The organism is Mucilaginibacter antarcticus (assembly GCF_042686155.1).
In the GTDB taxonomy this organism is placed as follows: Bacteria; Bacteroidota; Bacteroidia; order Sphingobacteriales; family Sphingobacteriaceae; genus Mucilaginibacter; species Mucilaginibacter antarcticus.
In genome coordinates, this window is record NZ_JBHUON010000002.1 from 57,672 (window position 1) to 173,014 (window position 115,343).

At 42.7% G+C, this 115,343-nt stretch carries 108 protein-coding genes and 1 tRNA gene (2 of these 109 cut by a window edge); 62 read left to right on the forward strand and 47 right to left on the reverse strand.

The window, feature by feature from the left end:
- The 5 genes from ffh to ACFSYC_RS02155 all read left to right on the forward strand — a co-directional run.
- Window positions 1-174: the 3' end of a signal recognition particle protein gene (gene ffh / locus ACFSYC_RS02135; RefSeq protein ID WP_377123032.1), read on the forward strand. It extends 1,155 nt beyond the left edge of the window; the window shows 174 of its 1,329 coding nt (coding positions 1,156-1,329); its start codon lies beyond the left edge, outside the window; it ends in the stop codon at window positions 172-174.
- A 115-nt stretch (window positions 175-289) separates the two neighbouring features.
- Window positions 290-1,873, forward strand: coding sequence for a M1 family metallopeptidase (locus tag ACFSYC_RS02140; RefSeq protein ID WP_377123034.1), 1,584 nt, complete (start codon window positions 290-292; stop codon window positions 1,871-1,873).
- 22 nt (window positions 1,874-1,895) lie between these two features.
- The gene (locus ACFSYC_RS02145) at window positions 1,896-2,162 is read left to right on the forward strand and encodes a hypothetical protein (RefSeq protein WP_377123036.1); all 267 of its coding nucleotides are present in this window, start codon (window positions 1,896-1,898) and stop codon (window positions 2,160-2,162) included.
- A 114-nt stretch (window positions 2,163-2,276) separates the two neighbouring features.
- On the forward strand, window positions 2,277-3,623 hold the full coding sequence (locus ACFSYC_RS02150) for a glycoside hydrolase family 140 protein (RefSeq protein WP_377123038.1): 1,347 nt from the start codon (window positions 2,277-2,279) through the stop codon (window positions 3,621-3,623).
- Between the two features lie 77 nt (window positions 3,624-3,700).
- Entirely contained in the window at window positions 3,701-5,239 is a 1,539-nt protein-coding gene (locus ACFSYC_RS02155; RefSeq protein ID WP_377123040.1) for a YifB family Mg chelatase-like AAA ATPase, read from the forward strand.
- Here ACFSYC_RS02155 and ACFSYC_RS02160 read toward each other — a convergent pair.
- Window positions 5,236-6,333 carry a hypothetical protein gene (locus ACFSYC_RS02160; protein WP_377123042.1) on the reverse strand — a complete coding sequence of 366 codons (1,098 nt, stop codon included), beginning with the start codon at window positions 6,331-6,333 and terminating at the stop codon, window positions 5,236-5,238. The two genes, ACFSYC_RS02155 and ACFSYC_RS02160, sit on opposite strands and share 4 nt — an antisense overlap.
- Before the next feature lie 3 nt (window positions 6,334-6,336).
- Entirely contained in the window at window positions 6,337-7,737 is a 1,401-nt protein-coding gene (locus ACFSYC_RS02165) for an MBOAT family O-acyltransferase (protein WP_377123044.1), read from the reverse strand.
- A gap of 249 nt (window positions 7,738-7,986) precedes the next feature.
- Between ACFSYC_RS02165 and ACFSYC_RS02170 the strand changes: the two genes are divergently transcribed.
- The 5 genes from ACFSYC_RS02170 (at window position 7,987) to ACFSYC_RS02190 (ending at window position 11,872) form a co-directional block, all read left to right on the forward strand.
- Window positions 7,987-8,655 (forward strand): OmpA family protein, encoded by a 669-nt coding sequence (locus tag ACFSYC_RS02170; RefSeq protein WP_377123046.1) that lies wholly within the window; start codon window positions 7,987-7,989, stop codon window positions 8,653-8,655.
- 225 nt (window positions 8,656-8,880) lie between these two features.
- A complete protein-coding gene (locus ACFSYC_RS02175) occupies window positions 8,881-9,243 on the forward strand; it encodes a TM2 domain-containing protein (RefSeq protein WP_377123048.1) in 363 nt (120 codons plus the stop codon).
- A gap of 166 nt (window positions 9,244-9,409) precedes the next feature.
- Complete coding sequence (locus tag ACFSYC_RS02180) at window positions 9,410-10,507, forward strand: Nif3-like dinuclear metal center hexameric protein (protein ID WP_377123050.1); 1,098 nt, start codon at window positions 9,410-9,412, stop codon at window positions 10,505-10,507.
- 114 nt (window positions 10,508-10,621) lie between these two features.
- Window positions 10,622-11,374, forward strand: a complete 753-nt coding sequence (locus ACFSYC_RS02185; protein WP_377123052.1) for a zinc ribbon domain-containing protein — start codon at window positions 10,622-10,624, stop codon at window positions 11,372-11,374.
- Between the two features lie 102 nt (window positions 11,375-11,476).
- Window positions 11,477-11,872, forward strand: a complete 396-nt coding sequence (locus ACFSYC_RS02190) for a ribosomal maturation YjgA family protein (RefSeq protein ID WP_377123054.1) — start codon at window positions 11,477-11,479, stop codon at window positions 11,870-11,872.
- Window positions 11,873-11,876: 4 nt separating this feature from the next.
- Here the strand turns inward: ACFSYC_RS02190 and ACFSYC_RS02195 are convergent, their stop codons facing one another.
- The 4 genes from ACFSYC_RS02195 to ACFSYC_RS02210 all read right to left on the reverse strand — a co-directional run bounded on the left by ACFSYC_RS02195 (window position 11,877) and on the right by ACFSYC_RS02210 (window position 14,960).
- A complete protein-coding gene (locus tag ACFSYC_RS02195) occupies window positions 11,877-12,497 on the reverse strand; it encodes an ATP-binding cassette domain-containing protein (protein ID WP_377123056.1) in 621 nt (206 codons plus the stop codon).
- Window positions 12,494-13,165 (reverse strand): molybdate ABC transporter permease subunit, encoded by a 672-nt coding sequence (gene modB / locus ACFSYC_RS02200; RefSeq protein ID WP_377123058.1) that lies wholly within the window; start codon window positions 13,163-13,165, stop codon window positions 12,494-12,496. Before modB ends, ACFSYC_RS02195 begins: the two co-directional genes overlap by 4 nt.
- A gap of 2 nt (window positions 13,166-13,167) precedes the next feature.
- The gene (gene modA / locus ACFSYC_RS02205; RefSeq protein ID WP_377123060.1) at window positions 13,168-13,944 is read right to left on the reverse strand and encodes a molybdate ABC transporter substrate-binding protein; all 777 of its coding nucleotides are present in this window, start codon (window positions 13,942-13,944) and stop codon (window positions 13,168-13,170) included.
- An 89-nt stretch (window positions 13,945-14,033) separates the two neighbouring features.
- Window positions 14,034-14,960, reverse strand: a complete 927-nt coding sequence (locus tag ACFSYC_RS02210) for a glycosyl hydrolase family 18 protein (protein WP_377123062.1) — start codon at window positions 14,958-14,960, stop codon at window positions 14,034-14,036.
- A gap of 192 nt (window positions 14,961-15,152) precedes the next feature.
- On the opposite strand from ACFSYC_RS02210, the gene ACFSYC_RS02215 reads away from it, so the two are divergent.
- Both ACFSYC_RS02215 and ACFSYC_RS02220 read left to right on the forward strand, forming a co-directional pair.
- Window positions 15,153-17,843 carry a PQQ-dependent sugar dehydrogenase gene (locus ACFSYC_RS02215; RefSeq protein WP_377123064.1) on the forward strand — a complete coding sequence of 897 codons (2,691 nt, stop codon included), beginning with the start codon at window positions 15,153-15,155 and terminating at the stop codon, window positions 17,841-17,843.
- A gap of 20 nt (window positions 17,844-17,863) precedes the next feature.
- Window positions 17,864-18,700, forward strand: coding sequence for a sugar phosphate isomerase/epimerase family protein (locus ACFSYC_RS02220; RefSeq protein WP_377123066.1), 837 nt, complete (start codon window positions 17,864-17,866; stop codon window positions 18,698-18,700).
- On the opposite strand, the gene ACFSYC_RS02225 is transcribed toward ACFSYC_RS02220, so the two are convergent.
- Window positions 18,701-19,012: a hypothetical protein gene (locus ACFSYC_RS02225; protein ID WP_377123068.1), complete on the reverse strand. Its 312-nt coding sequence runs from the start codon at window positions 19,010-19,012 to the stop codon at window positions 18,701-18,703.
- A gap of 170 nt (window positions 19,013-19,182) precedes the next feature.
- On the opposite strand from ACFSYC_RS02225, the gene ACFSYC_RS02230 reads away from it, so the two are divergent.
- The 6 genes from ACFSYC_RS02230 to ACFSYC_RS02255 all read left to right on the forward strand — a co-directional run bounded on the left by ACFSYC_RS02230 (window position 19,183) and on the right by ACFSYC_RS02255 (window position 26,005).
- A complete protein-coding gene (locus tag ACFSYC_RS02230; RefSeq protein ID WP_377123070.1) occupies window positions 19,183-19,914 on the forward strand; it encodes a hypothetical protein in 732 nt (243 codons plus the stop codon).
- Window positions 19,915-20,077: 163 nt separating this feature from the next.
- A complete protein-coding gene (locus tag ACFSYC_RS02235; RefSeq protein WP_377123072.1) occupies window positions 20,078-20,560 on the forward strand; it encodes a hypothetical protein in 483 nt (160 codons plus the stop codon).
- A 538-nt stretch (window positions 20,561-21,098) separates the two neighbouring features.
- Entirely contained in the window at window positions 21,099-24,596 is a 3,498-nt protein-coding gene (locus ACFSYC_RS02240) for a DUF4175 family protein (protein ID WP_377123074.1), read from the forward strand.
- A 1-nt stretch (window position 24,597) separates the two neighbouring features.
- Window positions 24,598-25,020, forward strand: coding sequence for an ATP-binding protein (locus tag ACFSYC_RS02245; protein WP_377123076.1), 423 nt, complete (start codon window positions 24,598-24,600; stop codon window positions 25,018-25,020).
- Window positions 25,021-25,452 carry an rRNA maturation RNase YbeY gene (ybeY, locus tag ACFSYC_RS02250; protein ID WP_377123078.1) on the forward strand — a complete coding sequence of 144 codons (432 nt, stop codon included), beginning with the start codon at window positions 25,021-25,023 and terminating at the stop codon, window positions 25,450-25,452.
- 37 nt (window positions 25,453-25,489) lie between these two features.
- A complete protein-coding gene (locus ACFSYC_RS02255; RefSeq protein ID WP_377123080.1) occupies window positions 25,490-26,005 on the forward strand; it encodes a glutathione peroxidase in 516 nt (171 codons plus the stop codon).
- A gap of 104 nt (window positions 26,006-26,109) precedes the next feature.
- On the opposite strand, the gene ACFSYC_RS02260 is transcribed toward ACFSYC_RS02255, so the two are convergent.
- From ACFSYC_RS02260 to ACFSYC_RS02275, 4 genes are all read right to left on the reverse strand, one after another.
- Window positions 26,110-26,892 carry an MlaD family protein gene (locus tag ACFSYC_RS02260; protein WP_377123082.1) on the reverse strand — a complete coding sequence of 261 codons (783 nt, stop codon included), beginning with the start codon at window positions 26,890-26,892 and terminating at the stop codon, window positions 26,110-26,112.
- Window positions 26,889-27,677, reverse strand: coding sequence for an ABC transporter ATP-binding protein (locus tag ACFSYC_RS02265; RefSeq protein ID WP_377123084.1), 789 nt, complete (start codon window positions 27,675-27,677; stop codon window positions 26,889-26,891). Before ACFSYC_RS02265 ends, ACFSYC_RS02260 begins: the two co-directional genes overlap by 4 nt.
- Window positions 27,678-27,681: 4 nt before the next feature.
- The gene (locus tag ACFSYC_RS02270) at window positions 27,682-28,461 is read right to left on the reverse strand and encodes an MlaE family ABC transporter permease (RefSeq protein ID WP_377123086.1); all 780 of its coding nucleotides are present in this window, start codon (window positions 28,459-28,461) and stop codon (window positions 27,682-27,684) included.
- An 84-nt stretch (window positions 28,462-28,545) separates the two neighbouring features.
- Window positions 28,546-29,259 carry a pirin family protein gene (locus tag ACFSYC_RS02275; protein WP_377123088.1) on the reverse strand — a complete coding sequence of 238 codons (714 nt, stop codon included), beginning with the start codon at window positions 29,257-29,259 and terminating at the stop codon, window positions 28,546-28,548.
- An 84-nt stretch (window positions 29,260-29,343) separates the two neighbouring features.
- Between ACFSYC_RS02275 and ACFSYC_RS02280 the strand changes: the two genes are divergently transcribed.
- The 4 genes from ACFSYC_RS02280 to ACFSYC_RS02295 all read left to right on the forward strand — a co-directional run bounded on the left by ACFSYC_RS02280 (window position 29,344) and on the right by ACFSYC_RS02295 (window position 35,620).
- Window positions 29,344-30,000 (forward strand): NAD(P)H-binding protein, encoded by a 657-nt coding sequence (locus ACFSYC_RS02280; RefSeq protein ID WP_377123090.1) that lies wholly within the window; start codon window positions 29,344-29,346, stop codon window positions 29,998-30,000.
- On the forward strand, window positions 29,997-31,877 hold the full coding sequence (locus tag ACFSYC_RS02285; RefSeq protein WP_377123092.1) for an ABC-F family ATP-binding cassette domain-containing protein: 1,881 nt from the start codon (window positions 29,997-29,999) through the stop codon (window positions 31,875-31,877). The genes ACFSYC_RS02280 and ACFSYC_RS02285 overlap by 4 nt, the downstream gene beginning before the upstream one ends.
- A 121-nt stretch (window positions 31,878-31,998) precedes the next feature.
- The gene (gene mnmG, locus ACFSYC_RS02290) at window positions 31,999-33,864 is read left to right on the forward strand and encodes a tRNA uridine-5-carboxymethylaminomethyl(34) synthesis enzyme MnmG (RefSeq protein WP_377123629.1); all 1,866 of its coding nucleotides are present in this window, start codon (window positions 31,999-32,001) and stop codon (window positions 33,862-33,864) included.
- 112 nt (window positions 33,865-33,976) lie between these two features.
- A complete protein-coding gene (locus ACFSYC_RS02295) occupies window positions 33,977-35,620 on the forward strand; it encodes an Ig-like domain-containing protein (RefSeq protein WP_377123094.1) in 1,644 nt (547 codons plus the stop codon).
- Here ACFSYC_RS02295 and ACFSYC_RS02300 read toward each other — a convergent pair.
- Window positions 35,607-36,122: a gamma carbonic anhydrase family protein gene (locus tag ACFSYC_RS02300; protein ID WP_377123096.1), complete on the reverse strand. Its 516-nt coding sequence runs from the start codon at window positions 36,120-36,122 to the stop codon at window positions 35,607-35,609. The two genes, ACFSYC_RS02295 and ACFSYC_RS02300, sit on opposite strands and share 14 nt — an antisense overlap.
- Before the next feature lie 66 nt (window positions 36,123-36,188).
- Here ACFSYC_RS02300 and ACFSYC_RS02305 point away from each other — a divergent pair, with 66 nt between their 5' ends.
- The 3 genes from ACFSYC_RS02305 to ACFSYC_RS02315 are packed head-to-tail and all read left to right on the forward strand — an operon-like array spanning window position 36,189 to window position 38,887.
- Window positions 36,189-36,836: a hypothetical protein gene (locus tag ACFSYC_RS02305; protein ID WP_377123098.1), complete on the forward strand. Its 648-nt coding sequence runs from the start codon at window positions 36,189-36,191 to the stop codon at window positions 36,834-36,836.
- A 36-nt stretch (window positions 36,837-36,872) separates the two neighbouring features.
- Window positions 36,873-37,436, forward strand: a complete 564-nt coding sequence (locus ACFSYC_RS02310) for a hypothetical protein (RefSeq protein WP_377123100.1) — start codon at window positions 36,873-36,875, stop codon at window positions 37,434-37,436.
- Window positions 37,437-37,489: 53 nt separating this feature from the next.
- Complete coding sequence (locus tag ACFSYC_RS02315; RefSeq protein ID WP_377123102.1) at window positions 37,490-38,887, forward strand: S41 family peptidase; 1,398 nt, start codon at window positions 37,490-37,492, stop codon at window positions 38,885-38,887.
- Window positions 38,888-39,057: 170 nt separating this feature from the next.
- Here ACFSYC_RS02315 and nadB read toward each other — a convergent pair whose 3' ends face one another.
- Window positions 39,058-40,650: an L-aspartate oxidase gene (nadB, locus tag ACFSYC_RS02320; RefSeq protein WP_377123104.1), complete on the reverse strand. Its 1,593-nt coding sequence runs from the start codon at window positions 40,648-40,650 to the stop codon at window positions 39,058-39,060.
- A 408-nt stretch (window positions 40,651-41,058) separates the two neighbouring features.
- Here nadB and nadA point away from each other — a divergent pair, with 408 nt between their 5' ends.
- Window positions 41,059-42,051: a quinolinate synthase NadA gene (nadA, locus tag ACFSYC_RS02325; RefSeq protein ID WP_377123106.1), complete on the forward strand. Its 993-nt coding sequence runs from the start codon at window positions 41,059-41,061 to the stop codon at window positions 42,049-42,051.
- A gap of 125 nt (window positions 42,052-42,176) precedes the next feature.
- On the opposite strand, the gene ACFSYC_RS02330 is transcribed toward nadA, so the two are convergent.
- The gene (locus tag ACFSYC_RS02330) at window positions 42,177-43,631 is read right to left on the reverse strand and encodes a DNA/RNA non-specific endonuclease (RefSeq protein ID WP_377123108.1); all 1,455 of its coding nucleotides are present in this window, start codon (window positions 43,629-43,631) and stop codon (window positions 42,177-42,179) included.
- Between the two features lie 207 nt (window positions 43,632-43,838).
- Here ACFSYC_RS02330 and thiL point away from each other — a divergent pair, with 207 nt between their 5' ends.
- The 3 genes from thiL (at window position 43,839) to ACFSYC_RS02345 (ending at window position 47,025) form a co-directional block, all read left to right on the forward strand.
- Window positions 43,839-44,909, forward strand: coding sequence for a thiamine-phosphate kinase (gene thiL, locus ACFSYC_RS02335; protein ID WP_377123110.1), 1,071 nt, complete (start codon window positions 43,839-43,841; stop codon window positions 44,907-44,909).
- Window positions 44,910-45,033: 124 nt separating this feature from the next.
- A complete protein-coding gene (locus ACFSYC_RS02340; protein ID WP_377123112.1) occupies window positions 45,034-45,825 on the forward strand; it encodes a hypothetical protein in 792 nt (263 codons plus the stop codon).
- A 342-nt stretch (window positions 45,826-46,167) separates the two neighbouring features.
- Window positions 46,168-47,025 (forward strand): hypothetical protein, encoded by an 858-nt coding sequence (locus ACFSYC_RS02345; protein ID WP_377123114.1) that lies wholly within the window; start codon window positions 46,168-46,170, stop codon window positions 47,023-47,025.
- Here ACFSYC_RS02345 and hpt read toward each other — a convergent pair.
- Window positions 47,022-47,564: a hypoxanthine phosphoribosyltransferase gene (gene hpt / locus ACFSYC_RS02350; RefSeq protein ID WP_377123116.1), complete on the reverse strand. Its 543-nt coding sequence runs from the start codon at window positions 47,562-47,564 to the stop codon at window positions 47,022-47,024. The genes ACFSYC_RS02345 and hpt overlap by 4 nt on opposite strands.
- Before the next feature lie 184 nt (window positions 47,565-47,748).
- On the opposite strand from hpt, the gene ACFSYC_RS02355 reads away from it, so the two are divergent.
- Both ACFSYC_RS02355 and def read left to right on the forward strand, forming a co-directional pair.
- Entirely contained in the window at window positions 47,749-48,978 is a 1,230-nt protein-coding gene (locus tag ACFSYC_RS02355; protein ID WP_377123118.1) for a M16 family metallopeptidase, read from the forward strand.
- A 17-nt stretch (window positions 48,979-48,995) separates the two neighbouring features.
- The gene (def, locus tag ACFSYC_RS02360) at window positions 48,996-49,568 is read left to right on the forward strand and encodes a peptide deformylase (protein WP_377123120.1); all 573 of its coding nucleotides are present in this window, start codon (window positions 48,996-48,998) and stop codon (window positions 49,566-49,568) included.
- A 2-nt stretch (window positions 49,569-49,570) separates the two neighbouring features.
- On the opposite strand, the gene ACFSYC_RS02365 is transcribed toward def, so the two are convergent.
- The 4 genes from ACFSYC_RS02365 to ACFSYC_RS02380 all read right to left on the reverse strand — a co-directional run bounded on the left by ACFSYC_RS02365 (window position 49,571) and on the right by ACFSYC_RS02380 (window position 52,759).
- Window positions 49,571-50,197 (reverse strand): hypothetical protein, encoded by a 627-nt coding sequence (locus ACFSYC_RS02365; RefSeq protein ID WP_377123122.1) that lies wholly within the window; start codon window positions 50,195-50,197, stop codon window positions 49,571-49,573.
- 111 nt (window positions 50,198-50,308) lie between these two features.
- The gene (locus tag ACFSYC_RS02370) at window positions 50,309-50,587 is read right to left on the reverse strand and encodes a NifU family protein (protein ID WP_377123124.1); all 279 of its coding nucleotides are present in this window, start codon (window positions 50,585-50,587) and stop codon (window positions 50,309-50,311) included.
- A gap of 26 nt (window positions 50,588-50,613) precedes the next feature.
- Window positions 50,614-51,702: an Mrp/NBP35 family ATP-binding protein gene (locus tag ACFSYC_RS02375; protein ID WP_377123126.1), complete on the reverse strand. Its 1,089-nt coding sequence runs from the start codon at window positions 51,700-51,702 to the stop codon at window positions 50,614-50,616.
- A gap of 145 nt (window positions 51,703-51,847) precedes the next feature.
- The gene (locus ACFSYC_RS02380) at window positions 51,848-52,759 is read right to left on the reverse strand and encodes a hypothetical protein (RefSeq protein ID WP_377123128.1); all 912 of its coding nucleotides are present in this window, start codon (window positions 52,757-52,759) and stop codon (window positions 51,848-51,850) included.
- A gap of 275 nt (window positions 52,760-53,034) precedes the next feature.
- On the opposite strand from ACFSYC_RS02380, the gene ACFSYC_RS02385 reads away from it, so the two are divergent.
- Genes ACFSYC_RS02385 through ACFSYC_RS02395 form a run of 3 tightly spaced genes read left to right on the forward strand, consistent with a single transcriptional unit; the run spans window position 53,035 to window position 55,421 of the window.
- Complete coding sequence (locus ACFSYC_RS02385; RefSeq protein WP_377123130.1) at window positions 53,035-54,591, forward strand: glycoside hydrolase family 10 protein; 1,557 nt, start codon at window positions 53,035-53,037, stop codon at window positions 54,589-54,591.
- 43 nt (window positions 54,592-54,634) lie between these two features.
- On the forward strand, window positions 54,635-55,093 hold the full coding sequence (gene dtd, locus ACFSYC_RS02390) for a D-aminoacyl-tRNA deacylase (protein WP_377123132.1): 459 nt from the start codon (window positions 54,635-54,637) through the stop codon (window positions 55,091-55,093).
- A gap of 1 nt (window position 55,094) precedes the next feature.
- The gene (locus tag ACFSYC_RS02395; RefSeq protein ID WP_377123134.1) at window positions 55,095-55,421 is read left to right on the forward strand and encodes a nucleotide pyrophosphohydrolase; all 327 of its coding nucleotides are present in this window, start codon (window positions 55,095-55,097) and stop codon (window positions 55,419-55,421) included.
- A gap of 4 nt (window positions 55,422-55,425) precedes the next feature.
- Here the strand turns inward: ACFSYC_RS02395 and ACFSYC_RS02400 are convergent, their stop codons facing one another.
- The 10 genes from ACFSYC_RS02400 to uvrA all read right to left on the reverse strand — a co-directional run bounded on the left by ACFSYC_RS02400 (window position 55,426) and on the right by uvrA (window position 66,599).
- The gene (locus ACFSYC_RS02400; protein WP_377123136.1) at window positions 55,426-56,142 is read right to left on the reverse strand and encodes a 2-phosphosulfolactate phosphatase; all 717 of its coding nucleotides are present in this window, start codon (window positions 56,140-56,142) and stop codon (window positions 55,426-55,428) included.
- Between the two features lies 1 nt (window position 56,143).
- On the reverse strand, window positions 56,144-57,220 hold the full coding sequence (gcvT, locus tag ACFSYC_RS02405) for a glycine cleavage system aminomethyltransferase GcvT (RefSeq protein ID WP_377123138.1): 1,077 nt from the start codon (window positions 57,218-57,220) through the stop codon (window positions 56,144-56,146).
- A 389-nt stretch (window positions 57,221-57,609) separates the two neighbouring features.
- On the reverse strand, window positions 57,610-58,815 hold the full coding sequence (locus ACFSYC_RS02410; RefSeq protein ID WP_377123140.1) for a glycosyltransferase family 4 protein: 1,206 nt from the start codon (window positions 58,813-58,815) through the stop codon (window positions 57,610-57,612).
- Window positions 58,816-58,898: 83 nt separating this feature from the next.
- The gene (locus tag ACFSYC_RS02415) at window positions 58,899-59,510 is read right to left on the reverse strand and encodes a ribonuclease HII (RefSeq protein WP_377123142.1); all 612 of its coding nucleotides are present in this window, start codon (window positions 59,508-59,510) and stop codon (window positions 58,899-58,901) included.
- An 83-nt stretch (window positions 59,511-59,593) separates the two neighbouring features.
- Complete coding sequence (locus ACFSYC_RS02420; RefSeq protein ID WP_377123144.1) at window positions 59,594-60,832, reverse strand: PP2C family protein-serine/threonine phosphatase; 1,239 nt, start codon at window positions 60,830-60,832, stop codon at window positions 59,594-59,596.
- A 172-nt stretch (window positions 60,833-61,004) separates the two neighbouring features.
- Complete coding sequence (locus tag ACFSYC_RS02425; protein WP_377123146.1) at window positions 61,005-62,114, reverse strand: glycosyltransferase; 1,110 nt, start codon at window positions 62,112-62,114, stop codon at window positions 61,005-61,007.
- A 4-nt stretch (window positions 62,115-62,118) separates the two neighbouring features.
- On the reverse strand, window positions 62,119-63,093 hold the full coding sequence (locus ACFSYC_RS02430) for a hypothetical protein (RefSeq protein ID WP_377123148.1): 975 nt from the start codon (window positions 63,091-63,093) through the stop codon (window positions 62,119-62,121).
- A gap of 100 nt (window positions 63,094-63,193) precedes the next feature.
- Window positions 63,194-63,448: a Txe/YoeB family addiction module toxin gene (locus ACFSYC_RS02435; RefSeq protein ID WP_377123150.1), complete on the reverse strand. Its 255-nt coding sequence runs from the start codon at window positions 63,446-63,448 to the stop codon at window positions 63,194-63,196.
- Window positions 63,445-63,699, reverse strand: coding sequence for a type II toxin-antitoxin system Phd/YefM family antitoxin (locus tag ACFSYC_RS02440; protein ID WP_377123152.1), 255 nt, complete (start codon window positions 63,697-63,699; stop codon window positions 63,445-63,447). Before ACFSYC_RS02440 ends, ACFSYC_RS02435 begins: the two co-directional genes overlap by 4 nt.
- Window positions 63,700-63,755: 56 nt before the next feature.
- Window positions 63,756-66,599 carry an excinuclease ABC subunit UvrA gene (uvrA, locus tag ACFSYC_RS02445; protein ID WP_377123154.1) on the reverse strand — a complete coding sequence of 948 codons (2,844 nt, stop codon included), beginning with the start codon at window positions 66,597-66,599 and terminating at the stop codon, window positions 63,756-63,758.
- A gap of 169 nt (window positions 66,600-66,768) precedes the next feature.
- Here uvrA and ACFSYC_RS02450 point away from each other — a divergent pair, with 169 nt between their 5' ends.
- Together ACFSYC_RS02450 and ACFSYC_RS02455 are read left to right on the forward strand one after the other, a co-directional pair.
- Window positions 66,769-67,212: a hypothetical protein gene (locus tag ACFSYC_RS02450; RefSeq protein ID WP_377123156.1), complete on the forward strand. Its 444-nt coding sequence runs from the start codon at window positions 66,769-66,771 to the stop codon at window positions 67,210-67,212.
- The gene (locus ACFSYC_RS02455; protein WP_377123158.1) at window positions 67,161-68,069 is read left to right on the forward strand and encodes an esterase-like activity of phytase family protein; all 909 of its coding nucleotides are present in this window, start codon (window positions 67,161-67,163) and stop codon (window positions 68,067-68,069) included. Before ACFSYC_RS02450 ends, ACFSYC_RS02455 begins: the two co-directional genes overlap by 52 nt.
- Window positions 68,070-68,144: 75 nt before the next feature.
- Here the strand turns inward: ACFSYC_RS02455 and ACFSYC_RS02460 are convergent, their stop codons facing one another.
- Entirely contained in the window at window positions 68,145-68,936 is a 792-nt protein-coding gene (locus tag ACFSYC_RS02460; RefSeq protein WP_377123160.1) for a lytic transglycosylase domain-containing protein, read from the reverse strand.
- Between the two features lie 231 nt (window positions 68,937-69,167).
- Here ACFSYC_RS02460 and ACFSYC_RS02465 point away from each other — a divergent pair, with 231 nt between their 5' ends.
- Together ACFSYC_RS02465 and ACFSYC_RS02470 are read left to right on the forward strand one after the other, a co-directional pair.
- Window positions 69,168-70,802, forward strand: a complete 1,635-nt coding sequence (locus tag ACFSYC_RS02465; RefSeq protein WP_377123162.1) for a pseudouridine synthase — start codon at window positions 69,168-69,170, stop codon at window positions 70,800-70,802.
- Window positions 70,803-70,922: 120 nt separating this feature from the next.
- On the forward strand, window positions 70,923-72,056 hold the full coding sequence (locus ACFSYC_RS02470; RefSeq protein WP_377123164.1) for a lactonase family protein: 1,134 nt from the start codon (window positions 70,923-70,925) through the stop codon (window positions 72,054-72,056).
- Here ACFSYC_RS02470 and ACFSYC_RS02475 read toward each other — a convergent pair whose 3' ends face one another.
- Window positions 72,057-72,527: a hypothetical protein gene (locus tag ACFSYC_RS02475; RefSeq protein ID WP_377123166.1), complete on the reverse strand. Its 471-nt coding sequence runs from the start codon at window positions 72,525-72,527 to the stop codon at window positions 72,057-72,059.
- Entirely contained in the window at window positions 72,514-73,092 is a 579-nt protein-coding gene (locus tag ACFSYC_RS02480; protein WP_377123168.1) for an RNA polymerase sigma factor, read from the reverse strand. The genes ACFSYC_RS02475 and ACFSYC_RS02480 overlap by 14 nt, the downstream gene beginning before the upstream one ends.
- Before the next feature lie 130 nt (window positions 73,093-73,222).
- Between ACFSYC_RS02480 and ACFSYC_RS02485 the strand changes: the two genes are divergently transcribed.
- The 5 genes from ACFSYC_RS02485 (at window position 73,223) to ACFSYC_RS02505 (ending at window position 77,681) form a co-directional block, all read left to right on the forward strand.
- On the forward strand, window positions 73,223-73,555 hold the full coding sequence (locus ACFSYC_RS02485) for a DUF6249 domain-containing protein (RefSeq protein ID WP_377123170.1): 333 nt from the start codon (window positions 73,223-73,225) through the stop codon (window positions 73,553-73,555).
- 124 nt (window positions 73,556-73,679) lie between these two features.
- Window positions 73,680-74,426, forward strand: a complete 747-nt coding sequence (locus ACFSYC_RS02490; RefSeq protein ID WP_377123172.1) for a TonB-dependent receptor plug domain-containing protein — start codon at window positions 73,680-73,682, stop codon at window positions 74,424-74,426.
- 135 nt (window positions 74,427-74,561) lie between these two features.
- Window positions 74,562-75,860 carry an outer membrane beta-barrel family protein gene (locus ACFSYC_RS02495; RefSeq protein WP_377123174.1) on the forward strand — a complete coding sequence of 433 codons (1,299 nt, stop codon included), beginning with the start codon at window positions 74,562-74,564 and terminating at the stop codon, window positions 75,858-75,860.
- Between the two features lie 79 nt (window positions 75,861-75,939).
- Window positions 75,940-77,085, forward strand: coding sequence for a lactonase family protein (locus ACFSYC_RS02500; protein WP_377123176.1), 1,146 nt, complete (start codon window positions 75,940-75,942; stop codon window positions 77,083-77,085).
- 131 nt (window positions 77,086-77,216) lie between these two features.
- Window positions 77,217-77,681, forward strand: coding sequence for a hypothetical protein (locus tag ACFSYC_RS02505; protein ID WP_377123178.1), 465 nt, complete (start codon window positions 77,217-77,219; stop codon window positions 77,679-77,681).
- Window positions 77,682-77,731: 50 nt separating this feature from the next.
- Here the strand turns inward: ACFSYC_RS02505 and ACFSYC_RS02510 are convergent, their stop codons facing one another.
- A complete protein-coding gene (locus tag ACFSYC_RS02510; RefSeq protein WP_377123180.1) occupies window positions 77,732-78,220 on the reverse strand; it encodes an SRPBCC family protein in 489 nt (162 codons plus the stop codon).
- 262 nt (window positions 78,221-78,482) lie between these two features.
- On the opposite strand from ACFSYC_RS02510, the gene ACFSYC_RS02515 reads away from it, so the two are divergent.
- The 5 genes from ACFSYC_RS02515 to ACFSYC_RS02535 all read left to right on the forward strand — a co-directional run bounded on the left by ACFSYC_RS02515 (window position 78,483) and on the right by ACFSYC_RS02535 (window position 83,860).
- Complete coding sequence (locus ACFSYC_RS02515; protein ID WP_377123182.1) at window positions 78,483-80,552, forward strand: hypothetical protein; 2,070 nt, start codon at window positions 78,483-78,485, stop codon at window positions 80,550-80,552.
- A 130-nt stretch (window positions 80,553-80,682) separates the two neighbouring features.
- Complete coding sequence (locus tag ACFSYC_RS02520; protein WP_377123184.1) at window positions 80,683-81,222, forward strand: hypothetical protein; 540 nt, start codon at window positions 80,683-80,685, stop codon at window positions 81,220-81,222.
- On the forward strand, window positions 81,219-81,839 hold the full coding sequence (locus ACFSYC_RS02525) for a hypothetical protein (RefSeq protein ID WP_377123186.1): 621 nt from the start codon (window positions 81,219-81,221) through the stop codon (window positions 81,837-81,839). Before ACFSYC_RS02520 ends, ACFSYC_RS02525 begins: the two co-directional genes overlap by 4 nt.
- 38 nt (window positions 81,840-81,877) lie before the next feature.
- Entirely contained in the window at window positions 81,878-82,519 is a 642-nt protein-coding gene (locus tag ACFSYC_RS02530) for a hypothetical protein (protein ID WP_377123188.1), read from the forward strand.
- Between the two features lie 210 nt (window positions 82,520-82,729).
- The gene (locus ACFSYC_RS02535; RefSeq protein ID WP_377123190.1) at window positions 82,730-83,860 is read left to right on the forward strand and encodes a lactonase family protein; all 1,131 of its coding nucleotides are present in this window, start codon (window positions 82,730-82,732) and stop codon (window positions 83,858-83,860) included.
- A 5-nt stretch (window positions 83,861-83,865) separates the two neighbouring features.
- Here ACFSYC_RS02535 and ACFSYC_RS02540 read toward each other — a convergent pair whose 3' ends face one another.
- The gene (locus ACFSYC_RS02540; RefSeq protein ID WP_377123192.1) at window positions 83,866-85,764 is read right to left on the reverse strand and encodes an ATP-binding protein; all 1,899 of its coding nucleotides are present in this window, start codon (window positions 85,762-85,764) and stop codon (window positions 83,866-83,868) included.
- A 585-nt stretch (window positions 85,765-86,349) separates the two neighbouring features.
- Window positions 86,350-88,638 (reverse strand): GH92 family glycosyl hydrolase, encoded by a 2,289-nt coding sequence (locus tag ACFSYC_RS02545; RefSeq protein ID WP_377123194.1) that lies wholly within the window; start codon window positions 88,636-88,638, stop codon window positions 86,350-86,352.
- A gap of 275 nt (window positions 88,639-88,913) precedes the next feature.
- Between ACFSYC_RS02545 and ACFSYC_RS02550 the strand changes: the two genes are divergently transcribed.
- The 3 genes from ACFSYC_RS02550 (at window position 88,914) to ACFSYC_RS02560 (ending at window position 93,210) form a co-directional block, all read left to right on the forward strand.
- A complete protein-coding gene (locus tag ACFSYC_RS02550; protein ID WP_377123196.1) occupies window positions 88,914-91,226 on the forward strand; it encodes a DUF7133 domain-containing protein in 2,313 nt (770 codons plus the stop codon).
- Between the two features lie 388 nt (window positions 91,227-91,614).
- Window positions 91,615-92,571, forward strand: coding sequence for a D-2-hydroxyacid dehydrogenase (locus ACFSYC_RS02555; RefSeq protein ID WP_377123198.1), 957 nt, complete (start codon window positions 91,615-91,617; stop codon window positions 92,569-92,571).
- Window positions 92,572-92,631: 60 nt separating this feature from the next.
- Window positions 92,632-93,210, forward strand: coding sequence for a DUF4142 domain-containing protein (locus tag ACFSYC_RS02560; protein ID WP_377123200.1), 579 nt, complete (start codon window positions 92,632-92,634; stop codon window positions 93,208-93,210).
- 435 nt (window positions 93,211-93,645) lie between these two features.
- Here the strand turns inward: ACFSYC_RS02560 and ACFSYC_RS02565 are convergent, their stop codons facing one another.
- Genes ACFSYC_RS02565 through ACFSYC_RS02575 form a run of 3 tightly spaced genes read right to left on the reverse strand, consistent with a single transcriptional unit; the run spans window position 93,646 to window position 96,056 of the window.
- Window positions 93,646-94,464 (reverse strand): MBL fold metallo-hydrolase, encoded by an 819-nt coding sequence (locus ACFSYC_RS02565; RefSeq protein WP_377123202.1) that lies wholly within the window; start codon window positions 94,462-94,464, stop codon window positions 93,646-93,648.
- A gap of 51 nt (window positions 94,465-94,515) precedes the next feature.
- A complete protein-coding gene (locus ACFSYC_RS02570) occupies window positions 94,516-95,529 on the reverse strand; it encodes a dipeptide epimerase (RefSeq protein WP_377123204.1) in 1,014 nt (337 codons plus the stop codon).
- Complete coding sequence (locus ACFSYC_RS02575) at window positions 95,526-96,056, reverse strand: hypothetical protein (protein ID WP_377123206.1); 531 nt, start codon at window positions 96,054-96,056, stop codon at window positions 95,526-95,528. Before ACFSYC_RS02575 ends, ACFSYC_RS02570 begins: the two co-directional genes overlap by 4 nt.
- 113 nt (window positions 96,057-96,169) lie before the next feature.
- Between ACFSYC_RS02575 and ACFSYC_RS02580 the strand changes: the two genes are divergently transcribed.
- Complete coding sequence (locus tag ACFSYC_RS02580) at window positions 96,170-97,159, forward strand: hypothetical protein (protein ID WP_377123208.1); 990 nt, start codon at window positions 96,170-96,172, stop codon at window positions 97,157-97,159.
- Here the strand turns inward: ACFSYC_RS02580 and ACFSYC_RS02585 are convergent.
- The 4 genes from ACFSYC_RS02585 to ACFSYC_RS02600 are packed head-to-tail and all read right to left on the reverse strand — an operon-like array spanning window position 97,125 to window position 100,631.
- The gene (locus tag ACFSYC_RS02585; protein WP_377123210.1) at window positions 97,125-97,760 is read right to left on the reverse strand and encodes a rhomboid family intramembrane serine protease; all 636 of its coding nucleotides are present in this window, start codon (window positions 97,758-97,760) and stop codon (window positions 97,125-97,127) included. The genes ACFSYC_RS02580 and ACFSYC_RS02585 overlap by 35 nt on opposite strands.
- Entirely contained in the window at window positions 97,757-99,499 is a 1,743-nt protein-coding gene (locus ACFSYC_RS02590) for a M14 family zinc carboxypeptidase (protein WP_377123212.1), read from the reverse strand. The genes ACFSYC_RS02585 and ACFSYC_RS02590 overlap by 4 nt, the downstream gene beginning before the upstream one ends.
- A gap of 38 nt (window positions 99,500-99,537) precedes the next feature.
- The gene (locus ACFSYC_RS02595; RefSeq protein ID WP_377123214.1) at window positions 99,538-99,900 is read right to left on the reverse strand and encodes an MmcQ/YjbR family DNA-binding protein; all 363 of its coding nucleotides are present in this window, start codon (window positions 99,898-99,900) and stop codon (window positions 99,538-99,540) included.
- Entirely contained in the window at window positions 99,900-100,631 is a 732-nt protein-coding gene (locus tag ACFSYC_RS02600; RefSeq protein WP_377123216.1) for a hypothetical protein, read from the reverse strand. The genes ACFSYC_RS02595 and ACFSYC_RS02600 overlap by 1 nt, the downstream gene beginning before the upstream one ends.
- 67 nt (window positions 100,632-100,698) lie before the next feature.
- Here ACFSYC_RS02600 and pepT point away from each other — a divergent pair, with 67 nt between their 5' ends.
- A complete protein-coding gene (gene pepT / locus ACFSYC_RS02605; RefSeq protein ID WP_377123218.1) occupies window positions 100,699-101,949 on the forward strand; it encodes a peptidase T in 1,251 nt (416 codons plus the stop codon).
- Between the two features lie 3 nt (window positions 101,950-101,952).
- Here the strand turns inward: pepT and ACFSYC_RS02610 are convergent, their stop codons facing one another.
- Both ACFSYC_RS02610 and ACFSYC_RS02615 read right to left on the reverse strand, forming a co-directional pair.
- Entirely contained in the window at window positions 101,953-103,746 is a 1,794-nt protein-coding gene (locus ACFSYC_RS02610; protein ID WP_377123220.1) for a carboxypeptidase-like regulatory domain-containing protein, read from the reverse strand.
- On the reverse strand, window positions 103,736-104,305 hold the full coding sequence (locus ACFSYC_RS02615; RefSeq protein ID WP_377123222.1) for an RNA polymerase sigma factor: 570 nt from the start codon (window positions 104,303-104,305) through the stop codon (window positions 103,736-103,738). Before ACFSYC_RS02615 ends, ACFSYC_RS02610 begins: the two co-directional genes overlap by 11 nt.
- A gap of 96 nt (window positions 104,306-104,401) precedes the next feature.
- Between ACFSYC_RS02615 and ACFSYC_RS02620 the strand changes: the two genes are divergently transcribed.
- Window positions 104,402-106,732 carry a vWA domain-containing protein gene (locus ACFSYC_RS02620; protein ID WP_377123224.1) on the forward strand — a complete coding sequence of 777 codons (2,331 nt, stop codon included), beginning with the start codon at window positions 104,402-104,404 and terminating at the stop codon, window positions 106,730-106,732.
- Between the two features lie 168 nt (window positions 106,733-106,900).
- Here ACFSYC_RS02620 and ACFSYC_RS02625 read toward each other — a convergent pair whose 3' ends face one another.
- Window positions 106,901-108,040, reverse strand: coding sequence for an acyl-CoA dehydrogenase (locus ACFSYC_RS02625; RefSeq protein ID WP_377123226.1), 1,140 nt, complete (start codon window positions 108,038-108,040; stop codon window positions 106,901-106,903).
- Window positions 108,041-108,416: 376 nt separating this feature from the next.
- Between ACFSYC_RS02625 and ACFSYC_RS02630 the strand changes: the two genes are divergently transcribed.
- The 5 genes from ACFSYC_RS02630 (at window position 108,417) to ACFSYC_RS02650 (ending at window position 111,508) form a co-directional block, all read left to right on the forward strand.
- Window positions 108,417-108,659, forward strand: a complete 243-nt coding sequence (locus tag ACFSYC_RS02630) for a helix-turn-helix domain-containing protein (RefSeq protein ID WP_377123228.1) — start codon at window positions 108,417-108,419, stop codon at window positions 108,657-108,659.
- A gap of 210 nt (window positions 108,660-108,869) precedes the next feature.
- A tRNA-Asp gene (locus ACFSYC_RS02635) sits at window positions 108,870-108,943 on the forward strand.
- A gap of 251 nt (window positions 108,944-109,194) precedes the next feature.
- Window positions 109,195-110,412 (forward strand): site-specific integrase, encoded by a 1,218-nt coding sequence (locus ACFSYC_RS02640; protein WP_377123230.1) that lies wholly within the window; start codon window positions 109,195-109,197, stop codon window positions 110,410-110,412.
- Between the two features lie 87 nt (window positions 110,413-110,499).
- A complete protein-coding gene (locus ACFSYC_RS02645) occupies window positions 110,500-110,976 on the forward strand; it encodes a hypothetical protein (RefSeq protein WP_377123232.1) in 477 nt (158 codons plus the stop codon).
- A complete protein-coding gene (locus tag ACFSYC_RS02650) occupies window positions 110,957-111,508 on the forward strand; it encodes a hypothetical protein (protein ID WP_377123234.1) in 552 nt (183 codons plus the stop codon). Before ACFSYC_RS02645 ends, ACFSYC_RS02650 begins: the two co-directional genes overlap by 20 nt.
- Window positions 111,509-111,747: 239 nt before the next feature.
- Here the strand turns inward: ACFSYC_RS02650 and ACFSYC_RS02655 are convergent, their stop codons facing one another.
- Window positions 111,748-112,503, reverse strand: coding sequence for a hypothetical protein (locus ACFSYC_RS02655; protein ID WP_377123236.1), 756 nt, complete (start codon window positions 112,501-112,503; stop codon window positions 111,748-111,750).
- A 380-nt stretch (window positions 112,504-112,883) separates the two neighbouring features.
- Here ACFSYC_RS02655 and ACFSYC_RS02660 point away from each other — a divergent pair, with 380 nt between their 5' ends.
- From ACFSYC_RS02660 to ACFSYC_RS02670, 3 genes are all read left to right on the forward strand, one after another.
- A complete protein-coding gene (locus ACFSYC_RS02660) occupies window positions 112,884-114,164 on the forward strand; it encodes a hypothetical protein (protein ID WP_377123238.1) in 1,281 nt (426 codons plus the stop codon).
- Window positions 114,161-114,691, forward strand: coding sequence for an AAA family ATPase (locus tag ACFSYC_RS02665; protein ID WP_377123240.1), 531 nt, complete (start codon window positions 114,161-114,163; stop codon window positions 114,689-114,691). Before ACFSYC_RS02660 ends, ACFSYC_RS02665 begins: the two co-directional genes overlap by 4 nt.
- 216 nt (window positions 114,692-114,907) lie before the next feature.
- Window positions 114,908-115,159 (forward strand): hypothetical protein, encoded by a 252-nt coding sequence (locus tag ACFSYC_RS02670; RefSeq protein ID WP_377123242.1) that lies wholly within the window; start codon window positions 114,908-114,910, stop codon window positions 115,157-115,159.
- Window positions 115,160-115,172: 13 nt separating this feature from the next.
- Here the strand turns inward: ACFSYC_RS02670 and ACFSYC_RS02675 are convergent, their stop codons facing one another.
- A protein-coding gene (locus tag ACFSYC_RS02675; RefSeq protein ID WP_377123244.1) for a M48 family metallopeptidase crosses the window boundary here: on the reverse strand, window positions 115,173-115,343 show its 3' end. 525 nt of this gene lie beyond the right edge of the window; 171 of the gene's 696 nt are visible here — the last part of the coding sequence; the start codon falls outside the window, past its right edge — the gene reads right to left on this strand; it ends in the stop codon at window positions 115,173-115,175.

Here is a 115,343-nt window from a genome sequence, read left to right on the forward strand (position 1 = left end):
AACCCGGATAGCATTAACCAAAGCCGCCGTACCCGGATAGCCAAAGGATCGGGTACCGATTTGGCCGAAGTAAACCGCCTGATAAAGCAATTTGAAGACATGCGTAAGGTGATGAAACAAATGAGCAATCCTGCTGCCATGGCCAGCATGATGAAGAGGATGCCTAGAGGGTAACTTTTTTTATAAAAATAAACCAAGGCCTTAAGCGTTATGCTTGAGGCCTTTTTGTTGCAAAACCTTTCCGTATTGCCAACAATTTAGTCTATTATTACATTAAGATAGTTAAGCTATGAAAAAACTGATACTATACTTTTTTGTAGGTTGTGCCTGGATGACCCAAACAGCCAAAGGGCAATCGCCGGATGCTGTTATTGATGTACAGCACTATAGCTTCAATATTCAGTTGAACGATGCTACCGATAACATTAAAGGCAAAGCCGATATTGCTGTAAAGTTTTTAAAAACGCCGGGATCATTCAATATAGGTCTGGTAAAAAAGAACAGCATGGGTAAAGGCATGACGGTTAGCGGTGTATTAGAGAACGGCAGATCAGTACGCTATCAGCAAAATGATGATGCCATTACCATATACACCAAGGCTACCGCAAACACCTTAAAAACGTATACCATAACCTATCAGGGCATCCCCTCTGACGGCCTGATTATCTCTAAGAACAAATTTGGCAAGCGCACTTTTTTTGGCGATAACTGGCCAAACCGCGCGCATAACTGGTTACCCTGTGTAGACGAACCCGCAGATAAAGCATCTGTAAGTTTCACTGTTACGGCGCCCGATCATTACCAGGTAGTGGCCAACGGAGTAAAAGGCATTGAAACTGCATTGCCCGGCCAGCTTAAAATTACACGCTGGAGCGAAACCGCGCAACTACCCACTAAGGTTATGGTGATAGGCGTGGCCGAGTTTGCAATTGATCATCCGAAGGACGTAGATGACATTCCGGTATACACTTATGTGTTTCCGGAAAATGCCGCCGCTGGCTTTAGAAGCTATGCTGTTGCAGGCGAAATTCTGCCATTTTATATCAAAAACATAGGGCCTTACGACTACAAAAAGCTGGCAAACATACAGTCTAAAACAATTTTTGGAGGTATGGAAAATGCCGGGGCCATTTTTTACTCTGAAAACTCGGTAACTGAGAAAGGGATAGAATCTTTAATGGCGCATGAGATAGCCCACCAATGGTTTGGCGACGCGGTGAGCGAGAAGAGCTTTCATCACCTTTGGTTGAGCGAGGGATTTGCTACCTACTTAACTAATTATTACCTTGAGAGCAAATATGGCGTTGACTCATTAAAAGCGCTACTGGCAGAACAACGCGCCAAGATCTTCAAGTTTGAAAGAACGGGACTAAAACCGGTCATAGACACCACAGTTACCGGCGACTATATGCTGCTTCTTAATCCGAACAGTTACGAAAAAGGCGCTTGGGTGCTGCACATGCTACGCCGAAAAATTGGCGATGGCGCATTTTTTAAAGGACTTAACACTTATTACCTAAAATACCGCGGCGGCAATGCAGCGACTGCCTACTTTATGGAGGTGATGCAAAATATTAGCGGGCAAAGCCTGCAGCCGTTTTTTGATCAGTGGTTACGCATTGCCGGGCATCCGGATTTGACCGTCAAATGGAGCTACGATACCAAGACCAGGGTAGTAGATGTGATGGTTAAGCAAAAGGAAGGCAATTTATATGCCTTTCCATTGGAGATAACTGTAGATGGGCAACCGCAGCTAATTAATGTTACCAATAGCGTTACAATGCTCCACATCGCCGCAGGCAAAAAAGCACCGGTAATTGTGGTCGACCCCAATGTTAATTTGTTGGCAAGTTTTACGGTTATCAGGAATTAATTTTTGTTATTAAATCTAAAGGATGGACACCAAACCAAATAACAATAGCGCTAACAATCAAGTAGTTAGCGACGAGGACAGGAGAAAACTTGCCGAAATAATTGCAAAAAGGCCCAAGTCTGTCTCTACCAATTATAGTACAGGCGAAGTAATTACCGTTTTTAAAGATGGCCGGGTAGTAAAAAGCCGCATTGCACCAATGCAACCTATAATTACCCGCATTGGCGACGAGACGGAAGGGGTTGGAAAAGTTACGTTTAACGTTAGGCTTGACGGGGAAGCTATTTAAATTTTGATAGCCGCGGTCTTGCCAAAGTATAAAGTCTATATCTTACACTAGTAAACTTGCGTTGGGCAGCCTGGCTACGGCGCACCTTATTGTAATCATTTGCAAAAGAACCTTATGAAAAAACATATTTTAAGTGTTTTGCTTTTAGCGTTGAATTTAACCGCTTTAGCGCAATTCACCGTTAGCGCCGATAAGCATTATATCCTAAAAGATGACAAAGCCTTTTTTTGGATGGGCGATACTGCCTGGGAACTATTTCATAGGTTAAATAAAGAAGACGCTGACTATTACCTAAAACACCGTAGCGCGCAGGGTTTTACTGTGATACAGGCTGTAGCACTCGCCGAGTTTGATGGATTGAACAAGCCCAACGCGTTGGGCGATAACCCACTTATCAATAACAACCCTGCCACACCCAACGAGGCGTATTTTAAACATGTTGATTATATTATTGACAAGGCGGCATCATACGGATTAACAATTGCATTGCTGCCAACTTGGGCAGATAAGATCAATAAGAGCTCCTGGGGTGCCGGGCCCGAAATATTTACCGTAGAGAATGCTGCGCAATATGCTACCTGGCTGGCTAAACGCTATAAAAACAAAAAAAACATCATTTGGGTACTGGGCGGCGACAGAAATCCGCGAGATGCGAAAGATATAGCTGTTTGGCGCGCTATGGGTTTGGCTGTAAAAAAAGCAACCAACAATAAAGCATTGATCACTTACCATTGCCAGCCAAACCAATTGGGCTCTGCAGAATGGTTTAAAGACGAAAGCTGGTTTGATTTCAACATGTTTCAAAACGGCCATTGCCGCGATGCTGATAATTACAGAAAGATATTTGATGCCTACTACGCGTTGCCAACCAAGCCGGTAATTGACGGCGAGCCTTTGTATGAGGACCATCCCATCTGTTTTAATGTTGCCGAATTTGGTACATCAAACGCTTTTGACGTGAGAAAATATGCATATACAGATTTATTTTCCGGTGCGTTTGGCCATACCTATGGGTGCCATGGCGTTTGGCAAATGTACTCGGCTAATAATCCGCCGGTAAATGGCCCGCACTTTTTCTGGAAAGAATCACTCGACTTGCAGGGCGCTAAACAAATGAAGTTTGTAAGGCGATTAATGGAATCGCGCCCCTTGCTTGATCGCGTGCCGGATCAAAGCATAATTGTTGAGAATAATCTGCCATCGGCAATAAGAGTGCAAGCAACCCGTGGTAAAGACTATGCTTTTATCTATACGTCAGACGGGAAACCCTTTACTGTGGTTACGGGTAAAATATCCGGCGAAAAATTAAAGGCTACCTGGTTTGATCCACGTACGGGAAGAACTACTAAAGCCGGCGAAGTTGAAAATCGAGGTAGTAAAAGATTTAACCCTCCTAATTCAGGCTATGGTGTTGATTGGGTGCTTGTGCTGGATGACGCATCGAAGAATTATACTTTATAATGTTTATTGTTATGTAAAGATTTTAGCGCCTTGAAATAAAATCTATATCTTTCGCTATCATAAATCTGTATCTATAAGTGCTAGTTAAAAGCTTTGGCAGCGCCGTTTACGGCATCGAGGCCATCACCATAACCATTGAAGTAAATATTGCCGCCGGCACCAAGTACGCTATTGTGGGCCTGCCTGATGTTGCGGTTAAAGAGAGCTATTTCAGAATAGAGTCGGCCCTGAAAAATTGCGGTTACCGCATGCCTCGGCAACAGGTGGTAGTAAATATGGCCCCAGCTGATATTAAAAAAGAGGGCTCTTCATACGATCTTACTATAGCTACAGCAATATTAGCAGCATCCAGCCAGATAGAAGCAGCGGAAATTGACAAGTATATTATTATGGGCGAGCTTTCGCTGGATGGTGGTCTGCAACCCATTAAAGGAGCTTTGCCAATTGCTATACAGGCACGTAAAGACGGTTTTAAAGGCTTTATACTACCAAAACAAAATGCCCGCGAAGCCGCCATAGTAAATGACTTGGAAGTTTACGGTATAGAAAACATAAAAGAGGTAGCCGGATTTTTTAATGGCGATCTGGATATCCAGCGTACGCAAGTAAACACCCGCGAAGAGTTTTATGACAGCTTGAGCAACTACGATGCTGATTTTAGTGAAGTAAAAGGCCAGGAAAATATTAAACGAGCGCTTGAGATAGCCGCAGCAGGCGGTCATAACCTGATATTGATAGGGCCGCCCGGAGCCGGTAAAACCATGCTGGCCCGCAGGCTGCCGTCCATATTGCCCCCTTTAAGTTTGTACGAGGCGCTGGAAACCACCAAGATTCACTCGGTTGCGGGCAAACTGTCCGCAGCAGATGCATTGGTTACCGTGCGCCCTTTCAGGTCACCCCATCATACCATATCAGATGTCGCCTTAGTTGGTGGCGGGGGTAACCCGCAGCCCGGTGAGATATCGCTGGCGCACAATGGTGTTTTGTTTTTAGATGAGTTGCCAGAGTTTAAACGCAGCGCGCTCGAAGTAATGCGCCAGCCGCTGGAAGAGCGTAAGGTCACCATATCGCGCGCTAAGTTTAGTGTCGACTACCCCAGCAGCTTTATGTTGGTGGCCAGCATGAACCCCTGCCCTTGCGGCTATTATAATCACCCCGAAAAAGAATGTATTTGCCCGCCGGGCGTAGTACAAAAGTATCTGAGCAAAATATCCGGACCATTATTAGACCGTATAGATCTGCATGTGGAAGTAACCCCGGTTAACTTTAACGAACTAGCATCGGAGCGCCTGGCAGAGAAAAGCGAATTGATTAGAGAAAGGGTTATTACTGCCCGCGAGGTTCAATTAACGCGCTTCGGCAACAAACCCAACCTGCACGCCAATGCTCAAATGAGCCCCCAAATGGTGCGCGACGTTTGTAAGATAACCGAAGCCGGCCAAATGTTGCTTAAAAAAGCCATGGAGAAGCTAGGCTTGTCCGCACGTGCTTATGATAGAATATTAAAGGTATCGCGCACCATAGCAGACCTTGCCGGCAGCGAAGAGATCAAAATAGAACACCTGGCCGAAGCCATACAATTTAGAAGTTTGGACAGAGAGGGATGGGCTGGCTAATAACGCGGCTGCTTCATATGCTTTACCAATACTTGATTAAACGTTCTTAGCCACAGGTCGCGCCCGGTGCTGGTCCAGTGCGTGTCAGACGGCCGGTATAACTTTTCTTTATTAGGCTGATGCTTGAACAATCCGTAGCAGTCAAAAACCTTGGGCTTCAATGCGGGGTGGTTCTGTATTTTGGGTATAAGGTTATTGTACGTAAACTGCTTATAGGTAGGGTATAACACTGTTGTAGGATTAGGGATGATAGATAAGTAAATTTCATCAAACCCTGCTCTTTTGTAAACATCAAAAGCATTATTTAAACCGGCAACTATTTTAGCCAGTTCAACATCGTTTATGGGCTTGTAAGAACTTTCTAGAAAGGCGGTATCAACGGTGCTGTGCAACAGCAAAAACTTACCATCGGGCGATACCGTAGCATCCGCGTGTGAGCGGCCGAAAACAGCATAACTAATTTTTGCTTTAAGCTCTTTTAGGGGGGTTAAAAAACTATAATCCCACACATTAAACTCATAATTAGCTTCGCGATTATTGAGCCTGAAATCAAAACGAAACCGTCTGCGCTTTTCGGCAGTGTTCAGGCCTTCCAGGTTATCGTTTTCTTTAACGGGGTGTATAAAATTCACCAGGTACGCGCTATCTGCCAGCAGCGATCTTACATTGCGTTCTACCGTTTCTATGATAAGGTAATTCTTTTTACTGCGATCCATTAACAGTGGCAAAACATCCCTAAAGTTTGAGGCCGCAAACCCAATTTTATCAGCGCCACAAAAGCTAATACGCGTTTTAAAAACATTAAAGGTGTAGCTATCGCTTAAGCCATAAACGTTATATAACCTTACATTGCTATCGCAGGCCGCAATAGGTACAATATCTTCGCTACCTACAGGCTCGGCAACCCTGAATTGGGGTAAATAGGTAAAGCCATAGAGGTCGCCATATTTGTACTTGTCAGAGCCCCACCAGCTACGTAATGCCTCGGGCGTTTTTCGCAAGTTGGAAAGCACTTTGGTAAAATCATCTACTGCGCAGACAACCAGCACAAATGCCGATATCACCATGATAAAATATGCTACTATTTTTTTCATCGGCTAAAACTGAAAATAGATAAACTGTTTGTTGTTAAACACCCCGAAGAAATAACAGCAAAATCCAATAGCTATAAATAATACTATAAAAGAAAGGGTGTTTTTGGTTGGCACGGTAAGGTAAAACCACTCTTTAGCACACAATAGAACGATAAGCCCAATAGCGAACCACATTTCTGCACTATTAAGCGCCAAAGCAAATGCGTCTGTCCTGTTTATAGTAAAAAAGCTTTTGATGATATAAAATGCGTCGGTTGTACTAGCCGATCTGAAAAACACCCAGGCCAAAGACACCAGAAGATAGGTGAATAGGACTTGAAAGATGTGCTTTATGGCATTAGGTTTAAAGCTGTGGCCTGCCCGTTGTAAAACTTTATTTATGATAATGTGGCTCACCAAAAAAATGCCGTGCAGCGCGCCCCAGATAATAAATGTCCAGTTGGCGCCATGCCAAAAGCCGCTTACCACAAAAACGATCAGCAAGTTTAAATACCAATGTGGTACAGCAACCCTATTGCCGCCTAGCGGGATATATAAATAATCTCTAAACCATGTTGACAGCGATATATGCCACCTTGACCAAAACTCGCTCACCGAGCGCGAAAAATAGGGCGACCGGAAATTATCCATCAACCTAAAGCCCATGGTGCGGGCCGCGCCTATGCCAATATCCGAATATCCTGAAAAGTCGCAATAGATTTGGAAGCCATAGAGCAGTGTGGCTATCAGTAATGAACCGCCCGACTGTGTTTGCGGATGCAGGTAGGCGCCATCAACCGCTATAGCCAATCTATCTGCAATTACGACTTTTTTAAACATGCCGGTAGCCATTTGCATAAGGCCGGCTTTCAGGTCTTCAAAGTTGAACGGATGCTTTTCGTAAAACTGGTGTAGTATGTTTTGTGGTCGTTCAATGGGCCCTGCTACCAACTGCGGATAAAACATCACATACAGCGCATATATGCCGAAATGCTTTTCGGCTTTTTGGTTACCGCGATAAACCTCAATGGTGTAACTCATTGCCTGAAAGGTATGAAACGACAAACCTATAGGAAGCAAAATTTTTAAATAACCAAGCCACCCGCCGTTGCCTATTACGTTGATATTAAGAGCAAAAAAGTTGTAATACTTAAACACCGCCAGCACACCGATATTGGCAATAAGGCTTATCACCAGTAAGCGCTTTCGTTTTTTTGGGGCGGTTGTTTTTTCGAGGTAGATACCGGCGAAATAATCAATCAGGATAGTAAAACCAAGAATAAGAATATATATCGGCACAAACGCTATATAGAAATAGCAGCTTGCTGCCAATAATAGCCCCCAACGATATTTATGCTCCAGTATAAAGTATAGTGAGGTGACCAGGAGATAAAATATCAGGAAAGGCAGCGAATTAAAAACCATTGATATAGTAAAGGCGACAGTATACCGGTAACAAAGATAATGATAACAACCATATACAAAAGTCGCTAAACTCTGTCGCAGTGTCCTATTAAAAGGTCGGTGCGGGCTTTGTGAATAACCCCGGATTTTCCTGTGGCTTAAAAAATTAATTTAAAAGTTTTTAAAAAGCGCCCCTGTAGCACATTGTACTGCATGCGCTGTTATTGGCACTGGGTTTGTCTTGTTGTAAGTACAAATCATAACATTGACATGAAAACTTTAAGAAATAGTGTAGTAGCCCTGGCTATGGCCGCAACGGTAATAGCATCAGGATGTAATTCATTAAACAAAACTCAAAAGGGCGCGGCCATTGGCGCAGGTGCCGGCGGCGTAGTAGGCGCTTTAATTGGTAAAAGCGCAGGTAACACTGCCTTAGGTGCTATTATTGGTGGCGCAGTTGGTGGTACCGCAGGTGCTTTAATTGGTCGCAAAATGGATAAACAAGCGGCCGAGATCAAACAAACCGTTCCGGGAGCTACCGTTATCAGACAGGGCGAAGGTATTCTGGTTAAATTTGACTCTGGTATACTATTCGACGTTGATAAATCTGATCTGAAATCTGCGGCAAAAACCAATTTAGATAATCTTGCTCAGTCGTTGACTAACAACCCGCAGACTAACATTACTATTATTGGCCACACAGACAGCACCGGTCCGCTAGATCATAATATGGATCTTTCTGTACGTCGTGCTCAGTCGGTTCGTTCATACATTATAGCTAACAATGTTAACACTAATCGTTTAACAACCAAAGGCCAGGGCCCAAATGAGCCAATTGCAGACAATACAACCGTTGATGGCCGCGCTCAAAACCGTCGCGTAGAAATTACCATTGTAGCTAACGACCAAATGAAACAACAAGCTGCACAAGGCAACTAATACAACAGTGTATATAGTTTTTTACAAAGGTCCGGCAATCGTCGGGCCTTTTGTTGTTTTAACCGTTTTTACCGATGTGACAAATCCACCGCCATAATTTCACCGTAATATTTACCATCTTTACCGATTTGTTGCAGCTACCCACCCATTTTGCGTAGGCCGATATTTAATAGTACATTAGTTTTGAGGTATAAATAATAAACAATCACTAAACACTAAAACAAAATGGAAACCTACCAAAACCCTTATATGAGCCTTCCGGGCATTTCTGCAGAAGAGCTGGCTTTTTTACAACAAGCAACCGCAGGCTTAAACGACGGTCAGAAAAGAAGCTTCTACCTGATCTATTCGGGTAAACGCAAAAGCCCGCAGGATATGTTGATATTCAGCATCGTAGGTTTATGCTTAATCCCTGGTTTTCAAAGATTCATGACTGGCCAGATAGGTATGGGTATATTATACCTTTTCACTATCGGTTTGTGCTTCATCGGTTCAATTATGGACCTTGTAAACCACAAAAAGCTGGCGCTAGAGTTCAACGAAAAAATGGCTATCGAAGCCTTTAACATTGCTAAACTTAGCCAATAATCACCAGTAGGGTAAAGCCCGATTAAAATATATCAACGCGCCAAAGCTTTTTTTATAAAGGGCTTTGGCGCATTTATTTAATGCTGGCAGCTGCATACCCTAACATATTTTGATACTTTTATGTCATCTGTGAAATCAAAGCAAAATCATTGAAATCACGCTCAACATGAAACTATCTCAACTTACTGGCTATCTTGAAACCCTTGCGCCGCTGGCATATCAAGAGGACTACGACAATGCTGGTCTCATTGTCGGCAATCCAGATCTGGATATCCAACAGGTACTGATCTCACTGGACTGTATAGAAGCGGTGGTTGATGAGGCCATTGCCACCAACTGCCAGGTAATCGTATCTCACCACCCCATAGTTTTTAAGGGCTTAAAACGTTTTAACGGCAAAACGTATGTCGAGCGGGTGGTTGAGAAAGCAGTTCGCCATAACATCGCACTTTATGCTATCCATACTAACCTGGATAGTGTGCTTACCGGAGTTAACGCTAAAATTTGCGAGGTGCTTGAATTAGAAGATCTGCGCATCCTGTCGCCAAAACAAGGGTTACTAAAAAAACTGGTTACCTATGTGCCGAATAATCATGTAGATCAGGTGCGCAACGCGCTGTTTCATGCCGGGGCGGGCAACATTGGCAACTACAGCGAGTGCAGTTTTAACGCGCCCGGTGCCGGGACGTTTAAAGGAAATGAAGACAGCGACCCCTACGTTGGAGAACCCGGAAAAAGGCATACCGAGTCAGAAACGCGTGTAGAAACCATATATCCGGCAAATTTGGAGAGCAAAATATTGATGGCCCTTATGCTGGCTCACCCTTACGAAGAGGTGGCTTATGACTTATATAGCTTAACTAATCAGCATCCGGAAGTAGGATCAGGAATGGTAGGCGAACTAGAGGAACCTATGGATGCTGCCGAATTCCTATATCACCTTAAAGAAAAAATGCAGACTACGGTGATAAGGCACACAGCGCTTACCGGCAAAAAAATAAAAAAGGTAGCTGTTTGCGGCGGCTCGGGCGGCTTCTTGTTGAAGCACGCCATTGGCGCAGGTGCCGATATTTTTATTACTGCTGATTATAAATATCACGAGTTTTTTGATGCTGATAACAAGATCATCATTGCGGACATTGGCCATTTTGAGAGCGAACAATTTACCCAGCAACTGCTGCACGATCTGATAAAACAACGCTTTGCCGATTTACCATTACGCTTAACCAGTGTGAACACCAATCCGGTGAGGTATTTTTTGTAGCCAGACTGAAAATGGTGACAAACAGCAAATTACAATTGCATTATACAATAAATTAAAAAATTCGTATCTTTGCCATCCGTTTATAAATAAATAAGCATAAATCCCGTCGAAATAATGGAACAAACCGTAGAACAAAAGCTTAAAGCGTTATACGAATTACAAACCATCCACACTAAAATTGATAAAATTCGCCAGGTTAGAGGTGAATTACCTATGGAGGTTGCCGACCTTGAAGATGATGTTGCAGGTTTAGAAACCCGTATACAGAAAATTAAAAGCGAGCTGGATGATCTGGAAGATGATATTGTTACCCGCAAAAACCTGATCAAGGATGCGCAGGCCAACACCAAAAAATACGAAACTCAACTCAATGAAGTAAAAAACAACCGCGAGTATGATGCAATTTCAAAAGAAATTGAAATACAAGGGTTAGATGTACAGGTGAGCGAGAAAAAAATCCGTGAATATGGTTTTGATATTGCTTCAAAAACTCAGGTTTATGAAAAAGCTTTGGCTGACTTAGAAGCCCGCAAGAGCGATCTTGATGCTAAAAAGCAAGAGTTAGGTACAATTACTGCAGAAACCGAAAAAGATGAGACCGAATTAACTACTCAGGCGGATAAAGCTTTACCAAACATTGACGAGCGTTTACTATTTGCTTACAACCGTCTGCGTAAAAACGCTAAAAATGGTTTAGCTGTAGTAACCATTCAGCGCGATTCATGCTCTGGTTGTTTTAACCAAATCCCGCCACAACGTCAGTCTGATATCCGTCAACGCAAAAAAGTTATTGTTTGCGAGCATTGCGGCCGTATCTTAATTGACGAGCAAATGGCTTTAGATGAAGAAGAAACTGCAACCGCTTAATTTTTAAGCTTAAGTAATATAAAAAGCGTCCTTCATAATTTGGGGGACGCTTTTTTTGTATATTAGATTCCTGATATGTTGAAAAACATATATATTTAACCAATGCTAAAAGCGCGATTAATTTATTTAGGCCTTATTGTAATAACGGTTATAACCGGCTTGATAACGCGCGAACTCTCGTCTGTTATTCCGCTTTTTATTGGCGACATTTTGTGGGGGTTAACTGCTTTTCTGTTGATGCGTTTTTTATTTATCAAAAAATCACTACAGTTTGCTGTGGTTATAAGCGGCATCTACGTTACCCTTACCGAGCTTAGCCAACTGTACCACGCACCCTGGATTGACAAAATCAGGCCCACATTTATTGGCCGTGTAATGTTAGGAGAAACTTTTTTACTGACCGATATATTATGCTATTTTATCGGTATTGGCCTGGGTATATTGATTGAACTTTCATTGCGTACACTGGTACGTAGCATGTATCCCGAACTTGACTGATTCCTTACTCTTTTATTAGCAATTCTCCGTTAACTAAGCCCTCCAATTCAGAAGGGTTGTGGCTCACTATCAATACAGTAGCTTTTAGTTCATTAAATACTACCTTCAGGTCCGCTATCAGCGCTGTCTTCAAATCAGGATCAATGGCCGAAAACGGCTCATCCATCAATATCAACTTAGGTTTAGTAGTTAGAGCACGCAATACGGCCAAGCGCTGTTGTTGCCCGCCTGATAGGTGTTGGGGCTTATGATCGTTCAACGTTTCTAATCTCCCAAGTTTTAACAAGCGATTTATCCAGGCAACATCGTTTGTTGCATATTGCAAATGCTGTAGTACCGTCATGTTAGGAAATAGCGCGAAATCCTGAAATACAAAACCGGGCATCCTTTTTTGTGGTAATAAGTTAATTCGATTTTCGGTATCCAGCCAAATATCATCCCCTGCTACTATCCTTCCTTTTTCGGGCTGCGCCAACCCGGCAATCACCTTTAGCAAAGTAGTTTTGCCGGCACCGGATGGCCCGAAGATCTTGGTTATGGTGCCGGTTTCAAAACGGTGGCGTACCTGTAGTGTTTTTTTGCCATGATACACCGTAAGGCTCTTTTGTATGTCAATGTCGATCATTCCAACGGGGATTTAGCCTGGTATTTATTGAATATAAAAACGCCTGTTACCAGAACAAAGGTGATAACAAAAAGAATGAGCGAGTAAGCATTTGCGGCTTCATAGTCCATACGTTCAACCGAATCATAGACAGCGATGGATGCTACCCGGGTTACATTAGGAATGCTGCCGCCTATCATCAGCACCACGCCAAACTCGCCAAGCGTGTGTGCGAAAGTTAAAACGAACGCTGTGATCAATGACGGTTTAATATTTGGCAGCAGAACGCCTTTAAATGTCCGCCACCGAGTTTTACCCAGTGTATACGATGCTTGCGCCAGCGACGCCGGCAACTGCTGTAGCGCCGATTTAATAGGCCCTACCATAAAAGGCAAACTGTAGATTACTGAGGCTAGCACTAATCCCTGAAAAGAAAAGACAAACTGTACGTCAAAAGTCTCGCTCAACCATTTACCAAACCCGCGTTGCGGACTAAACGCCAGCAGAAGATAAAAACCCAGCACAGACGGCGGTAACACCAAGGGCATAGTTATAACTGCTTCGATAATGGTTTTTATAAATGAACGTCCTTTTGATAGCCACCAGGCCAGGGGCAAACCCAGCAGAAACAACAACAACGTTGTAATTGCCGCCAATTTTAACGTAAGCCATATAGGCGAAAAATCCATTTTTACTTTGTGCGATAACCGTATTGTTCAAATATACGTTTAGCGTCAGCACTTAATATATACCGGTAAAACTTTTCGGCGTTTGGGTTGGCGGCCCCCTTTTTTAATATTACCATTCCCTGTCTTATCGGGGTGTATGTGTTAGGGTCTATAGCTTTCCAGTACAGTTTGGTTTTATTAGCCGGGTCACATATAAGCGCTTGCGTGGTAAAGCCAACATCTACCACGCCCGTGGTGATGTAAGTGTTTACCTGAGATATACTTTCGCCGTAAACAACCTTGCTTTTAATATCTTCACGAATGCCTTTTGTCTTCAGCAGTTCTTCGGCTGCTGCACCATAAGGTGCCACAGCGGGGTTGGCCAACGCCACCTTTTTAACATTCGGCGTAAGCAGCACCCGCTCCCAGCGCTCAAAACCAATATCCTTTGAACTGCAGATGATCAGATTACCCAAAGCATAAACCACCGGGGCCTTCGCTGAAAATCCATCTTTAAAAAGCGATTCGGGAAAAGCCATATCAGCAGATAAATACACATCAAAGGGCGCCCTGTTTTTAATCTGTGCTACCAATTTACCCGATGAACCCACAATAGGTTCGATATCTACTCCGGATCTTTGCTTAAAATCTTTTTGCAATACGGTGATAACCGCCTGCAAATTAGCTGCCGCTGCTACCCTAAGTACCTGCGCAGCAGACGCGAACGAGCCTAGCATGGCGACAGCAAATAAAAAACACACGCGTTGTAAGGTACCGGCAAATTTGGGATGGTGGTTCATGGCTATATGCTTGGTGTAAATATAGAACGAATTATCAAAAGCATTAGTGCTCTTTAAGCGTAGTAGCTAGACTGTAGACATTCATCAGATTACTTTTGATACGCTTCCTGATAAATAGCGCTCAACAAAGACTTATCGCCCTGCGCGTCGCCAAGCAGTTGCCAGATCATAATGCCCGATGCCGTTTTTTGGGCTAGCTGCGTTTTTTGTTTAATGGTAGGGATGCCGTTATAATAAATGGTTTTGCCGCCCGGCAGTGCCCATTCGTCTACCAGCTCGGCGCCAGGGTATTGGGCTACCAGTTGCTTGTAAGTCATGCTCATGCCGGGCGTGATTAAATCCTGGCCAAAGCCATAGCCATAAAAACCGACACCCAATACCATTTTTTCTTTTAGTACTTTCTTTACAGTATAAAAATAATCCAGGTCGGTCACCGCCTTGTCATAAGGCGAATGCGGTCCAGGCCTATCAGGCCTGCCCGGGCTGGTATGGTCGTAGCTCATCAGGCTTACAAAATCATATTGGGCCAGCGCGGCCTCGGTAAGCTGGTCCTTGTAAAATATGGCAATAGCTGCAGTAGTCAACAGCTTTTTTTCCCTTAACGCCGCCGACAATTCGGTTGCAAATTTCTCATAATTTTCATCAATATCCCCGCCTTCGATATCTACATCTATCCCATCGAAACCGTACTTTACAGCCACGTCAACCAAGGCTTTTACAAAAGCTGGCCGCTTATCATCCATTAATAAAGCCTGATAATAAGTGTGCTTGCTCCCCCCGGCTATAGAGGGTAGTACTTTAACATTTTTAGCATGGGCCGCTTTAATAAAAGGCAACAGCCCTGTTAGGTCTGTATTGAAATTACCCAGCGTATCCGGATTTAAAAAGTACAGGTTAATGTGCGTAAGCTTATCAAACGGCACGGTACTTAAATCGGCGGTTAATGCCGCGCGGATGGCGTAATAGCCAACTATTTTAAATTTGTTGCTGCTTGTTTGCGCCTGTGCGGATAGCATTGTACAGGTAAACAATATTAGCAATAACCATTTATTATTGATTTTAAGCATTGTTTGCATTGTTTTTGAATAACGAGCTAACCAAATTTATGATAAAAATCTTTCGAATCATATTGCTAAATCGATTAAAAGCGCTATAATTGAACCTACAACCCCAATTATATTCTTCTTATTAACCAGTTTTCCATTTTTATGCGTAAACATAATTTTTTGGCAGGCTTTTTTGCTGCCGCGATTTTTTTTAATGCATCTGCACAAAACACTGCAAAACCCGACGATAGCCGCTTCACCAAAGTGGTGCTTGCGCAGCGAATTGAGGAGCCCATGCAGTTTCAAATACTAAAAGACGGCAAGGTTCTATATGCAGAGCGTAAAGGCAAGCTCAAGCTTTATAACCCGCTAACGCAAAAGATAAGCGTGGTACATGAGTTTGGCGTAAGCACTAAATATGTAAGCCAAACCGGTGAAGTTAGCGAAGCCGAGGACGGCCTGCAAGGTGCCGTACTCGACCCCGAATTTGATAAAAACCATTTTATCTATGTCTATTATTCGCCTGCCGGCAGCGAGTCTAAAAACACCTTGGAGCGCTATACCTGGGATGGAAGGGGTCCCTTACTGGCATCATCAAAAAAAACCATCCTGGACGTGCCTGTTCAACGATTTGAGTGTTGCCACGTTGGCGGGGGCATGGTGTTTGATAAAGACAAAAACTTGTATTTAAGTACCGGCGATAACACTTTTTCGCGTGCGTCTGACGGCTTCTCGCCGCTGGATGAGCGCCCTAATATGTCTACCCAGGATTCGCAAAAAGGATCATCGAATACAGATGATCTACGCGGCAAGATCTTGCGCATTCACCCCGAGCCAAACGGCACTTATACCATCCCTAAAGGAAACCTATTTGCCAAGGGCACACCAAAAACACGTCCCGAAATTTATACTATGGGCAACCGTAACCCATGGCGATTATCTATAGACAGCAGAACCGGGTATTTATACTGGGGTGAAGTTGGCCCTGACGGCAGCGTAGACGACTTTGAAAAACGCGGTCCGCAATCATACGATGAGTTTAACCAGGCGAAAAAAGCCGGCAATTACGGCTGGCCGTATTTTATCGGTAATAATTTTCCGTACCATAAATATAATTTCGCTACCAAAGAAAGTGGCCCTTTGTTTGATCCTCAAAAACCGGTTAACACATCGCCAAACAGTAGCGGCTTAAACGAGCTGCCGCCAACTACAGCGCCGTTTATCTGGTACTCAAAACAACAAAGCAAGGAGTTTCCGCTTGTTGAAGCAGGTGGTAACAGTGCCGTCGGCGGTCCGATATTTCATGCGGCTGATTTCAGTAACGCGCCCCGCTTATACCCTTCATATTACGAAGGCAAATGGTTTATTACCGACTGGGTACGTGGCTGGATAAACGTTGTCACTATTGATGATGATGGCAAATATGTAAGCATGGAGCGCTTTTTGCCTAATTTTAAACCGCGCGGACCAATTGATATGAAGTTTGGTCCTAATGGGGATTTATACGTGTTAGAATACGGTAATGGTTATTTTAAAGACAACCCCGAAGCCGAGCTGATACGCATTGAATATAATGGCGGCAACCGACGGCCCGATGTGCAGGTAGCGGTAAATAAAGTTGCCGGTGCTACGCCGTTGACCGTAGCGCTAACATCTGCCGGCACAAAAGACGCTGACGAGGGTGATAAACTGAGCTACTCCTGGAAAGTTACCCGCAATGGCGCGCCGTTTAAAACTATCGCGCAAGAAAACCCTAATTTAACATTAACTACGCCGGGTGTTTATAAAGCGCTGTTAACTGTAACAGATTCAAAAGGTGCAAAAAACAGTAAATCGGTGGAGGTGAAGGTGGGGAATCAGCCGCCGGTGGTTAATTTGGCAGTAACCAAGGGTAACTCCAGTTTCTTCTTCCCTAATAAAAGTATAGCTTATACCGTAAGTGTTACCGATAAAGAAGACGGCAGCCTGGCGAATAAAAAGATTTCGCCTGCCCGGGTGTCTATCAGTGCAAATTATTTGTCCGAGGGGTATAACATGACAGCCATTGCATCAAAACAAGGTAGTATGGATGCGGGAGCGCAATACGCAACTGCTTTGGGCCTGATTGCTAAAAGCGATTGCCGCTCATGCCATTCGGTTACAGAAAAATTGCTTGGCCCGTCATTTACGCAAGTTGGCCTGAAATATAAAGGCGAGCCAGGTGCTACCGACAAATTGGCTAAAAAAATAATTCAAGGCGGCGAGGGTGTATGGGGTCACGCCCAAATGCCTGCCCACCCAACCCTGGCTGATGCTGACGCGAAGGCTATTGTAAAATATGTTTTGAGCTTAGGCTACCCTGCACCAAAAGCAAAATCGCTGCCAGTGGCGGGGATCTATACGCCAATCGTTCCGGAAGGAAATAATAAGGATGGAAGCTTTATTCTGCGCGCGGCGTATACAGATCGTGGCGCAAACGGAGTAGCAGCACAAACCAGTGAAAGCATGCTAGTGCTGACCGCGCCAACCCTGCCAGCACATAAAGCTATTGAAGGTGATGGTGTTGATGTTAATATTGAGCGCACCATTACAAAAGCCACCGGCGCATGGTTAAGGTTCACTAAAATAGATTTGTCAGACATTGGCCAAATCCAACTGCAAACCGGCGCAAGGGACAGGAGCGCAAATATCAGCACCGTTGAGTTACATGCCGGCTCACGGCAAGGCAAACTGCTGGGCACCTACAGCGGCATGGCCAACCCGGGTGATGTGAATATAGACATCCCTGCGGGGCAGGGCATAACTGAGCTTTACTTCGTATTCAGCGGCGCACCTATGCGTATTAGTGCCGTTAAATTTATTGAAACCAAGTAATCTGCATAAATTATAAAGAAATGACGATAAGAAGGGATTTTTTGAAGAGTATGGGCGCGCTGGCCGCAGGGTCAGTGTTGCTGCCATCGTACAAATTTGCGCCTAAAAAGGTTACCAATGCCGGGGTGCAGTTATACACTTTCAGAAGCGAGCTGATGAAAGACCCTAAGGGGACATTAAAGATTATTGCCGATTTGGGGATTAAACAAATTGAATCTGCAGCCAGTAACAAAGGGTTATATTATGGTCTTACGCCGACAGAAATGAAACAAACATGCAAAGACCTGGGCATGACTCTGCGCAGCGGACATTGCAGTGTAGACGCCAACTGGCAACGCACCATTGACCAGGCTGCAGAGGCTGGACAGGAATATCTTGTTTGCTCATCATTGCCCTTTAATGGCGACACGATTGCTAACTACCAAAAAGTATCTGAACGCTTTAACAAGGCCGGCGAAGAATGTAAAAAAGCAGGCTTAAAGTTTGGTTACCATAACCACGATTTTGAGTTTAAAAAAGATAAAGGACAGGTGTTGTATGATATCCTGTTAGATAACACCGACGCTAAATTGGTTCACATGGAGCTTGACCTTGGCTGGGTGGTAGCATCAGGCAATGATCCTTTCGCTTATTTCAAAAGGTACGAGGGCCGTTTTCCGCTTTGGCACTTAAAGGATATGAAGGGCAAGGGCAGTGTCGAGTTTGGAAATGGCGGTTTAGATATTGTCGGCATGCTTAAACAAAGCAAACAGGCTGGTTTAAAATACTTTTTTATTGAACAGGAAGAGTATCCGGCAGGTTCGCCGTTAGCTAGCATGAAGTTAAATATGGAATATTTGAATAAGATAAACTATTAGTTACATTGCTACATTGTGCCCGGGGCGTGGGTCCTCGGGCAATATTTCCATATCAGGGTATTCAACGTAGTCAGCATACCATTGTATAGCCCCAACTACATCTAACGCATCCTCTGCATTAATATCAATGGTTTCGAAGGCATACAGCTTACCATGCGCATACCCAAATAATTGTATTTCATTGTGATTGGGCTCAAAAATATCATTCTCAAGACAATATACCCTTATCTTCAAGCTGGTATCTCTCGAATGGATCACATCACGGCATGGGTTCTTCGGATCGGTCGCCAACAGATATACATTGTATTCCATATAAAACTTCTAACAACACATTTTTAAGATGGTTTTTAAATTTATGCTTTGTTTCAAAAAAGACTTTGCTGCGCCGATAATTTAGGATTGATCATTGGGGTTATAATAGTAATCGTGTTAAAATTTGTTAAAGCTTAACGGGCGGGGATTAATGGGCTTATTTTAGCCCAATGATAAGACTGATCGCTTATATTATAATATGCTTTGTGCTGGCACATCATGCCGCTCAAGCCCAAAGCACAGTCAAAGGTAAAGTGTTCGAGTTGAATACTGAGATCATGCTATCAGGTATCACGGTAGAAAACCAGACGCAAAACATAAAAACCCATACAGACCCGATGGGGAACTATAGCATAAAAGCCCAAAAAGGCGACCTGCTTTGTTTTTTTGGTTTAAACTATTTGCCTGATACTGTTTACCTTATCAACACAAAAAACAAGGATGTATATCTACTATTACGCAGCAATCAACTTAAAGAAGTTAAAGTAACTCAAACCGAGGTAAACTCAAGTGGCTGGGCCATCCCGGCAGAGAAAGGTGTGCTTGGCAGTAAAACTGTGTTCTATCAACCAGCAGGCGGTTTAAAAATCAAGCTCTTCACCTCTCACGCTGCGGATAAAAAGCGAAAAAGGCTAGAAGCATTAGAGCAGCAGGGCGAAACCGAGCGACAGATATCCCGTGTATTTAGTGCTGCAAACCTTATAAATTATGTGCCGCTTACCGGCCAGGAATTGACTAATTTCATGATCAAATATTTGCCATCTATCGCTGTCTACGAAAGTGGAAACTTCAATTTCGCCGACTATATAAACGATAGCTATAAAGCTTTTTTAACCATCCCCGAAGATAAGCGAAAATCGCCGACCTATTTTCAACTAAATGGCGCAGCTGGCATAAACTAATTATTAAGGATCAGATGTCAGTTGCCTGATTTAAATGCCGACTAACATTAATGTTTGATAGCCACCGTTTCGAAAAAATTATACTACATCTGCGTTATTGATACCGGCTACAAAAAACGGGTGCTTTACATCGTCAAATAAATGACAGTAAAATCAACCAATCATGAAAAAACTTTTACTACTTATATGCGCAGGGGCGCTATTATTCACCATCGGCTGCAAAAAACAAGATCAGGAAGTAGCTCCTCAAGGCAATGGTAGCTGGACCTTAGCAGGCGTATCTTATAAAGCGAATGTTACTTACAAAGGCCCCACCTCTCACGGAGAATTCTTAATCAATTTTTGGGAGTCTGCACCAACGGCCGACCTGAAAGTTAACAGTCTTGCCTTAAGTTTTAAAGAAGATCCAACAACCAGCGGCACATACCAATTAGTAGGGTATGGCACAACGCTGTCAGGCAAACAGTTTACATTGGCTGCCGGTACTAAAGAGGGGTTAGCCTATGCTTACATCGGCGCTACTAATATTGATGTAACCATTACAGTTACCGGCGGAAAGGCTAAAGTTGTCATTCCGGAAATAACCCTAAAAGGCGCCTCAGGCCAAGCTGACGCAAAATTATCTGCCAGCGTACAAGAAATGTAATTGTACATCACCCTCAATACTCATAATAAACAAGGCCGCCTTTTAACGGGCGGCCTGTTCTTTTATATAATTATAAATTAGGGGCAAAATTCAACTCTAGCTAAAAAAGGGCCGAAAAACTCTCGCAGTGTTTCGAGCCCTACATCTACCTATGAAAAACAACCCTTTTGGGAGGGTTATAATACTATAAACAAACATCCTGCCAGTGTAACGCAGCCGTTACACACAGCTAAATTCCACCTATTACAAGGTAATTGGGTATTTCAAACGAAGAATTTATTCCCCATCTAGGGTACTGTTTGCACAGTGTGGGGAGAAGCTACTACCCCTTGGCGGCCGATAGCACACAAGCAATGTTCATCAAGTTTACCCTTGGCTAAAAATCATTTGTTAGTTACTATTAGCAATTCAGCACTATAAGTAGGTACAGCGGATTTTTTTTTGTTTATATTAGATTTCCTTATATAATGCAACATAGAAATTACGTTAAAAGCTTGCATTATACAGGTTTAATAGCCTTACATTAGTAGCTGGCAATATGCAAACATCTGAAAACTATGTCGTTCTGATCCAAAAGATCAATACTTTCATCAGAAAGTATTACCTGAACAACCTTTTGCGGGGTTTGATATTTTTGGGCGCTGGTTTATTTTCGGCATATATTGTTATTACGCTTAGTGAATACTTTGGCAATTTCGATTCATTTTTCAGGGGGGTGCTGTTTTACGGCTTTATCCTGCTTAACCTGGCTTTAACTTCCTGGTTGGTTGTGCCGCCATTAATGGCCTATCTTAAACTGGGTAAAACACTATCGCACGACGACGCTGCGGAAATCATAGGCAAGCATTTTAACGATATCAATGATAAGCTGCTAAATACGCTACAGCTAAAAAAGCAATCCGCCGGTGATGAAAGTCACCGCGGTTTGATCGAGGCAAGCATTGATCAAAAAATTGAAAATTTAAAGCCAGTACGCTTTCCGTCAGCCATCAATATAAAAGAGAATAATAAATATCTTAAATGGGTATTAGGGCCGGTAGCGGTAATTTTAGTTATTGGCCTGGCTGCACCGTCCATATTAACCGAAAGCACTAAAAAGATTATTCGCCATAATGAATACTTTGCCCCTGTAGCGCCGTTCAAGTTTGTTTTGTTAAATAACGACCTTTCGGTAGTTCAAGGCGAGGACTTAAAACTTGATCTGAAACTTACAGGCAACCTGTTGCCTGCCGATGTTTATGTCGAAACCGCCAATAATACTTTTAAGCTTGATAAAGAAAGTATTACCAAGTTTCATTACCAGTTTAGCAACCTCCAGCAAAACACTACTTTCAGGTTGGTAGGCAATGACTTTAAATCTCAACCTTACGAAATAAAGGTAAACCTGCGCCCATCGCTATTGCATTTTGATGTCGAGCTGCGCTACCCTGCTTATCTCCACAAAAAAAATGAAACTTTGAACAATGCCGGCGATCTGACTATCCCCGCGGGAACTGTTATTAAATGGCTTTTTCATACGCAAAATGCCAATAGCCTTGGTTTTGCTATCAACGGCAAAAACCACAAACTACGCCCGTCAAGCCCGGATCTTTTTGAACATACAGAACGTGTTGTAGGCGCCTCTATTTATAAGCTAAATCCACAAAACACCGTAGTTGCCCATAGCGACTCGGCAGCATATCGTATTACAACTATTGCCGACGAGCCTCCTGCTATCACCGTTAATGAGAAACCCGACTCTGTAAGCAACCAGGCTTTTTATTTTGATGGAAAGATTCAGGATGATCATGGCTTTTCGTCGCTGGCTTTCCATTACCGCATTGGCGAACCAGGCAGCAAGACTGGAAGGAATGTAGTAAAACCCGTTAAGGCCGAATTAAATCAGTCAATTTCTGATTTCTTTTATTTCTGGAACCTGAAAGAACTTGACATTAAGCCGGGCGATCGTGTGACATATTTTTTCGAGGTGGCCGACAATGATGACGTTAACGGTCATAAAAAAGCCCGCACTACGGAGCGTACGTTGAACGTGCCCGATGAAAATCAACTACGCGAAGAATTGAACGCCGGCACCACAGGCGTTAAACAGAAAATGCAATCAGCCATAAAACTGGCCGCTCAGCTAGAGCGCGACTCGAAAAAGATAGACCAGATGTTGTTGAACAAAAACAGCTTGTCGTTTGATGAAAAGAAACAGGTTGAAGACTTGTTAAACAAGCGCAAAGAACTTGATGATCTGGTAAAACAAATACAGGCCGACAACAAAAAGAACCTGTACAATCGCCAGGAAAACGAGGAGCAGAGCAAGGAGCTGTTAGAGAAGCAAAAAGAGATTGAAAACTTGCTTAATAATGTGTTAGACCCTAAAACTAAAGAACTGTTGCAAAAGCTGCAGCAACTGATGCAGCAAGGCCAAAAAAACACGACCCGAGATGAGTTATCAAAAATGAACACCGATAACAAGTCGCTCAAAAAAGAGCTCGACCGCATGCTGGAGCTATACAAAAAGCTTGAGTTTGATCAAAAACTCAATCAAAATATCAATCAGCTTAAAAAGCTAGCTGACAAGCAAGAAAAGCTATCTGAAGAAAGTAAACAAGCCGATCAGCAACCCGGCGTTGAAAATAAACAGTTGAACAAGCAACAAGGCGGAGATAAACAGAACGATAAGCAAAAGGCAGGCGACGACAAACAGAAGGCCGGCGACGAAAAGCCGGGTGAAAAGCAATCCCAAGCGGCCGAGAATAAAGAGAAAACAGATCGCCTGGAGCAACAGCAAAAAAACCTAAACAAAGAGTTTGAAGATATTAAGAAAGATTTAAAAGATTTGGATAACCCCGACAATAAACAAGACTTTAAAAATCCCAAGGAAGAGCAGAACAGCATAGAGGAGGAAATGCAGGAGAGCTCAAAACAATTGTCAAAAAACAACAAACAAAAGGCTTCACAATCGCAAAAACAAGCCTCGCAGCAAATGAAAAAGCTAGCCGAAAAAATGCAGAAGGAGCAGGAAGAAAGCCAGCAGGACCAGGCTGAAGTTGATGCTAAACAACTGCGTGAGCTATTAAAGAGTCTGGTAAATAGTTCATTTTCGCAAGAGAAAACAATGGAATCGCTACGAAGCATTAATCCGTCAGACCCGAATTATGTTACGCTGGCACAAACGCAAAAAAATATAAAGGATAATTTAAAAACTGCCGAGGATAGTTTATTTTCGCTGAGTAAACGCATCCCGCAGATACAATCAACCGTAAACCGCGAAATAACCGCTATAAATACGCAAATAGACAATGCCCTTGAAAATTTAGGCGAACGCAGAACAGCTGAAGCAAACCGTAGCCAGCAATATGCAATGACCGCTATGAATAACTTGGCATTAATGTTGAGTGACGCCCTATCGCAATTACAAAATAAAATGGATCAGAAAAGTGGTAAAGGCAAATCGGGCAAACCAATGTCGTTATCGCAACTGCGTAAAATGCAAGAAAAGTTGAGCCAAAACATGCAAAAGGCTCGCGAGCAGATGCAGGGCGAGGGCAGCCAGCCGGGCCAGCAAAAAGGGCAGCAAGGCCAGCAGGGGCAACAGCCCGGTCAAGGTCGCGGCCAGATGAGCGAACAGCTTGCACGCATGGCGCGCGAACAGCAGGCCATACGTCAGGCCATGCAACAGCTTAATAATGAGCAAAGCAAAAATGGTGGTGCAGGAATAAAAGATGCGGATAAAATGTCCCAGCAAATGGAACAAATTGAAAAAGATATCGTAAACAGAAAGATAACAGATGAGGCGGTAGCCCGACAAAAAGAAATACACATCCGTTTACTTGAAGCCGAAAAGGCAGAACAGGAACGGGAGCAGGATAAGAAAAGAGAAAGCCAGGCTGGCAAAGACTTGCCGCCGGGCTATATCAAAGCGCTACAGGAGTATCAACAAGTAAAAGGAAAACAAACAGAGCAAATTAAAACGGTCCCCCCTGCCCTTAATTTATATTACAAGCAAAAAATTAAATCTTATTTTGACCAACTTAATGCCAAATAGTATGGAACAAGCCCCTATTCAAACTACAGATCTATATACGTTGCAACTGCCGTCAAACCGGGAGAGTGTTACGCTATTAGAGAATTTGATAGAAGAAATTGCGGACAAATACCAAGTGGCTGATGACATATTTGCCAACATGATGACCTGCCTTAACGAGGTGGTTACTAATGCCATTATACATGGTAACAAATCAGATCCGGATAAAAAAGTAATTGTTAATGTTGAGGTTGACCAGAAACGGGCCACCTGGACCATTACTGATGAAGGCGATGGCTTTGATTACAATAATCTGCCTGACCCAACTGCCGAAGAAAATCTGGAGAACCTTACAGGCCGTGGTGTATTTATTGTAAAACACTTGGCAGATCAGTGCGTATTTAACACCAAGGGTAACGAAGTTGAACTGCTATTTAAGTTATAAATGCCCGTTATCAATTTTTTTGAAGAGGATATTAGCTATAAGCTTAAAGATAAATTAAAAGTTAAGCGCTGGATATCCGAAACCATTATGGCCGAGGGTTATAAGCTGAATGAGCTTAGCTACATTTTTTGTTCGGACGCATACCTATTGCGGATCAACCAGCAGTATTTAAATCACGACACCTTTACGGATATTGTCACCTTTGATAACTCGGAGGAGGAAATGATAATTACCGGTGATATCTTCATTTCTGTTCCCCGTACGCAAGAAAACGCTGAAAAATTCAAGGTTTCAACTATTGACGAATTACACCGGGTTTTGATCCATGGAGCCCTGCATTTATTGGGTTATAAAGACAAAAGGCCCGCCGATAAAAAAAAAATGACAGAAAAAGAAGATTACTATTTGGCTAAACGTCAATTTATTAGCTAATTTTACTTTTAACGAACAACACCCCCAACCAACAATAATGAAAATATTAGCATTAGTATTCGCGCTGCTTTTTGTGAGCGCACCACCGGCATCAGTTTATGATTTTAAACTGAAAACCATTGACGGAAGTAACTTTTCGTTAAAAAAATATAAAGGCAAAAAAATATTGGTAGTAAACACCGCTTCAAAATGTGGCTTTACCAAGCAATATGCCGATTTGCAAAAGTTATCTGAAACCTATAAAGACAAATTGGTTGTAGTGGGTTTTCCGGCAAACAACTTTGGACAACAAGAGCCTGGCAGCGATGCCGAGATCAAAACTTTTTGCTCGGATTTGTTTAAAGTTTCTTTCCCGATGAGCACCAAAGTAAGTGTTAAGGGCGACGACATTTCCCCTCTGTTTAAGTATCTTACTGAAACTGAAAACCCTGACTTTACAGGTGAAGTAAAATGGAACTTTGAGAAGTTTTTGTTAGACGAAAATGGAAAACTGATTCACCGTTACCGCTCGGCCGTAACTCCAATGGATTCAAAAATAACAGCGGCTTTATAAACGGTTGATTACATAACAAAAAAGCTATCCCAAAAGGATAGCTTTTTTTGTTTGCTATAGTCTGCCCTACTGTTTTGATAAAGCGTGGACCTGAGTTCAGTTTTTTAATTATTTGCCGCCTTTTTCGCTGCTTTTTCGCGATCTTTTTGGAGCTTTTCCTGCACTTTCTTTATTGAATCTTGCTTGGCTTGGGCAGCCTTTTTCTTTTTATTAAAGAAACCCTTTAACAAAAAGTTGTTCTGAGCAGCTTCCAAATCCGCATTAAGCGTAGTAGAAGTTTTATGGACATTTTTCATGGTCGTTTTTGCCTGGGCTATGGTCCCCTCCATCTCGCGAGCCATTTTATCGTTATTAAGCAAGCGGCCTATGCTGCCTTTTCCGCTGTTAACCTTGGCTACAATTTGCGACAGGTTATCAATTAAAGTGCCCGCATTATCAGCCATCTTGGTAAACTTGCCAATAATTTTATCCATATCTATCGGATTAACTGATCCTATTTTATCGCCGTCTGCAACTGTAGCCGTAGTATTTGGGCCGCCCGGCATCAACACTATCAGTTTGTCACCCATTAAACCGTCGCTGCCTATATTCATTCGTGCGTCTTTTTTAATAAACTGCATCACATCGTTTTTAACCGATATAATGACGTTTACTGTAGTATCGTTAACGATGTTGATATCATCAACCACCCCGACATTTATTCCCGCAAAACGCACGTTATTGCCTACCTGAAGGCCGTTTACGTTATTAAACGTGCCCGTTAGCTTGGATGTAGCCCTAAACAGACTTTTTTGATTACCGATAAAAAATACGGCAGCTATAAGCACCAGTAAACCAATAAAAGTAAACAGGCCTATTCTTACTTTTTGTGACGAGGTAATTTTCATGATATATCTTTAAAAAATGATTTTGCTAATTCGTTATCTGATTTTAACATCTCTTCAAATGTTCCTTCGGCAATATATTCGCCTTCGTTCATAATTACTACGCGGTCGGCTGTAATCCGTGCACATTCCATATCGTGTGTAATGATTACCGACGTTGTCTTATACTTCTTTTGCATTTCCAGTATCAGTTGGCTTATTTCGCGGGAAGTGATAGGGTCTAGCCCGGTAGTCGGTTCGTCGTACAACATGATTTCCGGTTTGATAATCAGCGTGCGTGCTAACCCGGCGCGTTTACGCATGCCGCCTGATAGGTCTGAAGGCATCTTGTCAGCTGCGTCGGCTAATCCAACACTGGTTAATATCTCTTCAACGCGTTGATCAAGTTCTGATTGGTCTGTTACCTTTAATACCCGGGTTAACGGAAACTCCAGGTTCTCGCGTACGGTCATTGAATCATACAGTGCCCCACTCTGAAACAGGAAACCGATTTTCATACGGAGCTCCTTCAGTTCTTTCTCGCCGAGATCTACAACATCATCGCCAAAAACTCTTAGGGTCCCACCGTCGGGTACCAGCATGCCTACTATGCATTGTATGGTTACAGATTTACCCTGACCGGACCGGCCCAATACCACTACGTTTTCGCCACGGTGTACGTCAAGGTTTATGTCCTTCAATACATCCTTATTGCCGAATGATTTTTTGAGGTTTTTTATCTCGATTACGACCTCATTCGGGTCATTGGCTTTTTCTGTCTTTTCTAATGTAAGTTCTTGTTCTGCCATGATCCTATTGATAAAATAATAAACTGGTTATTTGTACGGCTATGGCATCAATAACAAAGATCCAGAGGGATGCAGTAACTACTGCAGAGTTAGCCGCTAGCCCAACACTTTCTGTTCCCTTGCTTGAATGAAAACCCTTATAGCAGCCTACGAAGCCTATGGCCAGGCCAAAAAATATGGTCTTAACAAAAGCGGGGATAAAATCGGTATAATCTAAAGAGGCGATAACTTTCGTCGCGTAGAGCGAGAGGCTCATATGGTCTGTAAGATTGAGGGCCAAATAGCCGCCAAACAGGCCTATTACATCGCCAATTAGCGATAGAATAGGCACCATTAGTGTGGTAGCCAAAATACGCGTCACAACTAGATATTGCACCGGGTTAGCGCCGGATACGTCCATGGCATCCAGCTGCTCGGTTACTTTCATACTACCCAACTCTGCGCCAATACTTGACGCTATTTTGCCCGCGCAGATAATGGCAATGATAACGGGGCCAATTTCCCTGACAAATGATACGGAAAGCGTTTTGGGCAGCATACTGGCCGCGCCAAACTCTACCAGGGTGGGCCTTAATTGTAAAATTAAGACGATACCCATAATAAAGGAGGTGATACCCACCAGCATCATGGAGCGGTACCCTATTTCATAACATTGGCGAACAAACTCTGACCATTCAAAACCACCTGCAAAAATACTCTTGATGAATCTTGAAAAGAAAGCTACCTGCTCGCCAATGTCTTCCAGCCATTTCTTCCAGCCGGGTATCGTAATTTCTTCTGCCATGGTGATGCTATTATCGCTCTAACAACAATCTTTTACCGAAATGTTTTCATTTCGGTAAAACAGATTTTATGGCAGCTGTTTTTATTATCGTAACATCGGCACTTCTAAGATCAATAAACGGGTATTTGTCTGTGTATCAATATCTATCGAATCAGCATCTACAATTCCTATTGCATCTTTTTCATTTAAATTTTGATCATCAATTTTTACAGATCCGGCCAACACAAATACGTAGATACCATTGCCTGCTTTTTTAATATTATAACCGATGTTTTTATCTGCTTCGAACTCGCCAATAGAAAATGTCGCATCCTGGTTTATCCATAAGGCGTCAACGCTTTTATCGCCAGACACAAGGGTGGTAAACTCATTCAATTTAAACTGGTTTCTAAAATCGCGCTGGTCATATCTAGGCGAGATATTTTTGATCTTAGGAAACAGCCAGATTTGTAAAGTATTGGCGGCTTCGGTTTGTGAGTGATTATACTCAGAATGTTCAACACCGGTACCTGCGCTCATTACCTGCACTTCGCCGGAGCGAATAACACCTATATTACCCATGCTGTCCTTGTGTTCCAACGCCCCTTGTAATGGAATAGTAATAATTTCCATATTATCATGCGGATGGGTGCCAAAGCCTGTACCACCGTCAATGATATCATCGTTTAATACGCGCAATGCCCCAAAGTGGACCTTGTTAGGATCATAATAACCGGCAAAACTAAATGAGAAATTGGCTTTTAACCATCCGTGATCGCTCGTGCCCCGCCCGCTGGCAGGATAAAATGTAGTTTTCATAAGGTTCCTTAATTATATGTTACAACATTCAATTTTTATTCCACAAATTTATATTGTGTATTTTTACGCACTTTTTAGCTAACAATGACGAAGAAGGCAATAATTGTAGGGGCAAGCGGACTTATTGGCAGTAATTTGCTCGATATACTATTGACCCAGACAGATTACGATGAGGTATTAGTTATTGCCCGTAAAAAGAGCAAGAATAAAAACATCAAGCTTAGTCAGTTGGTTATAGATTTTGATAAGCTAGACGATTTCAAAGATCAGATAACCGGCAATGTTTTATTTTGCTGTTTGGGTACAACACGCAAGGCAACACCGGATTTAGCTGATTATAGAAAGATAGATCACGATTATCCGGTAAAGCTTGCAGAGATAGCCTTGGAGAATGGTATTAGTCAATTTCACTATGTATCTGCTATAGGTGCCAACTCGAGATCGTCAAACTTTTATACAAAGATTAAAGGCGATGCGGAGGATGATCTCAAACAAGTGGGTTTAAAAAGCTTGCAAATTTATGAGCCCTCATTATTGATAGGGAATCGTAAAAAGAGAAGGATGATAGAAAGCATAGCAAGCATATTGATGACGATCATCAACCCGCTATTGCTTGGAGGACTAAGAAAATACAGGGCCATTAAGGCTATTAATGTGGCTAAGGCTATGTTTAAACAATCATTAAAAAACAAAGTGGGCATACAAATATACACCACTGATCAAATACAAAAACGCGCGTGAGTACTTACATTTCTGCTGAGGGCCTTGGGCATCAGTTTCATGACAATTGGTTATTTAAAAACCTGACACTTGGGATTAACCGCGGGCGCCGTGTTGCGCTTGTGGGTATTAACGGGGCAGGTAAATCTACTTTGCTTAAGTTATTATCCGGACAATTTTTGCCAAGCGAAGGTAAAGTGGTGCAGAGTAAAGGACTGCGCATGGGTTACCTGGAACAAGACCCCAACTTTAAAGACGCCGTTACCATAAGCGACTATATCTTCCATGCTGACAATGTGCAGCAGCAAGCTATACGCAAGTACGAAGAGTTATTAGAAAATGACCCTGAAAACGCCGACGCCCTTAATGCCGTAATGGAAGAATTGAGTGAGGTTGATGCCTGGGAATATGAATACAAGATTAAAACTATTCTTGGACGCTTAGATATACATCATCTTAACCAAAGCATAATCACCCTTTCGGGCGGTCAAAAAAAGCGTTTGGCTTTGGCCAAGCTTTTAATAGATGATTCGGAGTTTTATGTATTGGATGAGCCAACTAATCACCTGGACATTGATACTATTGAGTGGCTGGAAAAACTTCTTACAGAAGGTTCAAAAACTATCTTAATGGTTACGCACGACAGGTATTTCCTGGATAACGTCTGTAATGAGATCTTAGAGATCGACCGGGGTAAGATCATCCCATATGTGGGTAACTATGCCTACTACCTTGAGCGCAAAGCGGAGCAAAATGCCTCAGACGATGCGACCTTTCAAAAAAACTCTAATCTGCTTCGAAAAGAGCTTGAGTGGATGCGCCGCCAGCCTAAGGCACGCGGCACCAAATCCAAATCAAGAATAGACGCTTTTTACGATTTGGAAGCCAAGACTCAAAACGGCGGGGCGCGCCAACAGGTTGAACTAAGCGTTAAAACTGCACGGCAGGGTAATAAAATCATGGAATTGCATGATATTACCAAGGGCTTTAACGGCAATATTTATACAGCCCATTTTAATTATGTATTTAAAAAAGGTGACAGAATTGGTTTAGCCGGCAAAAATGGTTCGGGTAAATCCACCTTGCTAAATATGATAACTGGCGGCCTACAGCCAGACAGTGGAAAAATCGAAAAAGGCGAAACAACTGTCTTAGGTTATTTTAATCAGCAAGGAATTACTTTTAGAGATGACGAGCGCGTTATAGATGTAGTAAAAGATGTAGCTGAATTTATTACGATGGCCGACGGCAAGATGATTTCTGCCTCTGCCCTATTAACGTTGTTCCTATTTCCCCCAGCAAAGCAATATGGCTTTATATCTAAGTTAAGTGGTGGCGAAAAGAAAAGGTTGCACCTGATGAGCATCCTGATGAAAAACCCTAACTTTTTAATTCTGGACGAGCCTACCAATGACTTGGATATTGATACTTTAAATGTTTTAGAAGAGTTTTTAATTAACTACGGTGGCGTTCTAATGATTGTGTCGCATGACAGATATTTACTGGATAAGTTAACTGAGCAGCTGTTTATAGTTGAAGACAGGGGGCGCGTACGTATCTATAACGGAAATTATTCATCGTACCGCTTAGAGCTTGAAGAACAAAAGCAACAAGACCGCAATGACAAAGTGACTCCCGTGGTTGCCTCATCATCAACATCCAAACGCAAATTGAGTTTTAAAGAGCAACAAGAGTTGGATAAATTAGATAAGGAAATCGCAGAGACAGAAGTAGAGATTAAAAAGCTTACTGACGAATTAAATAGCGGCATTGGCAACGAAGCTATATTAGAAATGTCGAAAAAAATCGAAGATTTAAATAGCAAGCTTGACAGCAAAAGCGTGCGTTGGATTGAATTAACAGAACGTAAAGAAGCGTATACCGACGTCAAGCAGTAAACTAATAGGATAAAGCATTGAGGGCTTAGCTTGAGCCTAAGAAAAAGCATATCGTTTGTATATAAGGTTCCACGTGGAACTTCAATAGAAATAAATGTTCCACGTGGAACATGGAGGTAAAATGTTTAAAAAGTACGATATAATAGTAGTAGGCGCAGGCCATGCCGGATGTGAAGCAGCAGCAGCAGCAGCCAACCTGGGCTCGTCTGTTTTGCTTATAACTATGAATATGGGCACCATTGCCCAAATGAGCTGCAATCCCGCTATGGGTGGGGTGGCGAAGGGACAGATAGTCCGCGAGATAGATGCCATGGGTGGATACTCCGGTATTATAACTGATAAAACCTCCATTCAATACAGAATGTTGAACCTTTCTAAAGGGCCAGCAATGTGGAGCCCACGGGCTCAAAGCGATCGAATGCGCTTTGCCGAGGAATGGCGCCTGGCCCTGGAAAGAACAGCGAATGTAGACTTTTGGCAAGACACCGTAAGTTCTTTACTGGTTACAAATAACACCATTAAAGGAGTACGCACCTCTTTGGGGGTTGAGATAGAAAGCGATGCTGTGGTGCTAACTAACGGCACCTTTATGAATGGTATCATTCATATTGGTGAGAAAAAATTTGGAGGTGGCCGTGCCGCAGAAAAAGCATCTACGGGGATAACCGAACAATTAGTAACGCTGGGCTTCGAATCAGGAAGGATGAAAACCGGCACCCCCCCGCGTATTGATGGGCGCAGTTTAAACTATAGCCTAATGGAGGAACAATGGGGTGATGAAGGTGCCCGGGGCCGTTTTAGTTATACAGAGGTTGAGCAAATAAAAGAACAACGTTGCTGTTGGATTACTTATACAAACACCAAAGTACACGAAACGTTAAAAGAAGGCTTTGAAAAGTCGCCAATGTTTACCGGCCGGATTAAGGGTTTAGGTCCTCGGTATTGCCCGTCCATAGAGGATAAAATAAACCGATTCGCTGAGCGCGATCGCCATCAAATTTTTGTAGAACCGGAGGGACTTAATACTGTTGAGATTTATGTAAACGGCTTTTCTACTTCCTTACCAGAGGATGTGCAATACAAAGCATTAACACAGATACAAGGTTTCGAAAATGCTAAAATGTTTCGCCCTGGCTATGCTATAGAGTATGACTACTTCCCACCTACCCAATTAGGATTAACCTTAGAAACCAAATTAATTAGCAATCTGTATTTCGCCGGCCAGATAAATGGCACGACAGGCTACGAAGAGGCGGCATCACAAGGTTTCATTGCCGGCATTAACGCGCATCAAAAACTAAAAGAAAAGCATGAACTGATCATGCGCAGATCAGAATCATACATTGGCGTATTAATAGATGACTTAGTGACTAAAGGCACGGAAGAGCCCTACCGTATGTTTACGTCACGAGCAGAGCACCGCTTGTTATTACGCCAGGACAATGCTGATATTCGCCTAAGCCCTATTGGCCATGAATTAGGATTAATCAGCGATGAGCGCCTGGAAAAGGTAAATCAGAAAATAAAAAATTCTGATGATATTGTAAAATATACCCGAAACCATTCTATCGATCAAACAAACGCCAATCCCTTACTGGAAGAGCTCGGAACATCGCCGGTATCTCAAAGTACACGATTGTTTAATTTGATGGGCAGGCCGCAAGTATCGTTTGAGGATCTAAAAAGGGCAAGCACCGAACTGAAAAATTATCTTTCAACCTTTGATAAAGAAACTATTGAGCAGGCTGAAATAAAAATCAAATACGAGAGTTATTTTGAAAAGGAAAAGGAGATTGTTGACCGAATGAAAAAAATGGAAGACAAAGAGATCAATCCGGATTTTGATTATAACAAGATGCAATCATTATCAAAAGAAGCGCGCGAAAAATTAATGAAGATAAAACCACATACTTTAGGGCAAGCATCCCGCATTTCCGGGGTGTCGCCGTCGGATATCTCAGTTTTAATGGTTCATATTTCAAAATAGCTTACAATATCTTGCAAATCAGATAGTTATAAAATATTAAATTTAAGCCATAATTTTATTATCAGAATGATAATCTTCATCTACATAAAAAAACGGCTTATTTCGTTTAAAAATGATGTTAAATAGAAAAGGCTCGGTTTTTAGTAAATTTTTAGCGCCACTATCACTGCTTTTGCTGATTATTGGTTGCGCGGTACAGCAAAAACCCCAGGGAGGCCCTCGAGACACCCAGGCACCCAAATTATTAAAGGCAGAGCCGGCTAACATGACTAAACGATTTTCTTCAAAGGAGATCAAGCTGGACTTTGATGAATATTTTAAATTAACAAACCAGTTTCAGGAGTTTGTTGTTTTCCCCTCCCCTGATAAAATCCCGGATTATAAGGTCCGTGGCAAAAGCCTCATCATAGAGCTGAAAGACACGCTGCAAAAAAACACCACCTATGTAATTAATTTTGGTAAAGGCTTAGTAGACGTAAACGAAGGTAATGTGTTAAAAAACTTTACCTATGTTTTTGCTACCGGTGACCATATTGATTCGTTGAGTATCTCGGGTACGGTAACAAATAACACCACCCAGTTAAAGGAGAAGGATGCTACTGTAATGCTGTTTACATTAAAGCAGGACTCGTTATTATTTGGCAAAAAGAAGCCTAGCCTATTTACTACCACAGACTCTGCAGGTAACTTTACCCTGAGCAATTTGAGAGAGGGCATGTATCGTATTTATGCATTGAAAGAAACCGCGCCGGACAAGATTTATAACAACGATAACGACCTGATAGCTTTTACGAGTAACGCGATAAATCTTACGAAGGATACATCTAATGTCGCTTTAAAACTGTTTAAACAATCGCCAACGAAGCTAAGATTGGTGGATCGGAAGTTTAATCAGGACGGCTCATTATTCTTTAGTGTAAACCGCCCATTGATCAGGCCAACAGTCAAGATACTTTACCCCGCGGGCCTTGACGCGCAAAAAATTACGGAATTTGCGCCCACCAGTGATACGGTGAATTTATACTCAAAAAACATGGATTTTGACTCTATACAGGTTGCATTTTTTGAGGACGGCAAACCGGTAGATACCACATCACTAAGGAAAGGTCGTAAAGAAACATTTACCCGGAACCTGAGTTTTAAGTATGGCGTAAGTATAATGTCTGAACTTAAGCCAGGCAACGACTTAAAGCTATACGCTAATTTACCAATAGAAACTTTTGAGCAAGGTTTAATTACTTTGAAAGAGGACTCAAATAACGTCGCGTTTACATTAACCAAAGATACCGGCACCACAAAAAGGTATACCATCAAACATCGCTGGAGACAAAAAGCTAAATATGTGCTTACCATCGGTGAAAGCGCATTTACATCTATTTATGGCGATAAAAGTAAAAAGCAAAGCCGAACCTTCAATATTGCAACCCCCGAAAGCTTCAGCAACCTAAACTTGACCATGAATGTGCCTGATAGCACAAAAAGCTACGTAGTGGAGCTTTTGAATGAGCAAAGGGTGCCAATTCGCAGAGATGTTATTACCAAAAAGACCAAGCTTAGCTACCTAAATTATTATGTTGGCAAATTTACAGTCCGGGTAGTGTACGACAATAACAAAAATGGTAAATGGGACTCTGGTATCGTTGCGAAAAAATCGCAGCCGGAAAATATTTGGGTTTATGAAAAGACATTTACCTTAAGGCCAAATTGGGAAACTGAAGAAAGTATAGAGATACCGCCCGAGGTTATTGTTCCTTAAACCAGCCGGAATACATTACGTAATTATCCGGAAGCTTCTCCAACATAGCCCTTTGCTCATCAGTAAGGGGCTTTATTTTTTTTGCAGGAGTACCGGCATACAGATAGCCCGATTCGCAAATAGTTTTCTCTAACACGACCGATCCTGCGCCTATTATCACATATTCTTCAACCACCACATTATCCATCACAATAGCGCCCATCCCCACCAGAGTATGATCATGAAGCGCACAGCCGTGTACCAATGCATTGTGGCCTACGGATACATAATTACCTATATCGGTAGCTGCCCCGTTATATGTGCAATGAATTACAGCGCCATCCTGAATGTTAGAGTTGTTTCCTATTTTGATATAATTAACATCGCCGCGTATCACCGCATTAAACCATACAGAACAGTTATCCCCCATGATTACATCGCCAACGATTGTAGCGTTCTCTGCGATAAAGCAATCGTTGCCCCAACTTGGGTTTTTACCTTTTACCGGAAGTATTAAAGCCATAAAAACAGACGTTTAAGTATTTGATTGTTGGCTATGCTATTGTCTATATTTGATAAAACCCTTGGTATGAAAAACCTTATCGCCTTATTTGTTTTTATCACCACTTCCACAACCGTTTACGGCCAGCAATTTAATCAAAATAATAACGTACCGGATTACTTGAAAAAGATTGATACGCCCAGAGTATATCACACTACTACCAAGCTGCCACCGGTACCAAGATTTACAAAAGATAAATTAAATAACGACACTTCTGGATTCGTTAAATCTCCACTGATGATGTTGAAACTCAAACCATCCGGCAAATTGGTAAAGTCATTTCCGTCTTTAGGCTTTATTAAACAGGAGGACATTGCCAGCATGGAAATATTAAAGGATAAACCTGCAGATTCTTTATATGGCGTGAAGGCCAAATATGGGGTAATTATACTAGAACTGGTATCTACAGTGAAAACGTACACCATCCCTCAGTTTCTAACCCACTTCAGCATCGGTAAGCAAGACCAAAGACTCCCAATATATATGGATTTCAATCTGTTAGGCAATATGGCTGGAATGCTGATTACAGAAGGGGATACAAAATCTGTTACCGTGGAAAAAAACAACGCCGGTAAAAAATACATTAATATCCTAAGTAACCAATATCCAAAACTTAGGATCTATTTAAGAAATGATAAAGAAGAACATCAAGAATGGGGCAACGGCTTAAAATAATACGTTGCCATTGTGAAGGGCAGTAATAATTAACTCATGAAAATACTACAGATGAAAACATCGATATTTCTCTTAAGCGTCTTATCTACTATTATGAGCTTAAATGCCTTAGGCCAAACCGGTAAGCTAAATAAAGATACAATTGGTGAGAAAACAACGCCGTTGTATGTGGTAAAATTGGCTGACGGCAGAACGTCCCCTACTAGTCTTCCGGTATTACGGTTTGTTGGATCGCAGCATATAGCTGCTATGGAAATTTATAAAGACGCAAAGTCCATTGAACTATATGGCAACAAGGCAAAAAATGGAGTAATCATTATCACCTTAAAAAAAGAAGCGCCAATACAAACACTTGGAGAGCTTCTAGATCGATATGACGTTTCAAATAAAAACCGGAGCCTGCCCTTGTATATAGATAGTAATTTAACGACCAACGCCCCTGGATCATTTTTCTCACTTACTAACATTAAGTCTGTTAAGGTTGCTAAAGAAAAAGGGACCGGCATGAAATACATAAGTATAATTACTGATTATGTTAATGTTAAACCTGATCGGAATACTTTAAGGATACGTGGCAACGGTACGGTAAATACCAAATAACCATAACGAAATAGTGCTGTAAATTGTGCATATTATAGCGCTATAACCTATCAATGAAATATATCCTATCCGCATTATTATTAATGTTTGCTGTGAGCCAAACCCAGGCTCAGTATGTTGATGAGATCTCCAAAAAGCTTCACGACCCCAAAGAGTTAAGAAAGGATATAGATTTTGCCCGCCGGAAACTAGAGAAAGAACATATCAACATCTATAAATTTATCAGCAAAAAAGCACTTGATCATAAATTTGATAGCCTGAAGAAAGCTATTACCAGTCCAATGATAAGCCTAAAGTTTAATGCCAGGCTAATGACGGTTTTAAGTACCATCGGGGATGGGCACCTTTCATCCACCTTCGAATATTCAAAATTTAGCCCTTCTGATATGGATTACCTGCAAAGGCCGAAAAAACAAAGTGGGCTTAAAACACTCGACTATATTCTTGTAAATAACAGACTTTATGTAAAACAGAATAATGGCGACGACACCAGCATAAAAACCGGGGACGAAATTTTAAGCATCGAGAATAAACCCGTAGCTGCCATTATTGACACCATAATGAGGACCCTCGCCTCTGACGGCTACAACACCACTTTTAAAAAGGTGATGATAAACAATAATGATTTTAGCCAATATTATGGGTTTATCTGGGGCGCAAAAGACACCATGCCTATTGAGCTTAAAAGCAACAACCTTATTAGGAAAGTTAAGTTAATGCCCCAGGAAAAAAGCAACGTTGAATTAAGGATAAATAACACCAAGCCTGTTACCTATAAATTTTTAAGGCCTGATAGCAGCATAGCGTTTTTAAAGGTGCGGACATTTATGCTGGATACCAGCTTTAAAGGTTTTGATGATATATTTAAAACCTTTAAAAAATCAAATTCTAAAATCTTGGTGCTTGACCTGCGCGGTAATACCGGGGGGCGCATTGGTTGGGCTTCAAGCCTTTTTAGTTATTTAACTACCAAACCAGCATACTTTTTTAACAGACCGGATGAACTTATAAAAAACTACCTAATACCGGGCTTAAACAAACTACGCGACCAACAGATAAAATGGTACAAACAATCTAGCTATTATAACCAGGTATTAGGGCAACCCGATGGCTTTGGGGGTGAATTGTATGTATTAACTGATGGTGGAACATTCTCTGCAAGTAGTTTACTGACAGCCAATTTAAAGAAGCACCGAGCTGTGACCATAGTTGGCGAAGAAACTGGCGGTAGCCGCAATATCTGGACAGCCGGCGAAATGAAAAGCGAAATACTACCCGAGAGTAAAATGACATTAACCTATGGCATATTACCCTTTACCTTCGGCGACATAACCGACAATACCGGCCATGGCATAATGCCTGATGTGCCTATTACTTATACAATTGAAGATTATTTAGCTAAAAAGGATTTGGAGATGGAGTGGGTGATGAAGGATATCAGCAATAAATAATGTTTAGAATCCAATAAAATCCCAAGGAATTCTTTTTATAAATACATCAATATAGACTCCCTATCATCTAAAGTATTAGCACCTTATCTTTAAAACCTGGATACCCACCCCCTCCCTTTGTGCTACATCGCTTGATATAACTATTTTTTCCTTTCCATACCAAAGTTGCTTTAAAACACTGTATCCTCCAAAACTTCCTGATGCTCCGGATAATCAGTTGTGTAATGCAATCCTCTACTCTCTTTACGTATCATGGCAGATTTTACAACAATGTAGGATACCTGGATCAAATTACGCAACTCGCAAAGCTTTACAGATAGCTTAGTTTGCTTGTAGAATGATTCTGTTTCTTCATACAGTAACCGCAGTCGACGCATAGCACGCTCTAACCTAAAATCAGAACGTACAATGCCTACGTAATCATTCATCAGCTTCTGCATTTCACGAATATTATGCATTACAAGGATATCTTCATTTGACATTTTTACGCCTTGTTCATCCCAGTCGGGAATATTGTCAGGTATAGCTATGCCTTCAAATTTTTCTATGGCGTTGGTATAAATACGATGCGCAAAAACCAGCGCTTCCAATAGGGAGTTAGATGCTAACCTGTTAGCACCATGCAAGCCGGTTGACGAACACTCACCACAGGCATATAATTGCTGAATAGAAGATTGCCCATAATGATCAACCAATACACCGCCACACATATAATGACAGGCCGGCGATACGGGTATCATATCCTTAGTCATATCTATCCCAATTTCTAAACATTTAGCATAGATATTAGGAAAATGGGTTAATAAGTCCTTTTTACTGCGGTGACGTATATCCAGATAGACGTAATCCTCTCCGGATTTTTTTGTTTCGGCATCTATAGCACGGGCAACAATATCACGCGGAGCCAACGATTTACGTTCATCATACTCCTGCATAAACTCTTCGCCGTTAGTGCGTCTTAAAATGCCACCAAAACCACGTACAGCTTCAGATATAAGGAAAGATGGATAATCTCCGGGATTATATAAAGCGGTTGGATGAAATTGAATGAACTCCATGTTCCTTACTTTCCCTTTAGCGCGGTAAACCATCGCTACACCATCGCCGGTAGCAATAGTTGGATTGGTAGTAACCGAATAAATGTGCCCCGCACCACCTGATGCCATTACGGTAACTTTTGAAAGAAATTTTTCTACCTCATTAGTCTCCGTATTCAAAGCATAAATACCGTAGCAGGTAATATCAGTTGTCGACTTATCTACAAACTCGCCTAAATGATGTTGGGTGATTATATCTACTGCGAAATAATGGGTCAGTATTTCAATATTAGGGTTTTTATGTATCTGCTCTAATAAAGAGCGTTCAATTTCAAACCCGGTAATATCCTTATAATGCAGTACCCTAAATTCAGAATGTCCACCCTCTTTTGCCAAGTCGTAAACACCGTCATTGGTCATGTCAAAACTGGTTCCGTAGTCAATAATTTCGTTAATACGGTCCGGGCCTTCTTTAACAACAATTTCCACAACTTCCTCTTCACATAGTCCGTCACCTGCAATTAGAGTGTCATTAATGTGTTTTTCAAAAGAATCTTCCTTTTTATCAACAACTACCGCAACACCACCTTGGGCATATTTAGTGTTCGATTCATCTTCGTTTGATTTTGTAACTATCAGTACCTTACCATGCTTTGCGGCTTTTAGTGCAAAACTCAATCCGGCTATGCCTGAACCTACAACCAGGAAATCCACTTTTTTGGACATTGCTTATCTATTAGATGTGTAAAATTATAAAGTATGTTAACAATAGGGTTTAAAGATGTTAATTTTGTGTCTGCAAATAGCTAACAAATAATTAAATAGTGGATAACCTTGTTATTTATGGATAATGGTAACTATTTATGAGCGACTTTTGAGTCGCATTAACATTGTAACTAACATTACAAACATCAATAAAATATTAACAAATAAGTTTGTAAAATAAAAGTTGATTATCAAACCAATCTCATAATCAGTATAATGAAAAATAAAAACTATGAATAAGCTGTTAATAAGTAGTTAAAAACAATATTATACTATAATCATCTACCAACTTTTACACATAACTAACACCTTAATAACAATAGTATTTTTATATAAATTAAAATAATTGTTATTACTTGAAATGTTGAAATGGATATATTCGAAGAAATAAAACTGAAAGGCTATGCCGAGGAATATATTGACCCAACGCTTGACCTTTTTGCAGAAATTGAAAAACTTAAAAAAGAAAAAAATGCAGTCATACTTGCTCACTACTATCAGGACGGCGACATACAGGATATTGCAGATTATATTGGCGACAGCCTTGGCCTATCGCAACAGGCTGCAAAAACCGACGCCGACATTATTGTTTTTGCCGGTGTACACTTCATGGCCGAAACAGCAAAGATCCTATCGCCAACAAAAAAGGTATTATTGCCCGATGCAAAGGCCGGATGCTCTTTAGCTGACAGTTGCCCGCCGCACCTGTTTAAAAAATTCAAAGAGCAATACCCTGATCACCTGGTGATTACTTATGTAAATTGTACTGCAGAACTTAAAGCTTTAAGCGATATTGTTTGCACATCAAGCAATGCCATACAAATTGTTGAAAGTTTACCTGCCGATCAAAAGATAATCTTCGGGCCTGATAAAAACCTGGGTGCCTATGTTGCCAAAAAAACAGGCCGCGACCTTGTATTGTGGAATGGTGCCTGCATGGTGCATGAAATTTTTTCTAGAGAAAAAATTACCAAACTAAAAGAGCGCTATCCTAACGCTAAAATATTGGCACATCCTGAATGCGAGGATGTAATTTTAGAAACTGCTGACTATATAGGGTCAACAACCGGGATATTAAAATATGCTACCAGCAGCCCGGCTACTGAGTTTATTGTAGCCACTGAGCCTGGTATTATACATCAGATGGAGAAGGATAACCCGGGGAAGGTATTTATACCGGCGCCACCAAACAATAATTGCGCCTGTAATGATTGCCCTCATATGAAAAGAAATACGCTGGAGAAGCTTTATTTGTGTCTTAAAAACGAACTCCCGGAGATTGATGTACCAGCTGATATAATTGCCAAGGCCGTAATACCCATTGAAAGAATGTTAGAATTATCTGCGAGATTGGGTTTGTAGAATAGTTATACCTAATATTTAGGATTTTACCGATTGTTACATCGGGTAGCCAAGGTCCGGTTAATTTAAAAAAGGAAACCCGCAGTAGTAATACCCCGGGTTTCCTTTTTTTGTTACTTTATGGGCTAATTACCCGCATCTCTCTTAGTTTCGACGGCATCTTGGACATTTTTTGGCAATGCAGAAAGTAAATTGTAGCCGGTTGCGGTTTCAATATCCCGCACGCTCACAATGTAGTTTTTCCAGTCGGCGCCTATGCTGTTTATATTTGGCGTGTTTACCGCAATTACGCGGGTTAAATTAGTGACCCGGCCAACATCTCCATTACCTGTTGGAATAATTACAGCTACTTTCCACACGTTACTTGGTACAGCAATTTTGCCACCATTTATATTAGTTATAGATGTTGCACTTGCCGAGCCTACACCACCTACACCATAGCTACCCATAATGATATAAACCTCGTTACCCGCAACTACTTGCTGGCGCAAATAACCTTCCAGGTCAGCCCAGGCTTTTTGATTATTGTTTGGGGCCTGTGGTATCATATTAGTCATTAAAAAAGTTGCGGAGTTTGCATTAACCGAGCTTGTCCTGTCTGCTGATGGGCAGTTGTGGCCCCTGTCAAAACCTGAACCCTGGTAGCTGTTGCTTTGGACAGTGTACCAACTTGGGTCTAAACCGGCATAACCTGCAAAATTATCTTGTCTGCCTGTGGCATTGGTGGTGTTAGTGGCGTCTAAGTGCCAGCTTACCCAGTTGGGCGTACCCCTAACGTTACTGTACGATTCTATATAATAACCGGCATCAATAAGGTAATTGGTATTAAATACCATTGAAGCCTGAGCGCCTGATGGGTTTCCAAATAATATATTGCTGTTATCGCCCACAGTTGGTGGGGCATCGCTGCCTATTGTTACACCTCTGTTACCAGCCGGGTTTGATGTACTGGTGGTGTCAGGTCCCTGCGTATCTGGCACACCTACGGTAACGCCGGCATCGCCAATACCTTTAAAAGTAATGTCATCAATATTAATACGGGTTGTACCAGTTTTAGCAATTTTGAACCTTACTTTAGTAGTTGTAGTAATTGTAAATGAGTCGGTAACCAAAGTAGTTGATGTTTCATTAATGGCCGAGCCCACGTTGGTATAAGTTGCTCCACCATCGCTGGACATGGAAAGCTGCCAGGTTGATGCTGCGTCCGTACCATATTTGGCGTGTTTAATAATAATCTTATTTAAGCCATTAATATCAAAATTCATGTGGATATCGCCACCGCGTAAACGCACACTTTTGGCGCCGCTTTTAACATCAGCTGCAAGGTTGCCTATTAAAGCGTCGTTAAAATTCCATGAACCTGTGTAAAGTATAATATCTGCGGCTGCATAGCTACCCTTAGTGCCGGCTTCAAAGTTTTCGGTAATGGTGTAGGGGTTAGCTACTGTAATAGGTGTGCCGGTATTGCCGGGAGGCACAGCGCTGCCCGGGTTTGGTGTAGCCGAATCATTTTTTTTACAACCAGCCATAACAACTAAACCCAAGAAGCCAATCGAAATAAGTAATTTTCTAAATTTCATAGGATAATATTTTTTTAGTAAATATCGGTTCAAATGTTAATTGAGTATTAATTTTTTTTACTCTGATTAAAATAGTGAAAGTATCTTGTATTTTATGACCTATATCATGCTCAAAGTAGATTACGATAAGTGACGTGTTTTGAATAAAGCTTTAGTATTTTTGTCAGAATAAGGAAACCGCATTAAAAATAAGTGAAATCATAGTATATGTTCGACAATAAAGAGAAAACCAATATAGATGCCCTGGGCGAATTTGGCCTTATCCATCACCTGACAAAAAATATAGCCTTGGTGCAAAAAAGTACTATTAAAGGTGTAGGGGATGATGCCGCGGTGCTTGATTTTGAGGGTAAAAGGATGTTGGTTTCGACAGATATGCTGTTGGAGGGTATCCACTTTGATTTGGCTTATACACCTTTAAAGCATTTGGGCTACAAAGCAGTGCAGGTAAACTTAAGCGACATTTACGCCATGAATGGTACCGCAACACAGGTAACTGTATCACTGGGCATGTCAAGCAAATTCCCGATAGAAGCGGTAGAAGAATTATACGAAGGCATTTATATAGCCTGCGAAAAATATGGGGTTGATTTAGTGGGTGGCGATACCTCTGCATCTAAGCAGGGTTTGGTATTAAGTGTAACGTCTATAGGTTATGCAAATGCTGAAGATGTGGTTTATCGTGATGGGGCACAAGAGGGCGACTTGATCTGCGTCTCTGGCGATTTGGGAGGAGCTTACGTTGGGCTGCAATTGTTGGAGCGCGAGAAAATGGTTTACTTGGAAAACCCAAACATTCAGCCTGACCTGGAGGGTAAAGATTACATAGTAGAGCGCCAGTTAAAACCTGAAGCCCGCAGAGATATTATAGATTTGCTTAAAGAGATTGATATTAAGCCTACGGCAATGATAGATGTATCTGACGGTTTGGCTTCAGAGATTATGCACATTTGCAAGCAAAGCCAGAAAGGGTGTAGCATATACGAGGAAAAAATCCCGCTTGATCCGATGACTTTTGAAACAGCGCGTGAGTTTGGCCTTGACCCTACTGTTTGCGCCCTAAGTGGCGGCGAGGATTACGAATTGCTGTTCACCATTAAACAATCCGATTACGAAAAGATAAAGTTTAAAATGGATGTTACCATTATAGGCCATATCACTGAGCCGGCCTCAGGCTGTAATCTAGTTACTAAATCGGGCAATATACATCCGTTAAAAGCACAGGGCTGGAATGCGTTCCCCACCAATGAAAGTGATACGGTTAAACAGCCTGAATAATAGTATTCTTTTTTTTAAATTGCAGGGGCCAAGGGCTACTTTTTCGTTTATCGGGGCGCTATAGCTTGATATTAATATTAAATAAGCTTGTAACTTTTTGTAAGTAAAGTCCACTAATATATATATGACACCTAAATTTTATATAAAACAAATGGTGCTTGCGGGTGCCGTAGCCCTATTTGCTATAACAGTAAAGGCACAAAACGCCGCCACATTTAAGATAAAATTTTTACCCAATACCGTTTACACGGCTACGCTTACAGAAGAGTTTGTGATCTACGGTAAATATGGTGACAAAATGTGTGTGAGCAGTACATCTGTTGATACGGTGCAAACAGGTCGCGCCGGTGCTTCTAACAAATATCCAGTTACCATAAAATTTACTTATAAGAATGCTAGGTTTAATGGCGAGCCAACCTACAATAAGCCGGGTTATTTAAATAATCGGCTTATTATAGGCACGGTTAGTCAAATTGGTCTGATATCAATAGAGACCATACCTGGGGCGATAGATGTCGAAAAGGCCAGTCGCGACGTATTCAAAGAATTAAGCAGTTATCAAGGCAATATACAGTTTCCTGATAATGAAATAAAAGTAGGCGAATCGTTTGTAAGAACGCATAAGCAACAAATACCCAGTGATACATCAACACTTGCAATAATAACCACATACAAGCTGGTAAGTATAAAAGGGGGGTTAGCTCAATTTAATACTACAATGGTCGCAAATTCAAGCTTAGGAGGAATTACTGTAACGGCAGCAGGATCGGGTATAATCGTATTTGATTTAAATGCCAGTCAAATAAGAAAAATTAGAAGTGAGTTAGATCTGACTTACAACGATGCGATGCCGGGTACACAAAACTCTGGCCTGATGCCTAAGGTTAAAATTATTAACACTGTAGATTCAAATTAAAAGCTGAATTAAATCAATAGTGGGCGGTATGCTAGGGCTATTGATTTTCCTCACCGGCAACTAAAGCTTCACGATACTTTTAAAAGTACCGTACCATTTTAAACGTTAAATCTGAATAACTTGAGTATCACCAAAGATTTTTCGATGTGCGTAACTTACAAACTTACTGAAGTAAATATTGCTTCGAGGGAAAATCAGAAACGAGTAGAGCCGACATTAAAACTGCTGTTAGGCATGAATCAGAGGATGTAGTAAGAGCTAATTAATTTCGGAGCTAAAACCCTCTTTTTTATTGTGGTTTATTTGTTGATATTAGGTTAGTCAACTATAACCCTATCAGCCATGAAAAAACTATCTACCCTCGCTGTTTTAGCAGCTTTGGCAATATCCACCCACGCTCAACACTTACCGGTTTTGAAGCAGGCATATTTGCCTAAACACACCTATAGCATTAATAACAAAATAGGGGTGTTAATGCAGGTGACCATGCACTCAGATTCAGTGGCAAAAGCTACCGGCGGCAGTGGCGATGAAAACGTGGAAATGAACAATGTCACAGAAGACAATACTGATCTGAAAACAGCAGAAGCGTCGGCAGACAAAGGCTTCGCTATTGCTATGTCGAGAGCCGTTGTATCAGCCCGAACGGTGGTAAATAACCAGGAGGCACCATCGCAACCTGATCTGTTGGCCGGCAAAACCATAAACGGAACAATAGATGCAAATGGTACGGTAAATGCCGATACTACCGAAACCGATGCGGAAATTAATAGCTTGGTAAAGTCAATGGTAGGTGCGTTGCCAACCGCGACAAACTTCCCAAATAAGCAATTAATGGTTAACGATACCTTTACCGTAAAATTGCCGGCCTACACACTTGAACTAACCAACCAGGGAATAAAAAAAGAGCTTTTTGTAAATGTTACTTACAAAGTAACAGGTATTAAAGATAACCTGGCGACATTTCAAACTTCAGGCGCATTTGATATAAATAGTGATGCCGAATATAAAGGTCGGACCATTAAAATAACCGGTAAAGGAGTTGGTGTTTGGAAAATAGTTTTTGACACCGCGAATTCATTTCCGCAATACTTAGGCAGCCAGCTTCAAATAGCGTTTGAGGTAAAATCAGACAAGGGCAAAGCAAACTTCAAAAGCACCGTACGGCGCGAAACAAGAGTTACTATAACTGCTAATTAGGCACTTACCCTTTTATAAATACCATTTAAGTTTCTACCAAGCTCCATATAGTCTAACCCATAGCCAACCACAAACTCATTAGCAATCTGGAAACCCACATGCTTTAACTCTTCAATGCTGAACTCAACAGCGTCAGGTTTTAGCAGTAAGGCGCACACGGTAATGGACGCAGGGCCGCGGCTTTGTAGTAAAGCAACTAAATAGTCCAGCGTATTGCCCGTATCAACAATATCTTCCACCAAAATGATGTGACGGTTTGATATGTCAATCAGCAGGTCAAGGTCATTTTGTATATGGCGGGTGCTGGTAGTGCTGCCATGGTATGATGAAAGCTTAGTAAATGCCGTCTCGCAGGGGACCGTAATGTTTTTAACCAAGTCGGCCATAAACATAAAGCAGCCGTTAAGGACACCTACAAAAATGGGCGTTTTGTCCTTATAATCAGTATTGATTTTGGCCGCTATTTCTTTAACGCGGGTCTGTATAACTTCGGCGCTAAGCAGCGGTTCAAATTCCAGGTCGGCTATTTTAACGTTCATTGTGTCAGCAATCTGTTTAGATAATGAAATCAGTTGATCAAATGTAATAAACAAGCGCCCAAAAGCAAATTGGCAGCAAGAATGAAAATACGGATAACCGTATGGGCTAACTAATTTTTCTCAATCATGCTTTTGTTACCGGGGGCTGTTTGTTTGCAAATCAGTATCTTTACGATTTAGTAAAATGGAATATCAGTTACACACCTTAACCAACGGCATTCGTATCATGTATAAGCATGCGCCGTCGGCTATTACACATTGCTGCCTGCTAGTTAATGCCGGGTCGCGCGATGAATTACCGCAGCAGGAAGGCCTGGCCCATTTTATAGAACACCTTTTATTTAAGGAGACAGAGCGTCGCGGTACCAACCAAATTTTGAACCGGTTGGAGGTTATAGGCGCCGATTTAAACGCTTATACCACCAAGGAGTATACCTGCATCCACGCGTCGTTTTTAAACCCTTATTTAGAGCGCGCTATCGATCTTTTTGAAGATATCGTGTTTCACTCTACCTTCCCAGAGGATGAGCTGGAAAAAGAGCGCGGCGTAATTCAGGACGAGATAGCATCGTACCTTGACCAACCCGAAGAAGCTATACAGGATGACTTCGAAGAACTGCTGTACAAAGATCATCCCATAGGAAAAAACATATTAGGTACTACCGAATCGGTAAACACACTTACGCGCGATGATATGCAGCAGTTTATCGCCACAAATTATAATACTAACCAAATGATCTTCGCAGTTATTGGCGACTACGATTTTAAAAAGGTAAGTAAACTCGGCGATAAATATTTCGGCCATATTGCCGCTAATTACACAGAAAAGAAACGTGTAACGCCAATTGTAAATGTGTACGGAAAGCATGTCAGCCAAAAACAGATCTCGCAAACGCATTGTGTAATGGGTGGCGAGGCGTACTCGTCATCGCATAAAGATAAAACAGGCTTATTGTTGCTTAATAATATACTGGGGGGCATGGGCATGAGCAACCGCCTTAACCTGGAGATACGTGAGAAGTACGGCATTGCTTATACAATCGAATCAAACTACACCGCGTTTACTGATACCGGCATATTTTCTATCTATTTTGGCACAGATGCCGAAAAATCTGAAAAGGCCGCAAAGCTTGTTCACAAAGAACTGAAGAAGCTGCGCGATAATCAACTGGGCACTTTACAGCTGCACCAGGCCAAGCAAAAATTTATAGGCCAGATAGCCCTGGCCGAAGAGAACCGCATGAGCCTGATCATATCTATGGCTAAAAGCCTGATAGATTTTAATTACGTAGATACGCTGCCACAGCTGTTTGATAAGATAAACAACGTAACCGCCAGCCAGCTGCTTGACATAAGCAACGAAATATTTGATGAAAGTAAAATGATTACCCTGCTATTTGAGCCTAAGCAATAAAGCAGTAATTTTGCACTATGAAACTAGCTATTGTTGCCTACGGTGACCCGGTTCTGAGAAAAAAAGCTGCCCCCATTGAGCCTGCTGAATATCCACACATACAACAACTGTGCGACAATCTGTTTGAAACCATGTATGCCGCAAAAGGAGTTGGTTTAGCCGCCCCGCAGGTAGGGCTTTCTATGCGTCTGTTTGTTGTTGACGCGACACCTTTTGATGATGATGAACCCGAACTTAAAGACTTTAAAAAGGTTTTTATTAACGCATGTATATTAGAAGAGAGTGGTAAAGAGTGGAGCTTTAACGAAGGTTGCCTGAGCATACCTGATATAAGAGAAGATGTTACCCGCCTGTCAACAGTAAAATTATCTTATTACGATGAGAACTGGAAGCATCACGAAGAAACCTTTAGCGGACTTGCAGCCCGCGTTATACAGCACGAGTACGATCATATTGAAGGGAAACTATTTACTGATAAGCTAAGCCCGCTGCGCAAGCGCCTTTTAGAGAAAAGACTAAACGATATATCAAAAGGAATGGTAAGCGTAGAATATAAAATGAAGTTTCCGTCAGCAAAAAAAGGACGCTAAATTTACTTACCAGAATTGGCTTTATCGCCCGCGGCGATGTCTCTTACTAAACTACCCCAGGCGAAAGGGTTTAGTAGGGGATTAGTAATGGAGTGTGAATTAACTATACTATTATGAAAATCCTGAATACTGAAGCCCTCCCGGCCGGTACGAGGCATTGATGCCCGCATGGCTTGAATAGATTCCATACTCAAGTTTTTCTTGGCTGTTTCCAAATCGTCATCGGGTATTTTAAGGGCCAAAAAGCTTTTTCTAAACTCATCAACTGTCGCCCACGGGAAAATTCTGACCATAGGTAGGTTAATGATCTGCGCTTGTAGCTTTACACTAATAACCATGCTTTGATTATTAACCCCCGATGGTACAACCAAAGTAGCAGGATTATAACCCACGCTGGTAAACCGAAGGCTATCCTGCTCATGCGCGGTGAAAGAGAAGTAGCCTAAATAGTTAGAAATGTAAACCTGCCGGCCGGTACGTAAATTGGTAATGTTTACATATGGCACTACTTGCCTTACAGAGTCTGAGTTATAAGTCACGCCACTCACCTGCACCAACGTTTTATCGGATATTTGTCCGTGCGCCGTTGCGGTCATCATAAAAAGTAATATGACTAAAAGATACTTCATGGTGGTAATAACCCGTATAGTTTAGTATTATGAACGGGCGAACTTGGGTTTTAGTTTCAAAACTAACAGTATTGCTAATATGCTTGGGGCATTTTAACAATACTTAACATATTAACGCATGTTTTCGGGCAATACTGCGTTCGGGTCGTCTATATCTGTTAAATTAATGGCTTCAACGGCAGTAATTTCTGGCACCGATTTTTTGATAGCACCTTCAATCCCGGCTTTAAGCGTCATAATACTCATCGGGCATGATCCGCATGATCCAAGCAGTCTTAGGCGCACTACTCCTTCCGGCGTAATTTCCTCAACCGCTACATTACCACCATCTGTTTCCAAATACGGACGGATGCTGTCTAATGCTGCCTCAACCCTTTCTAATAAACTCATTCTTACTTTTTTATTAAGTAAAGTTATTAATTATTTATTGTATCTGCAGATAAAACCATTGCGTTGTTAATGGATATCTGCTGCGCTACGCGGTTTGCCATCTCTGTAAAAGCATTTATCATTACCGGGTGTTCCTCGTTTAATACAATGGGCTTGCCAGCGTCGCCGCTGTCGCTTATCCCCTTTATCAACGGTATCTCGCCTAAAAACGGAACCTCTAGTTGCTCTGCTAATTTTTTGCCACCACCCTGGCCAAATATGTAATACTTGTTTTCGGGTAGTTCGGCCGGCGTAAAGTAGGCCATGTTTTCAACAATGCCCAACAGCGGCACGTTGATACTCTCCATTAAAAACATACCTATACCTTTTTTAGCATCTGCTAAAGCAACAGCTTGTGGCGTAGTGACAATAACAGCGCCCGTTACCGGGAAGCTTTGTGTGATAGTGATGTGAATATCGCCGGTACCGGGAGGCAAATCAACCACCAGGTAATCCAGTTCGCCCCAATCGGCATCATTAAATAACTGTTTAACGGCTGTTGATACCATCGGCCCGCGCCACGGCACGGGTTGGTTAGGATCTGTAAAGAATCCTATTGATAGCAGCTTGATGCCATATTTTTCAATAGGCTCAATGCGTGTTTTGCCATTTACCTGGCTAGCCTGCGGCCTTGCGCCCTCTAAGCCGAACATGATAGGAATGCTGGGGCCGTAGATGTCGGCATCTATTAAACCCACCTTGGCGCCACTTTTAGCCAAACCAAGGGCAAGATTAACCGCAACGGTACTTTTACCAACGCCACCTTTGCCCGATGCTACCGCGATGATGTTTTTAACGCCGGGCACGCCGGTATTTTTCTGCGTAGTAACGCGCGATGTCATGTTAACGGTCACCTCAATATCCTTACTTATAAAATGGCCTATGGCATTGCGGCAGGCATTTTCAATAAGGGCTTTAAGCGGGCAGGCGGGCGTAGTTAACACCACCGAAAAACTAAGACGGTTGCCGTCGATCACGATATCTTGTATCATGTTTAAAGTAACCAGGTCTTTTTTCAGATCGGGTTCTTCAACATTGCCCAGGGCTTGCAGTACTTGTTCTTTAGTGATGATCATATAGCGCGTAATTCAGCAAACAAAATTAACAAAACCACAGTAAGGTAGTGTCATCGTAATGACTTTTTGAAGAGACTCTATCGCGACGCTTTAAACAAAAAGAGCAACCCGTTGGGCTGCTCTTTTGTTTAAGATCTATGTACTGTTATTTTAGTAAAACTCCGGTACGGCCCATAGTATACCCGTCGGCATATAAAACGACAGTGTAGGTGCCTTTTTGAAAGGGCTGATTATACAACCAATCAACCACGTAAGCAGCGCCGTCATCTTTATAGTCGATAGATGTTTTGTAAGTGTATTGTAGTTCCTGGCCATCAGCATTTAAAGTTCCGCTATCGTTAGTGGTTATCAGGTTACCTACCGGATCAATAATGCGGATAAAGATATCATGTGAGCCTTTTGTGGCTACGGCATTACTTGCAACCGTAAAGTTAATTTTTAGCTTGTTGATGTTTTTAGCTTTGGTCTCGTCGCTCTCTTTACCATTGCTTTTAACTTTATAGCCTACCACGCTGGCCTCGCCAACTTTAAGCGCTGATGCTACCTGTACTTTGGTGTTAAGATCTTGATTTTGTTTTTCAAGATCAGACGCCTTAGCGCTAACGGTAGTTAGGTTAGTTTTTAAAGTGTCTCTTTCGGTAGTCAGGTTGATGTTCTCTTTTCGCAGTTCTTCAATATCCGCAGTATACTTGGTAACAAAGTAGCGTAATTGCTTAACATCTTCCTGTGCTTTTTCAAGCTCTTCTACGGTTAGTTTGCCTTTGGCCAAATCGCTTCTTAGTGTTTTTATTTTGGCTCTCAACGAGTCGTTTTTGCCCTGCAGTTCAGACGACATGCGCACTTTGCTGGTATTTACCTGTTCTATTTGCGCTTCTAGGCTATCAAGTTCGGTTTGTAAGCGTGTACGTTCATCATTTTGATACACAATTTTTTCGTCAGAGTTGTTCTTTTTCAGGTACAAATACACATCGGTGCCTAATAATGCGACAATTACAACAATTAGAAAGTAAATAACATTCGAATTTTTTTTTGGCTCTTGTGCTGGTTGGTTCTCCATAAGATGTATCAGATTTTTAATTAAAAACAATTACAAGCAAAACGCTCTTTTTTTCAAACGAGGGGGCGAATGAAGCCTGCGGTAATTATGGTTTATTGATAACTATACGTAATAATGCAAATTTTATGATAATGTTTCCTAAAAAAAACTCAAATAAATTAGTTAGGATTTGATAAAAGTAGCCACAAATTGAATAAAACGCAATAAATATTTGCCATAATAAACCCGGGTGTAAAGGAGTTTATATCTTTGCAGCTTTAAAATCAAGCCTATAAATGCATCAATTACGCGCACTCATACTTATATCAATCGCAGCCATTGCTGGCCGGGCCAAAGCACAAACAGACAGCACCACGATACCAAAGTATCAGGCGGACCCTAAGCGCGAGTTTAGGGGCGTTTGGGTAGCTACGGTAGCTAATATAGACTGGCCATCGCCGCAATCGACTGTAGATCAGCAGAAACAAAAGCTGTTAAGTATATTAGATCAGCACCAGCATACTAACCTTAACGCTATAATGTTTCAGGTACGGCCTGCTGCAGACGCGTTTTATGGCAAAAGCCGCGAGCCATGGTCTAAATGGCTGATGGGTAAACAAGGACAAGTGCCTGTACCTTTTTATGACCCGCTAGAGTTTGCCATAGCCGAGGCCCATAAACGGGGTATTGAACTGCATGCCTGGTTTAATCCTTACCGAGCTACTACTGATAATAAATATTCGGCGCTAAGCAAAGATCATATCACCAAGGTACACCCCGAGTGGTTTTTTACCTATGGGGGTTTAAAAACATTTAATCCGGGCCTGCCAGAGGTGCGCGACTATATAGTACAGGTTATTTTAGATGTGGTGGATAACTACGATGTAGACGGCATACACATGGATGATTACTTTTATCCATACGCCGTAGCCGGACAAAAGATTAACGACGCCGAAGCATATGAACAATACGGAGGCGAGTTTTCCGATATACGCGACTGGCGCCGCGACAACGTTAACAAGCTGATAAAGATGATCAGCGACAGCGTGCATACACACAAGCCTCGGATAAAATTCGGTATTAGCCCGTTTGGTATCTGGGCAAATAAATCGCAAAATCCCGAAGGCTCTGATACCCGTGGAGGCGATTCTTATTATGGTCTCTACGCTGATTCCCGCAAGTGGATAAAGGAAGGCTGGCTGGATTATATCAACCCGCAGATCTATTGGAATATGGGCTATCGCTTGGCGGCATTTGAAAACTTGTTGAGCTGGTGGAGTGAGAACACGAACAATCGCCATTTATATATAGGCCAGGCGGCTTACCGTATTAATGAGCGTGTTTTAGCCGCATTCAAGCGAGCCGGCGAATTGCCTGATCAGATCAAACTGATCCGGGAAAATCCGAGAGCGCAGGGTAGCGTCTTTTTTAGTTCGCAATCGCTAACAGACAATAAGCTGGGTTTTACAGATTCATTGCGCCAAACGTATTATAAGTACCCGGCGCTGCCGCCGCCAATGTTGTGGCTTGATTCTGTACCCCCAAATGCGCCGCAAAACCTATTGGTAACCCGTTTGCCAAATACCACCAAGGTGCAGCTAAAGTGGGACTCGCCCCTACTTGCCCGTGATAAAGAGCCGGTATACGGTTACGTGATTTACCGCTTTAACAGCGCTGATAAAATAAATACTGCCCAACCCGACAATATCCTGCATATACAATACGAACCCACGCCAATTTTTATTGATGCTACGGCGCAACCCGGGAAGACCTATTTGTATGTAATTACGGCTATAGACAGAACGAAAAACGAAAGCGACAGATCGCCCGCTATTGCGGTAACGGTGCAGTAAAGACTTTTCTTATCTTGCGTTCGGTTTTCACGCTGATTCAAAAATGAGAGCAGTAGTACAAAGAGTAACCCAGGCAAACTGTACGGTTGACGGCAACATTACCGGCGAAATTGCGCTTGGCTTTTTGGTGTTGCTTGGTATTGAAGACGCAGACACCGAAGAGGATCTGCAATGGTTAGCTCAAAAGATAGCCTCGCTTCGTGTTTTTGGCGATGATAACGGCCTGATGAATAAGGCACTAGCCGATGTAGAAGGCAGGATATTGCTGGTATCGCAGTTTACGCTGTTCGCCCAAACAAAAAAGGGTAATCGTCCATCATTTATCAGGGCGGCACGCCCCGACAAGGCTATCCCATTGTACGAGCAGATGATAAAAACGTTGGATACTATTACGGGCAATAAAACAGCTACCGGCATATTTGGTGCCGATATGAAAATAAGCCTGGTTAATGACGGACCCGTCACCATTATCATGGATACTAAAGACAAAGACAACCACTAAGATGACCCTTGAAGAAGCGCAACAACTGGTAGATAAGTGGATAAAAACCAGTGGCGTTCGTTATTTTAACGAATTAACCAATACGGCCATTTTAATGGAAGAGGTTGGCGAAGTAGCCCGAATTATGGCTCGCCAATACGGAGAACAATCTTTCAAAAAATCAGACACCGAAGTTAACCTGGCCGATGAAATGGCCGATGTGTTATTTGTGCTGATATGCCTGGCCAACCAAACAGGTATAAACCTTACCGAAGCCCTAGAGAAAAACATGGAAAAGAAGAGTATCCGTGATGCGGATAGGCATAAAAACAATGAAAAGCTGAGGTAAATCTTTACCGTAGCCTCACCAACTTATCACCATCCAAAACCGGGATAGCGGTAGTTAGATCTACCTTTAAGCAAAACTCAATATCAGCTTCAATACCTAAGGCCTTTAAGCGGTCGCTGTGCGATGTTTTTTTAAGGTATTGGTTAAGGTCGCCTTTAGCTAATTGGAACAGGTCGTTGGCGGCTATGGCCGGGTCATCAACCACAAATCCATGGCCTTTCAATTGATCCACAACCGCACCAGCAAAAAGGGTGTCTTCCAGATTAAAGTTGTTTTTCCACCCCGAGCAAACCAGCAATGTGTTCTCGTTTTGTTGTTTCAACCAATTGCATACAGCAGTTAAATTTATAAATGCGCCGGCTATTATCTTTTTCGCGTTGCGGGACAAATGCAGGGCGTGGGTGCCGTTAGTCGTGGTCAGTACAATGGTTTTACCGGCTACTTTCTCTTTGGTGTATGAAAATGGCGAATTGCCGAAATCAAACCCCTCAACCACCGCGCCATTACGTTCGGCAGCAAGTAGGTAGTCAAATCCTTTTTCAAGGTATGCGCTACACTCTTCTATCTGTGACACTGGGATGATGGCTTCAGCGCCATTCTCGATACCGTAGCTGATGGAGGTAGTAGCTCTGAATACATCTATGATAACAACGATATAATCTTCGACCTTATAGAGCGGAATAAGTGCCGGTGTTAAGCAAACTTCTAAACGTGCGCCCATGTTATTTAAATGGAGGTTTAACAATTTTGGCCTTAACCTTATTATCGCGGATCTTGATATAGATCTCGGTACCTTCTTTGGCCAGCTCGGTATTTACGTAACCCATACCAATGGCTTTTTGCAATGACGGTGACTGCGTGCCCGATGTAACTTTACCAATGTTATTGCCGTCGGCATCAACAATCTCATAGTCGTGCCGCGGGATGCCGCGATCTATCATTTCAATGCCTACCAGTTTTTTAGTAACACCTGCAGTCTTTTCTGCTTGCAGGGCAGCCGAGTTGGTAAACTCCTTGCTAAACTTGGTAACCCAGCCCAAGCCGGCTTCTAATGGCGAGGTGGTATCGTCTATGTCATTACCGTATAAGCAGAACCCCATTTCCAGACGCAGTGTATCGCGCGCGCCTAAACCAATAGGCTTAATGCCAAATGGCTCGCCGGCTTTGAATACTGCGTCCCAAATGGCCTGGGCGTTGTCGTTTTCAACGTATAGCTCAAAACCACCGGCCCCGGTGTACCCGGTTGCAGATACTACCACATTGTCTATGCCGGCAAACTTGCCTTTTTTAAACGTGTAATATTCCATCGATGCCAGATCGATATCGGTGAGGCCTTGTAGTGCTTCGGCAGCTTTAGGGCCCTGAACGGCTAGTAGCGAAGTGCGGTCTGATATGTCCTTCATATCCACACCCTCAGTATTGAACTGGCTTATCCAGTTCCAATCTTTCTCAATGTTTGATGCATTAACCACCAGCATATAGGTTTTATCGTCTATGCGATACACCAGCAAATCGTCAACAATACCGCCGGTTTGATTTGGCAGGCATGAGTATTGCACTTTGCCATCATATAGTTTTGAAGCGTCGTTGCTGGTAACACGCTGTATCAGGTCAAGCGCCTTTTCGCCTTTCAAAATAAACTCGCCCATGTGGCTTACGTCAAACACGCCTACGCTTTTGCGCACTGTATCATGTTCGGCGTTAATGCCTGCATATTGCACGGGCATATGGTAACCGGCAAATGGCACCATCTTGGCACCAAGGTCAATATGGGTTTGAGTAAGGGCTGTATTCTTCATCACAGAATTATATTTGGCGTAAAGTTAGTAAAAAGAGGGAAGGATTGTATGCGTTTAAAGAAGGATTTTCAAGCCTGCAGCATAACCGCCGTTTGTTTCACGCGTGTGTGAAACAAATGAAACAACTGAAACAAGATTTTGAATTAACTATGTGAACAACAGCTGTTTGTAAAAAAGACGTGAAACAAAATGAAACAACTTTTACGTCAGCATTTTTACGGGAGATTAGTAAATATTTGATAATCAAAACCATATAAATCGCATGTTTTATGTGGTGAAACAGGCTGACGTTGCCAATAGTATTTAATGATAACAACCAGAACAATTGCCAGAAAAGGGGTAAACGCCTCCAGAGAAGTAAAGACGGGTCCTTCGCTGTACTTTTGGCACTACCTGCTACAGCATTCCTCAAAAAACTTAACTTGGTTCTGCGTAACCACGTTAATATCGTGCTCCTTTTCGGTAAGCCGGCGGGCGTTACGGCCAAGCTCCATACAGTAATGTTCATCGCGGATGCACTTTTGCATAGCCGTATAAAACTCCTCGCGGTTATTGGCTATAATGATATCATGCCCATTGGTAAAGTGAATGCCCTCGGCCCCCAGCGAAGTGGAGATGATACATTTCTGCATCGCCATACCTTCAATGATCTTTACCCGCATACCGCCGCCGGATACCAGCGGAACGATCATGATGGATTTGCTGTTTACAAACTCCAGGGCATCATCAACTTCGCCTTGTATAAATACCTTACCCAAGGCTTCGTAGTCGTCAAAACGGTCGGGGATGTCATTGCCGGCTACATAAAGTTTAACAGGCAGGTCGCCAGTGGTAATATCGTTTATAAAAGTATCTAAAAACCACTCCATGCCCTCGCGGTTAGGCAGCCAGTCTAATGATCCAAGGAAAAATAAGCTCGGGAACTCGGTTAGGCTTTGGTCGGGCATATATTTTTCAAGTCGCAGCCCTATAGGTAATATATCTATAGGGACTTTAATGCCATATTCTAACAAGGTAGCTTTATCCTGCGGGGTAAAAACCGATATGGCATCAACCAGGTTTAGCTGCTGCTGCTCATAATTTTTAATACGGCGCCCATGCATGCGCAGGTACGATTTTTTAAACGGATCGACTTTTTGTAAGGACAGTCGCCACCAAATTTGGTTCTCAATATTATGCGCCCGGTAAACCAATTTAGCTTTTGAGTATTTGCGCACTGTATCTACATACATTGATACAAACAGGCCTTCCAGCTGTATAACATCATACTGGTGCGCCTGTAAATCATTGGCCAGTAACTGCTCAAATTCTTTGTCGTAAAACCGGTCGACGTTAAAAGATGTCTTTTTGAAGAGATTTACCGCCACATCAAGCACTGTCACTGTGGTATCAATATCATGCGCCCAGTAAGTGATCTTACCCATCAGGTCGTCATCCGGCAGATGGCTCTCGTAGTTGTGTCGTTTGGCGTTAAGGGCTATCAGGGAAACTGTGTGACCAGAATTAACCAGGCCCTTTATGGTATTGGCTACCACAATCGCGTAGCCGCCATTTTGCGGGAATGGTACACGATGGCTTAGGATTAAAATTCTCAATGGGACCGGTTTTTACCAAAAATAGCATTATTGGCCCACCTAATCAAGCCGTTGCCGTCGGCTAATGATAATAGAAAGGTAATTTATTCAATAACCTGTATCATCAGGCCGTCGGTTATCAGGCTAACGTTAAATGTGCGGCGGTGATATGGGGTATAGCCATTGGCCAGGATTGACTTGCGATGTTTAAGTGTTCCGTAACCTTTATTGCTGTGCCAGTCGTACTCCGGGTGCTCTGCTGCCAGCTGCTTCATGTAGTCGTCGCGGTATGTTTTTGCCAAAATAGACGCCGCTGCGATGCTTAAGTATTTTGAATCGCCTTTTACCACACATTGATGCGGTATAGTGGCGTGTTTATTAAAACGATTACCGTCGATGATCAAAAATGCCGGCTGTAAATGCAGTTTTTCAATAGCACGATGCATAGCCAAAAAGGATGCGTTCAAGATATTGATTTCATCTATCTCTACATTATCTACCGATGCTATTGCAAAGGCGATAGCTTTTTCTTCAATCTCGACGCGCAGGGCATAGCGCAATTCTTCCGGAATAATTTTAGAGTCGTTTAGTAGTTCGTGCTCAAAATCAGCGGGCAAAATTACAGCAGCAGCAAACACAGGCCCTGCTAAACAGCCGCGGCCGGCTTCATCGCATCCTGCTTCTAATAATTCGTGCTGGTATCTTGCTAACAACATGTTTTAAACGTTGGCTGTAAAAGTATTATTTTATGAGGATGTGTTTTTAGCGATTTATCAACAAGACCTATACTGACACTGGTCTAAAATATCCTCAACGTCAATATGGTAATATCGTCAATAGGCTTGCCTTTTATATTTAAGTTTAAATGGTCCATCAAGGCCTGGTTAAAGGCATCAGGCGAGAGTTCGCCATGGCTAAGTACAAAGTCATTCAATTGGTCCTCGCCCCACACTTTATCGCCCGATGGTTCAATATCCACCAGGCCGTCGGTATAGTTAACCAACAGGCTCCCGGGCTCTATGTCTATTTCGCCTTCGTTTATAAATGGCAGATCTTCAAAAGCACCAATCATGGTGGTGCCCAGCTTTAATGGTATTGCCTCGCCCTCAGAGTATAAAATTGTGGCGTTATGGCCGGCATTGATATAGTTAAGCTTGCGTGTTTGTTCGTTATACTTGGCAATAAACAGGGTTATAAAACGCTCGCCCTGGGTGTTTGTTACCACCTTTTTATTAAGTCGATCAATGATGTTGGTCAAATCATCTTCTACAGCTGCCCATGCATGCAGGCTAGCCTGGAAATTAGCCATTAATAATGCGGCAGATACCCCCTTGCCCGATACATCGGCAATGCACCAAATAAACTCGTGCTTGTTAATGCGGATGAAATCATAATAATCGCCGCCAATGTTTTGATGGGGAAGATATTTGGCGCCAATTTCTACACTTTCATCCTTATGCATCCGTAGCGGAATCAACATATTCTGCACTTCTGCGGCCAGTTCCATTTCGCGTTGCAAACGCTCGGCCTGTAAACGCTCCCGGAAAAGCTTTTTATTCTCCAGCGCTACCACCACCACGTTTATCATGGTTTGAATAAAGTTAAGGTCGTTATTCAACATCTCGCCCGATGTATTAAATTCACCGATAAGGGCAAAAGCCAGGGCCTTGCTTTTATGATTTATGGGGATAAAGTAGTCGTATTTTTTTAATACAGCATTGGCGCTGCCGGCTAATGACTTGGGTGCTTTTATTTTATGTTGTGTTGCACACGCGCGACTTAACTCGCCAATAGGCTCAAAATCGCCGCCATATTTAGATATGCAGGCGTACGAGCCATCCTTCTCCATCAGGAAGCGGAAAGAGCCCACCTGCAGGTAGTTTTGCAATATCACCTCGAGCATTTGAATCAATATCGTGGTAGCCGCGTTTTTATTTATAGCGCGCGTAATCTCCAGCAAAGAGTTCAACTCGGACTGTCTTTTTAACAGTAACCTGATTAGTTCGTCCTCGCCCGAGGACTGTTCTGTGTTTTGCATGTTTGGTCTCGGGAGAGACTAAAGTAGAGAAAATATATTACTTACGCATCGCTGTTTATGTACTTTGTACTAAAAGTATTCTTAAGGGTTGTAATAAGGAGCGGAAACCCAAGAAAATGAGCGCAATATAATTTTGTGCAGATATATACAAGTTGGCCTAACTACATCATTATTATTTAACCAGGCGGCCTTTCCAAACATATTTGCTCGAAGTGCCCGCTAAGCCGATATACATAAAGTACAAAATATGTATCGGCGATAGTACAATGAGTAAGGGCACCAAAGCCAGGCGTTTAAAAAACGACATGATAGGATATAAGAATGCGGTTTCAAAAACATGTTTTAGCCCAAACTGGATAAGCACCAGTTTAAAAAAGTAGCTATCGTAAAAACCCAGGCAAGTGTTTATTACCAGTGACACATTAAACAACCAGATACCAATAGCCAGAGCCACAATCTTTTTGTCTTTATATTTAGTCGATTTTGATGCCCAACGGCGTCTTTGCTGTAAAAACTCCTGCAGGGTAGGTTTAGCGTAAGTGTAAACCACGGCTTCGCGCAGTTTTAAAAACCCGATTTTACCGGGGTGGCGCTCCGCAATTTTTTGAAGCAATAGCTCGTCGTCGCCCGATGCGAGGTCATCAATGCCTTTAAAGCCACCAACCTCGTAAAAAGTATCTTTACGGTAAGCCAAATTGGCCCCGTTGCAGTTTGATGCCCGGTTATTGCCAATAAACGCCGCGCCAATACCTATCAGATATCCAAACTCCAGGGTTTGCAAGCGCTCAAATAACGATTGCTCTTCAAAATAAGTAACAGGTGACGAAATCATCACCATATCGTTATCCTCATAATAACCCACAATTGATGACAGCCATTGCGCGCCCATGCGGCAATCTGCATCGGTAGCAACCATTAACTCGCCGGTCGACAGATCTATCGCAGTAGCTATAGCTTTTTTCTTGTAAGAGTTAAGGGGCTCTTTTTCATTAAGCTGTAAAAGCGTTACTCCCCTGTCTGCGTAGCTGCTAATAATAGCTGAAGTATTATCCGTCGAGTGGTCGTCAATAATGATGATCTCTGTAAGATGCTTCGGATAGTCTTGCGCCAGGATATCCTCTATAGTATGATGGATCTTTTCGGCTTCGTTACGGGCTGCTATCAATATAGTTACTTTAGTAACCGGCGGTTTTGTTGATAATACGGGTCGTTTTAATTTAGCCCAGCCCTTAATAAGGTAGACCAGCACACACAGATACAAACCGGTGAGCCAAAGTGACACAACACTAATTGTTTCGATCAAAGAATTTGAGTTTAAAAATGAAAACGGAGCCTAAAATAGCAGGAATAATTAAGTTAATAAGCCAAATAGCAGTAAACGCCGCTATAATGGCAATCTCTTGCTGTGTTACGTAAGCAAAAACCGTTGCCGATGCCGAAGCGCGAACGGAAACATCTATTAAGTCAAGCGACGGGAGTGCCGATTGCACAAAGAACACAATAAAAACCAACAGCTCTATTTGATAAAAAGGCAGCTCAGGCACCAACATGTGTATTATAAGGTAGTATTGGAAAGAGAAGATACCAAATCTTGTCAAACAAAAACCCATGATTTTGATCAGGTCGTCAAACTTATAAGCGCCCATGATATCAAAAAAGCGGCGGTATTTTTTGAGGAACGATATGCGGTCAAGCCAGCTAACTATCCATTTGATATTGAAATAAACAACCAGGAATAGCGCGATGTATGCCGGAACCAACAAGGTGATAACGGATAAGGCAAGGGTGCTAAGGTTTAAAAAAGTATAGCAGAACCATAATATTGCCGATGCCCCCATTACGTTGGTCACCACGTTTTGGCCAAACGACCCAACAGCCATGGCGAAAACACCGTACATACGTTTATGAGGGGGTAGAAACATTACACGGCCGCCATATTCTCCAATACGATTAGGTGTGAAAACGGCCCAGGTAAGTCCGCAAAAAACACCTTCGATAGACCGCCATACAGTTAAGGGCGCAAAGCGCTCGGTAATAAATTTCCATTTTAAGCACTCTACAAACCAATTGGCCAGCATTAAAAACACTACCACGGTCATTACTATAATTACGTGCGTATGGTTTAAAGCATCAAGCGCTTTTTCAAACTCTTTTAAGTTGTCGCCCTTTTTGATGTACTGGCTATATATGAACACAAAAGCCAAAACCAGCAAGCCGGCTTTTAACAAAAACGAGAATAATTTTTTAGCAGCGGCGGTCAAACGGTAGATATTTTTGCAATATTACAAAAAAAGAGGGCAAGCTGTTTGGCTTGCCCGGTATAGTGTACAAAATATCCGACGTGTGTTTGATTAAGTCGGCTTAATAATGATATCTGCATTGATAAATCACGATGGTATCATTGTCGATTTTATAAACCAATCGATGTTCAAGCGTTATCCGACGAGACCAATATCCGGTTAAATTGTGACGAAGCGGCTCTGGTTTACCACTGCCATCAAAAGGAGTCCGCTCAATTTCTTTTATTAATGCGTTTACCTTTTTTAATAAAGCTTTATCAGTGCTTTGCCAGAACAAGTAATCTTCCCACCCTTGGTCAAGAAAAACTATCCTCATTCTTCAATTAGGCTTCTTTCAGTGCCTAATCCATTCTCGTAATCCGCAACACTTTTTAAGAGTCGCGCAGCATTAGCGGGACTTTTTAGCAGATAGAAAGTTTCCTGCATGCTTTCGTAATCAGATTTTGAAATTACAACTACATCTTCGCCACTGGTTGTAGTAACAAACAAAGGCGTATGGTTATCACGAACTTTATCAAGATATGATTTAAGTTGTTGTCTAAAAGTGGTGTATGTTGTAACTAACATGTTGTATTAATTTTTACAAAGATAATGAGATAATTGACATGTACAACATCCTGTACTTATAAACCCATTTCTTTTTTCAAAAATTGCCCAGTAAAACTGCTTTTCACTTTACATAAACCTTCCGGGGTGCCCGAGAACAGGATGTTGCCCCCGCCGGACCCGCCTTCTGGCCCAAGATCTATCACATGGTCTACAACCTTAATAACATCAAGGTTATGTTCAATTACTAAAACGGTGTTGCCTTTATCAACCAGTTGGTATAAAACACCAAGCAGCACATTAATATCCTCGAAGTGTAAACCGGTTGTAGGCTCATCTAATATATAGAAGGTATTACCGGTATCTTTTTTAGATAGCTCGGTAGCCAGTTTAACCCGTTGCGCTTCGCCTCCTGAAAGCGTAGTTGATGATTGCCCTAAAGTGATATAACCCAGGCCCACATCAAGCAAGGTTTTTACTTTACGGTAGATAGAGGGGATATGTTCAAAAAACGGAACTGCATCTTCAATACTCATATCCAGCACATCGCTGATCGATTTGCCCTTATAGCGCACCTCCAGCGTTTCGCGATTGTACCTACGGCCACCACATTCTTCGCATGGCACCTGTACATCGGGCAAAAAGTTCATTTCAATAACTTTTTGACCCGCGCCCTGGCAGGTTTCGCAGCGGCCGCCTTTTACGTTGAATGAGAAACGACCGGGTTTGTACCCACGGATCCTCGACTCGGGCAATGCCACATACAAATTACGGATATCTGAGAACACACCGGTGTACGTAGCTGGATTTGACCGCGGCGTGCGACCAATAGCGCTTTGGTCTATCTCAATTACTTTATCAATATGCTCAAGCCCTTCAACTTTGTCATAAGGCAAAGGCTGTTTTTTGGCCCTGAAGAAATGATGGTTAAGTATGGGGTACAGGGTCTCGGTGATCAAACTTGATTTGCCGCTGCCGGATACACCGGTTACACCGATAAGCTTCCCTAAAGGAAATTCAACACTTACCTTTTTTAAGTTGTGTCCGGTAGCTTTTTTTAGCGAGAGCGACTTGCCATTACCCTCGCGGCGCTTTTCAGGGATGGCTATTTGCCTTGTACCGTTAATGTATGATGTGGTGAGCGTTTGTATACTCATTAACTGCTGGGGAGTGCCTTGAGCCACAATTGTTCCGCCATGTACCCCGGCTGCGGGGCCCATGTCTATTACGTGGTCGGCCTCAAGGATCATGTCCTTATCGTGCTCAACCACTAATACGGTGTTGCCCAGGTCGCGCAGGTTTTTAAGGGCGTTTATCAGGCGCTCGTTATCCCGTTGGTGCAGGCCTATGCTCGGCTCATCCAAAATGTACATTACATTCATCAGCTGCGACCCGATCTGCGTTGCCAGCCTGATACGTTGTGCCTCGCCGCCTGATAATGTTTTAGCGGTACGATCAAGCGTTAAATAGCTCAATCCCACATCCATCAGGAAAACTATACGGGCGCGAATCTCTTTCAGGATCTCTTTGCCAATAATATTTTGACGCTCGGTTAGACGGTCTTCAAGCCCAACAAACCAATCTTGCAGCGTGCGGATGTCCATAGTCGCCAACTCAAAGATGTTCTTGCCATCTACCTTAAAGTTTAGCGATTCTTTTTTCAATCGCGCACCGTCACAGGTAGGGCATGTTTTAAGCACGCGATAGTTTTCCATATCGTCCATGCCTTCGTCGCCGCGGCGCTCCTGCTGCTCTTCCAGCATCCGGATGATGCCATCAAAGGTTATCTGGTAGCTCTGTACGTTCCACTTGTTGTATTCTACCGATACAGTTACCATTTCATTGGTGCCATTTAGAATAATATCAAGCTTTTCTTTTTCAAGCTTTTCTATCGGCGTAGATAAAGAGAAATCAAACTTTTTGGCCAACGCTTTTAATACCTGGAAGATCCAAGTCTCGCGAAACTCGCCAAGCGGCGCAAGGCCGCCGTTTAAAATGCTTAGCTTTCTATTTGGGATAACAGAATCCTCATCAACCTCAAAAATATAGCCCAGGCCATTACATTTCTCGCAGGCGCCATAAGGCGAGTTAAAGGAAAAGGTATTCGGCTGCGGCTCGTCATAGGAGATCCCCGAAACCGGGTCCATCAAATACTTGCTGAAATAGGCTACGTTGTTGTCCTTATCGGCAATACGGATAATGCCCTTAGCCATTTTAAGCGCTGCCTGTATGGATGTGTATAAACGCTTGCTATTCTCATCGCTTACCTGCAGCCTATCCACAACTATATCAATATCGTGTATTTTGTAACGATCGAGCTGCATTTTAGGCTCAACGTCGGCAATGGCGCCGTCTATCCAAACTTTCAGGTAGCCTTGTTTGCGTATCTGCTCAAATAATTCGCGGTAATGCCCTTTGCGCGCTTTAACTACCGGTGCCAAAATATTTACAGGCTGATCTTTAAATTTCTCGGTAATGGTTTTCAGGATCTGATCCTCGCTCATGCGTTCCATCTTCTCGCCACTTACGTAGCTAAAAGCGTCGCCGGTACGGGCAAAGAGCAAGCGCATAAAATCATAGATCTCTGTAATGGTCCCTACAGTTGAGCGTGGGTTTTTGGTGGTGGTTTTTTGCTCAATAGCAATAACCGGGCTAAGGCCAGATACTTTATCTACATCCGGGCGCTCCATACCGCCCATAAACTGGCGCGAGTAGGCCGAAAATGTTTCCATGTAACGGCGCTGGCCCTCGGCATAAATGGTATCAAACGCCAGCGATGATTTGCCGCTGCCGCTTAAACCGGTAATAACTACCAGCTGATTGCGCGGGAAAGAAACATCAATATTTTTCAAATTGTGTACCCGTGCGCCGTATACCTCAACTTCGCTTTGCTCACCCAGGTCTATATGTTTTTCGCTCATAAATTAAGCAGAATTTTTTTGCTAATATTTTTTGCAAAGGTAAATAAAATGCAGGGTTTTAATGTCATCCAAAGCTCAACTAGCATAAGCGTCAAATTGTTTTTAAGTTAACAGCTGGGTTATATGCCGAATATTTCTTTGCTGAATATTTCACATCAGATTTTCACAAATGAAAAAACCCTTAATTGGAATTGCAGCCATTGCAGCAATAAGCTTTGCCTCATGCAAAAAAAACAATTTAACCGTAACTGCGCCAGTTATAATAAGCTACCCTGAAATGGCAGAAGCTACAGATCCGGCTTTATTGATGACGACAAGCACCGGCGTTAAAGTATATAACGGCGGTTTTGGTTCGGCTTTAGCTGCTGACCCTAAAGATCCAAACGTATTCTATTTATTGACCGATCGTGGTCCCAACGTTGCAGGGACTATTACCAACTCAATCATCATCGGAAAGTCGGACTTTACACCCGCTATCGGCAAATTCAGGTTGAAAAATGGTAAACTAGTATTAGAGCAAACCATCGAACTTAAAAACAATGCCGGCGGTAAATTAACGGTTTGCCAAACCCGGTTGGTTCTGGCGCAACCGGCGAGGTGCCCTATGATTTGAACGGCAACCTGATCCAGCCAAGCGCAGACGGTATTGACTCTGAAGGTTTAGTATTAGCAAGCGATGGCTCTTTTTGGATCAGCGACGAATACGGACCTCACATTGTACATGTCGATGCAACCGGTAAAACCATTGAGCGCATTAACCCTTTTGGTACGGGTACCGGCGGTCGTACTATTCCGTTGGTATTTGCAAAACGCAGGGCAAATCGAGGTATGGAGGGTTTAACGATTACCCCGGACGGTAAAACTTTAGTTGGCTTAATGCAATCGCCCATGTACAACCCTGCAAAGACAAACGTTGCAAACTCATTAGTGTTACGTATTCTTACTTTTGATATCGCAACAGGCGTAACCAAGCAATACGCTTATTTGATGGACAATATTACCCTCACCGGTTGCAGCGAAATATTAGCAGTAAACGCCACTACTTTCCTGACTATTGAGCGCGATGGTTTGTTTGGTGGTAACGCGACAAATCCTGCTACTTTTAAAAAAGTATTTAAATTTAGCCTTAATGGCGCTACAGATGTTTCTGACCCCATAAATGGTGCTAATGGTAAGTTATTTGGTGGCAAAACTGTTGAAGAGTTAAATGACCGTGCCGGTTTAACAGCTGCAGGAATTACCCCGGTTGAGAAAATTTTGGTATTAGATCTGCTGAAAGATTTAACATCAGTTTACCCGCATGATAAAGCCGAGGGCATAGCGTTACTGCCTAACAATATCCTGGCTATATCTAACGATGATGACTTTGGGGTAGTTGATAATGGGGCCAGCGCATTTAGCGCCAAAACACTATCAACAGGCAAGGTTGACAACAACCGCATTTACTTTGTTAAGTTGAAACTGCAATAAGCCTAAACACAAATAAAAAGGCCGCCAACTACTATAGTCGACGGCCTTTTTTGTGCTCCGTAATTGCTTTATGTTTTACAACAAGTTGTTACTGTTGCTTATCAAAAAGTTTTTTGGCTGTAAATAGGCGTAGTAGTTACCTTTGTAACCGTAATCTTTGGGGTGTGCAATAATAGCTTTCATGGCTATTAAATTATAAACGTAACTGCCGGTTTCGCGGTTTAGCTTCATGCGGTAGTAATTGTCTTCGCTTTGGCTGTTAATAGCCTTGGCCAGTTTAATCGAGCCATTGTTATAAGCGGCTGCGGCTAGTGTCCAGCTGTTAAACTCGCCATGCAACTCGCGCAAATACTTACAAGCGGCGATGGTTGATTTTTTAACGTTTAAACGTTCGTCAATACTTTTGCTAACCTTTAAACCATAAGAGCGGGCGGTACCCGGCATAAATTGCCATAAGCCGCGGGCGCCTTTAGGCGATGTGCCTTCTTTTAAACCAGACTCAACAAGTGGCAAATACTTAAAATCGTTCGGGATACCGTAAGCTTTTAAAATTGGCTCGATAATTGGAAATAACTTCTCGGCTTTGCGTTGTAATAAGTGTGAGCCAATGTTTTTGTAGTTATGTTTCTGTAGCGAACGCTGCATTTTTTTGTCAATGGCGTTGCTAACAGGTAGTGCTTCATTTGCGAAGCTGTAATTATTTGCAGTAACGTTATTATTAGCGATAAATTTAGAAACGCGTGGGCTTGTTTTAGCCACCGGTTTTACAACCGTTGTGCTGCAAATGTTAAGCTCGAAAACGATGGCTAAAACAGCAATTACGGAGCACGTAATTAAGTGTTTATTTATCATTTTTTTTCTATTCATAGAACAATTCATTTTGGTAAATGATGTACAAAGGTACGTTATATAAGTCAGGATGTCAAACACTTACAACCCCCTTAGTGTTTTGAGTTTTTAAAAATAGTGTAAAAATCAACGTTTAAAGGGGTTTAAACGTCGTTTTTAGCCCGGTAAAAAAAAATGAAAAAACAGGCTTAAAACCCTGTAAAAACAGTACTTTTGCACCTCACGCTGCGAAAGCGCAAACTAAAAACTATGGTATTTAAAAGACCAACTAACAGTCGCGACGACAGGAATGGCAGATCAAATGGACCCTCAAAAGGAGGCGATAGAAAACGATCTGATTCCACCCGTGGAAGCTCTTCAAAAAGCACGGACAAATCAAGCTCAGACAATACTAAAAAAAGATACTCGAGCGGACCATCTTCAGACCGCGGTTCAGCGTTTTCTGGCGGTGCCGATAAAAAAGGCTTTTCGTCACGCAAACCTTACTCTGGCCGCCCTACCGAAGGTGGCGATAGCGAAAGACCAAAAAGAGGCTACGGTACCGAAGCGGGTAGCGATAAAAAAAGCTTTTCACCACGTAACAAACCATATTCTGGTCGCCCCACAGAAGGCGGCGATAGCGAACGCCCAAGGAAAACATTTGGTGGCGATAAGAAAGAATTTTCTCCGCGTAGCAAGCCTTATGGCAGCCGCGAAGGCGGAAGTGAAGAGCGCCCAAAGAAAAGCTTTGGTGGCGATAAGAAAGAATTTTCTCCGCGCAGTAAGCCTTACGGCAGCCGCGAAGGGGGAAGTGAAGACCGCCCAAAGAAAAGCTTTGGTGGCGATAATAAAGATTTTGCACCGCGCAGCAAACCATACGGTAGCCGCGAAGGTGGAAGCGAAGATCGCCCGAAGAAAAGCTTTGGTGTTGAGGGGAAATTTAACCGAAAACCTAAGGGTGCTGATTTTGGCGACAAGCCTAAAAGAACGCCGACAAGCTATGGTAACCCAACCGGCGACCGCAAGGTTAGCACTGATAAACCACCAAGAACTGACTTTAATGCGGGTGATAAACCTTTCCGTAAAGATGCGGAGGAAAGACCTCTTTACGAAAGAACAAGCCGCGACGCCGATGCGCCCGTAAAAACTATGCGGGCTAAAAAGCCAACCAAAAAATCAGAAGATGACGGTTTGATCCGGTTGAACCGTTATATAGCTAACGCAGGTATCTGCTCTCGCCGTAAGGCAGATGAGTTGATCATAGCAGGTGTAGTATCTGTTAATGGTGTTGTTATAAACGAACTTGGCCATAAGGTTGACCCCATGAGGGATGAGATCCGTTATAATGGCGAAACTCTTAAGCGCGAAAAAAGCGTTTACGTATTGCTGAACAAACCGAAGGATTATATCACTACTACCGACGATCCGCAGGAGCGCCGTACTGTAATGCACCTGGTTGAAAAAGCCAGCCGCGAGCGTATTTATCCGGTTGGACGCCTTGACCGTAACACTACCGGTTTGTTGCTGATGACAAACGATGGAGATTTAGCCGATAAGCTATCGCATCCGCGTAGCAGCATCACTAAAATTTATCATGTTGAGCTTAGCAAAAGCTTAGCCCAGGGCGATTTAAATAAATTGCAGTTTGGTTTAGAGCTGGAAGACGGCTTGATAAAACCCGATTCGGTATCATATGTTACCGGTGCTACCAAAAAAGAAGTTGGCGTGCAGATACATAGTGGTAAAAACCGCATTGTACGCCGTATGTTTGAGCACCTGGATTATGAGGTTGTAAAGCTTGACCGTGTGGTGTACGCTAACCTTACTAAAAAAGACCTTCCGCGCGGACGTTGGAGATATCTTGATGAAAAGGAAGTTATACAACTAAAGCATTTAATAAAATAAGCATCTCCTGCCAAAGCAGTAGGTTATAAAATAACATAACGCCGCCGGTTTTTATCGGGGGCGTTTTTTGTTGAATTTGCCTAACTTGCAATTATAAAAGACACCATCCGTTAATACACCATGAAAAGATTTCTGCTGTTAGTTGCCCTGCTTTCTCCCCTGTTTACTATCGCCCAAAAAAAAGATCAAGGCCCTAAGATTCTTAATTTGGTAGCGGGCACCTTTACGGGCGACTCGCCAACGGCAAGTAAAGGGATATACGTTTACCGCTTTTATCCATACAGGGCGCAACATGCTTACTCGAACGAGGTAGAAACGAAAAACCCGGCATTTATTGCCATAACAAAAGATGAGAAATTTATATATGCCGTTAACGAAAATGGCGAGGGAAACAGCGCTGTAACCGCGTTTGCATTTGACAAAACAAGCGGCAAGATGGAGCAAATTAACAGCCAGCCCAGCAGCGGCTCGCCTTGCTATATTACTGTTGATAAGGCGCGTAAAAATGTAATTATAGCTAATTATGGCGGCGGTAGCTTACAGGTTTTTCCGGTTAATAAAGATGGTTCACTGGGCGCATCAACTCAAACCATAAAAAGCGAGGGTATGGGACCAAACCATGGCCGCCAGGAAGCACCACATATCCATTCGGCCGTATTGTCACCCGATGAAAAGTACCTGATGGTGGCTGACCTGGGTACTGATAAGATAAATATTTATAACTATAAAGCTTCGAAAATACCGGCGCTAACCCCGGCTGCAACACCTTTTGTTAGTACCAAACCGGGTAGTGGCCCGCGCCATAGCGAGTTTTCAAAAAATGGCAAGTTTATGTACAACGTGCAGGAACTTACAGCCACCATAACTACTTATGCTTATAACAATGGCAACCTGGCAGAAGTAGAAACGGTAAAAATGATGCCTGATAACTTTAATGGCGTTAACGGAGCGGCTGATATCCATATATCGCCTGATGGCTTGTTTCTATACGCCACAAATCGTGGTACGGCTAATGAGATTGTAGCGTATGCGATAGATCAGCAAACAGGCAGGCTTACTTTTGTCGACCGTTATTTAACCGGCCCCGTACCGCGTAATTTTGTGATAGACCCAACCGGGCAGTATTTATTGGTAGGGACGACAAAGGTTATACACGTTTATACCCGCAACATCACCACCGGCAAACTAAAATTGAATGGCGATCCAATTAAGATCGAGTCGGCAGTTTGCCTAAAGATGTTTGTTTTAGAATAGCTACGCGCTGAGCGTTTGCCTTTTCAATCTACCGGCTAAATAGTCGGTAGTTAATAATGCAAAGGCTACTATCAGGGCTGCCAAATATGTCAGGGGTATTTGAGCAATATAACTAACCAAAAAGTTCATCCTTGTTTGGGCCGCATTGTTATAGCCAGTTGGGTTTGGCAGGCAGGCCAGGGTAATAAAAACCAACAACAAAGCAGCTATGCCCAACCAGGCCCGTTTGGTAATAATGGGTTTGTAAACAAATTGAGGTTTGTTTGCGGTTATTCCCGCCATGACGTTAGCGGTAAAGTTAAATGATGGTCCAACCGCTTCGTCTTCATTCAGTAGCGTTTTTAAAGCCATTTCGCGCTGTGCATCTGCCTCAAGGGTTTGCATAATATTGGCCGTGAAATTAGCCGACGGATTTTCATCTGCAGCAAGTTTTATTACTTTTTTAAAGACGTTGTTTTTATTTGCTTTCATTATTCGCCCCCTGTTCGTTGTCCATTAAAAACTTTAAATCGCTCTCCAGCACTTTGCGGGCGCGGAACAGTTTTATTTTGATGTTGGGTTTTGACAGACCGGTTATCTCTTCTATTTCTTTTATAGGCAAATCGTTGATATAATATAAGGTGACCAGCAAGGCGTCAATTTGCGGCAGCTTGTCTATAGCCATTTTTACGTAATGCTTTACCTGCTTGCTTTGCAGTAGGTCTATCTGGCCGGGCAGGTGATCGGCTATAGCGTCAATATCATCTCCCAGGGTTACAATCTCTACCTTGTTTTGTTTAAGCCGGGTTATCGCTGTGCGATACGTAATAGTATACAACCAGGTCGAAAACTTTGACCGGCCCTGGAAGGCACCTATCTGCTGATAGGCTTTAATAAAACTGTCCTGCGCAATATCCTGCGCCTCGTCAGTATCGCGGAGTATTTTTATGGCGATGCTGTACACCATATCCTTATATTTATCTACCAAAAAAGCAAAAGCCGCCTGACTGCCATTGTTGATCTTGGCAAGATAGTACAGGTCGTCGGGTTGCTCCATTGCACATAAGAGTGAATAAACTACAAGGTGGTTACAATAATAAATTTAAAGTTTTTTGTATCCAATGGCTGGCAATGGCTGTCATATGGGGTAAGCAGCAAGAATTGCTTAAATTTAAACAATAGAAATCATGCAAGAAGTTACGAGAGACGCCATAGTTTCAATCACCCTATTTGCCGCCGTATTTGGCATGGTATACGTGTTTTTAATGACCCGCCACCGCGAACGAATGGCTATACTAGAACGCAACCTTACGTCGGTGCCGTTCCCAATCACCAACTTTAACCATTTAACCTTAAAATACGGATTACTGCTAATTGGCCTTGGCGTAGGATTTTTGATGGGCACGGTGTTAGAGTCGTTAGGGATGAAAGATGATATCGCTTATCTGTCTATGATCCTGATATTTGGAGGTGTAGGCTTAATCGTAAGCTATCTGATCATTCAAACACAGAAAAAATAGCCCGATATCACCACCCTCTACAATTAGGTCAGGCCCGGCCATAATTAATAATTTATCATTTATTGAAGAAAATTAAAGGCGCCTTTTGGCAGCTTCAGGCATGCCTTTGCTTAAAATTTAGAACATGAAACACCTTATACATTGTTTGAAAGCCATTTTTACAACCGCCCTGCTATTTGTAGTTACCGGCGTGCTGGCACAAACCAAGCCGGATACCGCTAAACAAGGCACTGGCTTAAAGGAAGTTACCATTGTAGCCGACAAACAACTCATCAAACAAGAAGCCGACCGCCTGACCTACGACCTGCAGGCCGACCCGCAAAGCAAAGTAAGCAACGTGCTGGAAATGATGCGCAAGCTGCCTTATGTAACGGTAGACGGGCAAGACAACATTTTATTAAAAGGGAATGCCAGCTATCGAATTTTGATAAATGGCAAACCATCAAGCTTAATGGAGCGCGACGCAAAAGCAATTTTGCGCAGCATGCCGGCATCAACCATTCAGAAAATAGAGGTTTATACCGTGCCGCCCGCTAAGTACGATGCTGAGGGTTTAGGAGGTATTATCAATATCATCACCAATAAAAAACTGGTTGATGGCTATAACGGCACACTGAATTTAAATGAGCGTACCCCAACCGGGCCGGGCATGGGAGCTACGTTTACAGCAAAAGCAGGCAAGTTGGGCTTGTCGGTATTTGGCGGCGGTAATTTAACAGATAACCCGACTACCACCAGTTTAAATATCCGTAATACTACCGGGGCAAACCCAACGCTGCTTAACCAGGCAGGCAACACGCGGTCTGATAGTAAAAATGCTTATCTGGGCACAGAAGTGAGCTATGAAATTAATCCGTATAACCTGGTGTAGGCGCAGTTTAACTTAAATGGCAGCCGTAACAATGGTTTTAATGATCAGCGTTCCGTATTAAATCAAACAGCAGCCACCACCGCCTATAACATTGCCAACAACAGCGCCGGCAGTGGTAACGGTTTTGATGCCGGCTTGAATTACCAGATAGGTTTTAAAAACGATAAACAGCGATTACTAACCTTGTCTTACCGTTATTTCAGGTATGGCAGCCAGAGCCACAACGATGTAGCCTTTACCAACCAGGTTAATTTTACTGATGCTGATTACAACCAGGATAACGAAGGCAAAGCTTCTGAACAAACCGGACAGGTTGATTTTTTAAAAGGCTTTGGCCAATGGACCGTTGAGGCGGGAGTAAAGAGCATCTTCAGAAATAACAGCAGCGATTTTCAATCAAATATATTCAATTCGAGCAGCGGTCTTTTCGAACCGGTGGCCGACCAGTCAAACCAGTACAGCAGCACGCAGAATATTTTGGCAGGCTACAACAGCTGGCGCTTTGTTACTAAGGGGCTTGATTTTAAAGCCGGCCTGCGCCTGGAGCATACCACCACGGATGCTAACTTTATCTCGACAGCAAGTGCTGCGCACCAGCGTTACTTAAACCTGTTGCCATCGTTGGCTATCAATATGCCAATAGGCACCGGCAGCGCGCTCAACCTGGGCTTTAGCCAGCGCTTAAAGCGCCCGGGCATTAATAAATTAAATCCTTTTGTTAATCGCGCCAACCCAAGCTTTATTTCGGCAGGTAACCCAGAGCTTAGCCGGTCAATAGTGAGTGATGTGCGTTTGGGCTACAGCCTGTCAAAAAAATCAAACCTTAATGTGAGTGTGTTTTATGATTTTGGTAATAATCTTGATTTGCAGGTATCAACACTCGACCCTGCTACCAACGTCACTTACACTACTTATAAAAACATAGGCTCGGTTGTGGGCATTGGGAATGCCATTAGCTTTAATTACCCTATTACCAAACGCTGGGACATCAGTATAAACACAAATGCTATGTATTTTAAATTGCAGGGCATTGTTGATGGTACCTTAAGTAAACGCAGTTTCTGGACATTTAGCAGCCTGTCGTCTACAAATTATGCTATTACAGATACCTGGCGCGTTGGGGCATCATTTGCTATAAACGGGCGCAACCCAACAGGCTTGCAAGGTTCATCAAATGGTTTTGTAAGTCCGTCGTTTTATGGCAGCAAGCAGCTTATTGATAGCAAATTGTCTTTGTCGGCATCCATAAGTAATCCATTTACCAGATATCGCGACGCGATAACAGAAACGCAAGGGGCAAATTTTAATCAAACTATTGCCAACCAGCAATATTTCAGAACCATCAGCATAAGCCTTAACTACAATTTTGGCGCGCTGAAAGATAACATCAAGAAAACCAAACGCGGTATTAACAACGACGACGGTGCGCGCTAGGTAACCTATTATTTACAGCGGGGCGATTGTGTAATTTGCTATATTGCAGTTTATAAACAATAAGCCCCGCTTAACCATAATGAGAAAGTATTTGTTTGCAGCATTACTGCTTGCGCCTGCCCTTAGCTTTGCACAACAGAAAGCCGCCGCGCCTGCCGCCAAAACATACGACCTGCTATTGGGTGGTTACACCTTACAGGGTTACGATAAAGGGATCTCTGTTTATCGTTTTGATACAGAAACGGGCAAAGCAACCCTGCTTAGCCAGGTTGAAGGCTCTGCCAATCCCGATTTTTTGGCATTAAGTAGCGACAACAAGTTTGTTTATAGCTGCAACGTAAACCCCAAGAACGGTGTAGAGGCCGAGGTTAGCGCTTTTAAATTTAACAAAGCTACGGGTAAGCTAACGCTGATTAATAAAGTTGCAGGTGGCGGCATAAACCCTGTGCATATCAGTATTGATAAGGATAATAAAAATGTAATCGTGTCCTACTACTCCAGCGGTAGTATTGCGGTATTGCCCGTTAATAAAGACGGCTCGCTTGGGGCTGTGAAACAAAACATAAAATATACCGGCGGTAGTGTTCATCGTAATCAAAAGACGCCTCATGTGCACATGGCCATTTTTGATGATAGCGGTAAAAAGGTTTTAGTCGCCGATTTGGGTTCAGATAAAGTATACACCTACAATTACGATAATACCAAAGCCGAGCCGCTTAACCCCGCCGACCCGGCTTATGAGCTGACAATGCCGGGCGATGGTCCGCGGCATATTGAGTTCTCGCCCGATAAAAAGTTTGCTTACATTATACAGGAGCTTAGCGGCTACGTCAGGGTTTATAAATATGATAACGGCAAGCTTACCTTTATACAAACCATAGCGATGATGCCCGAGGATTTCAAGGTAAATAGCGCGGCAGACGTCCATATATCGCCCGATGGCAATTTCCTTTACGCATCAAACCGCAACGCGGCCGATAATGTGGTACAATACGCTATCAACAAAAAAGACGGTAAGTTAAGTTTTGTAAACAGATACCCGGTAAGCGACGAGCCTCGTGGTTTCACAATTGACCCAACCGGCAATTATTTACTAAGCGCCGGGCAGGAAGCCAACACTATTGTTTTTTATAAAATTGACAAAGCCACCGGCAAGCTAACTGCTATGGATACCAAGTTGGATGTTCCGCAGGTTACGTGTTTTAAGTGGGTGGCGGTAGATTAGTATACAGAGTAGCACATCGGCGTGGTGAACGCCTGGATAACCGAAGGTAGAAGCTTCGTCGTTTCTCAGAATGACAATCGTTTTTTAAGAACACTTTAAAAGATTCCCCGCGCTCAATCGTCTACAGCTATATGTACGCAACCTTATTGGCTTTACACTCACTAATGCGCTGGCTGGTTTTGACTAGCTTGGTATTTGCCATATTTAGGGCTTACCGTGGCTGGTTGTTAAAAAAATCGTTTTTTAAGCTTGATGATAACGCCAGGTTGATGGCTGCTAACACCGCACATATCCAGTTTTTATTGGGGGTGACGCTGTATTTTATAAGCCCTATTGTAAATTACTTTCTGCAAAATTTTAGTACGGCAATGCAGGAGCGGTCTATCCGGTTTTTTGGGATGGAGCATGTTACCATGATGCTGATTGGCATCGGCATTATTAGTACGATATCCGCGAAAGCGAAAAAGAAACCTACCGACGAGGCTAAATTTAAGATGATGGCTATTTGGTATACCATTGCCTTGTTGATTATTTTAAGCTCGATACCGTGGTCGTTTTCCCCGCTGATAAGCAGGCCAAGTTTCAGACCCTTTTAATAACAAAAGCGGCCACCATTAAGGAGCCGCTTTTTGTGTTTAGCTATTAATTATTTAGCCAATAATTCGTCAAGGTTGCCAAGGCCCATGGTGAAGCCACCTTTGAAGCCCATTTTAACAAGTGTCTCCATGTCGATTGCTTTGTCAAAGGACAAAGTTGCTTCATACAGCGTGCCCGCGTCAAAGGGCTTAAAAACATTTACCCAGTGGATGGTCGGCATATTGCTATCCGGTGTACCATCTTCGTTGCAAAACCGACTGGTTGCTTCAAAGCTTTCAGTCGGTGTTATCGTAGTAAAATCTACGCGGCTCCAATGGCGCTCTCCCTCTGGGCCTACCATGCTGTATAGCCAGGTGCCGCCTTCGGTAAAGTTCATGCTCTTGGTTTCTGCTTTCCAGGGTCTGGGCGCCCACCATTTGTCTAAAAGAGTGTCGTCTGTCCAAGCTTTCCAAACTTGATCAATTGGCGCGTTAAAAGTTCGGGTGACGTTTAGCTTTTTATTGGCTAAATCTTCCGTAATTTCTGTTGGGTTTATCATATCGGTGTTGTTTAAAGTCTTTTAATATCGTCTAACTGGGTAAATTTATCTTCCCATAGCTACAGTATTTCGCAACTATGTGGTTGCAAGTATATGTGCAATTAATCGGTTGCGCAAATTTATTTAAAAATAATACACGGTGGATCTCCGTTTATCAGGTACATGGCAATAGTATTCTTTATACTTAAAAAATAATTATACTTTTAGTCACCAAGTAAAAACAACCTTCATTATGTTATTATCTAACAGACTCAGCCTACTTATGGCGGCCATTGTGTTATCATTTACTATCGACAGCGCCAGCGCGCAATCTGCGGTTAATTTAAAAGGCTTTAACTCCAAAAGTGGCGTGACCGTAAAAACGAGCGGAACCAAAATAGACCTTAGTTGGCCGGTAAGTGCTACGGAAAAAGGTCGCGTGGTGCTCGATCTGAACAAAAACAACCCCTTGTTTGAAAGTATCCAGGCCACTGCCAATGGTGCCTTTAAAGAGATAGCCGCCAAATTAAACCCCGAGTTTATTTTAACCATTGGGCGTCGCGATTTAATATCGCAAAATGGTTGGAACATCTTTTTTGACCGCGTGCCTACAAAGCCGTTCCAATCATATAATGTAGTGATGGATAAAAAGTCGGCCGCTGTAAGAAGCGAAGGCTCGCGTACTATCGTGAGCGTGTCCGGTGTATCAAGCAGCACGTTTAGCGGAAATATCGAGATCACATTTTATAACCAGACACCACTATTTAACGTAGCCGCGGTAATGAGCACACAGCAAGACTCGGCCGCTATTTTATACGATGCCGGTTTAGTGAGTAAAACACCAACATGGAGCAAAATTGGCTGGGCCAAAACAGATAACACTTTTCAGAATAATGATTTTAATGTTGCGGCTGATGCTGAAAACATTATGGTAAAATACCGCACTATTATTGGCCAAACCGCTAATGGTAGCTTAGCGGTGTTCCCGGCACCTCATCAATATTTTTACCCGCTTGATGAAGCTTATAACTTAAAATTTACCTGGCATGGTAACAACTACCGTAAAATGATACCGGGCTATGGTCTGGGTATCCGCCAGGATCTGTATGGCGATCGCCGTTATGTGCCCTGGTTTAACGCGCCGCCGGGTACCAAACAACGCATGAACTTTTTCTGTATGGTAAGCGCGGCTGATGGTCCGGCCGTGTTAGAAAAAGTAAAAGCCTACACCCGTAATGATAAATTTGAACCGCTGCCGGGTTACAAAACCATGTCGAGCCATTTTCATAATGAATATACTACCCAATACACGCTAAAAGGCAAGCCTGTTGAAGATGAGCCGGAATATGTAAAAGTATTCAAAAACTTAGGGGTGAACATTGTACACCTGGGCGAGTTCCATGGTGCCGGCCACCCCAAGGGCCCTGACTCGTTACGGTTAAAAGAACTTTATACCTTGTTTCAAGAATGCGAAAAAGAATCAAAAGGCAACTTTTTGCTTTTACCGGGCGAGGAGCCTAACGAATTTTTAGGGGGCCACTGGCTTGAGTTTTTCCCTAAGCCTATTTACTGGATAATGTCGCGCAAGCCGGGGGTACCTTTTGTAGAGAACGATCCTAAATATGGCAAGGTTTACCATATTCATGATAAAATGGATATGTTGAAGTTGCTACAGGACGAAAAAGGCCTCGCTTGGACCGCCCACGCGCGCACTAAAGGTTCTACCGGTTTCCCTGATATTTATAAAAATGAGCCTTTCTTTAAATCTGATCGCTTTTTTGGCGCAGCCTGGAAAAACATTCCCGGCGATCTGTCAACCGACCGTATGGGCATCAGGATACTTGACCTGCTGGACGATATGAATAATTGGGGGAACAAGAAGAAAGTGCTGGCCGAGTCGGACATATTTACCATTACTTTAGAGAATGAGATGTATGCCCACACCAACGTTAATTACCTTAAACTGGATAAACTGCCCGAGTTTAAAAACGGCTGGCAGTCGGTATTAGATGTATTAGAAAGCGGCAAATTTTTCGGCACCAGTGGCGAAGTATTGCTGCCAGACTTTAAAGTTAACGGCGCCGAAGCCGGATCGACCATTAAAGTCAGTCCCGCTACCAAGTCGACGGTTGATTTCAGGGTGAAATGGACCTACCCGCTACAATTTGCTGACCTGATCACCGGTGATGGCGCTAAAGTGTACCATCAGCGCATCGACCTTAAAAATACTACTGCCTTTGGCGATAAAACCTTCAAGATCCCGGTTAACCTGAAAGGTAAAAAATGGATCCGCCTGGAGGTTTGGGATGCTGCCGTTAACGGCGCGTTTACCCAAACGGTTTGGATCAACTAAAATAAATGGCTAGCGGCTAAGCTAAGCCGGGGTGTTCCACTAAATAATTACTATTTATTTGTGGAATGTCCCGGCTTTTTTCATCTGGAATATAAATTCACTATATTCAAACAACCAATTCCTAAACCACATGAGAAAGCTGCTTATCGTTATGGCGTTTGTGTTGATGAGGGGATCGCTTTATGCGCAAAACGCCAAACTCTTTCTTAATAAGCGCGAGATCGCTCTTCCCTCGGTTCATTTTTTAGAGGCGGCGACAATTGATTCCATTAATTTTTACACCGGCGACCAAGCAAACGAGCAATTCTTTTTACCAACAAAAGGAATCGACAGTGTCTACGTAATCTTTAAACACGATATGACAGATGTGGTTACTTATCACCAGTTACTTAACCTTTCTCACCTTGACGAACGAGCCCGGGCCCTGCCCCTGGATTTAGGATCGGTGAGGTATAGGTATGTTGATAACGCGCAAACTATGGTGTTTAACCTTGAGCATGTGCCATCGGTTTCTGTGCAAACCACTTACACGCATATTGATTATGTCAGTTTATTCAGAGCGTATCGCCGGCCATATGATTCTGATGCAGGTAAAATGCTTATATGGCTGCAAGGCTATTGCGAGGGTTATGGAGACAATGTTTACTACAATCGATATAAAAGGAAATGAAAAAGGCCATGTATCTGTTAATAACTATGGTAATCTGCGCGGCGAATGCTTTGGCACAAAAAGCAGCATTTACACGCGTTGACGCGCTTGACCAAAGGCCCTTGGTTGTTGTTAACGGTAAAATAGTTGACGCACTATCGTTTTTGGCACTAGATAAATACGATTTTGAAAGCATTAAGATATTACCGGCAGCAGATGCTATAAAAAAATACGGTGCCGACGATGGTAGATATGGGGCGGTGCAAATAAGAATGATTAAAACGACCCAATTATTAAACTGGGCGCAGGTAGCAAGACGATTTTATTTTATGCCGGAGCAAATACCAGCGCAGGCCCGCTTGTTTTATGGGTACTTTGGCGGCTTAACCTTTTGTGATACGCGACTGTTTGTGGCATCGGCCAGTAAGGTTTCGGGTATGTTTGTCCACGCTAAATACCCTGATAGGGGTATGCCTATGATGGGGCTTGGCGTTAGGTATGATGAAGGTGCCAACACTAATAAATCACTAAAAACTACGCCATTTGATGAGGATATAAAAAAAACGAAACAGATTTTTGACGACGAATCTGAAAAACGGGTAGAAATAATGAATGCTAAACCACGTATAGAGGGCTAACGCTATAGTTTCTTAACAACCAAACACCAAACCATATCATGAAAAAGATTATAATTTTAGTAGTTCTCGCCATTACCATCAATCAGGCACAAGCTCAAACATCAACTACCGACAGCGTCCACCTTAAATTTAACACAGAGTTGGTTAAGGCGGGCATGACTTTTACCATGCCCAATGGGGCGGTTGAGGTGCCCATTGTTAAAAACATGCAAATGCATTATGAAATGGCGGTAACTATACCCGGCAAAGCTATCGAGGTGCGGTATGCTATCGCCCCTTATTCAACCATGCGCAACGCCATGAAAAAGAGTCAAAAGGATGGTGATACTACGGAGGTGTTTAATAAAAGGATCAATAATATGTCCAGGGCTATTACCTACTCCATTGCAACCAATGTTGGTGGCGGTGTTAGGGATAGCACTATCCGGTCGCAGATGTTCCCTCCCGAAGCGGTTAAACGTGAGTTTGGAGCCGATTTTGGCGGGACAATATTGATCCCGGTTAAAAACAACTCTTTTGGTACCCAATATAAGTTTTGTATGATGATTGCTTTACACAAAGATTTTGCCGGCGATGGTTATATTATGTACCTCGGCGATTCGTTGCAAAGCATTGGGCCAATTGTAAAAGAGCACTTTGGGATTAACGGAGGGTTTTATGCGCTCAAATTTAAACAGTAACGCAGCTGTCTCCCTTCGGCGCAGGTAGCCGGACGGTATCTGCCATCCTTCTGTAACAAAATCGATTAGCGCCTGCAATCGATTGCTTTTGCATAGGTTATGCTGTACCTTGCATACATCCGCTAAAAAATGTGGGCCGTGTCCCCGCGCTGCCAAATCAAACATTTGCGGCTGATGATTGGTTTAGTCAACATAACTGATCTGCACTGAATGAAAAAACGGCTATTGCTTGCCTTGTTGCTATTGCCTTTATTTTGCCTGTCGCAAGGCAAAATTGCTAAGGTGTACAACATGGTTATTGGTACCCGCACTCACGGCGCCAGCGATGGCATTTACGTTTACCGCTTTAATATCGAATCGGGCAAAATCACTTACCTCAACCATGTTGCAGGCATTGCAAACCCAACCTATTTATGTGTATCGGCTAATAATAAGTTTATATATGCTGTAAGCGATAAAAGTATTGGTTCAGGTAACGTTTATGCGTATAAGTTTAATGCAGCCACGGGCCAGCTCGACTCACTCAACAACCGGTCCGCTTTTGGCGGCCCGCTGTATGTTAGTGTAGACAAGGCTCAAAAAAACCTTTTTTGCGCCAACTATCAGGGCGGCTCCCTCTCTGTATACCCCTTAAATGCTGATGGATCGCTGGGCGAAGTTTCGCAGGTGATACAAAGCTCGGGCAATAGTATTAACCGCTTGCGCCAGGAAGCACCTCACTTGCAATCGGCCATATTTTCGCCCGATGAAAAGCATTTGCTGACTACAGACTTAGGTACCGATAGGCTTAATATTTATAAATACAACGCAACTGCCCAAGAGGTGCTTAGCCCGGCACCGCTACCCTTTGTAAACGGTAACCCGGGTTATGGCCCGCGTCATGCTGTGTTTTCTGGCGATGGCAGGTTTGTGTATATGTTGCAGGAACTGTCGGGAACTATTACGGTATATAGCTTTAACAAAGGCCGCCCCCGTTACATGCAGTTAAAATCATTAGTGCCCGATGGTTTTAGGGGTAACATACAGGCCGCCGATATCCACCTGTCACCGGACGGTCGGTTTTTGTATGCCTCAAACAGGGGCACAGCGAACGAGATTATTCAATTTGCAGTAAGTAAAGCTACCGGGATGCTCACCTTTGTTAAACGCTACGGCAGCCAGGGCCGCTCGCCACGTAATTTTGTTATTGACCCTACCGGCAGCTATATGCTAGTGTCCAACCAATTTTCCAACAATGTTTCGGTATTCGCTATTGACAAGCGTAGCGGTATGCTAAAGCCCACTACTGCTAAAATCAATATAGACGCACCTATGTGTATAAGGTTTGTTCCGGCAGATTAGTTAACTTATCTCTGTGGTAACTCTATATAAAATGTTGTACCAAAACCAGCCGAACTTTCAAACCACAGTTTTCCGTTGTGGTTTTCAATTATCCTTTTTGATATAGAAAGACCAAGGCCAAAAGGCTGTTCGCCGGCTGTGCCTACACGTTTAACCTGGGTAAACATGTCAAAAACGAGCTTTTTGTCTTTATCGGGGATACCCATGCCATTGTCGGCAATAGCTATCAGTATTTTGTCGTTTGCTGTTTTTTTAATACTTAAAAAAATCAGGCCTCCCTCATAGCTAAACTTAATGGCGTTAACAATAAGGTTGTTAAATACCCGCCAAATTTTCTCTTTATTAATATGAATTATAATGGGGTCAGCGCTACCCTCTAATGTTATTTGTTGCTTTTTTTCGCTGGCTTTGAACTGTAATAAAACTACCGAGTCGCGGAGTAATTGTTTGATATCAACCAGGCCCTTGCTCATTACATCCTTCTCATCATCGGCCAGGCCAGAGTGAAGTAAATCATTGATCATGTTAAGTGATTGTGTACCCGTGTCTTCTAAAAGTTTTAAAAGGTGTTTGCCTTCTTCGCCCTCCACGCCTTCGGCGGCCGACCTAGCCAGGCCAATCATACCAGCCAGGGGGTTGCGCAGGTCATGTGCCATTACACGCATTATTCGTAGGGTATTTATATTGGCGCGCTCCAGTTCTTCAAGCGTTTGCTGCAGCTGCTCATTATGCACACGTGCACTGTTGTGTTTGGCGTGGCTTTGTTTTAATAAACGGTGTATAGATATAATTATGGCCAGTAACAAAATAGCTACTACACAGGCGCCTAAGATATAAAGGTGTTCTACCTTCTCTTTATGCTCCATAGTCGATAACAGGTTATCGCGCTGTATGGCTTTCAGCTCGCGTTCAATGTCCAGGCGATGCAACTTGTCATTGGTTTTTTCGAGCGAATCTTTAAGCATTAGGTATTTACCCTGGTATTGGTAAGCTGCAACAGGCTGCTTTTTGGCGAAAAGAAAGCTAGCATACAGGCTGTACCATTCTACATTTTGCATAGGGTTAGCTTTGCAATAAAGGTTAAGCAGGTGTCGGCTTTTTTCAAGGGCCAGCGCTACCTTATCTAACTCGCCGGTTTTTAAATACAGTTGTGCCAGCTTAAGGTTAGGGGTAATACGCATTCCGTCTACATCCATTACAGGGATAGAGACGCTGGCTATAAGGTAGCTTTTGGCTTCTTTAAGGTTGCCTTGTTTAAGTTTTAAACCGCCGATATTATCATAAACAATTATACGTGGTGCGCTGATGTTGCTTTTTTCAATAACACCGGAGCGCTCGGTTTCGTTAATAAAATCCAGGTCGAGCTTGTAAAAATAATAGGCGCTATCAAGTTTGCCCGCCCGTTCGTAGGATACTCCGGTACTATTGAGTGCTGCCTGCTTTAAATAGAAGAGCTTCCGTGGTGATATTGTAGTAGCGCAAGCTAACAGGCGGTTATAGCTTTCAACCCAATATTTTGCCGCCATGGCGTAATTTTTTTGATTGAAATATATGCCCCCTATTTTGCTGGCCACATTGCCATTGTCGCATCTGCCGTCGGCTAATAGCTGTTTAGCCCTGTCGTAATATCCTAACGCAGTTTCATACTGCTTACCTAAAATGCAGGCATCGCCTTTGGCTAAAAGTACTTTAAAATATACGCGGGGATATTTTTTGATGGGATCGGGCGAGTTGAATATGGCTATAGCGCTGTCTGCGTAGCGCGTTACCGCTGCAGTATCTAAAGCGTGATAGTAAACCGACATAAACTCGTAATAGGCGGCCAGCTGCGGATCATTAGATGAGAATTTGCTCCGCTGGTTTTTCAAAAAGGCCAGGGCGCTATCATGCTTACCAATCAACATCAGGCTGTCTGCCTTTTGTACTTGTTTAATTATTTCACTACGCGAGACACCGCTTTTTGATTGGCATGAGCAGACTAACGAGCAACTGGCGATGGCAATAACGAAAAAATATAACAGCTGTCGGCTAAAGAACATATAATGCAGGCGGTGATGTGGCTTAGGACCCAAAAGTAATTAAATATTTAGCAAGAGCACCATTATTGCACTTTTACAACTTATGGGAATACCGCGTAGCGCGCCGCCGCTAAATACTATCATAAACTCTTGGTCGTACTTTTTTAAAAAACGGGTTAATGGTGTATTATAAAACACAGGGGCATAGTACATTAGTAAAGGTAGTAATATTGCGATAAATACCTAATGTACTATTATACTGCATCTACGCAACGCTATAAAACCTCTACTTCTTCTGTATGCTCGCAGCTCGGCCTTTATTATTATGCTCTCCCAGGGTCCAGCTACCCCTTATAGTACCCCATTGCTAAGCCTGTCGGTACACGGGGCTTTTATTCGCATAATACCATCGCTTTAACCTAATGGGAATGTGGTGACTAAATCTTTAGAATTACCAATCAAAAGAAAAACCTAAATCCCCCACTTCTTGTTCGGCGCCTCCCCCATCATAAACTCCAACGTGCCACCAGCCAGCACTTGCTGATGCATGATATAGCACTTGTTATAAACTTTGCCATTCAACTTTGCCGACTGGATATAAACGTTTTTAGATGAGTTGTTTATTGCCGTAATGGTTAACACCTTGCCGGTAGCACCTGCATGTATGGCAATTTTGTTAAACGTTGGGCTAAATAGTTCATAACGTGGATTGCCGGGCGTAGCCTGGTGTAAGCCGGCTGCTGCCAAAACGTACCATGCCGACATTTGGCCAACATCCTCATTACCCACCAAGCCCTCAACACCGGTATTGTAGGCGTTAGCGCAAATTTTGCGTACCCACTTTTGCGTAAGCCATGGTGTACCCAGGCGGTTAAACATAAAAGGCACTAAATGTACCGGCTCGTTAGCTTGGTTATAATAATCGTTCCAGGTAAAACTGGCGGGCGTGTTTTCAAAAAAGGAGGTAAGATCTGCGATGGTCTTTTCGCGGCCGCCAATCAGCGTGGCTAATCCATCAATATCATGGGGCACAAACCAACCTTGTTGGTAAGGGTTACTCTCAACGGTAGCGTAATCTTGTTGCAAGCGTCCTTTTTTTGGCCACGGTTTCCAGGTTCCGTCGGCATTTTTAGGGCGAAACCAGCCTTTTTCGGTATCAAAAATCTGTTTGTAAATCTGCGCACGATCTGCATATTTCTTAGCATCCTCTACATGGCCTAACCATTTAGCCAGTTGCGCCTGGCACCAGTCATCAAAACCATATTCTAACGTGGTAGATATATCAAGCTCACGACGCGATGGCGTATTGCCAAACTTTTCTGATGTATTGCGGGCATAGGTATATGCCTTTTGCAGGTCGAAATTACGGATCCCCTTGCTATAAGCGTCGGCAATAACCGGGATAGCGGGGTTACCCACCATGCAACCCGAGTAGGCGTTTAACAGCTCCCAGCGCTCTAAATAATGGTTGCCGCTTTGATCGGCTATTTCTACCAGCGAATTCACCATATCGCTCACTACCGAAGGATTAATAATTGTTTGTAGCGGAAACTGGCTTCTGAAAACATCCCAGCCACTAAAAACCGAGCGTTTGGTAAATTTACCGGATTTATGTGTTTTCATATCAGCGCCCATGTAGGTGCCATCTACATCGCTCGTTGCGCGTGGATCTATCATGGTATGATATAAGGCAGTATAGAATACTGTTTTCTGCGCTTCGGTGCCGCCGCTAACGCTCACCTGGTTTAGGCTTTTGTTCCATAAGGCCTTGTTCTGTGTGCGTACCTTGTTAAACTCCCAAGCCGGTATTTCTGTGTTTAAGTTAAGCTTAGCACCGGCCACACTTGAAAATGAGATACCCGATTTCATCATTACCACTTCGCCTTCGGTAGTGGCAAATTCACTGTAAAAGCCAAGGTGCTTACCCCGTTGTGTTTTTATGTTTGGGATGATTGACGCTTTTGCAATCAGCGAATCGTATCTTAAACTGGTAACACTCTCGCTCTTGCGCGAGATTCCATCAGGAATGTTTGCGCTCCAAACGCCATAATTTTTGAGCGGTTTGCTAAATTGAGCGTAAAAATAAACGGTATAGTTGGCCTTGCCGTCACCGTTACCCCAGCCACCGCCTTCGGCAGGGCATTTCATCCAACCTTGTATGGTATGGTTGTCAACCACCTGCACAAACTGCTCGGTAGATGTACCGCCCACCCTGCGCGCCAAATCAATTTGTATGCGCGACTGGCTATTTTCAGGAAACGTAAACTTTAGTATCCCGCTATGCGGGGCGGCAGTAATTTCCGCGCGGATCTTGTAGTCGGTAAGCGTAGCGGCGTAGTAACCTGCTTTAGCTACCTCATCTTTCTTGCTGAAATTTGAGCGATAGCCCGGCAATTCTTTGTGCCTGCCCGCAACTACGCGCAAGGGGCCGGTCGTGGGGGTTGTTAAAAGATTACCCAGATCGCCATACCAGCCTATTCCGCTCATTTGTGTAAAGGCAAAGCCCTCTATGTATTCCATCTCGAAGCTATAGCCCGGGCCGTTGTCGCCGCCGGTAATGGTATTTGGGCTAACCTGCACCAAGCCAAAAGGCGTAGCGGCCCCTGGGAAGGTTTTACCCAGGCCATGTAATACACCGGCTTTAGCCGCGCTGGTACTGGCGCCTATAAAAGGGTCGACATAGTCAGCAGGTGTTTTAGTTTGTGCTGATAGCTGTATAGCGCAAATTAACGCGGCAGCCGATAGAAGCATTTTTTTCATTTTAGTACTATAATTGGTTATTGAAGCCGTGAGCTGGGTTAGGCGCTAAATGTCGTTAAAAAATGATAAATAAAACGATTTAGCAACCATTAAAAGTAAAATGCTTATTACGCAATTGGTTTTTTAAAGTTATTTTATTGCAGCTACCAAAAAATAAGGCATTTTTACCATGCGGTGTGTATTTACCACTTTTTACTGGCAATATACCCCCATAATAGCATGTTTTTACTATGATTTACCCGTGATCTACTCTTAAATCACCCCTATTTTACAGCATGAAAAAGTACTTCTACATATTTATATTGTTGTTGGCCGCCTGTGTTTTGTACCAGTGCACCACCCACAAGCTGTTGTCAATTGCCAATAACCCATCAAAAGCTGATCTGAGCTCCTCACCGGTTGTGCCCGCCAATGAGTCGATCAGCAAAATGAAGCTGGAGCCCGGCATGGCCATAGAGCTTATAGCTGCCGAGCCGCTGATAAGCACCCCGGTTGCCATTACTTTTGACAAAGACAACCGCATTTGGGTGATAGAGATGAATAACTACATGCCCGATACTACCGGAAAAGGCGAGAATGTACCTATAGGTAAGGTAGTTGTGCTGTCAGACAAAAACAAAGACGGGGTAATGGATGACCGGAAGGTCGTGATTGACTCGCTGATATTACCACGAGCGTTTTGCCTAATAGAGAGTGGCATTTTAGTTGCCGAGCCGCCACGTTTGTTTTTTTATGAACTGGCTAATGATAAAGTAGTTAAGCGCACTCTGGTTGACGCAAAATATACCGATGGCGGCAACGTAGAGCACCAGCCCAATGGCTTATACCGTGCCTTAGATAACTGGATATATAACGCTAACTCTGAGAAACGTTACCGTAAACAGGGCGATAAGTGGCTTACAGAACGCTCGCACGGAAAAGGTCAATGGGGCATTACCCAGGATGATCAGGGCCGTATGTATGCTAACGATAATTCAGTGAACCTTCAAGGCGACTACTTTCCGCCGGGCTTGGGTTTAACCAATAAGAATCAAAAAAATATGGCCGGCTTTAACGAGCGTACTGTGCCCGACACCAAGGTTTTCCCGATACGCCCTACGCCGGGAGTTAACCGGGGGTATATGAAGGGCGTTTTGGATGATAGCCTACGTTTGGTGAATATGACAGCTGCCTGCGGTCCAATGATTTACCGGGGGGGCTTATTTGGGACTGATTATCAATTTAATGCATTCGTGGCAGAGCCATCCGCAAACCTCATAAAGCGCAACATCATCACCGAAAAAGGGAATGTTGTACGTGGCAGGCAGGCCTACCGCGGCCGTGAATTTTTAGCGAGTGTCGACGAGCGTTTCCGCCCGGTAAGTTTATACGATGGTCCGGATGGGGCATTTTACATTGTTGATATGTACCGTGGTATCATTCAACACAAAACGTACCTAACACCATATCTGGCGGGCGAGATTGGTAAACGTAACCTGACCTTGCCTCTGGCATGCGGAAGGTTATACAAGGTATATCCGGCAGGTAAAAAGCCCGTTAATGTCACCTTCCCGACAGACCCTGTTAAGCTGGTTGCCTTGTTAGGAAATGCTAACGGATACGTGCGCGATAAAGCGCAACAAATCCTGGTTGACAGCAAACCGCAGCAGGCTGTACCAGCTTTGCAAGCAGCCTTGAAATCTGCTAATCCACTGTTTGTTACCCACGCTTTGTGGACGCTGGAAGGCTTTGGGATATTAAAGGCCGATGAAGTGTTAGCGCTGCTGCAATCGCCGCAATGGAGCATAAGGATGCAAGCGCTAACGGCCTCGTCAACTGTTATTGATCAAAACAATTACGCCGAGTTTGCAGCGGTATTAAAGCCAATGGTTAATGATACTACCGCAGCACCCTACGTTGGCTTTGTGACCCACTCAATAAAGAAATTCGATCAAAAGACTGCAGACGGATTGCTGTTCGCATTGGCCAGGCGTCATCCAAAAAACAGTTATGTGTCTGACGCTATTGTGGCAGCGCTTGAGGGACGCGAGCAGATTTTCCAGAAACAAATGCTGGCGGCTTTGCCTGATACCGCACTGGCTATCAATAAGCGGATTGAAAGAGTGGTAGTAGCTATTGAAGATGCCAAGCTAAACAGCGACCCGGCAATTATGGCCAAGTATTACCCGCGCGGTGTGGCTATTTATAACACGGTTTGCAAAACCTGCCATGGCGAGGATGGCAACGGTGTTGCTTCACTGGCGCCGCCGCTTAACAAATCGGAAATTGTGAATGGTAACAAAACAACGCTCATATCTATTGTGCTTAAAGGCCTGAGCGGACCGGTTAAAGTTGCGGGCCATATATACAAAGCACCTGAGATAGCCGGAGAGATGCCGGGCTTTGCCGATAATAAAGATTTTACCGATGACGACCTTGCGCAGGTATTGAACTTCGTTCGCCGCTCATGGCAAAACAAGGGCGACAAGGTTAATGCACCTGACGTTAAGGCTTTGCGTGCAAAGCTTGCTTCGCGTCAAAAAACATTTACCATGGAGGAGCTGACAGCACCAGCTAAGCCTGCTGACGCGGGTATGCGAACCAACTAGACTTTCTATTTTAGATGAGAGTGAAACAGGTGAAACAGTATTTTTTGTAATGGTTTAATTTTGAGCGTGTTGCGAAAATGTGTGAAACAGTTTGTAACAGCAGCAAACCTTTAAAGATTGATGGTTAAATAGGTATTGGATAATTAGTTATCCCGTTTTTAACGTTTTGCCAATTTTGTAGTGAAACAATGAAAGTGAATCACCTGTTGTTTAAATTATCACTTGCAGCGAAAGAAAGCAAAGGGCCGTGCGATTCCCTTACCTTGGGAGCTATAGGTTAGGTTAGGAGGAGCTGAAACTCTCGTCGCCAACAACTACAGCCAGCCCTAATCCTCAAGTTGGAGGGGATAAAAACGCCGCGTTGCTGCCAAAAACCAATCTAACTAAAATGAAAATAGTTGTACTTGACGGACATACCCTTAACCCAGGCGACTTGAGCTGGGAAGCATTGAGTAAACTTGGCGATATAACCATTTATGACCGTACCCCGCAAGATGAAATTGTTGAACGAAGTAAAGGCGCGCAGATCATCCTGACCAACAAAACCCCTCTTGATGCCGATACAATTCATCAGCTGCCTGATCTAAAATATATTGGCGTGCTTGCTACCGGCTACAATATTATAGATACCGCAGTTTGTAAACAAAACGGCATTGTAGTAAGCAACGTACCGGGTTATGGCACTGCGGCGGTGGCGCAGTTTGTTTTCGCCTTATTGCTTGAGCTTTGCCTGCGTGTGCAAAAACACGGCGATGCGGTGATGGAAGGTAAATGGGCAAGCTCTGCAGATTTTTGTTTTTGGGACTACCCGCTAATAGAACTCTCCGGCAAAACTTTGGGCATTATAGGGTTTGGCACCATAGGTCAAAAGGTTGCTGATATTGCCGCTGCTTTCGATATGAATGTTATTGCCTATAGCCGCACGCAAACAGACCAAAGCCACCGCAAGCACTTTATGTGGGTGCAACTGGACGAGTTGCTCAGGCTGTCAGATATGATTACTATTCACTGCCCGTTAACGGCCGAAACGGAGGGCCTTATCAAAGCAGAAAATCTGCGAAAAATGAAACCCTCTGCATTTTTGATTAACACCTCGCGCGGGCCGATCGTGAATGACGCTGATTTAGCCAATGCGCTTAATCAGGAAATTATTGCCGGGGCGGGTATTGATGTCCTATCAAAAGAACCGCCTGCGGCAAACAATCCATTATTTGGGGCAAAGAATGTGATTGTAACGCCACACATTGCCTGGGCAGCTAAAGAGGCACGCGCAAGATTGATGGATACCGTTGTTAGCAATTTGCGGGCTTTTACAGCTGGAACGCCTGTAAATCTGGTAGTTTGATAACTTTCTTAAAACATTAAGGTTTTGTCAGGGTTTACTTAGAAAGAAAAAAAGTAAACCATGAAAAAGCTAAGTTCAATTTTAATGATCGCTGCTGTGGGCTTAATGCTGCAGGCATGTGGCGGTCCAAAAGACAGCACAGACGCAGCGGACAGCTTAAATGCTGTAAAAGACACAACAACTAACGGCTCAACCGGTATTGGCGTAGTTGCCGACGATGCACAATTTGCAGTTAATGCAGCAAACGGTAGCATGACTGAAGTAGAAACCAGCAAACTTGCAGCTGCAAAAGCTACAAACGCGTCAGTAAAAGAGTTTGCTGCCATGATGATTTCAGATCACAGCAAAGCAAATGACGAGTTAAAAGGCCTTGCAGCTACAAAAAACATCACTTTACCAGATTCTGTTAACGCCGATTCAAAAAGCGCGCTTGCTGATTTATCAAAAAAGGCAGGAGCAGATTTTGATAAAGCTTATGTAGACAAAATGGTATCAGACCATAAAGCTACTGTTGATCTGTTTGAAAGTGGTTCAAAAGACGTAAAAGACCCTGATATGAAGGCTTTTATTGATAAAACGTTACCATCATTGAGAGCACACTTAGAGCATATCAATAAAATCCACGACGGATTAAAATAAGATATTTAAAGCAATGTTTTGTAAGAGCATCCTGGAGAGTTAAATCTTTCCTGGGTGCTTTTTTCGTAAAGCGGTAGTTGAAGCAGCAATTGCTCCGTTATTTGGTTGACTACTTCGATAGACAAAATTACATTTGGTAAATCGCCAAAAATAAAATTTTAAAATTTTATTCTCCTTATTTTGTAGTTTTTTATATCTTCGTAACGCTTGTTACAATCGTACTAAACCATTCGTTCTTTATGAGAATAATGAGATCAGTTAATTTTAGAGAAGGAGTTTTAGCGGACTCCTTCTTTTTTTTGCGCTAAAATTAAGCACGTATATTTTGAAGTTATAGCTTGTAACAAACAATGTTTAAGCAAAAGCCAGCCATCCCGCGGCAGGGTTACTAGAAAAACACCAGATTTAAAGCAGAATATTGTAGATAGTAAATTGCTAAAACAGCGACGTTTGTAGGCTTACCAATGGTGCAAAAACCGGTGCACCTAAACCGCTGATATGGTAAATAGCGCTTTCCTGGTAGCGCGAAGCTACTACGATTTTGGTCCCGCGCGAATGGGTGTTAAATAGGTTTTGCACCAACTCGGGGCAATTATTGTCTTTTGATAAGTGCGACAGGAACAAGTGCGACATGTAAGCCGGGCGATAATCCATAAACAATTGTAAAGCCTGCTTATTAGATAAGTGGCCTTTACCACTACGGATGCGGCGTTTTAAGTGATACGGATATTTGCCGCGCTCCAACATTTCCTCGTCGTAATTAGCCTCCAGGAAAGCGGCATGACATTGCTGAAAATGCTGTACCAGGTTTTCGCAAACCGCTCCCAAATCTGTAAATACGCCTACCTTAATGCCACAGCAGGCTACGGTAAAGCTATGCGGGTGTGCGGCATCATGCAGTTTTAAAAATGGGGTGATGGTTAAGTCGCCAATTTGTACCACCTGTTCGGCTATAAACTCAATCGCCAAATCTTCATCCAGCCTCAAGCCACCATGCAATAAGGTAAGGCCGGTGATGTAAACTGGGATCTGATATTTTTTGGCCAGCACGGTTACCCCGCTGATATGGTCAGAGTGCTCGTGCGAAATAAAGATGGCCTTAACTTTGCGCATGCTTAGACCCAGCCGCGCCATACGGGCTTCGGTTTCGCGGCATGATATGCCAACGTCAACCAATACGGCTTCGTGCTCATTACCAACGTAATAGCAGTTGCCGTTGCTTCCAGAATTTAGTGAGGCTACAAATAAAGACATCGCAACACAAATTAACGGTTTTTGAGCGATGATAAAAATTTAACTCAAAATTTATTTGATTTTCAAACCCAAGCCCAGATCGCTATTCAAAACATATTCACCATTTATAATGGCAGGTGGGGCATAAGGATTATTGGTTGTTAAAAACGGACCGTCAATATCTGCCCAATCGCATTGCGGGGCAAGGGCCGCCGCCGCTAACGATGCACAGCTGGTTTCGCTCATGCAGCCTATCAGCACTTTAAGGCCAAGTTCCCTGGCGCGGTCAAGCATCTGCTTTGCTTCAAACATCCCTGCCGATTTCATGAGTTTTATATTGATGCCGTGGTAAACATCCTTAGCCTTGTCTACATCGGCCAGGCGTTGTACGGCCTCATCGCCAATTATCGGTATGGGGCTGTGTTGGGTTAACCAGGCGTTGCCGTCAATATCCGTTTTTAGCATGGGTTGCTCCACCAACTGTACGCCCTGCTGCTGCAGCCAGTAAATCGTATCCAGACTTTGCTGCCGGTCAGTCCAGCCCTGGTTGGCATCCACATAAATAGGCACGTCAGTCACCGAGCGGATAATGTTGATCAGCTCTTTATCATTGTCCCGGCCCAGCTTTACCTTTATCACTTTAAAATTGGCAGCTTCCTGCACTTTTTCCCTGAAAACGTCTGGCGTATCTATGCCGATTGTATAACTGGTAACAGGCATCAGCCCGGGCTTGCTGCCCAGTAGTTGCCAGCAAGGCTTGCCTAATAGTTTGCCTTCCAGGTCGTGCAGGGCAATGTCAATGGCAGCTTTAACTGCGGGGTTGCCGGGGGCAATATCGTCCAGGTAATTAATGATCTCCTGAAAATTAAAGGGGAATTTGAACTTGCCGGCCTCAACTTTATTCAAAAACGCGGTGGCGCTTTCATGGCTTTCGCCCATGTAAGGAACCATTGATGCTTCGCCATAACCGGTGTGGCCCTCATGGCTTATTTGCACCAACATGATTGGGGTTGATGTGCGCGAGAATTTAGCTATGGTGAAGGGGTGCTTTAGTAAAAGCTCAAAAGGTTGCCAGGTTAATTTCATGTCGCTAAGTCCTGTAAGGCATTCCAAAATTTACCCATCTGGCCGCGGTTTTCCATCACGGCGCCAAGTTGTTTTTTTAATGGTGGTTGGCGTACCGTCCAACGGTATTTTTCGGCAAAGGCGGTAAGCTCGGGCATGTTGGGTTCAGAAAACTCCATGATAACAAAGCCCCAGGTGCTGTAAAATGCCAGCATCCAGGTAAATTCCTCGTCTAGTTCGCCGGCCTTTATAAGGTCGTTCAGTAATTGGTACGATGCCAATATGGTTTCATGGTCCAGGTCCGTCATGCCGGTAAGCATGGCCGGCTCGGCCATATAGTACCAATTTAAAAACACCATCCTTTTCAGTGTTTCGGTTTTAAAAACTTGGTCAAGGGTACGGTTATGCAGCTCAAGATAGGCGTTGTGGATATCCGCAAATGCGTAATCAATATCGTCTGTAGGTATAGCAGTTTGCACATAACTAAATACGCCGGTTTGGCCAAGCGTTAGTTCTTTGTCTGATAATTCCCTGAGCGTATCCGTCATAAACATAACATAATGTCAAAGCTAAATTTTTCTTTTTGAAATGATGGGTATATTTGGCGGTAATAGCAATGATTGGGCCGAGTCCACACGCGCCAATCCCAGATAACAAATACATGCCCGTAAAACCATACGCCCCTTTTGACGCTGCAAATTTTAGCAACAAGCTTTGTTTTTTAACCGGACAAACGCTGCAAAGTGAAGAAGAGCGGGTACAGGTTTTCCCACAGTGGCTAATGAGCATGTATGGCTTAGAGGACAAACCCTTTAAGCTGCTTGATGAAAGCATGGCCACCTACAAAGACATTAAATTACCGGTTGCATCGGCTGTTAACGAAACCTATCTTGAGCCGCTGGAAGCTGAAGTTGAGGCTGCATTTAAAAGCGGTTACGAGGCTGTTAAAGCCTTAGATGAACTTAAGCTTTTTCAATGGGCGGGCAAGTTGATGTATGGGATAATTTTTAATGAGATACAGGTGGGCATACGGCAGCAGCGTGCGCAGGGCGAGGAGTTTACCATGTCGCAGTCTATCATTCATAAAATAAGCCACCTACATTTAATGCTGCAAACTATTAACCTGCCGGTGTTTTTTGAGGAGTTTAAGCCCTACAGCCTGTTTTTATTTAAGGTTGATAATAACCAGGAAGAGTTTGGCTATCGCGATGAGATCAATACGCTAACATTCTCTTTGCGAATCAAAGATTTTGGTCTCATCCTTTGTTTTCAGGACAATGGCGCCAACCGTAATTATCACCATGAAATATTGGGAAAAATAAGCAACCATACCTTGCACCCGATACAATTTGAAGAGTTTAGCGGCCGCATCTATTATTCAAATTACCTGTTTAACCGCCTGCCCGAGTATAACATGCTGCCGGTTGCCGACGAGCTTTATATTGAAGCTATGCCCCTGCGCGGTTTTAGCAGCAAACCCCTGTTTGACCATTGGCAAAATAAAACCTATGGGCAAGTGCTCGAGAATTTTTGGAAAAACTGGGGCTTCCTGCTGTTAGAGATCATCAAAAATCCTGAGCAGCCCATGAGCTTTTTAGTTGATGCTAACGGTAATTTTAGAGACCGATCGACGATCGACCTCCCGTGCTAATTTGATTGATAAAGGCGGGTAAAACGTCCGGGTGCAATATCAGCGTTATAAATACGCCGCATAAGGCGCCGTATAAGTGTGCGTCGTGGTTTACGTTATCGCGGGCATGCTTAGATGCAAAGTGGCAGTAAACTAAATACAGTACGCCAAATATAATAGCCGGGATGGGGATTGGTATTGGCATGATCATCATTTTAGTAAGCGGCGAATACATAATATAACTAAATATTACCGCGCTCACTGCGCCAGATGCGCCTAAGCTGTGGTACCGATAATCGTTTTTATGTTTTACTACCGATGGCAGATCACTGATAATAAGGCTGGCGATGTAAAGCACCCCAAATTGCCAATGCCCAATGTAACTCTCTAACGGGAAAGCGAAAAAGTAATATGACAGCATGTTAAAAAATAGGTGCATCCAATCTTTATGAATAAAGCCGCTTGTAATCAGCTGAAACACATTCTGTTTACGGTACACGCTATACGGGTGCAGCATTAGCTTGCCATACAATTCCTCATTACTGAAAGCCAGTAACGATACGATAACGGTAATGGCGAATATGATGGACGCAACAGGCGCCAGGTTAAAAATCTCTATCATTTTAAATCTAATTTGGTATTAACCAGTAGCCGCGCTACCGGGTACCGAAGATATGTTTTTTCGAAGTATGGCGAGTTGCGGTAAACAAAATTTAGCTGTGCCGAGCCGCTTTTGGCTAATGTGGGGTCCTTTGCTTTTTCGTCGTCCAGCTTTTTGCGCAGGGCAGGGTCATTCTTTAATTGCTCCGCTGCAATATCCTCATAAACATAATGCGAGTACCCTTCTTTTGAACTCAGTATCGAATCGAAAAAGTTCCAGGCAAAATACGAGTCTACACCCAGGGGCTCCAGCGTTTCTACAATAAAACGATTAAGGTGCTGGTTGGTATACACCACATAATCGCCGGCCAGGAATTTGATTTTCATGCTGGTTGGCGTTAATTTAACATCGCTGTGCAGGTAGTGGCCTTCGTAGGGCCGGGTGCCGGTTTTATAGTCGGCTATGTAATACATCTCTACATCTAAGGTGGTATCATGGGTTAGCGGCCGCATGGCTACTTTGTTCAGCTTATACAGATCAATAATCTTACCCCAGGCTTGCGGAATGATATAAGCCACCGGCTTTTCGGCTGTAGCGCTAACGATGTAATTGTCGTAATACTTAATTGTTTTAGTAAACGGTTTACTGCGGTCATAGTACAGGCGTTCAAAATCGCTTACATCGCTCTTTTTATGGCCTGCGTAATAGCCTTTAAAGGTAACGCTATCCACATTCTTTGTGTCCAGCTCCCAGGCCAGCGCAAACGTTTTTTGGTTCTTCACCTCTTCATCAGCCTTGGCTTTAACCTCGCCTATCAGCATGGCATCTCGCTCATTAATATCTATCAGCGCCTGCATAAAGTAATAGGTTGCCCAAACGCGCTTGCTAAACTCTTTAAGCATGTGCGTTTCTGTAATGTAGCTAATAATGTTGTGCTGCGACGTGTAGCCGGTGGCAAAACGCGGAGTCTCCAAGAAGCTCACTATGCCATTGTCTGGCGACTCATCTTCACTCTCAACGTAAGGGGTCATCTCAAAGCCCGACGCTTTCATTCGATTATATAATTCGGGCGTTAACGTTTTTGACGTGTAGTTAGCGAGGATAGGATTTTGCTTGTCTTTTTGTGTTTCTATCAGCGTCATCACGTATTGATAGTCGGCGCCGTTGCTGGTATGGTTATCTAAAAAGATCTCGGGGTTCCAGGTGTTAATGATAGTTTCCAGCGCAATGGTGTTGCGGCTATCTACCTTAATAAAATCGCGGTTAAGATCAAGGTTGCGCGAGTTACCGCGGAAACCATACGCGCTTGGTCCGTTTTGGTTAATACGGCTTTTGCCCCTGTTAAGGCTGCCGTCAATATTATATAAGGCTACAATGCAGATCACCACATTTTTAGGCAGGGCATTCTTTTTGAGCAGATCACGCATCAGCATCATGCTGGCGTCAATGCCCTCCGGCTCGCCGGGATGGATGCCATTATTAATAAGCAATACCCGTTTATTTTGCTTTTTGATGAGCGCAGGATCAAACACCTTATCGCGCGATAGTACGATCAGCGTCAGCGGCTTCCCAACATCAGTAGTGCCATAATTGATGAGCTTCATCTGCGGGTTGGCTTTGGCCAATTTGATGTAGTAGCTAATTACTTCGGGATAGGCGGCTGAATAGTTTTTATCCTTGCTTAGCTCAAAGGGCGTTAACTGTGCCCGGGCCATACCAAAAGCAAGGCAAGCCAACAGTGCCAATGTAAATTTCTTCATGAAAATAACGGATCAGATTGCGCCGATTAAGGTAACACTTATTGAGCAGGGCCGCTAATTTCGGCTTGCGTTTTTTTAGGCAGGCTTTTCACCACTTCGGCGTAAGAGTGGTCAATCATTTCCAGCAGCTGTTTGCGGGTCAGTGTGCCGTCCATAGCGACGGTATTCCACAGTTTTTTATTCATGTGATAGCCGGGCTGTACTTCGGGGTGGCGCTCGCGCAATTCGATGGCCAATTCGGGGTCGCACTTAACATTGAAGCGGTCGCCTTTTTCTAGACCAATAAGTAAAAAAATTTTGCCGGCAACTTTAAACACCAGCGTATCCTCGCCAAAAGGGAGGCCTTCGGTAACCACTGGTTTCGCAAGGCAGTAATCGCGCAGCTCTTCTACGTTTAGCATTAATTGATCGACTTGGTATACGGCACTGTTGAACCAAAATTAAACTTAACCCCTACCACGATTTGACGATATTGGTCGGGCGAGTTGTTTTTAAAGCCGCTAGCAGGGTCGGTGTATCCGTCAAGGCCCTCGCCCCAGGTTACATTATGTATATAGCCTATGTTTACGCTCATAAAAGGTTCGCTATAGCTATTATATATTTTAAGGTCGATACCAACACGAAGCGGCACCATCAACTCCATACTTTTGTCCTGACCCGGAAACGTATAGGAGCCAACGGGATATACGTCTGACGGATTGAGATTTGTGCGCTGTATAAAAGTCATTTTATTTGAAACTAAACCAACGCCGGTTCCGAAATATATGTCTTTAAACAAGTGCATAAAGAAGCTGTTGTCGTAGTCAATAATTTCACCCAGGGTGAAATCGCCATGTGCAATAACCGCTACGTACTGGTTTTTATATTGACGTTTGTACTGATCTGTAACAATATTTCCTCCGGACAGGTCTCCCGACTGTATCTCTAAACCCAACGGGATATATGGTGTTACGTTATAATAACCGGTTACATTAAATGATTTTCCGTCGTTAGCCTGCTTTAAATCGGCATACGGGCGATTACGCGAAGCGTTAAAACCAATGCCATAACGGCCATAATTATAGCTGCCTCCCTGCGCCCGGGTGATCAGTGTAGAAAACATTAAAACAAAAAGCAGCGTAATTCTTTTCAAACCTAAATATTAATCAATTTTACAAATTATTACGGCACTTCGTTTTTCACAACTTCTACGCAAATATATGAACTTTAACATAAATAACTTTACGGCTCTTGAGCGCTTCTTGCGCTATGTGGGCATCGATACGCAGTCTGATCCGGCATCTGACACTATCCCATCTACCGAAAAACAAAAAAACCTTGGTAAATTGCTGGTGACAGAGCTGTTGGCTATGGGTGTAACAGATGCGCACCTTGACCAATTTGGGTATGTTTATGCTACTATTCCGGCCAATACTGATAAGCCCAATGTACCGGTAATTTGCTTTTGCTCACACATGGATACCTCGCCCGATTGTAGCGGCGCGGGCGTAAAACCCATTATACACCAAAACTACCAGGGCCAGGACCTGGTTTTGCCTGATGATAACGCCCAGGTGTTACACATGCATGAACACCCCGACCTGAAAAATCAGTTAGGCAATGACATTGTTACGGCAAGTGGGACAACGTTATTGGGTGCAGATAATAAAGCGGGTGTCGCAGAGATCATGGACGCCTGCTATCAACTGATTAATAACCCCGAAATTAAGCACGGAACTGTTAAAATATTATTTACGCCCGATGAAGAGATTGGCCGCGGCGTGGATAAGGTGGATATTGAGAAACTTGGTGCGTACGCATGTTACACCATTGACGGCGAGAGCGCGGGCAACATGGAAAACGAAACCTTTAGCGCTGATGGCGCGAAGCTCATTATAAAAGGGGTAAGCTCGCACCCCGGGTTTGCTAAGGGTAAAATGGAGAGCGCCATTAAAATTGCCGGCATTATCACCGCCATGCTGCCCTTTGAACTGTCGCCAGAAAACACGGATGGCATGGAAGGTTTTGTGCACCCTGTTGCTATACAGGGGCAGGTAGAAGAGGCTGTGATAGAATTTATCATTCGTGATTTTGACGATGAGCAGCTGGCTAAACACGCCGACGTGATCAGAAAAATTGCTGAAGAAGTTTTAGAAGATTTCCCTAACTCTAGTTACGAGCTACAGGTTAAGCCGCAGTACCGCAATATGCGAAGCGTGCTTGATCAGCATCCGCAGATAGTAGAATATGGCATGGAAGCTATTCGCCGCGCAGATATGGATGCTAAAATGTGCAGCATACGTGGGGGGACAGATGGTTCGCGCTTGTCATTTATGGGCCTGCCCTGCCCTAATATTTTTGCCGGCGAGCATGCTTTTCATGGCAAGCAGGAGTGGGTATCGGTACAGGACATGCATAAGGCAGTGCAAACCATCTTGCATTTGTGTGCGGTATGGGAAGAAAGGAGTTAGCCCTTAGTTTAGTCCTTTACATTTTTTAGCCTCGTACCAGTTTAGCCATTTGGCTTTATCAACCATAAACGCGTCAAGATCTTTATAGCGCGCGCTTTTGCGCGTGCCTATTGACACCTTGGTACGGCGGTCTATAAATTTAATGGCCTCAATAAATTCAGCATCTGTAACCTTTTTAAGATAGCCGGATGTAAACTTTTCCGCAATGTCTATATTTTGATCAAACTGAGTTTTAAACTCCGGGTTCTCGTTACAATCATAAACTTTTGATTTTTTTAGAACGATGGTGGCGGTATCGGCATTATGGATCATTATGTGTTGTGTTACATAACCAGGCACACTTACAGACAAAACTACAGGCCCTATACACAGTAGTTGATAAACACCTTTGCCATCTGCCTTGGTTATGTATTTGCCACCCAGGCTCAAGTTTATAGCGTTAACAGGTTTAAGGGCATCATTAAACACTCTAGCATTCACAAAATAAGGTTGTTTAGTTGGATCGGTAACGGCATAAGGGGTAGCCAAACCGCGAATATTAACCGAGCCGCGCATCCCCGGCGCGCCGGTATTATTCTGAATATTTAACCCGGCAACTTTGCCTTGTAATAGTTGATCGACATTACCAACCGGGTTATCCTGCACTTCTTTGCCGGTGATAATGTATGATGAGCCGGTAGTTTGGTCGCGATCGCGTTTAACATAGCCTCGTATCACAACTTCGTTCATCGCTTTTGTATCGGTAGCCAAATTAGCATTAGCAATAGTTTGCCCCGGCTTCAGTTTAACAGATAGTTCTTTATACGACACAAACTGATAGCTAAGTGTGGCATTCGTGTCCACAGTAACTGTATATTTTCCATTGATATCTGCCTGAGTTAGGCCCTTGCCGTTGATGGCAATGGTGGCTCCGGTTAATGGTTCTTTGTTTGCGGCATCAAGTATCGTCCCCGTTATTACCACTTTGCCAGGCGGTAGCTGCGAAGGGCCCAATAATGGAGGGTTAGCTATTGACCCAAAGGCACCTTTTTTATATGTTGGTTTTAAACCCACAACCGGGGCTTTACTGCCGTAGACCCCCAAAGAGGATTTAGGCTTAGTATTATAGGCATAATCATCAATGGTCTGTATCCTATCTATAACCTCTGGCGGTAAATTTTTAATAGCGTCCTTTACACCGCCTCCGCTATAGTTTTTCCCGTTTATGCGGGCCTTTGTCACAGTCAACCCCTGCTGTTTTATGGCGCCGTTGCTGTCTATTCCTATACTCTCCATATCATTCAAAGGGTTGTCAACCGTTCGGGTTTCTTTTACAGCGTTGTGTTTGGCCAGGTATTGTACTTTATCCGCTTTAGGTTTTGCGGGTATCCGTTGTTCCTGTTCAAGGATTAGGCTGTTAGCTATGTTAGTGTTCGAGTCTTTTACTGGCGATGGTGTGTTACGCGTTATTGACGCGCTATCAACGCCAACATTGGTTGCATATTGAATTTTGTTAGGCTGACGGTTTAGAAACCAATAGCCACCACCCAGCATCAGCAGCAAACATGCGGCCATAGGTAATACGCGCCATAGTAAAATACTGCGTGTTTCTTTTTTCGCTACGCGATTAGCCAGACGGGTTTCCAGGTCGGCAAGATTAGCTTGCTGGTCCGCCCCCACTTTTTCAAAGCCCTCCAACGCGTCCATCAAAAACAGATCGTCCTGCGCCCGGCGCTCCATGTCGTGCATGGCCTTGGCGTCAAGTTGGCCCTTTAGGTACTTGTCAATTTGCAATATGTCTTTCTTCTTAGCGCCCACTGTTCTTCTCCAAACAAATTTTTAAATTACGTTTTCCGTTCTGGATATAGCTTTTAACCTCGTTCATGCTGTAGCCGGTATCGTCGGCAATTTCTTTATAGCACTTCTCTTCCATATAAAACAACTGGATACTCATTTTTTGCGCCGACGGCAGCTTTTCTCTGCATCGCTCCAGGGCGGTCAGGTTTTCCTCGTTGTCGTTATCATGATGCGTATCATCGGCAAATTCCATAAAATCAGGCATCGGTTCGGTTTGCATCTTTTTGCCGGCACGTAACTGCATCAAACAAAAGTTGCGACTTACCACATACAGCCAGCTTTTAAACTGGTTAATGTTATGCAGGTTAACCTTCGCTATCAAATCTTCAAAAATTTGCATAACGGCATCTTTGCTTTGCTCCTCGTCGCCCAGGTATTTTAGGCACACGCCATAAACCAGGGGCATGTATTGCTGGTACAGGGTGGCGAGGGTATTTAAATCGCCGCTTTGTTTATACTCCTGCAGTAGCCTTTCGTCTGTAGTGTCGGTGGATTTACTTTGGCTTTTTAAGAAGTTCATGCAGAGCAACAAAATAAATTTTTTTGGTGATTTATGGAAATCAATAATTAGATGCATCCTACCTGCAAAATCCATAAATCTTTTAATAAATAAATTATGAGAAATTACCTGATGACCTTAGCTGCCGTAGTTAGCCTTAACGGTTTTGCATATAGCTGCTCAATGCAGACAGTAAAAGCTAATGATAAAAATACGGCAACCGCCGTTGCGGCAGATAAAGCCACAAAGCTTAATGAACTTCTTAAAAATATGGCGGCAATAGAAGGCGGCCCGGACGGAGCGATCGGGGCCAGATTTAATCGCAGGGATTATAGTAGTAAAGGAGACGTAGCACAAGCCATAAAAAACCTGCCAACAGATATTTTAGAAAGCATTATGGTTGTAGATGGCTACGGCGACCAATCAGTTACAACCAACTATGCAATAAAAAATGGCCCGGTTAAAATTGTAAAAGGTGAGGTAAAAAAAATAACGGTAACCGGTAAGGTACTTGATGCCGCAACCAAAGAGCCATTAACCGGCTGTACAGTTGGTACGCAAAAAGATGGCGGCATAACGCAGGCAGATATCAATGGCAACTATAAGGTAACTGTTGCCGGGGGTTCTGTTTTGACATTTTCTTTTGTAGGCTATATGTCGCAATCACACAAACTGGTACCGGGACAAAATGTAGTTAATATTAATTTGGCTTTCAATGCAAAAGCCGCAAACGAGGTTGTAATACGCGGATATGTTAGGCGCGACCGAGCAATCACCAACGGTAAGTCTTATATCATTACCGGTAGAGAGGTTCAGGATAATCCGGTTGGCAATGTTGAGCAACTACTGCAAGGCAGCACAAAAGGAGCAGGCGTTTATGGCAATGCCGGCGCACCAGGCATGCGTGGGTCTGTAAATATCCGGGGTTTAAATGCTGTAGGCAATGCCTCTATGCGCGAAACTAGGATAGATCCAAAATATGCATATAGCTCTACTCCATCGCCCGGTAACGAGGATTATGACCATATCAGCGAGAATCAATTTACCAGTCCGCAAACCACACCGTTGTCAACCTTCGCAGTTGATGTTGATAAGGCATCATACGCTAACGTACGCCGCTTTATTAATGGCGGACAATTGCCCCCTAAAAACGCGGTACGTATCGAGGAGTTGATTAACTACTTTAATTATAACCTACCTAAACCAACCAATGGCGAACCGGTGGCTATACAGACTGAAATCGCCACCACGCCCTGGAACAGTCAACACCAATTGGTGCGTATAGGCTTGCGCGCTAAAGATGTTAAAACCGACATGCTGCCGGCATCAAACCTGGTGTTTTTGGTTGATGTGTCCGGATCTATGAATGAAGTTAACAAACTGCCGCTGGTTAAAACAGCACTTAAAATGTTGGTCGATCAGCTAAGACCGAAAGACAGAGTAGCCCTGGTTACCTATGCGGGTTACGTAAGCACGGCATTGGCCTCAACCCCGGCAAATGAGAAAGATAAGATTAAAGAAGCGATTGACCAGTTAGGTGCAGGCGGCAGCACGGCCGGCGGTGCCGGTTTAATGACGGCCTACCAAGTGGCCCAAAAAAGCTTTATCAAAAAAGGCAATAATCGTATTATTATGGCTACCGATGGCGATTTTAACGTAGGAGCAGCAAGCAACAAAGCTATGGAGGAGTTGATAGAAGAAGAGCGTGGACGCGGCATCAGTTTGTCAATATTGGGTTTTGGAATGGGGAATTACAAAGACAGCAAAATGGAACTATTGGCCGACAAAGGTCATGGTAACTACGCTTACATAGACAATATCACCGAAGCCACAAAATCTATGGTTACTGAGTTTGGTGGTACATTGTTTACTGTAGCTAAGGATGTTAAGCTGCAGGTAGAGTTTAACCCCAATACCGTACAGGCTTACCGCTTGCTGGGTTACGAGAATCGCCTGATGGCTAAAGAAGATTTTAATAACGACACCAAGCTGGGTGGGGACATGGGCGTAAACCACACCGTAACCGCACTGTATGAAATTATCCCGGTTGGCGTAAAAGACGATTTTATGGGTACGGTTGATCCACTTAAGTATCAGCAAACACAAAAGCAGGCTCAGCCAAATGGTTCTACAGATATCATGACTGTAAAATTTAGATACAAAGAGCCCGATGGAGAAAAGAGTAGGCTACAGCAAGTGGTGGTGAATGCCAGGTCGGTAGCCATCAACAGCGCGTCAGAAGATATGCGTTTTGCAGCGTCGGTTGCCGGATACGGCATGCTGCTGCGTAACTCGGCTTTTAAACAAAACACTAATTTCGAAGACCTGATTAAACTGGCCAAGGGCGCCAAAGGTAAAGACGACAACGGCTACCGCGCCGAATTTATCCGCCTGGCAGAAAGCACCCGGGATATGATGAAAACGATGGCTGCTGCGGTTAATAAATAACCAGATAAAAGTGTCATCCTATACCAACATAGGATGGCACTTTGTATTTGGTTTCCGCAACCATATGAGCCTAATGCTGCCTGGCAGAAAAAAGTAAAGGCGGACATGATGAATGACGACTTGATCTTCTAGGCAAATGACTAGTCAAAATAGTAATAAGCGCCTTCATTATTTAAGCGCCTCGCGCGATATGACAATGCGTTGAATTTCTGACGTGCCCTCATATATCTGGGTGATCTTGGCATCGCGCATCAGCCGCTCTACATGGTACTCTTTTACATAGCCGTAGCCACCATGGATCTGTACTGCTTCGGTAGTGGTGCGCATAGCAGTTTCAGAGGTAAAGACCTTTGCCATGGCGCTGGCATTGCCAAACGGGAGGCCGTTGTCTTTGAGCCAGGCCGCTTTATAAACCAACAGCCTTGCCGCTTCTATCTCTGTAGCCATATCCGCCAGTTTAAATTGTATGGCTTGATGGTCGGCTATGGCTTTGCCAAATGCTTTGCGTTCTTGCGCGTACTTTAACGCCAACTCATAAGCGCCGGATGCAATACCCAAAGCCTGGGCGGCAATGCCTATACGGCCGCCCTCTAAAACGCTCATGGCAAACTTAAACCCCGAGCCTTCCTGTCCAATGCGGTTTTCTTTGGGCACCTTAACATCATTAAAATGCAGTGAGTGTGTGTCTGAGCCACGGATGCCCATTTTATTTTCCTTGGCGCCTACGGTAAAGCCTGCCGTCCCCTTATCAACAACAAAAGCATTTATGCCAAGGTGTTTTTTCGACGCGTCTGTTTGTGCTATTACAATATAGGTAGATGCTGTGCTGCCACTGGTTATCCAATTTTTTGTACCGTTCAGCAGGTAATAATCGCCCATATCAATGGCGGTGGCCCTTAGTGCTGTGGCGTCTGATCCGGCTTCGGGTTCGGACAAGCAGAACGCACCTATCACGTCGCCTTTGGCAAGCGGGGCAAGATATTTTTGCTTTTGCGATTCGTTGCCGTATTTTTCTAACCCATAACATACCAACGAATTATTTACTGATACTACTACCGATGCAGAAGCGTCGATCTTTGAAAGCTCTTCCATAACTATGGCGTACGATACTGCATCCATCCCGCTACCGCCATATTGCGGCGATACCATCATCCCCATAAAACCCAACTCACCCAGTAATTTAATCTGCTCAGCCGGAAATTTTTGATGTTCATCCCGCTCAATTACGCCAGGCTTCAACTCGGTCTGCGCAAAATCTCGCGCAGCCTGGCGTATCATTAGTTGTTCTTCGGTAAGTTCGAAATGCATTTTGAGCAGTATTAATCGTAATAAAGATAAATATTATGCGTGCATAATAAAAAAGCGGGCAAAAAAAAGAGAGCTCTTTTGAAGCTCCCTTTCCCCTAATTAATTTAAACTATTGATTAAACCCAAAACAAAGAACAAATAAACCTCAGCTTGGGTGTCTGAGAATTCTTACCTTATACGTAGCCGCCGATATTAAAGTTTCATAGGTAATTGCAGGGCTTGTTGTTTCTACTACAAATGTATTGCCATAAATAGGCCGCGACAACTACTTATTCGTCAGAATTAAAAGTAGACAATTACTGATTTTATGTTATTTTAGCTTTATAATAACTAATTATACAACCTGTAATTGTTTTCTATAAACGCCCCCTAATTTATGTTACTTACTGATTTTGAATATCTTGACAATTCTGACAATGCGTTTAAACGCAAAATTGCGCTGCAAATTAAGCGCTTACGCAGGCAAAGCCAGGTAACGCAAGAGAAGTTTTACTCGGATACCAATATAAATATCGCCCGGTTAGAGTCTGGTAAGATTGATATACGTATAGAAACGCTTAGAAAAGTGTGTTACTACTTTGATGTTTCGCTATCCGGCTTTTTTAGAGGAATTTATTAAGCCTTGCGTTTTAACTGTTTGCAAACTGTACGTAATTCTGTTTTTGTATACAGTTGCTGTATTTTTTTTAACACAGTTGTATAAAAATGAGATCAAAATTAATGCAAAACGGTCTTTAAAAAATTAAATCGCTGATTATTTGCTACTTGTAACTATTTTAAAATAAATATTGTAGTTTAAAAAACGAACTCTATATTTGCAGTCCCAAACGGAGTGGTAGTTCAGCTGGTTAGAATACATGCCTGTCACGCATGGGGTCGCGGGTTCGAGTCCCGTCCATTCCGCTGAAAACAATGTCAAAATTGCCTAAAAGCCTGTAAATCATCGATTTGCAGGCTTTTTTGTTTACCAAAAAACACCAAAATATGCATGTTTTAGCATAAAAAAGGTGAGCAATTCGGTGAGCATATTAAAGCTAAAAAGGTGCTCACCAGAAATGCCATAAGTAACTGATTAAGAAGATGTTCAGCGAGTGAACATCTTGATTGCAAGTGATGGAATAATCAATTTTGTTTCACTATTTAATTCATTTGTAATGAGAACTAACATCAATTTGCTTTTTTATTTAAAAAAGCGCTCTGGCTACAAAGAGGGTACTGTTGCCATTTATTTGCGTTTTACTGTTGATGGTAAAAGAGCTGAAGCCTCAACAGGCCAAGTATGCGAACCGTCACGTTGGGATACCCATGCAGGTCGAGCCATAGGCACAAAAGAGAACGTTCGTACATTAAACTATTATCTCGACACTTTACAAGCCAAAGCCCAGGAACTCCATCGCTGGATGACCGCTAACGATGAAATGATTACAGCCGAAAGTTTGAAAAATCGGTTTACTGGTAAAACGGAAAAAGTATGCACATTGATCACTGTTTTTGAAGATCATAATCAAAAAATGCGCAGCTTGGTAGGACAGGAGTTTGAGAAGAGTACGCTTCAACGTTATGAAACAGCTTTAATGCACACCAAGGATTTTATGCATTGGCAGCATAATGTTTCAGATATTCCTATCACAAAAATCAACTTCGAATTCCTTAATGATTTTGAGTATTACCTGCGGAGCGTACGTAAATGTGCCAACAACTCCGCGATCAAGTATATCAAAAACTTGGGAAAAATTGTTCGCATCTGTTTAGGCAACGGCTGGCTTACGGTTGACCCTTATCTGAATTATAAACCGAAAACAAAGAAAGTGCACCGAATCGTCCTGACTACAGAAGAATTAAAAACGATGGCCGAAAAGCAATTCTCAGTTGAAAGGCTTCGTTTAGTTAGAGATATATTTCTCTTTAGCTGCTATACCGGCTTAGCTTATGTCGATGTGAGAAAACTTAAAAGGTCGGAAGTAATCAAAGGAATTGACGGTGATTTGTGGATTTATACAAACCGTCAGAAGACAGACACTTTATCCAGAATTCCTATTTTGCCGGCAGCTTTATCTATAGTCGGACGGTATCAGGACAATCCACAATGTATTTGCGACGATTTGTTGTTACCAGTCATGAGCAACCAAAAGTTGAATGCCTATCTAAAAGAAATAGCTGATCTGTGCGGCATTTCGAAGCTACTCACTTTCCATATAGCTCGACACACTTTTGCAACTACTGTGACCCTTAATAATGGCGTTCCTATTGAAAGCGTTGCCAAGATGATGGGGCATACCAGCATCAAGACCACACAGATCTACGCTAAAGTTATGGATCACAAGATCAGTTTTGATATGCAGCAATTAAAGGAAAAGCTATCTGCCGGCTAATTCTATTGCGGTGAATTGAAATTAACTCATTGTTGAACCTTATAAAAGTTTACATTTTATGTAAACTTTTATGTATATTTGAATATTATGTATGTAATACATAGCGAAACTGACGAGAAAGTTTTGGCCGTCATTAGCAAACTGGATATTAAAGAAATTGCATTGATCAATAAAAGCAAGCGATTTGATTTCAACTGGAACAAAGAAAAACAGTATGAAGTTTATAAGCTAACGGCTGAAGGTGTTGATGAGCCTATAGGCTTAATGTCGTTGGTGGATCGTCCGGGTGATTTTGCAATTGAAATCAGATTGCTTGCATCATCTTTGGAAAATGTGAGCAAGGCTAAACAGTATCAGAGAATTGCAGGCTGTTTAATTGCATTTGCTTGCAGGAAAGCATTTGAGGCTGGATATGGTGGTTATGTTTGTTTGAAACCTAAAACTGAGCTTGAAAATCATTATCAGCAAGTATATGGTTTTGTTACCACCAAATTATTTTTGATTAGTCACGGACATAATTCTTTATCTTTAATTAAGAAATATTATGAAAAACAGGACGAATAATAGGAGCTATGAACTAACAGATTTTTCAAAGTTGAGTAATAAAGAACTTGCAGAAGCATTCGTATTTCCCTCAAAGACACCTGTGACTGTTCAGGAAAAAAAGGAGGAGGAAGATTTTTGGATAGAACGAAGAAAGCAATTTGCAAATAGAACTCCCCAGCAACAGATTTATGATAAATTATTACAATTAAAATTCCAATTGGAAGATTATGTTGTTAGTAATCAATACCAGGCTGTTTTAAATTTTGGCTATTTCTTAAACGAATATGTAAATAGGCAAGAAAAGCCGGACAAGGAATTTGCTGCTGACATCGATATTAAACCGGCTGTACTAAGTCAGTATATTAACAATCATAGGAGGCCGCCAGAAAAATTTGTTATACGATTGGAATTACATTCTAATGGCATGATCCCTGCACTGGCCTGGTTCAAATTATTGCAAAAAGATAAAGAGCATGAAATCATGACAGATACTGGCATTAGGAAGGAAGAAAGTAAACACATTAAAAATAAGCTTGAATTTGCTTATTAAATTGAGGTTACCATAATCTAATTTAGGTTAAATGAAAGCAATATGCAAAATAGCATATTGCTTTTTTATTTGTCCGTATTGGATTTGAAAATTTAAACTTCAGATATTAATTTTATATAGGGATAAATTTCAATAACCAAAAAATGGAAACAGTCATCAAAGGGCGAAAAAAGGCGATGTATCTAGAATCAGAAGTGTTAAAAATCCCGAATAGAAAACGAGGGGAGCCAATTTCAAAATCATAATTGAATCATATCTTCTTCCTTGACTGGGATAAAGGATGCCTTTTTATTGGTAAGTAATTCTAAAGCATGGTTTGCATAATTAAAATTTTCGCACCATTTCCTGCATCTCTGTTTTATTTCATTACTCAGATACTTTGAAAATGAATATTCGAATTTCACCATAGCATAATTGCCTTTGTAGATATCGATATAATCAGCCAATTTATACTGGAAAAACTCTTCTTCCAATTTTTTTAAATCCTCAATAACAAGTTCAACGGCGGCAGGCCTTGGCGGTTCAGATGTGTTTATGTCATACAGGTCATCGGGAAGTTGATAGGATTTTTTCAGTTTTAACGCCTTTTTATTAGACGCAGCATCTACCAACTTCTTTTTAAAATTTTCTTGGTCCTGTTTTAATTCCATGTAACGGGCCAGGTTAACATTTCGGAGCTTCAATTCCTTTGATAAGGCTAAAATATCAGTCTTGTTATAATAAGTAGCTTTTCCCTGTTTAAAATAATTCGAGAAGCCAAATTTGTCACGGATAAATTTACCGCAACCATAATGAGCATCCTTAAAATGCTTGTAAAGCTCATACTCGGTAATCCATTCTCCACGAGCTATACTTAGCTTTTTAAATTCTTTTGCTGCTTTATCTAGTAGTAGAGGTGAAAATTGCTCCTTTGCTGGCAAATCTGAGGAGCCAACTACTTTAGATAATAATAATTTCAACTCCTTTAATTCGGCTGCTATTTGACTTTGTTGCATAACATTCTCCTGCTTTGAAAATATAGAAATGCCCCTATTATTAATCTATATCAAATATAAGGGAAGTGATTCGAATTTTGAAGCAGATGATAATACGCGATTTAAGCAGAACAGAGTATGGCATATTTACCGCTTAAGCAACCAAAAGCGCGAGCCGGGTAAATAGTCAAGGCCGGGCCGCCGCTAAAAATAAAATAATAATGGCCCGCTCTGCATGGCCTTTACTTTTTACTCGGCGTAAGCTTCTTTGCAGAAGTGGTGAATATGGACTAATAGTAGTATAAGGCTTAAGTTTACATCTGGTTTCAAAATAGTATTTTTATGAACAATTTTATTTAATATGTTGACCTTCCAATAAATCCTATATTTTTTCCGCCAATATGAGCATACCTTATCACGATTACGAAACACAAATATTTAATAGGCTGCAAACCTATAGAGATACACATCCCGAATTTACGTTTTCTGTTCGTCAGAATGGCTCTAAGGGTTCGGAGCGCGATTATTTTATTGGCACTTACAAATCCAGGTATTTTGGTTTTACCTGTTGGGAAATCCCTATCTCTTTTCCCGGATCTTCATCTGATTGTGTTGATTTTTTCTTTAATTATAATGTTGACGGTCGTATAGGATTTTACATGGAGGCGAGCGCGCCAAAAAAAGCCGGAACTGATCAATTAGCTGCCTGCGTGGCGTTTGTATACAACTTACGAAAGCTTGCCGGTCAAAGAGGTTTGCCGGTAGGGGTAAACGCAGATGAAAAGAAATTTATTGATTATTTCTTAACACCCGAACCCAAGCTATACGATACAATAGATCAGCTTTGGGCAGCTTTTTTACCTTTTATAGAGTCTGCTGCAACTATGGTGGACGAAGCTATTGATATAACTAAAAATGAATTCCCTAATTGGCAGGCAGAAAGGATATCATTAAAAAAGTTTGAAAGTTATATCGCCAAAATGAGACGAAGATTTGAGCGATACCCATTAATTAAAAGCACCCCTGATCAGTCAGAAGTATCGGATAATGTAATAGCTAAAGTAAAAGAATTACAAGATCAGGAAGTAAAACTACTGCCGTTGAACCAAATTCTTTATGGGCCGCCTGGTACAGGAAAAACATATCATACAGTAAATAAAGCCATTGAAATTATAGATCCGAAATTTTACAAAAAGTATGCTCAAAACCGCAAAAAACTGCTCGAAAGATTTAATCAACTTCTAATAAAGGATTGGGATGATGCTAAGGGACACATTGCATTTACAACTTTTCACCAAAGTATGTCATATGAGGATTTTGTCGAAGGTATTAAGCCTGTTCCCGAAGAGGAACAACTTGGCAACAATACATCCCCAATTCGTTATGAAATAATGGATGGTGTTTTCAAATTAATTGCGCAAAAAGCCACTTGGACGAAAGGAAACTTTGATAGTATTTTGGAAGAATTTAAAAGTAATTGCAATGAGATACAAGGTAAACCTGTTATCACAATAACGGCTCCTTACACAAGTTTTGATGTTATTTACCGGGGAACTGCTGTTTTTTATGTAAGTCCTCATAATTCTGTGAAAGGAAAACCCTGGTATCCTGTCAATATTGAAAATATTAGAAAAGCATATCAGACCGTGATTATAAGGGCATATATAATCCGACCTATGTGAGGGAAATATTAAATTATCTAATAAAACAGAATGGTTTAGTTCCAGTAGAAAAAACTCAAAATTCATCAGAGCCGCATGTGCTGATTATTGACGAGATTAATAGAGGAAATGTCGCCCAGATTTTTGGAGAACTCATAACGTTAATTGAAACCTCGAAACGTGCTGGTAAGGATGAACAATTAGAAGCGATGCTGACTTACAGTAAACAGCCGTTTACAGTACCCTCTAATTTATTCATTATCGGAACAATGAATACAGCAGATAGAAGTGTAGAGGCCTTTGACGCAGCCCTGCGAAGGCGTTTTTCATTCGAGGAAATGATGCCTGAACCTGATCTGCTTTCGCCTTATGCATTATTGACAAAGTTTCACGAGAAATATTATTACGTGGAATGGCCGGAGTGGGAAAAGAACTTCAGTCAATATGCCAGAGATTTTTATGATTTTATCGGCATGCTCGATTTTCCGATTGCCGGTGAAGAAGAAAAAATATTGCTGAACTTATTGAACAACATGAATTTAATGTAGAAAGTGCCTCTTCTTACCTTCACGAATATGATTTAGAACCGGAAATTAATATCGCTGAATTGCTGAAGATCATAAATCAACGTATAGAGGTACTTTATGATCGGGAACATATGTTGGGGCACTCCTTTTTTTATGAGGTACTAAACGGCGACTGTTATTGATACTAAATGGAAGTGCCCGGATGATGATAGGCCTGCTGATGATGACCTAAAACAAATGATGGTGTATAAATTATATTACCATGCTGATGAAGCCTTATTATTATACCCAACCAATGAAAAAACGTATATAAAAAAGGGGCTTTTTAAATCTGAAATTTTTGAATCTTATTTTATAGAAGGAAAAAAAGCCTGGAAGGATGATTTAATGCCTGATAACCACATTGCATTTCTAAACCTGCTAGATTTAGAAGGTAATTTAATGACCACTCAGGAATTAATGTCGGAGTTTTCAACTATAGGTTTATAATGCATTTATTCACTTAAGCTAAAAGCAATTCCAATTTTTTCTTCCACTTTTCCCAGTCAGGCATTTCTTTTGATTGAAGGTCTAAGAACTTTTGTGTATGGTCGTGATAAATTAAATGACAAAGTTCATGAGTAATCACATATTCAATACAACCTTTTGGCGCTTTGATAAGTTCCGGATTCAA

What these genes read in the sequence shown, in the direction of transcription:
- ACFSYC_RS02260 (WP_377123082.1), bottom strand. Translation starts at nt 26,892, where the DNA reads ATGAAAATTACCTCGTCACAAAAAGTAAGAATAGGCCTGTTTACTTTT.
- ACFSYC_RS02440 (WP_377123152.1), bottom strand. Translation starts at nt 63,699, where the DNA reads ATGTTAGTTACAACATACACCACTTTTAGACAACAACTTAAATCATAT.
- dtd (WP_377123132.1), top strand. Translation starts at nt 54,635, where the DNA reads ATGAGAGCAGTAGTACAAAGAGTAACCCAGGCAAACTGTACGGTTGAC.
- modB (WP_377123058.1), bottom strand. Translation starts at nt 13,165, where the DNA reads ATGGATTTTTCGCCTATATGGCTTACGTTAAAATTGGCGGCAATTACA.
- ACFSYC_RS02630 (WP_377123228.1), top strand. Translation starts at nt 108,417, where the DNA reads ATGTTACTTACTGATTTTGAATATCTTGACAATTCTGACAATGCGTTT.
- ACFSYC_RS02150 (WP_377123038.1), top strand. Translation starts at nt 2,277, where the DNA reads ATGAAAAAACATATTTTAAGTGTTTTGCTTTTAGCGTTGAATTTAACC.
- ACFSYC_RS02535 (WP_377123190.1), top strand. Translation starts at nt 82,730, where the DNA reads ATGAAAAAACGGCTATTGCTTGCCTTGTTGCTATTGCCTTTATTTTGC.
- ACFSYC_RS02380 (WP_377123128.1), bottom strand. Translation starts at nt 52,759, where the DNA reads ATGGAGAACCAACCAGCACAAGAGCCAAAAAAAAATTCGAATGTTATT.
- ACFSYC_RS02515 (WP_377123182.1), top strand. Translation starts at nt 78,483, where the DNA reads ATGGCGGCCATTGTGTTATCATTTACTATCGACAGCGCCAGCGCGCAA.
- modA (WP_377123060.1), bottom strand. Translation starts at nt 13,944, where the DNA reads ATGAACCACCATCCCAAATTTGCCGGTACCTTACAACGCGTGTGTTTT.
- gcvT (WP_377123138.1), bottom strand. Translation starts at nt 57,220, where the DNA reads ATGAAGAATACAGCCCTTACTCAAACCCATATTGACCTTGGTGCCAAG.
- ACFSYC_RS02160 (WP_377123042.1), bottom strand. Translation starts at nt 6,333, where the DNA reads ATGAAAAAAATAGTAGCATATTTTATCATGGTGATATCGGCATTTGTG.
- ACFSYC_RS02650 (WP_377123234.1), top strand. Translation starts at nt 110,957, where the DNA reads ATGAAAAACAGGACGAATAATAGGAGCTATGAACTAACAGATTTTTCA.
- mnmG (WP_377123629.1), top strand. Translation starts at nt 31,999, where the DNA reads ATGTTTAAAAAGTACGATATAATAGTAGTAGGCGCAGGCCATGCCGGA.
- ACFSYC_RS02480 (WP_377123168.1), bottom strand. Translation starts at nt 73,092, where the DNA reads ATGGAGCAACCCGACGACCTGTACTATCTTGCCAAGATCAACAATGGC.
- ACFSYC_RS02180 (WP_377123050.1), top strand. Translation starts at nt 9,410, where the DNA reads ATGAAACTATCTCAACTTACTGGCTATCTTGAAACCCTTGCGCCGCTG.
- ACFSYC_RS02580 (WP_377123208.1), top strand. Translation starts at nt 96,170, where the DNA reads ATGCCCGTAAAACCATACGCCCCTTTTGACGCTGCAAATTTTAGCAAC.
- hpt (WP_377123116.1), bottom strand. Translation starts at nt 47,564, where the DNA reads ATGAACGTTAAAATAGCCGACCTGGAATTTGAACCGCTGCTTAGCGCC.
- ACFSYC_RS02210 (WP_377123062.1), bottom strand. Translation starts at nt 14,960, where the DNA reads ATGCTATCCGCACAGGCGCAAACAAGCAGCAACAAATTTAAAATAGTT.
- ACFSYC_RS02280 (WP_377123090.1), top strand. Translation starts at nt 29,344, where the DNA reads ATGACGAAGAAGGCAATAATTGTAGGGGCAAGCGGACTTATTGGCAGT.
- ACFSYC_RS02190 (WP_377123054.1), top strand. Translation starts at nt 11,477, where the DNA reads ATGCTAAAAGCGCGATTAATTTATTTAGGCCTTATTGTAATAACGGTT.
- ACFSYC_RS02370 (WP_377123124.1), bottom strand. Translation starts at nt 50,587, where the DNA reads ATGAGTTTATTAGAAAGGGTTGAGGCAGCATTAGACAGCATCCGTCCG.
- ACFSYC_RS02400 (WP_377123136.1), bottom strand. Translation starts at nt 56,142, where the DNA reads ATGGGCGCACGTTTAGAAGTTTGCTTAACACCGGCACTTATTCCGCTC.
- ACFSYC_RS02555 (WP_377123198.1), top strand. Translation starts at nt 91,615, where the DNA reads ATGAAAATAGTTGTACTTGACGGACATACCCTTAACCCAGGCGACTTG.
- ACFSYC_RS02395 (WP_377123134.1), top strand. Translation starts at nt 55,095, where the DNA reads ATGACCCTTGAAGAAGCGCAACAACTGGTAGATAAGTGGATAAAAACC.
- ACFSYC_RS02655 (WP_377123236.1), bottom strand. Translation starts at nt 112,503, where the DNA reads ATGCAACAAAGTCAAATAGCAGCCGAATTAAAGGAGTTGAAATTATTA.
- ACFSYC_RS02140 (WP_377123034.1), top strand. Translation starts at nt 290, where the DNA reads ATGAAAAAACTGATACTATACTTTTTTGTAGGTTGTGCCTGGATGACC.
- ACFSYC_RS02275 (WP_377123088.1), bottom strand. Translation starts at nt 29,259, where the DNA reads ATGAAAACTACATTTTATCCTGCCAGCGGGCGGGGCACGAGCGATCAC.
- ACFSYC_RS02265 (WP_377123084.1), bottom strand. Translation starts at nt 27,677, where the DNA reads ATGGCAGAACAAGAACTTACATTAGAAAAGACAGAAAAAGCCAATGAC.
- ACFSYC_RS02165 (WP_377123044.1), bottom strand. Translation starts at nt 7,737, where the DNA reads ATGGTTTTTAATTCGCTGCCTTTCCTGATATTTTATCTCCTGGTCACC.
- ACFSYC_RS02305 (WP_377123098.1), top strand. Translation starts at nt 36,189, where the DNA reads ATGAAAAACCTTATCGCCTTATTTGTTTTTATCACCACTTCCACAACC.
- uvrA (WP_377123154.1), bottom strand. Translation starts at nt 66,599, where the DNA reads ATGAGCGAAAAACATATAGACCTGGGTGAGCAAAGCGAAGTTGAGGTA.
- ACFSYC_RS02660 (WP_377123238.1), top strand. Translation starts at nt 112,884, where the DNA reads ATGAGCATACCTTATCACGATTACGAAACACAAATATTTAATAGGCTG.
- ACFSYC_RS02215 (WP_377123064.1), top strand. Translation starts at nt 15,153, where the DNA reads ATGCGTAAACATAATTTTTTGGCAGGCTTTTTTGCTGCCGCGATTTTT.
- ACFSYC_RS02670 (WP_377123242.1), top strand. Translation starts at nt 114,908, where the DNA reads ATGATGGTGTATAAATTATATTACCATGCTGATGAAGCCTTATTATTA.
- ACFSYC_RS02510 (WP_377123180.1), bottom strand. Translation starts at nt 78,220, where the DNA reads ATGATAAACCCAACAGAAATTACGGAAGATTTAGCCAATAAAAAGCTA.
- ACFSYC_RS02310 (WP_377123100.1), top strand. Translation starts at nt 36,873, where the DNA reads ATGAAAATACTACAGATGAAAACATCGATATTTCTCTTAAGCGTCTTA.
- ACFSYC_RS02500 (WP_377123176.1), top strand. Translation starts at nt 75,940, where the DNA reads ATGAGAAAGTATTTGTTTGCAGCATTACTGCTTGCGCCTGCCCTTAGC.
- def (WP_377123120.1), top strand. Translation starts at nt 48,996, where the DNA reads ATGAAACTAGCTATTGTTGCCTACGGTGACCCGGTTCTGAGAAAAAAA.
- ACFSYC_RS02340 (WP_377123112.1), top strand. Translation starts at nt 45,034, where the DNA reads ATGACACCTAAATTTTATATAAAACAAATGGTGCTTGCGGGTGCCGTA.
- ACFSYC_RS02460 (WP_377123160.1), bottom strand. Translation starts at nt 68,936, where the DNA reads ATGAATAGAAAAAAAATGATAAATAAACACTTAATTACGTGCTCCGTA.
- ACFSYC_RS02145 (WP_377123036.1), top strand. Translation starts at nt 1,896, where the DNA reads ATGGACACCAAACCAAATAACAATAGCGCTAACAATCAAGTAGTTAGC.
- ACFSYC_RS02505 (WP_377123178.1), top strand. Translation starts at nt 77,217, where the DNA reads ATGTACGCAACCTTATTGGCTTTACACTCACTAATGCGCTGGCTGGTT.
- ACFSYC_RS02185 (WP_377123052.1), top strand. Translation starts at nt 10,622, where the DNA reads ATGGAACAAACCGTAGAACAAAAGCTTAAAGCGTTATACGAATTACAA.
- ACFSYC_RS02240 (WP_377123074.1), top strand. Translation starts at nt 21,099, where the DNA reads ATGCAAACATCTGAAAACTATGTCGTTCTGATCCAAAAGATCAATACT.
- ACFSYC_RS02235 (WP_377123072.1), top strand. Translation starts at nt 20,078, where the DNA reads ATGAAAAAACTTTTACTACTTATATGCGCAGGGGCGCTATTATTCACC.
- ACFSYC_RS02625 (WP_377123226.1), bottom strand. Translation starts at nt 108,040, where the DNA reads ATGCATTTCGAACTTACCGAAGAACAACTAATGATACGCCAGGCTGCG.
- ACFSYC_RS02530 (WP_377123188.1), top strand. Translation starts at nt 81,878, where the DNA reads ATGAAAAAGATTATAATTTTAGTAGTTCTCGCCATTACCATCAATCAG.
- ACFSYC_RS02640 (WP_377123230.1), top strand. Translation starts at nt 109,195, where the DNA reads ATGAGAACTAACATCAATTTGCTTTTTTATTTAAAAAAGCGCTCTGGC.
- nadB (WP_377123104.1), bottom strand. Translation starts at nt 40,650, where the DNA reads ATGTCCAAAAAAGTGGATTTCCTGGTTGTAGGTTCAGGCATAGCCGGA.
- ACFSYC_RS02300 (WP_377123096.1), bottom strand. Translation starts at nt 36,122, where the DNA reads ATGGCTTTAATACTTCCGGTAAAAGGTAAAAACCCAAGTTGGGGCAAC.
- ACFSYC_RS02560 (WP_377123200.1), top strand. Translation starts at nt 92,632, where the DNA reads ATGAAAAAGCTAAGTTCAATTTTAATGATCGCTGCTGTGGGCTTAATG.
- pepT (WP_377123218.1), top strand. Translation starts at nt 100,699, where the DNA reads ATGAACTTTAACATAAATAACTTTACGGCTCTTGAGCGCTTCTTGCGC.
- ACFSYC_RS02295 (WP_377123094.1), top strand. Translation starts at nt 33,977, where the DNA reads ATGATGTTAAATAGAAAAGGCTCGGTTTTTAGTAAATTTTTAGCGCCA.
- ACFSYC_RS02465 (WP_377123162.1), top strand. Translation starts at nt 69,168, where the DNA reads ATGGTATTTAAAAGACCAACTAACAGTCGCGACGACAGGAATGGCAGA.
- ACFSYC_RS02525 (WP_377123186.1), top strand. Translation starts at nt 81,219, where the DNA reads ATGAAAAAGGCCATGTATCTGTTAATAACTATGGTAATCTGCGCGGCG.
- ACFSYC_RS02540 (WP_377123192.1), bottom strand. Translation starts at nt 85,764, where the DNA reads ATGTTGATTGGTAAGCATGATAGCGCCCTGGCCTTTTTGAAAAACCAG.
- ACFSYC_RS02170 (WP_377123046.1), top strand. Translation starts at nt 7,987, where the DNA reads ATGAAAACTTTAAGAAATAGTGTAGTAGCCCTGGCTATGGCCGCAACG.
- ACFSYC_RS02270 (WP_377123086.1), bottom strand. Translation starts at nt 28,461, where the DNA reads ATGGCAGAAGAAATTACGATACCCGGCTGGAAGAAATGGCTGGAAGAC.
- ACFSYC_RS02595 (WP_377123214.1), bottom strand. Translation starts at nt 99,900, where the DNA reads ATGCTAAACGTAGAAGAGCTGCGCGATTACTGCCTTGCGAAACCAGTG.
- ACFSYC_RS02475 (WP_377123166.1), bottom strand. Translation starts at nt 72,527, where the DNA reads ATGAAAGCAAATAAAAACAACGTCTTTAAAAAAGTAATAAAACTTGCT.
- ACFSYC_RS02620 (WP_377123224.1), top strand. Translation starts at nt 104,402, where the DNA reads ATGAGAAATTACCTGATGACCTTAGCTGCCGTAGTTAGCCTTAACGGT.
- ACFSYC_RS02450 (WP_377123156.1), top strand. Translation starts at nt 66,769, where the DNA reads ATGAAAAAACCCTTAATTGGAATTGCAGCCATTGCAGCAATAAGCTTT.
- ACFSYC_RS02490 (WP_377123172.1), top strand. Translation starts at nt 73,680, where the DNA reads ATGAAACACCTTATACATTGTTTGAAAGCCATTTTTACAACCGCCCTG.
- ACFSYC_RS02415 (WP_377123142.1), bottom strand. Translation starts at nt 59,510, where the DNA reads ATGTTGTTAGCAAGATACCAGCACGAATTATTAGAAGCAGGATGCGAT.
- ACFSYC_RS02645 (WP_377123232.1), top strand. Translation starts at nt 110,500, where the DNA reads ATGTATGTAATACATAGCGAAACTGACGAGAAAGTTTTGGCCGTCATT.
- ACFSYC_RS02485 (WP_377123170.1), top strand. Translation starts at nt 73,223, where the DNA reads ATGCAAGAAGTTACGAGAGACGCCATAGTTTCAATCACCCTATTTGCC.
- ACFSYC_RS02355 (WP_377123118.1), top strand. Translation starts at nt 47,749, where the DNA reads ATGGAATATCAGTTACACACCTTAACCAACGGCATTCGTATCATGTAT.
- ACFSYC_RS02550 (WP_377123196.1), top strand. Translation starts at nt 88,914, where the DNA reads ATGAAAAAGTACTTCTACATATTTATATTGTTGTTGGCCGCCTGTGTT.
- ACFSYC_RS02345 (WP_377123114.1), top strand. Translation starts at nt 46,168, where the DNA reads ATGAAAAAACTATCTACCCTCGCTGTTTTAGCAGCTTTGGCAATATCC.
- ACFSYC_RS02545 (WP_377123194.1), bottom strand. Translation starts at nt 88,638, where the DNA reads ATGAAAAAAATGCTTCTATCGGCTGCCGCGTTAATTTGCGCTATACAG.
- ACFSYC_RS02385 (WP_377123130.1), top strand. Translation starts at nt 53,035, where the DNA reads ATGCATCAATTACGCGCACTCATACTTATATCAATCGCAGCCATTGCT.
- ACFSYC_RS02315 (WP_377123102.1), top strand. Translation starts at nt 37,490, where the DNA reads ATGAAATATATCCTATCCGCATTATTATTAATGTTTGCTGTGAGCCAA.
- ACFSYC_RS02195 (WP_377123056.1), bottom strand. Translation starts at nt 12,497, where the DNA reads ATGATCGACATTGACATACAAAAGAGCCTTACGGTGTATCATGGCAAA.
- ACFSYC_RS02365 (WP_377123122.1), bottom strand. Translation starts at nt 50,197, where the DNA reads ATGAAGTATCTTTTAGTCATATTACTTTTTATGATGACCGCAACGGCG.
- ybeY (WP_377123078.1), top strand. Translation starts at nt 25,021, where the DNA reads ATGCCCGTTATCAATTTTTTTGAAGAGGATATTAGCTATAAGCTTAAA.
- ACFSYC_RS02575 (WP_377123206.1), bottom strand. Translation starts at nt 96,056, where the DNA reads ATGACGGATACGCTCAGGGAATTATCAGACAAAGAACTAACGCTTGGC.
- thiL (WP_377123110.1), top strand. Translation starts at nt 43,839, where the DNA reads ATGTTCGACAATAAAGAGAAAACCAATATAGATGCCCTGGGCGAATTT.
- ACFSYC_RS02330 (WP_377123108.1), bottom strand. Translation starts at nt 43,631, where the DNA reads ATGAAATTTAGAAAATTACTTATTTCGATTGGCTTCTTGGGTTTAGTT.
- ACFSYC_RS02570 (WP_377123204.1), bottom strand. Translation starts at nt 95,529, where the DNA reads ATGAAATTAACCTGGCAACCTTTTGAGCTTTTACTAAAGCACCCCTTC.
- ACFSYC_RS02435 (WP_377123150.1), bottom strand. Translation starts at nt 63,448, where the DNA reads ATGAGGATAGTTTTTCTTGACCAAGGGTGGGAAGATTACTTGTTCTGG.
- ACFSYC_RS02225 (WP_377123068.1), bottom strand. Translation starts at nt 19,012, where the DNA reads ATGGAATACAATGTATATCTGTTGGCGACCGATCCGAAGAACCCATGC.
- ACFSYC_RS02375 (WP_377123126.1), bottom strand. Translation starts at nt 51,702, where the DNA reads ATGATCATCACTAAAGAACAAGTACTGCAAGCCCTGGGCAATGTTGAA.
- ACFSYC_RS02585 (WP_377123210.1), bottom strand. Translation starts at nt 97,760, where the DNA reads ATGATAGAGATTTTTAACCTGGCGCCTGTTGCGTCCATCATATTCGCC.
- ACFSYC_RS02420 (WP_377123144.1), bottom strand. Translation starts at nt 60,832, where the DNA reads ATGCAAAACACAGAACAGTCCTCGGGCGAGGACGAACTAATCAGGTTA.
- ACFSYC_RS02615 (WP_377123222.1), bottom strand. Translation starts at nt 104,305, where the DNA reads ATGAACTTCTTAAAAAGCCAAAGTAAATCCACCGACACTACAGACGAA.
- ACFSYC_RS02520 (WP_377123184.1), top strand. Translation starts at nt 80,683, where the DNA reads ATGAGAAAGCTGCTTATCGTTATGGCGTTTGTGTTGATGAGGGGATCG.
- ACFSYC_RS02175 (WP_377123048.1), top strand. Translation starts at nt 8,881, where the DNA reads ATGGAAACCTACCAAAACCCTTATATGAGCCTTCCGGGCATTTCTGCA.
- ACFSYC_RS02230 (WP_377123070.1), top strand. Translation starts at nt 19,183, where the DNA reads ATGATAAGACTGATCGCTTATATTATAATATGCTTTGTGCTGGCACAT.
- ACFSYC_RS02220 (WP_377123066.1), top strand. Translation starts at nt 17,864, where the DNA reads ATGACGATAAGAAGGGATTTTTTGAAGAGTATGGGCGCGCTGGCCGCA.
- ACFSYC_RS02255 (WP_377123080.1), top strand. Translation starts at nt 25,490, where the DNA reads ATGAAAATATTAGCATTAGTATTCGCGCTGCTTTTTGTGAGCGCACCA.
- nadA (WP_377123106.1), top strand. Translation starts at nt 41,059, where the DNA reads ATGGATATATTCGAAGAAATAAAACTGAAAGGCTATGCCGAGGAATAT.
- ACFSYC_RS02590 (WP_377123212.1), bottom strand. Translation starts at nt 99,499, where the DNA reads ATGAAGAAATTTACATTGGCACTGTTGGCTTGCCTTGCTTTTGGTATG.
- ACFSYC_RS02245 (WP_377123076.1), top strand. Translation starts at nt 24,598, where the DNA reads ATGGAACAAGCCCCTATTCAAACTACAGATCTATATACGTTGCAACTG.
- ACFSYC_RS02565 (WP_377123202.1), bottom strand. Translation starts at nt 94,464, where the DNA reads ATGTCTTTATTTGTAGCCTCACTAAATTCTGGAAGCAACGGCAACTGC.
- ACFSYC_RS02470 (WP_377123164.1), top strand. Translation starts at nt 70,923, where the DNA reads ATGAAAAGATTTCTGCTGTTAGTTGCCCTGCTTTCTCCCCTGTTTACT.